General features: G+C 68.0%; 108 protein-coding genes and 1 pseudogene (2 of these 109 only partly in view). 57 read left to right on the top strand and 52 right to left on the bottom strand.

Annotation, left to right across the window (positions count from 1 at the left end; translation table 11 throughout):
* On the bottom strand, positions 1 to 542 hold the 5' portion of the coding sequence (locus tag ACSQ9A_RS10515) for an alpha-E domain-containing protein (RefSeq protein ID WP_436303602.1). It extends 415 nt beyond the left edge of the window; 542 of the gene's 957 nt are visible here — the first part of the coding sequence; the start codon lies at positions 540 to 542; its stop codon lies off the left edge, out of view.
* A gap of 18 nt (positions 543 to 560) precedes the next feature.
* Positions 561 to 2,069 (bottom strand): circularly permuted type 2 ATP-grasp protein, encoded by a 1,509-nt coding sequence (locus ACSQ9A_RS10510; protein ID WP_436303601.1) that lies wholly within the window; start codon positions 2,067 to 2,069, stop codon positions 561 to 563.
* A 408-nt stretch (positions 2,070 to 2,477) separates the two neighbouring features.
* Here ACSQ9A_RS10510 and ACSQ9A_RS10505 point away from each other — a divergent pair, with 408 nt between their 5' ends.
* The 5 genes from ACSQ9A_RS10505 (at position 2,478) to ACSQ9A_RS10485 (ending at position 10,508) form a co-directional block, all read left to right on the top strand.
* A complete protein-coding gene (locus ACSQ9A_RS10505; protein WP_436303600.1) occupies positions 2,478 to 2,639 on the top strand; it encodes a hypothetical protein in 162 nt (53 codons plus the stop codon).
* A 62-nt stretch (positions 2,640 to 2,701) separates the two neighbouring features.
* Positions 2,702 to 6,205 (top strand): DUF2126 domain-containing protein, encoded by a 3,504-nt coding sequence (locus ACSQ9A_RS10500; protein ID WP_436303599.1) that lies wholly within the window; start codon positions 2,702 to 2,704, stop codon positions 6,203 to 6,205.
* Positions 6,206 to 6,358: 153 nt separating this feature from the next.
* On the top strand, positions 6,359 to 9,055 hold the full coding sequence (locus tag ACSQ9A_RS10495) for a circularly permuted type 2 ATP-grasp protein (RefSeq protein ID WP_436303598.1): 2,697 nt from the start codon (positions 6,359 to 6,361) through the stop codon (positions 9,053 to 9,055).
* A gap of 2 nt (positions 9,056 to 9,057) precedes the next feature.
* Positions 9,058 to 10,053, top strand: coding sequence for a transglutaminase family protein (locus ACSQ9A_RS10490; RefSeq protein WP_436303597.1), 996 nt, complete (start codon positions 9,058 to 9,060; stop codon positions 10,051 to 10,053).
* The gene (locus ACSQ9A_RS10485; RefSeq protein WP_436290574.1) at positions 10,050 to 10,508 is read left to right on the top strand and encodes a RidA family protein; all 459 of its coding nucleotides are present in this window, start codon (positions 10,050 to 10,052) and stop codon (positions 10,506 to 10,508) included. The genes ACSQ9A_RS10490 and ACSQ9A_RS10485 overlap by 4 nt, the downstream gene beginning before the upstream one ends.
* Before the next feature lie 26 nt (positions 10,509 to 10,534).
* On the opposite strand, the gene ACSQ9A_RS10480 is transcribed toward ACSQ9A_RS10485, so the two are convergent.
* From ACSQ9A_RS10480 to ACSQ9A_RS10440, 9 genes are all read right to left on the bottom strand, one after another.
* Positions 10,535 to 11,764, bottom strand: a complete 1,230-nt coding sequence (locus ACSQ9A_RS10480; protein ID WP_436303596.1) for an MFS transporter — start codon at positions 11,762 to 11,764, stop codon at positions 10,535 to 10,537.
* Between the two features lie 143 nt (positions 11,765 to 11,907).
* Positions 11,908 to 12,933 (bottom strand): LacI family DNA-binding transcriptional regulator, encoded by a 1,026-nt coding sequence (locus ACSQ9A_RS10475; RefSeq protein ID WP_436303595.1) that lies wholly within the window; start codon positions 12,931 to 12,933, stop codon positions 11,908 to 11,910.
* 14 nt (positions 12,934 to 12,947) lie between these two features.
* A complete protein-coding gene (locus ACSQ9A_RS10470) occupies positions 12,948 to 13,931 on the bottom strand; it encodes a 2-hydroxyacid dehydrogenase (protein WP_436303594.1) in 984 nt (327 codons plus the stop codon).
* Positions 13,931 to 14,881: a sugar kinase gene (locus ACSQ9A_RS10465; protein ID WP_436303593.1), complete on the bottom strand. Its 951-nt coding sequence runs from the start codon at positions 14,879 to 14,881 to the stop codon at positions 13,931 to 13,933. The genes ACSQ9A_RS10470 and ACSQ9A_RS10465 overlap by 1 nt, the downstream gene beginning before the upstream one ends.
* A complete protein-coding gene (locus tag ACSQ9A_RS10460; protein WP_436303591.1) occupies positions 14,878 to 15,618 on the bottom strand; it encodes a sugar phosphate isomerase/epimerase family protein in 741 nt (246 codons plus the stop codon). The genes ACSQ9A_RS10465 and ACSQ9A_RS10460 overlap by 4 nt, the downstream gene beginning before the upstream one ends.
* Positions 15,619 to 15,621: 3 nt before the next feature.
* Positions 15,622 to 16,401: an amino acid ABC transporter ATP-binding protein gene (locus tag ACSQ9A_RS10455; RefSeq protein ID WP_436303590.1), complete on the bottom strand. Its 780-nt coding sequence runs from the start codon at positions 16,399 to 16,401 to the stop codon at positions 15,622 to 15,624.
* 5 nt (positions 16,402 to 16,406) lie between these two features.
* Entirely contained in the window at positions 16,407 to 17,204 is a 798-nt protein-coding gene (locus ACSQ9A_RS10450) for a transporter substrate-binding domain-containing protein (protein ID WP_436303589.1), read from the bottom strand.
* 46 nt (positions 17,205 to 17,250) lie between these two features.
* Positions 17,251 to 17,904: an amino acid ABC transporter permease gene (locus ACSQ9A_RS10445; RefSeq protein ID WP_093102599.1), complete on the bottom strand. Its 654-nt coding sequence runs from the start codon at positions 17,902 to 17,904 to the stop codon at positions 17,251 to 17,253.
* Between the two features lie 5 nt (positions 17,905 to 17,909).
* Positions 17,910 to 18,581, bottom strand: coding sequence for an amino acid ABC transporter permease (locus tag ACSQ9A_RS10440; protein WP_093102689.1), 672 nt, complete (start codon positions 18,579 to 18,581; stop codon positions 17,910 to 17,912).
* Positions 18,582 to 18,715: 134 nt separating this feature from the next.
* Between ACSQ9A_RS10440 and ACSQ9A_RS10435 the strand changes: the two genes are divergently transcribed.
* Positions 18,716 to 20,419: a hypothetical protein gene (locus tag ACSQ9A_RS10435; protein WP_436303588.1), complete on the top strand. Its 1,704-nt coding sequence runs from the start codon at positions 18,716 to 18,718 to the stop codon at positions 20,417 to 20,419.
* Between the two features lie 56 nt (positions 20,420 to 20,475).
* Here the strand turns inward: ACSQ9A_RS10435 and ACSQ9A_RS10430 are convergent, their stop codons facing one another.
* Positions 20,476 to 24,030: a patatin-like phospholipase family protein gene (locus ACSQ9A_RS10430; protein ID WP_436303587.1), complete on the bottom strand. Its 3,555-nt coding sequence runs from the start codon at positions 24,028 to 24,030 to the stop codon at positions 20,476 to 20,478.
* 105 nt (positions 24,031 to 24,135) lie between these two features.
* Here ACSQ9A_RS10430 and ACSQ9A_RS10425 point away from each other — a divergent pair, with 105 nt between their 5' ends.
* Complete coding sequence (locus tag ACSQ9A_RS10425; protein ID WP_436303586.1) at positions 24,136 to 25,230, top strand: MBL fold metallo-hydrolase; 1,095 nt, start codon at positions 24,136 to 24,138, stop codon at positions 25,228 to 25,230.
* An 82-nt stretch (positions 25,231 to 25,312) separates the two neighbouring features.
* Here the strand turns inward: ACSQ9A_RS10425 and ACSQ9A_RS10420 are convergent, their stop codons facing one another.
* Genes ACSQ9A_RS10420 through ACSQ9A_RS10400 form a run of 5 tightly spaced genes read right to left on the bottom strand, consistent with a single transcriptional unit; the run spans position 25,313 to position 31,959 of the window.
* Entirely contained in the window at positions 25,313 to 25,498 is a 186-nt protein-coding gene (locus tag ACSQ9A_RS10420) for a hypothetical protein (RefSeq protein WP_093102591.1), read from the bottom strand.
* Between the two features lie 2 nt (positions 25,499 to 25,500).
* Positions 25,501 to 27,891, bottom strand: a complete 2,391-nt coding sequence (gene parC / locus ACSQ9A_RS10415) for a DNA topoisomerase IV subunit A (RefSeq protein WP_093102589.1) — start codon at positions 27,889 to 27,891, stop codon at positions 25,501 to 25,503.
* 51 nt (positions 27,892 to 27,942) lie between these two features.
* A complete protein-coding gene (locus tag ACSQ9A_RS10410) occupies positions 27,943 to 29,049 on the bottom strand; it encodes a Kelch repeat-containing protein (RefSeq protein WP_436303585.1) in 1,107 nt (368 codons plus the stop codon).
* Between the two features lie 6 nt (positions 29,050 to 29,055).
* The gene (locus ACSQ9A_RS10405; protein WP_436303584.1) at positions 29,056 to 29,934 is read right to left on the bottom strand and encodes a lytic transglycosylase domain-containing protein; all 879 of its coding nucleotides are present in this window, start codon (positions 29,932 to 29,934) and stop codon (positions 29,056 to 29,058) included.
* Between the two features lie 48 nt (positions 29,935 to 29,982).
* Entirely contained in the window at positions 29,983 to 31,959 is a 1,977-nt protein-coding gene (locus ACSQ9A_RS10400) for a DNA topoisomerase IV subunit B (RefSeq protein ID WP_436303583.1), read from the bottom strand.
* A gap of 154 nt (positions 31,960 to 32,113) precedes the next feature.
* Between ACSQ9A_RS10400 and ACSQ9A_RS10395 the strand changes: the two genes are divergently transcribed.
* The 6 genes from ACSQ9A_RS10395 (at position 32,114) to ACSQ9A_RS10370 (ending at position 36,953) form a co-directional block, all read left to right on the top strand.
* The gene (locus tag ACSQ9A_RS10395; RefSeq protein ID WP_436303582.1) at positions 32,114 to 33,331 is read left to right on the top strand and encodes an MFS transporter; all 1,218 of its coding nucleotides are present in this window, start codon (positions 32,114 to 32,116) and stop codon (positions 33,329 to 33,331) included.
* An 11-nt stretch (positions 33,332 to 33,342) separates the two neighbouring features.
* Positions 33,343 to 33,483 carry a hypothetical protein gene (locus ACSQ9A_RS10390; protein ID WP_170855468.1) on the top strand — a complete coding sequence of 47 codons (141 nt, stop codon included), beginning with the start codon at positions 33,343 to 33,345 and terminating at the stop codon, positions 33,481 to 33,483.
* Between the two features lie 29 nt (positions 33,484 to 33,512).
* Positions 33,513 to 34,040 carry a class I SAM-dependent methyltransferase gene (locus ACSQ9A_RS10385; protein ID WP_436303580.1) on the top strand — a complete coding sequence of 176 codons (528 nt, stop codon included), beginning with the start codon at positions 33,513 to 33,515 and terminating at the stop codon, positions 34,038 to 34,040.
* Between the two features lie 4 nt (positions 34,041 to 34,044).
* Positions 34,045 to 34,971, top strand: a complete 927-nt coding sequence (dapA, locus tag ACSQ9A_RS10380) for a 4-hydroxy-tetrahydrodipicolinate synthase (protein ID WP_436303579.1) — start codon at positions 34,045 to 34,047, stop codon at positions 34,969 to 34,971.
* 115 nt (positions 34,972 to 35,086) lie between these two features.
* Entirely contained in the window at positions 35,087 to 36,166 is a 1,080-nt protein-coding gene (bamC, locus tag ACSQ9A_RS10375) for an outer membrane protein assembly factor BamC (RefSeq protein WP_093102577.1), read from the top strand.
* Between the two features lie 10 nt (positions 36,167 to 36,176).
* The gene (locus ACSQ9A_RS10370) at positions 36,177 to 36,953 is read left to right on the top strand and encodes an MBL fold metallo-hydrolase (RefSeq protein WP_436303578.1); all 777 of its coding nucleotides are present in this window, start codon (positions 36,177 to 36,179) and stop codon (positions 36,951 to 36,953) included.
* A gap of 49 nt (positions 36,954 to 37,002) precedes the next feature.
* On the opposite strand, the gene ACSQ9A_RS10365 is transcribed toward ACSQ9A_RS10370, so the two are convergent.
* From ACSQ9A_RS10365 to ACSQ9A_RS10355, 3 genes are all read right to left on the bottom strand, one after another.
* Positions 37,003 to 37,275, bottom strand: a complete 273-nt coding sequence (locus tag ACSQ9A_RS10365) for a hypothetical protein (protein ID WP_436303577.1) — start codon at positions 37,273 to 37,275, stop codon at positions 37,003 to 37,005.
* A gap of 93 nt (positions 37,276 to 37,368) precedes the next feature.
* Complete coding sequence (locus ACSQ9A_RS10360; protein ID WP_436303576.1) at positions 37,369 to 37,875, bottom strand: hypothetical protein; 507 nt, start codon at positions 37,873 to 37,875, stop codon at positions 37,369 to 37,371.
* Positions 37,865 to 39,004: a JmjC domain-containing protein gene (locus ACSQ9A_RS10355; protein ID WP_436303575.1), complete on the bottom strand. Its 1,140-nt coding sequence runs from the start codon at positions 39,002 to 39,004 to the stop codon at positions 37,865 to 37,867. The genes ACSQ9A_RS10360 and ACSQ9A_RS10355 overlap by 11 nt, the downstream gene beginning before the upstream one ends.
* A gap of 14 nt (positions 39,005 to 39,018) precedes the next feature.
* On the opposite strand from ACSQ9A_RS10355, the gene ACSQ9A_RS10350 reads away from it, so the two are divergent.
* Complete coding sequence (locus ACSQ9A_RS10350) at positions 39,019 to 39,543, top strand: FKBP-type peptidyl-prolyl cis-trans isomerase (RefSeq protein WP_093102567.1); 525 nt, start codon at positions 39,019 to 39,021, stop codon at positions 39,541 to 39,543.
* A 65-nt stretch (positions 39,544 to 39,608) separates the two neighbouring features.
* Here ACSQ9A_RS10350 and ACSQ9A_RS10345 read toward each other — a convergent pair whose 3' ends face one another.
* From ACSQ9A_RS10345 to coaBC, 4 genes are all read right to left on the bottom strand, one after another.
* On the bottom strand, positions 39,609 to 40,100 hold the full coding sequence (locus ACSQ9A_RS10345) for a glycine zipper 2TM domain-containing protein (protein WP_093102566.1): 492 nt from the start codon (positions 40,098 to 40,100) through the stop codon (positions 39,609 to 39,611).
* Between the two features lie 167 nt (positions 40,101 to 40,267).
* On the bottom strand, positions 40,268 to 40,714 hold the full coding sequence (gene dut, locus ACSQ9A_RS10340) for a dUTP diphosphatase (protein WP_436303574.1): 447 nt from the start codon (positions 40,712 to 40,714) through the stop codon (positions 40,268 to 40,270).
* On the bottom strand, positions 40,715 to 41,182 hold the full coding sequence (locus ACSQ9A_RS10335) for a hypothetical protein (protein WP_093102562.1): 468 nt from the start codon (positions 41,180 to 41,182) through the stop codon (positions 40,715 to 40,717).
* Between the two features lie 2 nt (positions 41,183 to 41,184).
* Positions 41,185 to 42,405 carry a bifunctional phosphopantothenoylcysteine decarboxylase/phosphopantothenate--cysteine ligase CoaBC gene (gene coaBC / locus ACSQ9A_RS10330; protein WP_436303573.1) on the bottom strand — a complete coding sequence of 407 codons (1,221 nt, stop codon included), beginning with the start codon at positions 42,403 to 42,405 and terminating at the stop codon, positions 41,185 to 41,187.
* Positions 42,406 to 42,506: 101 nt separating this feature from the next.
* Between coaBC and ACSQ9A_RS10325 the strand changes: the two genes are divergently transcribed.
* The 7 genes from ACSQ9A_RS10325 to ACSQ9A_RS10295 are packed head-to-tail and all read left to right on the top strand — an operon-like array spanning position 42,507 to position 48,397.
* On the top strand, positions 42,507 to 44,177 hold the full coding sequence (locus tag ACSQ9A_RS10325; RefSeq protein ID WP_093102558.1) for a CTP synthase: 1,671 nt from the start codon (positions 42,507 to 42,509) through the stop codon (positions 44,175 to 44,177).
* Positions 44,174 to 45,031, top strand: coding sequence for a 3-deoxy-8-phosphooctulonate synthase (gene kdsA, locus ACSQ9A_RS10320; RefSeq protein ID WP_093102556.1), 858 nt, complete (start codon positions 44,174 to 44,176; stop codon positions 45,029 to 45,031). Before ACSQ9A_RS10325 ends, kdsA begins: the two co-directional genes overlap by 4 nt.
* Positions 45,028 to 45,315, top strand: a complete 288-nt coding sequence (locus ACSQ9A_RS10315; protein WP_093102554.1) for a DUF1330 domain-containing protein — start codon at positions 45,028 to 45,030, stop codon at positions 45,313 to 45,315. Before kdsA ends, ACSQ9A_RS10315 begins: the two co-directional genes overlap by 4 nt.
* A gap of 25 nt (positions 45,316 to 45,340) precedes the next feature.
* Positions 45,341 to 46,624 (top strand): phosphopyruvate hydratase, encoded by a 1,284-nt coding sequence (eno, locus tag ACSQ9A_RS10310; protein ID WP_093102552.1) that lies wholly within the window; start codon positions 45,341 to 45,343, stop codon positions 46,622 to 46,624.
* A gap of 18 nt (positions 46,625 to 46,642) precedes the next feature.
* Entirely contained in the window at positions 46,643 to 46,918 is a 276-nt protein-coding gene (ftsB, locus tag ACSQ9A_RS10305) for a cell division protein FtsB (RefSeq protein WP_093102551.1), read from the top strand.
* A 5-nt stretch (positions 46,919 to 46,923) separates the two neighbouring features.
* On the top strand, positions 46,924 to 47,388 hold the full coding sequence (locus ACSQ9A_RS10300) for a hypothetical protein (protein ID WP_436303572.1): 465 nt from the start codon (positions 46,924 to 46,926) through the stop codon (positions 47,386 to 47,388).
* Between the two features lie 13 nt (positions 47,389 to 47,401).
* The gene (locus ACSQ9A_RS10295) at positions 47,402 to 48,397 is read left to right on the top strand and encodes a hypothetical protein (RefSeq protein ID WP_436303571.1); all 996 of its coding nucleotides are present in this window, start codon (positions 47,402 to 47,404) and stop codon (positions 48,395 to 48,397) included.
* Here the strand turns inward: ACSQ9A_RS10295 and ACSQ9A_RS10290 are convergent.
* Positions 48,351 to 49,349 (bottom strand): Hsp33 family molecular chaperone HslO, encoded by a 999-nt coding sequence (locus ACSQ9A_RS10290; protein ID WP_436303570.1) that lies wholly within the window; start codon positions 49,347 to 49,349, stop codon positions 48,351 to 48,353. The genes ACSQ9A_RS10295 and ACSQ9A_RS10290 overlap by 47 nt on opposite strands.
* Before the next feature lie 23 nt (positions 49,350 to 49,372).
* Positions 49,373 to 49,897, bottom strand: a complete 525-nt coding sequence (locus ACSQ9A_RS10285) for a gamma carbonic anhydrase family protein (protein WP_093102543.1) — start codon at positions 49,895 to 49,897, stop codon at positions 49,373 to 49,375.
* 39 nt (positions 49,898 to 49,936) lie between these two features.
* Between ACSQ9A_RS10285 and ACSQ9A_RS10280 the strand changes: the two genes are divergently transcribed.
* A complete protein-coding gene (locus ACSQ9A_RS10280; protein WP_436303569.1) occupies positions 49,937 to 50,740 on the top strand; it encodes a ferritin-like domain-containing protein in 804 nt (267 codons plus the stop codon).
* Here ACSQ9A_RS10280 and ACSQ9A_RS10275 read toward each other — a convergent pair.
* The 3 genes from ACSQ9A_RS10275 to ACSQ9A_RS10265 all read right to left on the bottom strand — a co-directional run bounded on the left by ACSQ9A_RS10275 (position 50,737) and on the right by ACSQ9A_RS10265 (position 53,031).
* Positions 50,737 to 51,189: a MaoC family dehydratase gene (locus ACSQ9A_RS10275; RefSeq protein ID WP_244503713.1), complete on the bottom strand. Its 453-nt coding sequence runs from the start codon at positions 51,187 to 51,189 to the stop codon at positions 50,737 to 50,739. The two genes, ACSQ9A_RS10280 and ACSQ9A_RS10275, sit on opposite strands and share 4 nt — an antisense overlap.
* A gap of 43 nt (positions 51,190 to 51,232) precedes the next feature.
* Positions 51,233 to 52,366, bottom strand: coding sequence for a thiolase family protein (locus ACSQ9A_RS10270; RefSeq protein WP_436303568.1), 1,134 nt, complete (start codon positions 52,364 to 52,366; stop codon positions 51,233 to 51,235).
* Between the two features lie 86 nt (positions 52,367 to 52,452).
* Complete coding sequence (locus tag ACSQ9A_RS10265; protein WP_436303567.1) at positions 52,453 to 53,031, bottom strand: TetR/AcrR family transcriptional regulator; 579 nt, start codon at positions 53,029 to 53,031, stop codon at positions 52,453 to 52,455.
* 80 nt (positions 53,032 to 53,111) lie between these two features.
* Between ACSQ9A_RS10265 and ACSQ9A_RS10260 the strand changes: the two genes are divergently transcribed.
* From ACSQ9A_RS10260 to ACSQ9A_RS10250, 3 genes and pseudogenes are all read left to right on the top strand, one after another.
* A complete protein-coding gene (locus ACSQ9A_RS10260; protein ID WP_436303566.1) occupies positions 53,112 to 54,572 on the top strand; it encodes an FAD/NAD(P)-binding protein in 1,461 nt (486 codons plus the stop codon).
* A pseudogene (locus ACSQ9A_RS10255) lies at positions 54,569 to 55,707 on the top strand (CMD domain-containing protein). Before ACSQ9A_RS10260 ends, ACSQ9A_RS10255 begins: the two are co-directional and overlap by 4 nt.
* A 48-nt stretch (positions 55,708 to 55,755) precedes the next feature.
* Complete coding sequence (locus ACSQ9A_RS10250) at positions 55,756 to 56,733, top strand: Bug family tripartite tricarboxylate transporter substrate binding protein (RefSeq protein WP_436303565.1); 978 nt, start codon at positions 55,756 to 55,758, stop codon at positions 56,731 to 56,733.
* A 42-nt stretch (positions 56,734 to 56,775) separates the two neighbouring features.
* Here ACSQ9A_RS10250 and ACSQ9A_RS10245 read toward each other — a convergent pair whose 3' ends face one another.
* From ACSQ9A_RS10245 to ACSQ9A_RS10235, 3 genes are all read right to left on the bottom strand, one after another.
* Positions 56,776 to 57,738 (bottom strand): Bug family tripartite tricarboxylate transporter substrate binding protein, encoded by a 963-nt coding sequence (locus tag ACSQ9A_RS10245; protein ID WP_436303564.1) that lies wholly within the window; start codon positions 57,736 to 57,738, stop codon positions 56,776 to 56,778.
* A gap of 92 nt (positions 57,739 to 57,830) precedes the next feature.
* Positions 57,831 to 58,733 carry a site-specific tyrosine recombinase XerD gene (gene xerD, locus ACSQ9A_RS10240; RefSeq protein ID WP_093102530.1) on the bottom strand — a complete coding sequence of 301 codons (903 nt, stop codon included), beginning with the start codon at positions 58,731 to 58,733 and terminating at the stop codon, positions 57,831 to 57,833.
* A 68-nt stretch (positions 58,734 to 58,801) separates the two neighbouring features.
* On the bottom strand, positions 58,802 to 59,776 hold the full coding sequence (locus tag ACSQ9A_RS10235) for a tripartite tricarboxylate transporter substrate binding protein BugE (RefSeq protein ID WP_214692743.1): 975 nt from the start codon (positions 59,774 to 59,776) through the stop codon (positions 58,802 to 58,804).
* 104 nt (positions 59,777 to 59,880) lie between these two features.
* Between ACSQ9A_RS10235 and ACSQ9A_RS10230 the strand changes: the two genes are divergently transcribed.
* Both ACSQ9A_RS10230 and ACSQ9A_RS10225 read left to right on the top strand, forming a co-directional pair.
* Entirely contained in the window at positions 59,881 to 60,786 is a 906-nt protein-coding gene (locus tag ACSQ9A_RS10230; RefSeq protein ID WP_436303563.1) for an AEC family transporter, read from the top strand.
* Between the two features lie 30 nt (positions 60,787 to 60,816).
* The gene (locus ACSQ9A_RS10225; protein WP_436303562.1) at positions 60,817 to 61,245 is read left to right on the top strand and encodes a hypothetical protein; all 429 of its coding nucleotides are present in this window, start codon (positions 60,817 to 60,819) and stop codon (positions 61,243 to 61,245) included.
* Here ACSQ9A_RS10225 and queG read toward each other — a convergent pair.
* Positions 61,232 to 62,302 (bottom strand): tRNA epoxyqueuosine(34) reductase QueG, encoded by a 1,071-nt coding sequence (gene queG / locus ACSQ9A_RS10220; protein ID WP_093102523.1) that lies wholly within the window; start codon positions 62,300 to 62,302, stop codon positions 61,232 to 61,234. The two genes, ACSQ9A_RS10225 and queG, sit on opposite strands and share 14 nt — an antisense overlap.
* Between queG and tsaE the strand changes: the two genes are divergently transcribed.
* Entirely contained in the window at positions 62,288 to 62,788 is a 501-nt protein-coding gene (gene tsaE, locus ACSQ9A_RS10215; protein ID WP_093102521.1) for a tRNA (adenosine(37)-N6)-threonylcarbamoyltransferase complex ATPase subunit type 1 TsaE, read from the top strand. The genes queG and tsaE overlap by 15 nt on opposite strands.
* Positions 62,785 to 64,233, top strand: coding sequence for an N-acetylmuramoyl-L-alanine amidase (locus ACSQ9A_RS10210; protein ID WP_093102519.1), 1,449 nt, complete (start codon positions 62,785 to 62,787; stop codon positions 64,231 to 64,233). Before tsaE ends, ACSQ9A_RS10210 begins: the two co-directional genes overlap by 4 nt.
* A 15-nt stretch (positions 64,234 to 64,248) precedes the next feature.
* On the opposite strand, the gene ACSQ9A_RS10205 is transcribed toward ACSQ9A_RS10210, so the two are convergent.
* Positions 64,249 to 65,709 (bottom strand): NCS1 family nucleobase:cation symporter-1, encoded by a 1,461-nt coding sequence (locus ACSQ9A_RS10205; protein ID WP_436290599.1) that lies wholly within the window; start codon positions 65,707 to 65,709, stop codon positions 64,249 to 64,251.
* A gap of 211 nt (positions 65,710 to 65,920) precedes the next feature.
* Here ACSQ9A_RS10205 and ACSQ9A_RS10200 point away from each other — a divergent pair, with 211 nt between their 5' ends.
* Positions 65,921 to 66,199, top strand: coding sequence for a glycine zipper domain-containing protein (locus tag ACSQ9A_RS10200; RefSeq protein WP_093102516.1), 279 nt, complete (start codon positions 65,921 to 65,923; stop codon positions 66,197 to 66,199).
* A 54-nt stretch (positions 66,200 to 66,253) separates the two neighbouring features.
* Here the strand turns inward: ACSQ9A_RS10200 and ACSQ9A_RS10195 are convergent, their stop codons facing one another.
* Positions 66,254 to 66,904 (bottom strand): DedA family protein, encoded by a 651-nt coding sequence (locus ACSQ9A_RS10195; RefSeq protein WP_093102514.1) that lies wholly within the window; start codon positions 66,902 to 66,904, stop codon positions 66,254 to 66,256.
* Positions 66,905 to 66,954: 50 nt separating this feature from the next.
* Between ACSQ9A_RS10195 and mutL the strand changes: the two genes are divergently transcribed.
* The 9 genes from mutL to ACSQ9A_RS10150 all read left to right on the top strand — a co-directional run bounded on the left by mutL (position 66,955) and on the right by ACSQ9A_RS10150 (position 77,274).
* Positions 66,955 to 68,784, top strand: a complete 1,830-nt coding sequence (gene mutL, locus ACSQ9A_RS10190) for a DNA mismatch repair endonuclease MutL (protein ID WP_436303561.1) — start codon at positions 66,955 to 66,957, stop codon at positions 68,782 to 68,784.
* Between the two features lie 160 nt (positions 68,785 to 68,944).
* Positions 68,945 to 69,898 (top strand): alpha/beta hydrolase, encoded by a 954-nt coding sequence (locus ACSQ9A_RS10185; protein ID WP_436290601.1) that lies wholly within the window; start codon positions 68,945 to 68,947, stop codon positions 69,896 to 69,898.
* 43 nt (positions 69,899 to 69,941) lie between these two features.
* Complete coding sequence (locus ACSQ9A_RS10180; protein ID WP_436303560.1) at positions 69,942 to 71,189, top strand: multidrug effflux MFS transporter; 1,248 nt, start codon at positions 69,942 to 69,944, stop codon at positions 71,187 to 71,189.
* 64 nt (positions 71,190 to 71,253) lie between these two features.
* Positions 71,254 to 72,186, top strand: coding sequence for a tRNA (adenosine(37)-N6)-dimethylallyltransferase MiaA (gene miaA / locus ACSQ9A_RS10175; protein WP_436306280.1), 933 nt, complete (start codon positions 71,254 to 71,256; stop codon positions 72,184 to 72,186).
* On the top strand, positions 72,183 to 72,830 hold the full coding sequence (locus ACSQ9A_RS10170; RefSeq protein ID WP_436290602.1) for an ABC transporter ATP-binding protein: 648 nt from the start codon (positions 72,183 to 72,185) through the stop codon (positions 72,828 to 72,830). The genes miaA and ACSQ9A_RS10170 overlap by 4 nt, the downstream gene beginning before the upstream one ends.
* Before the next feature lie 81 nt (positions 72,831 to 72,911).
* Positions 72,912 to 73,616, top strand: a complete 705-nt coding sequence (locus tag ACSQ9A_RS10165; RefSeq protein WP_436303559.1) for a GntR family transcriptional regulator — start codon at positions 72,912 to 72,914, stop codon at positions 73,614 to 73,616.
* Positions 73,613 to 74,518, top strand: coding sequence for a phytanoyl-CoA dioxygenase family protein (locus tag ACSQ9A_RS10160; protein WP_093102504.1), 906 nt, complete (start codon positions 73,613 to 73,615; stop codon positions 74,516 to 74,518). Before ACSQ9A_RS10165 ends, ACSQ9A_RS10160 begins: the two co-directional genes overlap by 4 nt.
* Positions 74,519 to 74,635: 117 nt before the next feature.
* A complete protein-coding gene (locus ACSQ9A_RS10155) occupies positions 74,636 to 75,994 on the top strand; it encodes an NAD(P)H-dependent oxidoreductase (RefSeq protein WP_436303558.1) in 1,359 nt (452 codons plus the stop codon).
* The gene (locus ACSQ9A_RS10150; RefSeq protein WP_436303557.1) at positions 75,994 to 77,274 is read left to right on the top strand and encodes an amidase; all 1,281 of its coding nucleotides are present in this window, start codon (positions 75,994 to 75,996) and stop codon (positions 77,272 to 77,274) included. Before ACSQ9A_RS10155 ends, ACSQ9A_RS10150 begins: the two co-directional genes overlap by 1 nt.
* A gap of 1 nt (position 77,275) precedes the next feature.
* Here ACSQ9A_RS10150 and ACSQ9A_RS10145 read toward each other — a convergent pair whose 3' ends face one another.
* Positions 77,276 to 79,210, bottom strand: coding sequence for a PhoX family protein (locus ACSQ9A_RS10145; RefSeq protein WP_436303556.1), 1,935 nt, complete (start codon positions 79,208 to 79,210; stop codon positions 77,276 to 77,278).
* Between the two features lie 169 nt (positions 79,211 to 79,379).
* Between ACSQ9A_RS10145 and ACSQ9A_RS10140 the strand changes: the two genes are divergently transcribed.
* The 9 genes from ACSQ9A_RS10140 (at position 79,380) to ACSQ9A_RS10100 (ending at position 88,683) form a co-directional block, all read left to right on the top strand.
* Positions 79,380 to 80,630, top strand: coding sequence for an MFS transporter (locus ACSQ9A_RS10140; RefSeq protein ID WP_436303555.1), 1,251 nt, complete (start codon positions 79,380 to 79,382; stop codon positions 80,628 to 80,630).
* Between the two features lie 35 nt (positions 80,631 to 80,665).
* On the top strand, positions 80,666 to 81,022 hold the full coding sequence (locus ACSQ9A_RS10135; protein ID WP_436303554.1) for a YciI family protein: 357 nt from the start codon (positions 80,666 to 80,668) through the stop codon (positions 81,020 to 81,022).
* Positions 81,019 to 82,263 carry an RNA polymerase sigma factor gene (locus ACSQ9A_RS10130; RefSeq protein ID WP_436303553.1) on the top strand — a complete coding sequence of 415 codons (1,245 nt, stop codon included), beginning with the start codon at positions 81,019 to 81,021 and terminating at the stop codon, positions 82,261 to 82,263. The genes ACSQ9A_RS10135 and ACSQ9A_RS10130 overlap by 4 nt, the downstream gene beginning before the upstream one ends.
* Before the next feature lie 25 nt (positions 82,264 to 82,288).
* On the top strand, positions 82,289 to 84,823 hold the full coding sequence (locus ACSQ9A_RS10125; RefSeq protein WP_436303552.1) for an ABC transporter permease: 2,535 nt from the start codon (positions 82,289 to 82,291) through the stop codon (positions 84,821 to 84,823).
* Positions 84,824 to 84,937: 114 nt separating this feature from the next.
* On the top strand, positions 84,938 to 85,186 hold the full coding sequence (locus ACSQ9A_RS10120; protein WP_093102490.1) for a DUF3297 family protein: 249 nt from the start codon (positions 84,938 to 84,940) through the stop codon (positions 85,184 to 85,186).
* A gap of 36 nt (positions 85,187 to 85,222) precedes the next feature.
* A complete protein-coding gene (locus ACSQ9A_RS10115) occupies positions 85,223 to 85,687 on the top strand; it encodes a GNAT family N-acetyltransferase (protein WP_436306279.1) in 465 nt (154 codons plus the stop codon).
* Positions 85,688 to 85,741: 54 nt separating this feature from the next.
* Positions 85,742 to 86,491 carry an AAA family ATPase gene (locus ACSQ9A_RS10110; RefSeq protein ID WP_093102684.1) on the top strand — a complete coding sequence of 250 codons (750 nt, stop codon included), beginning with the start codon at positions 85,742 to 85,744 and terminating at the stop codon, positions 86,489 to 86,491.
* Positions 86,492 to 86,769: 278 nt separating this feature from the next.
* A complete protein-coding gene (locus ACSQ9A_RS10105; RefSeq protein ID WP_436306278.1) occupies positions 86,770 to 87,540 on the top strand; it encodes a CPBP family intramembrane glutamic endopeptidase in 771 nt (256 codons plus the stop codon).
* 102 nt (positions 87,541 to 87,642) lie between these two features.
* Complete coding sequence (locus ACSQ9A_RS10100; protein WP_436303551.1) at positions 87,643 to 88,683, top strand: MerR family transcriptional regulator; 1,041 nt, start codon at positions 87,643 to 87,645, stop codon at positions 88,681 to 88,683.
* 26 nt (positions 88,684 to 88,709) lie between these two features.
* Here the strand turns inward: ACSQ9A_RS10100 and ACSQ9A_RS10095 are convergent, their stop codons facing one another.
* Positions 88,710 to 88,922, bottom strand: a complete 213-nt coding sequence (locus ACSQ9A_RS10095) for a tautomerase family protein (RefSeq protein WP_093102484.1) — start codon at positions 88,920 to 88,922, stop codon at positions 88,710 to 88,712.
* Between the two features lie 13 nt (positions 88,923 to 88,935).
* On the bottom strand, positions 88,936 to 89,676 hold the full coding sequence (locus tag ACSQ9A_RS10090; RefSeq protein ID WP_093102482.1) for an SDR family NAD(P)-dependent oxidoreductase: 741 nt from the start codon (positions 89,674 to 89,676) through the stop codon (positions 88,936 to 88,938).
* A 134-nt stretch (positions 89,677 to 89,810) separates the two neighbouring features.
* Here ACSQ9A_RS10090 and ACSQ9A_RS10085 point away from each other — a divergent pair, with 134 nt between their 5' ends.
* Entirely contained in the window at positions 89,811 to 90,731 is a 921-nt protein-coding gene (locus ACSQ9A_RS10085; RefSeq protein ID WP_093102480.1) for a LysR family transcriptional regulator, read from the top strand.
* A gap of 60 nt (positions 90,732 to 90,791) precedes the next feature.
* Here the strand turns inward: ACSQ9A_RS10085 and ACSQ9A_RS10080 are convergent, their stop codons facing one another.
* Together ACSQ9A_RS10080 and ACSQ9A_RS10075 are read right to left on the bottom strand one after the other, a co-directional pair.
* The gene (locus ACSQ9A_RS10080; protein WP_436303550.1) at positions 90,792 to 90,989 is read right to left on the bottom strand and encodes a hypothetical protein; all 198 of its coding nucleotides are present in this window, start codon (positions 90,987 to 90,989) and stop codon (positions 90,792 to 90,794) included.
* Position 90,990: 1 nt separating this feature from the next.
* The gene (locus tag ACSQ9A_RS10075) at positions 90,991 to 91,260 is read right to left on the bottom strand and encodes an FkbM family methyltransferase (protein ID WP_436303549.1); all 270 of its coding nucleotides are present in this window, start codon (positions 91,258 to 91,260) and stop codon (positions 90,991 to 90,993) included.
* On the opposite strand from ACSQ9A_RS10075, the gene ACSQ9A_RS10070 reads away from it, so the two are divergent.
* Positions 91,259 to 91,399, top strand: a complete 141-nt coding sequence (locus ACSQ9A_RS10070) for a DUF2182 domain-containing protein (RefSeq protein ID WP_436303547.1) — start codon at positions 91,259 to 91,261, stop codon at positions 91,397 to 91,399. The two genes, ACSQ9A_RS10075 and ACSQ9A_RS10070, sit on opposite strands and share 2 nt — an antisense overlap.
* A gap of 19 nt (positions 91,400 to 91,418) precedes the next feature.
* Here the strand turns inward: ACSQ9A_RS10070 and ACSQ9A_RS10065 are convergent, their stop codons facing one another.
* From ACSQ9A_RS10065 to istA, 3 genes are all read right to left on the bottom strand, one after another.
* Positions 91,419 to 92,432 carry an alpha/beta fold hydrolase gene (locus tag ACSQ9A_RS10065; RefSeq protein ID WP_436303545.1) on the bottom strand — a complete coding sequence of 338 codons (1,014 nt, stop codon included), beginning with the start codon at positions 92,430 to 92,432 and terminating at the stop codon, positions 91,419 to 91,421.
* Between the two features lie 210 nt (positions 92,433 to 92,642).
* Complete coding sequence (gene istB, locus ACSQ9A_RS10060; protein WP_436303544.1) at positions 92,643 to 93,407, bottom strand: IS21-like element helper ATPase IstB; 765 nt, start codon at positions 93,405 to 93,407, stop codon at positions 92,643 to 92,645.
* On the bottom strand, positions 93,404 to 95,011 hold the full coding sequence (gene istA, locus ACSQ9A_RS10055; protein ID WP_436303543.1) for an IS21 family transposase: 1,608 nt from the start codon (positions 95,009 to 95,011) through the stop codon (positions 93,404 to 93,406). The genes istB and istA overlap by 4 nt, the downstream gene beginning before the upstream one ends.
* A gap of 323 nt (positions 95,012 to 95,334) precedes the next feature.
* Here istA and ACSQ9A_RS10050 point away from each other — a divergent pair, with 323 nt between their 5' ends.
* Both ACSQ9A_RS10050 and ACSQ9A_RS10045 read left to right on the top strand, forming a co-directional pair.
* A complete protein-coding gene (locus ACSQ9A_RS10050) occupies positions 95,335 to 95,712 on the top strand; it encodes a hypothetical protein (RefSeq protein WP_436303542.1) in 378 nt (125 codons plus the stop codon).
* Positions 95,713 to 95,735: 23 nt separating this feature from the next.
* Positions 95,736 to 96,296, top strand: coding sequence for a thioredoxin family protein (locus ACSQ9A_RS10045; RefSeq protein WP_436303541.1), 561 nt, complete (start codon positions 95,736 to 95,738; stop codon positions 96,294 to 96,296).
* A gap of 132 nt (positions 96,297 to 96,428) precedes the next feature.
* On the opposite strand, the gene ACSQ9A_RS10040 is transcribed toward ACSQ9A_RS10045, so the two are convergent.
* Positions 96,429 to 97,169: a response regulator gene (locus tag ACSQ9A_RS10040; RefSeq protein WP_093102472.1), complete on the bottom strand. Its 741-nt coding sequence runs from the start codon at positions 97,167 to 97,169 to the stop codon at positions 96,429 to 96,431.
* A 188-nt stretch (positions 97,170 to 97,357) separates the two neighbouring features.
* Between ACSQ9A_RS10040 and ACSQ9A_RS10035 the strand changes: the two genes are divergently transcribed.
* From ACSQ9A_RS10035 to ACSQ9A_RS10015, 5 genes are read left to right on the top strand one after another with little or no spacing between them, the layout of a single operon-like run.
* Complete coding sequence (locus ACSQ9A_RS10035) at positions 97,358 to 97,777, top strand: organic hydroperoxide resistance protein (RefSeq protein ID WP_436303540.1); 420 nt, start codon at positions 97,358 to 97,360, stop codon at positions 97,775 to 97,777.
* Between the two features lie 23 nt (positions 97,778 to 97,800).
* A complete protein-coding gene (locus ACSQ9A_RS10030) occupies positions 97,801 to 99,117 on the top strand; it encodes a sensor histidine kinase (protein ID WP_436303539.1) in 1,317 nt (438 codons plus the stop codon).
* 25 nt (positions 99,118 to 99,142) lie between these two features.
* Entirely contained in the window at positions 99,143 to 100,930 is a 1,788-nt protein-coding gene (locus ACSQ9A_RS10025) for a cytochrome c biogenesis protein DipZ (RefSeq protein ID WP_436303538.1), read from the top strand.
* Between the two features lie 27 nt (positions 100,931 to 100,957).
* The gene (locus ACSQ9A_RS10020; protein WP_436303537.1) at positions 100,958 to 102,028 is read left to right on the top strand and encodes a PLP-dependent cysteine synthase family protein; all 1,071 of its coding nucleotides are present in this window, start codon (positions 100,958 to 100,960) and stop codon (positions 102,026 to 102,028) included.
* 2 nt (positions 102,029 to 102,030) lie between these two features.
* Positions 102,031 to 103,074 carry a lipocalin-like domain-containing protein gene (locus ACSQ9A_RS10015; protein WP_436303536.1) on the top strand — a complete coding sequence of 348 codons (1,044 nt, stop codon included), beginning with the start codon at positions 102,031 to 102,033 and terminating at the stop codon, positions 103,072 to 103,074.
* A gap of 24 nt (positions 103,075 to 103,098) precedes the next feature.
* Here ACSQ9A_RS10015 and ACSQ9A_RS10010 read toward each other — a convergent pair whose 3' ends face one another.
* From ACSQ9A_RS10010 to ACSQ9A_RS09975, 8 genes are all read right to left on the bottom strand, one after another.
* Positions 103,099 to 104,037, bottom strand: a complete 939-nt coding sequence (locus tag ACSQ9A_RS10010) for an SMP-30/gluconolactonase/LRE family protein (RefSeq protein WP_436303535.1) — start codon at positions 104,035 to 104,037, stop codon at positions 103,099 to 103,101.
* Positions 104,038 to 104,039: 2 nt separating this feature from the next.
* Positions 104,040 to 105,026 carry a branched-chain amino acid ABC transporter permease gene (locus tag ACSQ9A_RS10005; RefSeq protein WP_093102461.1) on the bottom strand — a complete coding sequence of 329 codons (987 nt, stop codon included), beginning with the start codon at positions 105,024 to 105,026 and terminating at the stop codon, positions 104,040 to 104,042.
* Between the two features lie 12 nt (positions 105,027 to 105,038).
* Entirely contained in the window at positions 105,039 to 105,914 is an 876-nt protein-coding gene (locus ACSQ9A_RS10000) for a branched-chain amino acid ABC transporter permease (protein ID WP_093102459.1), read from the bottom strand.
* Positions 105,915 to 105,948: 34 nt separating this feature from the next.
* Positions 105,949 to 107,142, bottom strand: a complete 1,194-nt coding sequence (locus tag ACSQ9A_RS09995; RefSeq protein WP_436303534.1) for an ABC transporter substrate-binding protein — start codon at positions 107,140 to 107,142, stop codon at positions 105,949 to 105,951.
* 22 nt (positions 107,143 to 107,164) lie between these two features.
* Positions 107,165 to 107,875: an ABC transporter ATP-binding protein gene (locus tag ACSQ9A_RS09990; RefSeq protein WP_436303533.1), complete on the bottom strand. Its 711-nt coding sequence runs from the start codon at positions 107,873 to 107,875 to the stop codon at positions 107,165 to 107,167.
* Positions 107,876 to 108,646, bottom strand: coding sequence for an ABC transporter ATP-binding protein (locus tag ACSQ9A_RS09985; protein WP_436290620.1), 771 nt, complete (start codon positions 108,644 to 108,646; stop codon positions 107,876 to 107,878). It abuts the gene before it with no gap.
* 167 nt (positions 108,647 to 108,813) lie between these two features.
* Positions 108,814 to 110,376, bottom strand: coding sequence for a DHA2 family efflux MFS transporter permease subunit (locus ACSQ9A_RS09980; protein ID WP_436303532.1), 1,563 nt, complete (start codon positions 110,374 to 110,376; stop codon positions 108,814 to 108,816).
* 18 nt (positions 110,377 to 110,394) lie between these two features.
* Positions 110,395 to 110,681 carry the final stretch of an HlyD family secretion protein gene (locus tag ACSQ9A_RS09975; RefSeq protein WP_436303531.1) on the bottom strand. The gene runs 1,033 nt beyond the window's last position, so only the last 287 of its 1,320 coding nucleotides appear in the window; the start codon falls outside the window, past its right edge; it ends in the stop codon at positions 110,395 to 110,397.

The raw sequence follows: 110,681 nt of genomic DNA, 5'->3' as shown, positions 1-110,681 counted from the left end.
TTCACGTCGACCAGGCGTGCCGTGTTGTCCGCGCGCTCCAGGAAGGTGCCCAGGCGCGAGAAGTGGAAGGCCTCGTCCTGCAGCATGGTGCCCAGGGTCACGCCGCGCGAGAGGTGCGAGCGGAACTTGACCCATTCGAAGAACTGGCCCGGATCGCGCTCGAATTCGCCGGCGCGCAGCATGCGGTTGACCTCGAGCCAGGTCGTGTTCTGCGTCTCCCAGGCTTCGGTGGTGAGCGCGCCGCGCACGGCCCGCGCGTTCTCGCGCGCGGCTCGGAGGCACGAAAGGATCGACGAGGGATTGGACTCGTCCTTGACCATGAACTCCATCACCTCGTCGGGCACGATGTACTCGTGCTTTTCGTTGAACAAGGGCAGCAGCTCGCTGATGGAGAGCAGGCCCTGCCAGCCGTACTTGGCAACCTCGGCCGATTGCGGCAAGAGCGAGGTCTGGTAGTTGACGTCGAGCATGCGCGCGGTGTTTTCGGCCCGCTCGGTGTAGCGCGACATCCAGTAGAGGTGATCGGCAGTGCGTGACAACATGCTGTGGTGCTCCCCTGATCAACCCACTTGGGTTTGCGATTGCGATTGCGACTGCGATTCCGAGCGCGACTTGGTGCGGCGGTCCCCTTCGAGAATCCAGGTGTCCTTGGTGCCGCCGCCCTGCGACGAATTGACGACCAGCGAGCCCTCCTTGAGCGCGACGCGCGTGAGGCCGCCGGGCACCATCTGCACTTCCTTGCCCGAGAGCACGAAGGGGCGCAGGTCGATGTGGCGCGGCGCGATGCCGGCCTCCACGAAGGTGGGCGAGGTCGACAGGCTCAAGGTGGGCTGCGCGATGTAGCCGTCGGGCTTGGCGAGCACGGCTTTCTTGAAGTCCTCGATCTCGGCATGCGTCGCCGCCGGGCCGATCAGCATGCCGTAGCCGCCGGCGCCGTGCACTTCCTTGACCACCAGGTCCTTCATGTTGGCCAGTGTGTAGTCGAGTTCCTCCTTGTTGCGGCACATGTAGGTGGGCACGTTCTTGAGGATCGGCTTCTCGCCGAGGTAGAACTCGATCATCTTCGGCACGTAGGGGTAGATCGACTTGTCGTCCGCCACGCCGGTGCCGACCGCATTGCAGATCACGACGTTGCCCTCGCGGTAGGCGCGCATGAGGCCGGCGCAACCGAGCGTCGACGTGGGGCGGAACACCTCGGGGTCGAGGAAGTCGTCGTCGACGCGGCGGTAGATCACGTCGACGCGCCGCGGGCCGCGCGTGGTGCGCATGTAGACGAAGTCGTCCTTGACGAAGAGGTCCTGCCCTTCGACCAGCTCCACGCCCATCTGCTGCGCGAGGAAGGCATGCTCGAAGTAGGCGCTGTTGTACATGCCGGGTGTGAGCACCACCACGGTGGGCTCGGCGGTCGCGGGCGGCGCGGAGGCGCGCAGGGTTTCGAGCAGCAGGTCGGGATAGTGCGCCACCGGCGCGACGCGGTTCTGGCTGAACAGCTCGGGGAAGAGCCGCATCATCATCTTGCGGTTCTCCAGCATGTAGCTCACGCCGCTGGGAACCCGCAGGTTGTCTTCGAGCACGTAGTACTCGCCGTTGCCGGCCGCGTCCGGCGCGCGCACGATGTCGATGCCGGAGATGTGCGAGTAGATGTCGTTGGGCACCTTCACGCCCACCATCTCGGGGCGGTACTGCGCGTTGTTGAAGATCTGCTCTGAGGGGACCACGCCGGCCTTGACGATCTCCTGCCCGTGGTAGACGTCGTGGATGAAGCGGTTGAGCGCGGTCACGCGCTGCACCAGCCCCTTCTCCATGCTTTCCCACTCGTGCGCGGGAATGATGCGCGGCAGCAGGTCGAAGGGGATCAGGCGCTCGGTGCCCGAACCGTCCTCGTCCTTCGCTCCGTACACGGCAAAGGTGATGCCGACCCGGCGGAAGATCATTTCCGCCTCCTCGCGCCGCGATCGCATCACCTCGCCGGGCTGCTTCGCGAGCCATTGGTCGTAGCGCTTGTAGTGGTTTCGGACCGCTGCGCCATGGTAGGGCAGCTGCTCGTACATCTCGTCGAATTTGTGCATGGGACGACCAATCTCCTTGGGCGTAGCTTAGCAAGTTCAGGGCCAGTGCTTCTAGGGAACAACGTGGTGCCAGTAGCGTTTCGCGGTCCGGCGCTGGCATTCGCGGGGGCACGCGCGGCATGCCGCGGTCGTTACCGCCGGCCCAGCGCGCCGATTCGAGGTCGAAGAGAAAGCGCACGGCGCCATCGCCGCGCTGCGGCATCTGCGAAACGATGCCCACCACCTGCAGGTCGCGCCCCTCGAGCGCGGGCGCCAGCGCATCACCCGTATAGGCGGTCGCGCGCCAGCCCGCGAGGCCGGCGCCGGCCATCGCGCCGAGCAGCAGCATGGCCAGGGCCGAGCGTCGCAATCCCCGCAGCAACAGCCCGCCGGCGACCGCGGCAACAGCACCCCGGCGTAAACACCACCATGCCACAGCGCCGCCTGCTGCAACTGCAGCGCAGCGCCCAGCACCAAGCCGGCCATGGCGGCAAAGAAAGCCAGGCCGCGCGGCTCCCCGCCCGGCGTCACGCAACGATCCCTGATGACATGCTGCAATCGCTCCCTTACACGCTCTCTGTGGCGCGCTAATTGCTAACCGTGTGGGCTAGTATGCGTCTCACTCCGAGGCAACCTCGACGTTCCGAGAAAAAATGTCCATCCACGCCGCTCTCCACCACGTCACCCACTACAAGTACGACCGCCCGGTGCAATTGGGACCGCAGGTGATCCGCCTGCGCCCCGCGCCGCATTGCCGCAGCAACGTGATCTCGTATTCGTTGCGCGTCGAGCCCGAGCAGCACTTCATCAACTGGCAGCAGGACCCGTTCGCGAACTACCAGGCGCGGCTGGTGTTCCCCGAGAAGACGCGCGGGTTCAAGGTCACGGTCGACCTCGTGGTCGAGATGGCGGTCTACAACCCCTTCGACTTCTTCCTCGAGCCGCAGGCCGAGAACTTCCCTTTCAAGTACACCGAATCGCAGGCGCAGGAACTCGCGCCCTACCTCGTGGCCGACCCTGCCACGCCGCTGGTCGCGGCCTACCTCGAGAAGATCGACCGCAAGACGAAGCGCACCATCGACTTCCTCGTCGGCCTCAACCAGCAGGTGCAGAAGGACGTCGGCTACCTGATCCGCATGGAGCCCGGCGTGCAGACGCCCGAGCAGACGCTGGCCAATGCCTCCGGTTCCTGCCGCGATTCGGGCTGGCTGCTGGTGCAGCTGTTGCGCCATTGCGGCCTGGCGGCGCGCTTCGTTTCGGGCTACCTGATCCAGCTCACGCCCGACGTGAAGGCGCTCGACGGCCCCAGCGGCACCACGGTCGACTTCACCGACCTGCACGCCTGGTGCGAGGTCTATCTGCCCGGCGCCGGCTGGATCGGGCTCGACGCCACCTCGGGCCTGATGGCCGGCGAAGGCCACATCCCGCTGGCCTGCACGCCCACACCTTCGAGTGCGGCGCCGATCGAAGGCGCGGTCGACGAGGCCGAGGTCGAATTCGCCCACGAGATGAAGGTCACGCGCATCCACGAATCGCCGCGCGTGACCAAGCCCTATACCGACGATCAATGGGCCGAGGTGCTGGCGCTCGGCGAGGCAGTCGACGCGCGCCTGAATGCCGGCGACGTGCGCCTCACGATGGGCGGCGAGCCGACCTACGTCGCCACCAGCGACCGCGACGCGCCCGAATGGAACACCGATGCGCTCGGCCCGACCAAGCGCGGCTACGCGACCGAGCTCGTGCACAAGCTGCGCGCCGAATACGGCCAGGGCGGCTTCCTTCATTTCGGCCAGGGCAAGTGGTACCCGGGCGAACAGCTGCCGCGCTGGGCGCTGTCGATCTTCTGGCGCGCCGACGGCCAGCCGCTGTGGCACAAGCCCGAGCTCTTCGCCGACGAACGCACGCCCACCCACTACACGAGCGAAGACGCGCGCCGCTTCACCAGCGCGCTCGCGCACAAGCTCGGCCTCACCGACCGCTTCGTGCAGCCCGGCTACGAAGACGTCTACTACTACCTCTGGCGCGAGCGCCGGCTGCCGGTGAACGTCGACCCCTTCGATTCGAAGCTCGACGACGAGCTGGAACGCGTGCGCCTGCGCCGCGTGTTCACGCAGAAGCTCGATGCGGTGATCGGCTACATGCTGCCGATCGAGGCCGCGAACGCCGACACCGATGCGCCCGCGCTCGCCGGGCCGGGCTGGAAGACCGGCCCCTGGTTCCTGCGCGACGACCGCATGTACCTGGTCCCCGGCGATTCGCCGATGGGCTACCGCCTGCCGCTCGATTCGCAACCCTGGGTCAGCAAGGGCGACTATCCCTACCTGGTGGAGCGCGACCCCACCGCGCCGCGCGCGCCGCTGCCCGCCTCCACCCTCTTCCGTGCGCGCTATGAAGGCGGGCTCGCCGGCGCGCCGGTCGATCTGGGCGCCGTGCCCTACGACTTCGGCGTACCGCAGCAGGCGCCGTCCGCGCTGCGCTTCCAGGCCGCGCACGGCAACCCGGCGGCGGCACGCGCTGCCGCGGCCTCCTCCGATCCGACCACGACCCGCGAGCCGCGGCGCGGCGAATCGGCCCACTGGATCACGCGCAGCGCGCTGTGCGTGGAGGTGCGCGACCCGCGCCGCGCCAACGGGCCGGCGGCCGAGAAGGTGGGGAGCGCCTCGGGCGTGCTCTACGTGTTCATGCCGCCGCTGGCGCGGCTGGAGGATTACCTCGATCTCGTCGCCGCGGTCGAAGCCACGGCCGAGCAGCTGGGCGTGCAGATCGTGATCGAAGGCTACCCGCCGCCGCGCGATCCGCGCCTCAAGATGCTGCAGGTCACGCCCGACCCCGGCGTGATCGAGGTCAACATCCATCCCGCGCACAACTGGCGCGAGCTGGTCGATCACACCGAGTTCCTCTACAACGCGGCCTTCGAGACGCGCCTGTCGGCCGAGAAGTTCATGACCGACGGCCGCCACACCGGCACCGGCGGCGGCAACCACTTCGTGCTGGGCGGCGCCACGCCGGCCGACAGCCCCTTCCTGCGCCGGCCCGAGCTGCTCGCGAGCCTCTTGCTCTACTGGCACAACCACCCGTCGCTGAGCTATCTGTTCTCGGGCATGTTCATCGGCCCGACCAGCCAGGCGCCGCGCGTCGACGAGGCGCGCAACGACCAGCTCTACGAGCTCGAGATCGCGCTCAGGGAAATCGCGCGCAACCGCGAGATCCACGGCCAGAACATGCCGGCCTGGATGGTGGATCGCACGCTGCGCAACATCCTGGTCGACGTCACCGGCAACACGCATCGCAGCGAGTTCTGCATCGACAAGCTCTACTCGCCCGACTCCGCCACCGGCCGCCTCGGCCTGCTGGAGCTGCGCGCCTTCGAGATGCCACCGCACGCGCGCATGAGCATCGCGCAGCAGCTGCTCCTGCGCGCCTTCATCGCCCGCTTCTGGGACGAGCCCTACAAGGCACCCGCCACGCGCTGGGGCACCGAGCTGCACGACCGCTTTCTCTTGCCGACCTTCGTCAAGATGGATTTCGAGGACGTCATCAGCGAGATGCGGCAGGCCGGCTTCGCCTTCGATCCGGACTGGTTCGCGCCGCATTTCGAGTTCCGCTTCCCGCTGGTGGGCCAGGTCCAGGCCATGGGCGTGGAGCTGTCGCTGCGCAACGCCCTCGAGCCCTGGCACGTGATGGGCGAGGAAGGCTCGGCCGGCGGCACGGTGCGCTATGTCGACTCCTCGCTCGAACGCATCGAGGTGCGCGTGACCGGCCTCAACGAAAGCCGCCACGTCGTCACCGTCAACGGCCAGGTGCTGCCGCTGCAGCCCACCGGCACGGTCGGCGAATTCGTGGCCGGCATCCGCTACAAGGCCTGGAATCCACCCTCGGCGCTGCATCCCAGCATCGGCGTCCATGCGCCGCTCACCTTCGACCTGGTCGACACCTGGATGAAGCGCTCGCTCGGCGGTTGCCAGTACTTCGTCGCGCATCCGGGCGGGCTCAGCTACGAGAGCTTCCCGGTCAACGCCAACGAGGCCGAAAGCCGGCGCCATTCGCGCTTCTCGCGCATGGGCCATACCCCCGGCCTGCTGCGCACGCCACCGGCGACGATCGAACTTGCTGCAAGCCGCGAGTTCCCGTTCACGTTGGATTTGAGACGAGGATGAGCCCACCCCCAGGCTTCGCGCACTTCGTGTCGCTCTCGCCAACCCCCTTGCAGGGGGCAACACCAGCGGCCCGGCAAAGCCGGTTCCGCGGAGTTCCTGGAATCATCGCCCACCGCCCCATCGCGATGACGCCGATGTGACAATCGGCACATCTTGGACCCACTGAACGAATCCCTTTTCGACGCCCAGGCGCTGGAAGCGCCCGCCGAGCTGGCCTCGGCGCTCGCCCCGCCGGCAGCGCCGGGCCACTTCGACGAGCTGCGCGGGGCCGCGACGCCGATCGCGGCCCCGCGCGTTGGCGGGCCCTCCCAGCCGGCGCCGCTGTACGAGGCTTCGTCCGCGCCACCCGCGGTGCATGCTGAAGAGGCCTCTGCGCGCGAGCGCCCGCCGCTGGCGCCCGCCTGGGCCGATTTCTTCGAGCAGCTGGGCGCCGCCGGCTTCAACGACCTGCCGCGGCGCGCGGTCAGCCTCGAGCGGCAGATCCGCGACAACGGCGTCACCTACAACGTGTACGCCGATGCCGACGGCCCGCAGCGCCCTTGGTCGCTCGACCTCTTCCCGCTGATCGTCTCGCCCGAGAGCTGGGCCCAGATCGAGGCCGGCGTGCTGCAGCGCACGCGCCTGCTCGACCGCGTGATGGCCGACGTCTACGGGCCGCAGCAGCTGCTGGCCGAGGGCCTCTTGCCGCCCGCGCTGGTGCACGGCCATCCGGGCTACCTGCGCGCGATGCACGGCGTCAAGCCGCCCCGCGACACCTGGCTGCACATCGCCGCCTTCGACCTGGCGCGCGGACCCGACGGCAACTGGTGGGTGGTGTCGCAGCGCACACAGGCACCCTCGGGCCTGGGCTACCTGCTCGAGAACCGGCTCGCGATCGCGCGCCAGTTTCCGCAGGCCTTCGAAGCGCTGCACGTGCAGCGCCTGGCCGCGACCTACCACGCGATGATGGAAGGCCTGCAGCACATGTGCCCCGCCGGCCAGCCGCCGCACATCGCGCTGCTCACGCCCGGGCCCTACAACGAAACCTATTTCGAGCACGCCTACCTCTCGCGCTACCTCGGCGTCACGCTGGTCGAAGGCAGCGACCTCACGGTGCGCGACCAGCGCCTCTACCTCAAGACGCTGCAGGGCCTGCGGCCGGTGCACGGGCTGATCAAGCGGCTCGACGACCAGTACCTCGACCCGCTCGAACTGCGGCCCGACTCCACGCTCGGCGTGCCGGGCCTGCTGCAGGCGATCCGCGCCGGCAACGTGCTGGTGGCCAACATGCCGGGCTCGGCTTTCCTGGAGTCGCCCGCCCTGCTCGGCTTCCTGCCGGCGCTGGCGCGCCGCCTGATCGGCGAGAAGCTGCGGCTGCCGGCCCTGCCCACCTGGTGGTGCGGCGAACGCGTCGCCATGGAAGCGGTGCTGCCGCAGCTCGACAGCTGCGCGATCAAGTCCACCTACCCCGGCGACGATTCCCACACCAGCTTCGACGCCGTGCTCGGCAGCCGCATGGGACGCCGCGCGCTCGACGAATGGGCCGGGCGCATCGTGCGCCAGGGCGACGAGCACACGGTGCAGAGCTACCTGCCGCTGTCGCAGATGCCGACCTGGACCCAGGACCTCGGCCCCGGCCACATCGCGCCGCGCTCGGTGCTGCTGCGGGTGTTCGCGGTGAGCGACGGCGCAAAGTCGTGGCGGGTGCTGCCCGGCGGCCTGGCGCGGCTCGCGGGCGCCGATGCGCAGATCGCCTCGATGCAGCGCGGCGGCAGCAGCGCCGACGTCTGGGTGCAGACCCACGGTGAGGTCGACCGCACCACGCTGCTGCAGTCGCATGCGACGCCGGCATCGCTCGCGCGACACCGTGCGCCGGTCACCAGCCGCGCGGCAGAGAACATGTTCTGGCTCGGCCGCTACACCGAGCGTGCCGAGAACGCGGTGCGCCTCGCGCGGCTCACGCTCGACCTGCTCGGCGGCGAAGACCAGTCCTCGCCGGCGCTCCTGGCCTGGCTGCATCGCCTGGCGCTGCGCAATGCGCTGGTGCCGCGCGATGTGCCGACCATCCCGAAGTCGCGCCGCGTGTTCGAACGCGCATTGATCGCGGAGCTGGGCGACGTCGAAAAGGGCGGCAGCGTCGGCTACAGCCTGCGCTGCGTGCGCGAGGCCGCGGCCGCGGTGCGCGAGCGGCTGTCGCAGGACAACTGGAACCAGATCGTGCGCGCCGAAGCCGAATTCCTGCGCCGCTCCGCCGAGCAGGCCGGCGAAAAGGGCGAAGGCAGCTACGCGAGCGCCGGGGCGCTGCGCATGCTCGAATCGACCAGCGCCGCGCTCGCCGCAATGACCGGCGCCCAGACCGATCGCATGACGCGCGACGACGCCTGGCGGCTGCTCTCGATCGGCCGCCACATCGAGCGGCTCGCCTTTCTCTCCAGTTCGCTGGCGGCCGGTCTCGAGATCGGTTCGGTGCACGAGATGAGCGGCTTCGAGGCCATGGTTGCGCTGTTCGACAGCACCATCACCTTCCACGCGCGCTATCAGCAGCGGCGCGATGTCGCGACCCTGGTCGACCTGCTGGTGCAGGACGGCGACAACCCGCGTTCGCTGGCCTGGGTCACGCAAACGCTGCGCGGCCGCATCGCGCGGCTGGCGGGCAGCGCGCCGGGCAAGCTCACCGCCCTCTCGCACGAGCTGCCCGATCCGGCCACGTGGACACTCGAACATCTCTGCGAAGCCGGACTCGACGGACGCCATCTCGCGCTCGAGGATGTGCTCGAAAACTGCGAGACCGCGGCCTACCATGTGTCGGACGCCATCGGCATCCGCTACTTCACCCTCACGTCCGAGTCGCTGCGTTCGGTCGGTGCCTGATCATGTTGCTCCACGTCACCCACGAAACGCGTTATGCGTACACGCCGCCGGTCGAGACCGCGCAGCATCTCGCGCACCTGAAGCCGTTGGCCACCGGCTCGCAGCGCCTGGTGAGCCATGCGCTGGCGATCAGCCCCGAGCCCGCGCAGCGCGGCGAGTCGCCCGACGTCTACGGCAACACGCGCGCTTTCTTCGCGCTCGATTCGACGCACGAGGAACTGGTGGTCACGGCCGAGAGCGTGGTCGAGACCGGCCCGCCGGTGCTGTCGCCGGCGGCCTCGCTCGAGCTGCCCTGGGAAGAGGTGCGCGAGCGCTTCCGCTACGCCAAGGATCTGCCCTTCGATCCGGCCTCCGAATTCGTCTTCGCTTCGCGCTACGTGCCGCGGCACGACGACTTCGCCGCCTACGCGCGGCCCAGCTTCGCGCCCGGCCGTCCGGTGTTCGACGCGGCCATGGACCTCACGCTGCGCATGTACCGCGACTTCGTCTACGACACCGAGAGCACCGAGATCAGCACGCCGGCGATCGAGGCGCTGGCGCAGCGCCATGGCGTGTGCCAGGACTTCGCCCACATCATGATCGCCTGCTTCCGCACGCTGGGCCTGCCGGCGCGCTACGTGAGCGGCTACCTGTTGACGCAGCCGCCGCCCGGCCGCCCGCGGCTGGTCGGCGCCGATGCCTCGCATGCCTGGGTCTCGGTCTACCTGCCCGGCGCCGACGGACCCGGCGACTGGGCCGAATTCGATCCGACCAACGGCCGCCAACCCGGCGAGGACTACGTGGCGCTGGCCATCGGCCGCGACTATTCCGACGTTTCGCCGATGCGCGGCGTGCTGCACGGCGGCGCGCGCCACACGCTCGACGTCGGCGTCACGGTGCAGCCACTCGAAGAGCTGCGGGCCGAGGCGCAGCAAGCGGCGCTGTCGCAAGCGCAGACACAGACGCAATCACAATCGCAATCTCAATCGCAATCCCAACAAGACGAGGATCCTTCATGAGTGTTTACGACAAACTTTCCAGCCTCGGCATCACGCTGCCACCGGTCTCGGCCCCCGCCGCCGCCTATGTGCCCTATGTGCAGACCGGCAAGCTGGTGTTCCTCTCCGGCCATATCGCCAAGAAGGACGGCAAGCCCTGGGTCGGCCAACTCGGCGCGACGCTCGGCACCGAAGAAGGCAAGCAGGCTGCGCGCGCGATCGCGATCGACCTGCTCGGCACGCTGCAGGCCGCCATCGGCGACCTGAACAAGGTCAAGCGCATCGTCAAGGTGATGAGCCTGGTCAACTCGGTCGGCACTTTCACCGAGCAGCACCTGGTGACCAATGGCGCCAGCGAATTCTTCGCCGAGGTCTTCGGCCCCGAGAAAGGCGCGCATGCGCGCAGCGCCTTCGGCGTGGCGCAGATCCCGATGGGTGCCTGCGTCGAAATCGAGCTGATCGCGGAAGTCGAGTGACGCCGCGGGAGGCGGCGCCCTCGCCGTCAAGCCGCTGACCGTACCTCCGGCCGCGGCCCGCGGCCCAGCATGGCGACCACGGCCGTGGCCACCAGCACCAGCGCGGCGCTCAGGAGCATGGTGCTCGAGATGCCGTAGCCGTCGACCGTCACGCCACCGATCAGCGCGCCCGACGCGATGGCGACCTGGAATCCGCTCACCAGCAGCGCCTGCCCGGTCTCCTGCGCGTCGGGCACGGCTTCCATCATCCAGGCAGTCAGCGAGACCGGGATCAGACCGAAGGCCACACCCCAGACGACCACCACGGCTGCGCCGGCCACGATCCCGCTGCCGGCCACCGTCGACAGCAGCAGCGCCGCTGCGAGCAGCACCGTCGCCAGCAGCGTGGTGCCGCGCACGCTGCGCGCCACCAGGCTGCCGCCGACGAAGGTGCCGATGAAGCCGGTCGCGCCATAGACCAGCAGCAGCGCCGTCACCGCGCCCGGCGCCAGCCCGAAGGTCTGCTGCAGCAGCGGCGTGAGGTAGGTGTAGGCCGCGAAATGCCCGGCGATCAGGAACAGCACCGCCAGCAATCCGACCTGCGCCATGCGGCGCGTGAGCGGCGTCAGCAGGTCGCGCGGGCGAATGGCGCGCGCCGGCGGCATCGCCGGCAGCAGCCAGATCTGCGCTGCCAGCACGACCGCCGCGAGCAGCCCCGTCACCGCGAAGGCCGCACGCCAGCCAGCGAAGTTGCTGATGAAGGCGCCGGCCGGCACGCCGAACACGGTGGCCGCCGAAACGCCTGCCAGCACGAGCGACATGGCGCGCGCCTTCGAAACATCCGGCACCAACTGCGTGGCGGCGCCCGGCGCAAAGGTCCAGAAGCCGCCGATGCAAAGGCCGAGCAGGAAACGCGCGACCAGCATGGTCGCGAAGTTCGGCGCGAAGGCGGCCAGCAGGTTGGATGCAACCAGCAGCGCGGAGAGCGCGATCATCACGGTCCGCCGGTCGAGACGGCCCGAGGCGACGATCAGCGCCGGCCCGGCGAAGGCGGCCAGCACGCCCGGCATCGTGACCATAAGGCCGGCCGTGCCGTCGGTGACGTTCATGCCGGCGGCGATGTCCGTCAGCAAGCCGATCGGCAGGAATTCCGTCGTGACCATCGAGAAGGTGCCGACGGCGATGGAGCCGACCGCGAGCCAGGCGGAACGGGGGGTTTCGGTGGTTTCAGAGACGGAGGGCAGCGCATCGGCGCATGAGGTGCAGGGTGCATTCATGGATGGGGAAGCCTTGGAAGGAGCCGCGGCGCGGTGCGTCGAGGCTTGTTGCAGTGCGAGGTGGTGAGTTTGAAGCCGCATCGACGGCGTCAAAGGCCCCCAGGGGAAGTTCTCCGTTTCCCCTTTGCCAACAATCGAAAACGTCAGGCCGAACCCGACGAACCTCGCACAACCAGCTCGCCAGGCAGCAGCAGCTGCCGCGGTGGCCCTTCGAGGCCGCGCAGGCGTTCGATCAGGCAGGTCGCCGCGGCGCGGCCGATGGCGTCGGTGGGTTGCGCGATGGCGCTGAGGCCCGGTCCGATCAAGGGCGCCCATTCTGGATCGTCGAAGCCCACGAAGCCGAGTTCCTCGCCGAAGCGCCAGCCCAGGCGCGCCATGGCCGAGGCCACACGCAAGGTCACGACCGCATTGCCGGCCAGCACCGCCGCACGCCGCCCGCGCTTGGCTCGCTTGTGCAGGGCGCGCAGCGCGGCATCGAGCGCATCGCCGTCGTCGCCGGTGCTCTCGAACACCTGGCCCGCGACGCGCGGCTCGTGGGCCGCGATGCAGTCGCCAAAAGCGGCGGTGCGCTCGCGCCGCGAGCTCACGCCCTTCAGCGGCTCGGTGATGTAGAGCAGCTCGCGGTACCCGCCCTCGACGAGGTGGCCGCAGGCGGCCTGCATTGCCGCGGGGTTGTCCAGCGACACGAAGTCGGTGTGCATGCCGGTATGGCGGCGATCCACCAGCACCGCGGGCTTGCCATGCAGCGCGTCGGCATCGATCAGCCCTGCGCCGCGGCCCAGCGTGTTGAGGATGAAGCCGTCCACCTGGTAGCCCGCGAGCGCATCGATGGCCTCGCGCTCGCGGTCGATGTCGTTGCCGAGGTTGAACAGCATGACCAGGTAGCCGGCGTCCTGGCAGGCCTTCTCGGCGCCGCGCAGCACCGCGACCGAGTAGGGGTTGGTGATGTCAGCCACGATCAGGCCGATCAGGCGCGAGCGGCCGTGGCTCAGGGCCTGCGCCATCGGGCTCGGCGTGTAAGCCAGCTGGGCGACCGCGGCCTCGACGCGTGCCGCGATGTCGGGGCTCAGCAGGCGCTCGCGGTGGTTGAGAAAGCGCGAGACGGTGGCCTTGGAGACGCCCGCCGCCTTGGCGACGTCTGCAATCGTTGCTTTGGCCGGGCGCTGCATGGGCGGTCGCGCGTTCAAGCGAAGGCCGTGTCGTAGACCGCCGCCGGCCGCTCGCCCGCGAGCGCTTGCAGCAGGTTGGTGGTGGCCAGTTCGGCCATCGCATGCCGCGTCTCGTGCGTGGCGGAGCCGATGTGCGGCAGCGGTGTCACGCGCGGATGGGTGGCGAGCGGCGAATCCACGGGCAGCGGCTCGGTCGCGAACACGTCGAGGCCGGCGGCGCGCAAGCTGCCCTGGTCGAGCGCGGCGAGCAGCGCGTGTTCCTGCACGGTGGCGCCGCGGCCGCCGTTGATGAAGATGGCGCCCGGCTTCATGAGAGCGAACACGCGCTCGTCGATCATGCCGCGCGTGCTGTCCGACAGCGGCAGCATCGCGACCACGAAGTCGGCGCGCGCCAGCAGATCGTCGAGCGGCGTGTGCATCGCGCGCCCCAGCAGCTCCGGCGACTGAGCAGCCAGATCGACCGGGCGCCTCGCGTGGTAGAGCACCGGCATGCCGAAGCCCAAAGCGGCACGGCGCGCGATGGCCTGCCCGATGCGGCCGAAGCCCAGCAGGCCCAGCGTCTTGCCGTGCACGTCGAAGCCGAACAGATCCTCGCCGATGTTCCCGGTCCAGCGGCCCTCGCGCACGAGGTTGGAGAGCTCGACCACGCGGCGGCTGGTTGCCATCAGCAGAGCGAACACGGTGTCGGCCACCGTCTCGTCGAGCACGCGGGGCGTGTGGCACAGCATGATGCCGCGCGCATGCAGGGCAGCCAGCGCGTAGTTGTCGACGCCGACCGAAACGCTGGAGATCACTTCGAGCTTGGGCGCGCGTTCGAGCAGCGCATCGTCCACCGGATAGCTCGAACCGATCAGCCCCTGGGCCAGCGGCAGCACGGCCTCGAAGGCCTCGCGCTCGGCCGCGATGCGCGGATTGGCGACCGTGACCTCGTGCACCGCCTGCAGGCGGGCGAGCTGGTCGTCAGGCAGTTCGCGAAAGACCAACACCTTCTTGCGCATCACAGCCTCGCTTCGTTCAATTGCGCCCGCGTCGGCAGGCCTTCGGTATCGCCCAGCACCTGCACGGCGCGGGCGCCGATCCAGGCAGCGCGGCGCACCGCCTCGGGCACCGTCCTGCCTTCCAGCAGCGCGCTGACCACGCCGACCGCGAAGCCGTCGCCGGCGCCCACGGTATCGATCACCTGCGCCACCGGGAAGCCGTCGATACGCCCGGTGCCGGCCACATCGCCGTCATAGTAGGCTCCCTCGGCGCCGAGCTTGACCACCACCAGCTTCGCGCCGAGCCCGCGATAGAAATGCGCCACGCCCTCGGGCGTCGTCTCGCCGGTGAGCAGCAGGCCCTCTTCCATGCCGGGCAGCACCCAGTCGGCGCGGGCCGCGAGGTCGTTGATCGAACGCCGCATCACCTCGGTCGACGCCCACAGCGTGGGCCGCAGGTTGGGATCGAAGGAGATCGTGCGGCCGGCCGCGCGCATCACCTCCATGCTCTTGATCGCGGCCTGCAGGCTGGTGTCGGAGATGGCCGCGAACACGCCGGTCGCATGCAGGTGCCGCGCGGAGCGCAGCCAGGCCTCGTCAACATCGGCCGGGCCCATGTGGCTCGCGGCCGAACCCTTGCGGTGGTATTCCACCGGCGGGTCGCTGCCGTCGGTCACGCGGCCCTTGAACTGGAAGCCGGTGCGCTGCGTCGGGTCGCTGATCACGTGCGAGCAATCGATGCCTTCGCCCTGCATGGTGGCGAGCAGCGCGCGGCCCATCGAATCGGTGCCGAGCCGGCTGGCCCAGCCGACCTTGAGGCCCAAGCGCGCGAGGCCGATCGCGACATTGGTTTCGGCACCGGCCGTGCGCTTGTGGAAGGCGGTGGCGTTCTCGATCGGGCCAGGCTGGTCGGCCACCAGCAAGAGCATGGCCTCGCCGAAGAGCGCGGCGTCGAAGGCAGGGTTTGTCATGTTCGCAATGCTCGGATATGCGCAACCTGGTCGCGCGTGATGGCGAGCAAATCGTCGCCGATCAGAGGGTATTCGATTGCGTGCGGCACCTCGGCCGGCAAGGCGCGCAGCACGGCGCGCCAGGGCGCGGCGGATTCGGCCAGCGGCACTGCGACCCATTTGGCCGGCAGGCGCTGAACCCCCTTGCAATGCACGTAGCGCACGCGCGGGGCCAGCGCCTGGGCCGCCTGCAGCGGGCATTCGCCGATCCAGTGCCAGTTGCCCATGTCGAAGGTCATGCCGAGATCGAGCCCGGCATGGTCGGCCGCATCGAAGAAGCTTTGCAGCGCGGGCAGCGTGCCGGCCGACACGGTCTGGTCGTTCTCGATCACGAGTTCGATCGGCGTCTCGGCAAGCCGCGAGCGCAGGCCGGCCAGCGCGCCGTGCGAGGACGCGCGAAAGTCGCCGATGGCCATCTTGAGCCGGCGCGCGCCCAGCATGGTCGCGGCGGCGAGGCCGCGCGCGAGTGCAGCGCTGTCGAGCAAGCCACCCTCGGCCCAGAGACCTTCGGGACTGGAGTAGACCGAAGCAAGGCCCGCGAGCGCAGGCAGTTCGGCCGCAGGATCGCGCAGCAATTCGCCGCGCACCTCGACGCTGTCGGCGCCGGCCGCCATGGCCAGTTGCGCACACCACAGCTGGCCGTGCCGCCCCACCTCGGCCGCGCCGAAGGACGACAGAGAGATCAGTACTTGAGGCATCGCTCAGTGTGCTTGATGCGAGCTGAGAATTTGGCCGAGGAATTGGCGCGTCTTCTCGTGCTTCGGGCTGCCGAAGAACTCGCCCGGCGGCGCCTGTTCGACGATCTTGCCGTCGGCCATGAAGATCACGCGGTCGGCCACGCTGCGCGCAAAGCCCATCTCGTGCGTGACGCACAGCATGGTCATGCCGTCCTCGGCCAGGCCGATCATGGTGTCGAGCACCTCCTTGACCATCTCGGGATCCAGCGCCGAAGTGGGCTCGTCGAACAGCATGATCTTGGGCGACATGCACAGCGCACGCGCGATCGCCACGCGCTGCTGCTGGCCGCCGGACAGCTGGCTCGGGTACTTGTGCGCCTGCTCGGGAATGCGCACGCGCGTGAGGTACTTCATCGCCACCTCCTCGGCCTCTTCCTTGCTCATGCCGCGCGAGCGCATCGGCGCCAGCGTGCAGTTCTGCAGGATCGTGAGGTGCGGGAACAGGTTGAACTGCTGGAACACCATGCCGACCTCGGCGCGCACCGCGTCGACGTTCTTGCCGCCGGCGGTGAGCTCGATGCCGTCGACCACGATCTTGCCCTTCTGCACCGTCTCTAGCCGGTTGATGCAGCGGATCAACGTCGACTTGCCCGAACCCGAGGGCCCGCAGATCACGATGCGTTCGCCGGTGCGCACCGAGAGATCGATGTCGGTCAGCACCTGGAAAGTGCCGTACCACTTGTTCACCGCCTCGAGCCGGATGATCGATTCCGTGCCGGCGTGGGTCGTGACTGCGTCCGTCATGGGGCTTAGTTCAATTTCGGCAGATCGGTCTGGAGCCACTTGTTGTAAAGCTTGTTGAGCTCGCCGTTGGCCGTGTTCTTCTGCACGAACTCGTTCACGTTCTTCAGCAGGTCGTCCTGGCCCGGGCGCATCGCCACCGCCATGGCCTGCTGCACCAGCGTGAACTTGTTTTCGAAGGTCTTGGGCGGCACCCGCTTGGCGATCTGCGCCGCCACCGTGACGGAGCAGCCGATCGCATCGACCTGGCCCGACATCAGCGCCTGCATGGCCGAGGCGTCGTCGTCGAAGCGGCGGATCTCGGTGCCTTCGGGCGCGGCCTTGGTCACCGCCACGTCCTGCGTGCTGGCGCGGGCCACGCCCACACGCTGGCCCTTCAGGTCGGCCGCGCTCTTGATGTTGGTGCCGGTCTTGCCGTAGAGCACGATGGTCGCGGCCGCGTAGGGCTGCGAGAACTGCACCTGCTTGGCACGTTCGGGCGTCACGGCCAGCGAGGCGACCAGCAGGTCGACCTTGTTGGTGAGCAGGAAGGGAATGCGGTTCGGGCCGGTGACCGGCACGATGTTGGCTTTCACGCCCCAGTCTTTGGCCAGCAGCTTGGCGACGTCGGCGTCGTAGCCGTCGGGTTCGTTCTTGGCATTGGTCGTGCCGTAGGGCGGGAAGTCGACCAGCATGCCGATCGTGATCTCGCCCTTCTTCTTGATGTCGGCCATAGTCTGGGCCGATGCGAAGGGTGCGAAGGCGGTCAGTGCGGCGCCGAGGCCGAGCGCTGCGACGGCCGCACGGCGGGTGGTGAAGAAGGTCATGTCGAAGTCTCCTGGGTTGAGGACAGAAACGAAAAGAGAAACAAGCTCAGCGCGCGAGCGCCCGGGCGCGCCGGCGTTCCATGCGCGCGGCCGCCAGCGACAGCGGCCAGCAGATGACGAAGTAGATCGCCGCCACTGTCGTGAACACGTAGAGCGGCTGGAAGGTCGCGTTGTTGATGATCTGGCCGGCGCGCGTGATCTCGGTGAAGCCGATGATCGCGGCCAGCGAAGTGCCCTTGATGATCTGCACCACGTAGCCCACGGTCGGCGGCAACGCGATCTTGAAGGCCTGCGGCAGCACCACGTCGCGCATGCGGCTCGCGTAGCCGAGGTTGAGCGCCTGTGCTGCCTCCCACTGGCCGCGCGGAATGGCCTCGATGCAGCCGCGCCAGATCTCGCCGAGGAAGGCCGCGCTGTTGAGGACGAGCGCCACGCCGGCCGCGATCCACGGGTTGATATCGAAGCCGAGCACCGGCGCGCCGAAGAAGATCAGGAAGAGCTGCAGCAACAGCGGCGTGCCCTGGAAGATCTGGATGAAGCCGGTGGAAAGAAGACGCGCGGTCTTGCTGTCCGAGGTGCGGGCCAGCGCGATCACGAGCCCGAGGATGGCGCCGCCTACGAAGGCGATCAGCGACAGCGCCAGCGTCCACTTGGCCGCTTCGAGGATGAACAGGAACTCTGGATAACCGAAGGTACGCATGGTGGTCAGCGCCGATCCGGATAGTTGAGGGTGCGCCGGTAAATCAGCTTGAACAGCGCCGAGAACGCGAGCGCCAGCGCCAGGTAGATGGCGGCGACCACGATGTAGATCTCGAAGCTGCGGAAGGTCTGCGACTGCAGGTTGGCGGCGACCGAGGTCAGGTCGTCGGCCGAGATCACCGACACCACCGCCGAGCTCAGCATCAGCAAAATGAACTGGCTGGTGAGCGCGGGGTAGATGGCCTTGAGCGCCGGCTTGATGATGACGAAGCGGAAGATTTCCCAGGGCTTGAGGTTGAGCGCCCTGCCCGCCTCGATCTGGCCCTTGGGAATCGACTCGATGCCGGCGCGGACAATCTCGGCCGCATAGGCGCCGAGGTTCACCACCATCGCGGTGAGCGCGGCCGTGTAGGGCGACCAGCGCAGCCCGATGGCCGGCAGCGCGAAGAAAAAGAAGAACAGCTGCACCAGGAAGGGCGTGTTGCGGATCACCTCGATGTACGCGTTCACGATGAAGCGCAGCCAGCCCGGCCCCGAGGTTTTGCCCCAGGCGCAGAAGATGGCCACCACCAGGCCCAGCAGCGTGGCGACGAGCGAGAGCTGGATGGTGATCCAGGTGCCTTTCAAGAGCAGCGGCCACGCGGCAAAGACAGCGTCGAACTGGAATTGGTAGTTCACGGGGGAGACAAGTTCGGGATGGTGCATCCCGCTCTGGAGACAAGACTTCGATGCGAGGGAACGAAGTGTATGAAACCGGTTTCAGCACCACATCAGGGATTTCCCCTAGTCGGCCTTCTGCCTACACTCGCACGATGCTGACCACCACCCTGCCGGACACCGCGACACGGGGCGAAAGTGCGGGCGCCGCGCCCACCGTGCGCCATCTGCGCCAGGCCCTGTTGTGGCCCCTGCGGCTGATGCCGACGACGCAGCCCCGCCACGCGCACCGCAGCCCCTGGGACGTGCTGCACGAGCTCGGCGACGCTTCTCCCTGGCGCGAGGAGATCGACGAGTACACGGGCGACAGCGAGCGCTTCCACGAGCGCCACTACAACGAGTTCGTGAGCTTCCTGCCCTACGTGCAGCGCTTCCTCTACGGCGAAGGCCGCGCGCGGCGCCAGTCCGGGGGCCCCGACGGCGGCGACTCGCCGATGCGCATCTTCCGCCGGCGCGACATCGCCGCCGTGCGCGTGGTGGCCCGGCCCGGCGATTCGCCCGTCGTGCTGCAGGTGGTGCATGTCGACCTGTACTTCTTCTACGACGTCGACGTGGTGCTGCTCAACATGGAGGTCGGCGCCGACCACCTGAGCCTGCCGCTGGCGCAGGAAATCCTCTACCGCTTCGGCCGCGCCTATCCCGGAGGCTGGGATGCCCAGGGCGCTGCGCTGCATTGCATGCACAGCGTCGAGTGGCTGGGCAGCGACGGCAGCGTGCTTTCGAGTTCCGACGTGCAGAACCGCGAGGCCTTTCTCTCGCATGTGGCCGAGCACCGCGCGCCGCGCATTGCCGCGCACTGGGCCTGGCTGATGCAGCCGCTGGTGAGCGACCATTCGGAGCAGCCGGGCGAGCTGCGCTTCCGCCAGCTCGAGTACTACCGCATGCCGGTGATGGCCTACCTCTCGCTCGACGACCCGCGCCGGCTCTCGCGCAACGACTTCGTCCGCCTGGCCCTGGTCACGGGCGCGGCCGAGCCTGCGGTCGGCGGCGCCGGCCCCCTGCCTTATGCCGAAGAGCACGTGGCCGACTTCGAGCAGAAATACTGCTACGACCGCTTCTGGGTCGATGCCGGCGCCGCGCCCTACACGCGCTACATGTGCAACGGCCGCGCGCTCATCGTGGTCGGCGACGCGCACTCCGAATTCTTCTGCTGCCGCGACCGCGGCGTGCTGGCGCAGTTCCGGCACCAGCACTTCCTGCTGTTCCTGATCGCGCATTTCCAGAAGGCCGCGCTGCTGATGTTCTCCGATCGCCTGGTCGAGGCGCTGCGCATGCTCAACATACACGACGTGGCCAGCGTCAAGCGTTTCAAGCGCGCGATCCGCACAAGCTTCGAGGGTTTTCTTCGCTTCACGCACCGCTACTGGTTCCACGAGATCTCGGAACAGGCGCAGGTGCGCGCGCTGTCGCACCTGTGCACCACGCACCTCGGGCTCGATCCGCTCTACGAGGAGGTCAAGGTGCGCATCGCCGACATGAACACGTATCTCGACGCCGACAGCCTGCGCCGCCAGGCCAACACGGTGGTGCGGCTCACGGTGGTCACGCTGTTCGGCCTGATCGGCACCATCACCACCGGCTTCCTCGGCATGAACCTGCTGGCCGAGGCCGAGGCGCCGCTGGCGCGCAAGCTGGTGTGGTTTGCCGTGGTGGGCGTGCTGACCACCTGCCTCACGGTCTACACCATGGTCAAGTCGAAGCGGCTGTCGGACTTTCTGGATGCGCTCTCGGACGAGCGCCATACCTTCCGCACCAAGCTGGCGGTGCTGATGCGGGTCTGGCGGCCGGGGTCGGACTAGGGCCTGTTAACAGGCCCTAAGCTCGGAGCGAATGTTCCGCTGCACGACGGGTTTCATCAGCCCGCCGACGCGTCCTTGCTCCGCGGCAGCCACACCTCGATCGCGCCGGGCGCCGCCTTGATCGAGCGCGGCAGCAGCTTGATGACCCAGGGCTGGCCGGTCGGCGAGGCGGCGGTCTGGACCAGGGCCTGCGCGCAGGCGCGCGCCGTCTCGTCGCGGATGATCACGCTGGGCTCGGGATGACCGGTGGGCGGCGAGCGTCCGGCCCGGCGCGAGGTGCTGAGCACGTCCTCCATCGGCGGCACCGAAGCGCCCAGCGCGCGCCAGGGTCCGCGCCACGCGCGGGCCTTGTCGCGCAGCGAGGAGCCGTAGGTCTGGATGTAGACCACGGTGTCGTTGCACACGCCGGCCGGCGGCGGCGCGACTGCGGCGGGCGCGGGAGGCGTGCCGTTCGCCGACGCTTCGCCGTTCTGGGCTGGCCGCGGCATGTAGGGCGGCTGCGCCCCCTGCACGACTGGCGGCGGCGCGGCGGCGACCTGCACGTCGGGCGGCCCGGTGAGCCGATCGCGCAGCCACACCACCACCGGCCAGGGCTCAGGCAAGGTGCCGCTGCAGTTCTGCTTGGAACCCGTCTGCCCGGAGTAGTCGCGCGCCCAGTAGCGCGGCGCGCACGCCGGCGCCTGCGTCGGCTGCAGGCAGTCGATGCCGTTGCCGGGGTCGAGCAGACGCGCGCAGGCCGGCGTGCGCTGCTCGGGCGCTTCGTTGGTGCAGGCCTGTTTGGCATCGTCGACGATGCGCACCGAGAGCCGGAACTTCGCCATGAAGTTCTCGCTGCCGTCGCGGCACAGCAGATCGCCGGTGCGCAGCAGCTCGGCGGCCAGCAGCGCCGGCGCTTCGCTGGTCGTGGCGGCGCCGGCGCGCAGGCGGGCCCAGAGTTCGGTGAGGTCCTTGAACGCGCTGTTCTCGGCCTTCTGCGTCTCGGCACGCTGCACGCGCCAGCTGTCGATGCCCTGCCAGGCCGCGACGCCGAAGGTGGCGGCCGTGCCGAGCCCGACCGATGCGGTCACGGCGCCGGCCTTCATCACGCGGGCCTGCAGCCGGCTCATCGCGCCGGCCGTGGGTGCGGCGGCGCCGTGGTTGTCGTCGCTGTCGGCGTCAGCCGCACGCGCCGCCGGCTGCGCCTGGCCGTCGTCGGGCACGAAGAGCCCGGGCGCGCCCATCGCCACCTGGTCGAGCATCTCGCCTTCGAGGCGCGAGCCGATCTCGGCGCCGAGCCGGAAGTAGCTCTCCCATTGGGCCTCGTCGAAGAACTGGTCGGTGGTCGGCTGCTGCGGAAAGAGCGGATTGGCAGCCTTGAAATTCACCAGGTCGACCGGCAGCGCCGCCGAGACGTTGGGCTTGACCAGCACGATCTGCCCCGTCGCGCCGCTCGCATAGCGCACCTGCGCCAGCGCCAGGCAGGCCTGGCTGTGGGGCGAGGCAAGATCGTTGAGCGAGCCGAAGGCGCCCAGGTGCGCCCAGTCGGCGCCGGGCCGCGGCTTCATGAAGGTGATCTCGGCGTTGAGGTCGATGCGGGCGCGCCGGATCAGGATCTCGAGGTCGCAGAAGCGGTACTCCGGATCGGCGCCGCAATCCGCGATCACGATCAGCGAGGCCTGCTGCCGCAGCAGCGCATAGGCGCCAGTGTTCTCGAAATGGCCGCCGTCGCTCAGGTACCAGTTGGCCGAGCTGCTGCCGGGAAAGGCACCGAAGCATTCGAGCAGCATGAAGCGCGTCTTCATCAGGAGCGGGCTGGCATGCACGGCGGCGCCGCGCTGCACGATGCCGGCTTCGGCGCTGTTCCACCAGTAGCCGAGCCTGAGGCCCGCGAACACCGACAGCGCCGCGATGCCGCGCTTGGTGAGCCGGCCGAGCCCGGGCGCGAAGGCCGCGCCCGAGATCGCCGTCCATGCGCCAAGCGTGAGCGCGCCGTCGCCATGCGCCTGCGCCCAGTTGGCGCCGCCGGCCTGCATCCAGCCCAGCGGGCCGATCGTGAGCGGCTGGCTCTTGCGGTCGCGGTTGAACAGGCGCTGCTTGGGGTCGTGCGTCTGGTTGATGCAGACGTTGGCCAGGTGCACGGGTCCGCCATGCAGGTGCGGCGCATAGCGAAGCTGCGAGATGTCGTCGCGCGCATCGACCTCGCCGACCGGCACCCGCGGCGGCTCGAGGCCCGAGACCGCGTCCGTCGGGCTGGCGCCCAGGCGCTTGGCGTTGGCGGCACCGAGGTAGCCGCGCACGATGCGCGCCTTGTAGAACATGTGCAGCGAGGAGACGTTGAGAAAGCCGAAGTTGCGTCCGGTGACCAGCGCATAGCTGCCGACGATCACGGCGATGGTGCCGAGCCAGACCCAGCCGCGCGAGAAGTCCAGCCCCTCGGGCGTGAACACCGGCAGCAGCACCACCGAATAGACCACGCCGACCCACCAGGCCGCGAGGCAGAAGGCCAGCAGCAGGCCGAACAGGCTGGCGAGCGTCAGCATCAGCGTCTTGCCGATGCCGGGCGCCTGGCGCTTCTGCGACAACAGCATCGGCAGCACGCCGCGCAGCGCCGCTGCCACGATCAGCAGCGCCGCGCCGTAGGAAGCACGCTCCCGCTGGGTTTCGGCCGCGAGCCACCAGGCGCTGCGGTCGAGCAGGCCCAGCATCACGATCAGCAATGCCGAGTTGATCACCGCGGCGAGCCCCTCCGTCAGCTCGTTGCGCAGCTGCGCCGGCGTGCGCTTGCTGCTGCGCCACAGCACCCACAGCAGCGCGACCACCCAGCACAGCGCGAAGGCCACGAAGGCGGGCGCGAGCCAGAGCGGCCCGCTGTAGTGCCGCACCAGCCGCGGCCCGATCCAGCAGGCGCCGGCGCCGAGCGCGCACCACATCGCCACCTGCAGCAGCATCGACGAGGTGGACGGCTTGTCGCGCACCGACCAGTAGGCGCAGGCCAGCACCACCGATGCGATGAAGGGACCGACCAGCGTGAACCACAGCGTGGGCCACTGCGTCGACCATTGCACCAGCAGGCGCACCGACTGCACGCTTGCGAGATCGGTCACGCCGGCCTGCGCGTCCGAGGGCAGGCTGTTGAGGTCCACGGCACGGAACACCGTGTCCCACAGCAGCAGGTTGATGGCGGCCAGCACCATGCCGATCAGGCCCGCGGCGATCGCGATCTCGATATGCGTGCCCAGCAGGTTGCGCAGGTAGAGCGCGCTGGCGAACAGCGTGTCGCGCAGCCCGCCCGGAATGAGGTAGCGGCCGTTGCTGCGCAGCCACCAGCCGAAGCGCGCGCGATCGACGTCGCCGAGCGCGCGCTCGATGTCGCGCACCTCGTCGGCCGATTTCGCTTCGGTACAGAGCCGGCCCAGGGTGGCGCCGATGTAGCCGCCGCCCGAGACGGTCGAGACCAGGTCGAACTTGAGCAGTTGCCGGCGCGCGGCCAGCGCCTTCATCAGTCCGAGGCAGAAGGTGGCGCTGCGGATGCCGCCGCCCGACAGGGCCAGGCCCCAGGGCCTGCGGCCGTCGTCGACGCCCGCCAGCGCCTTGCGGCGCGTTGCCACCAGCTCTTGGATGGTGTCGTCCATGCGGCTCCTCGTCGTTCCGCGTGGAATATTTCACGCTTGGCGAGGGGTATCAATGCCGCAAATGGTCTATGCCGGAATGCAAGTCATTTGGTTAAGCTCGCGGCGATGACAGCCGACACCCTCTGCAGAAGCCTTCTCCTGGCCGCGGCCTGCGGCCTCATGGCCGCTTGCGCCAGCACCTCCACCGGCGCCTGCGAAACGCCCTATGCGGCATCGCCGCAGTTCAATGGCTGCAGCTTTCAGAATCCGCCGAATCCGCAGGCCCTGCCCTCCGCGAGCCCGTGGAAGATCTGGTCGCGCTTCATCGCGGGCACCAAGAACGGCACCGTGCCGGTCGACCCGATTCCCGTGCGCGCCGTCACCACCGCGCAACTCGACGCCCTGGATCCGCAGAGCACCCATGTGATCCGCCTCGGCCACTCCTCCCACCTGCTCAAGCTGCGCGGCAAGTACTGGCTGATCGACCCGGTGTTCAGCGAGCGCAGTTCGCCCTTCCAGTGGATCGGGCCCCGGCGCTTCCACCAGCCGCCGCTCACGCTCGAGCAGCTGCCACCGATCGAGGGGCTGATCCTCTCGCACGACCACTACGACCACCTCGACGTGGCGACCATCGAGTACCTGGCGCAGCGCGTGCAGCGCTATTTCGTGCCGCTGGGCGTGCGCGCTCGCGTGATCGAGATGGGCGTGCCGGCCGAGCGCGTGGCCGAGTTCGACTGGTGGCAGGCCGCGGAGCACGACGGCGTCGGCCTCACGGCGACGCCGGCGCAGCATTTCTCGGGCCGCACGCTGAACGACCGCAACAAGACGCTGTGGGCCTCCTGGGTCATCCAGAGCGGCGGCGAGCGCATCTTCTACAGCGGCGACTCGGGCTACTTCCCCGGCTTCAGGCAGATCGGCGAGCGCTTCGGCGGCTTCGACCTGGCCTTGATGGAAAACGGCGCCTACGACAGCTACTGGCCTTCGGTGCACATGACGCCCGAACAGAGCGTGCAGGCCTTCCAGGACCTGCGCGGCAAGATGCTCTACGTGGTGCACAACAGCACCTTCGACCTGGCCTTCCACACCTGGCGCGACCCGCTGGACCGCATTGCCGACCTCTCGCAGGCGAAGAAGATCGAGCTTGCGACGCCGGAGATCGGCGAGGTGCTGACGGTGGGACGGCCGCGCACGAACGTGCGCTGGTGGGAAAGCCTGAGGTAGGCCCCATCCCAAACCGTTCGTGCTGAGCTCGGCCTGTCCTGAGCCGATCGAAGGTCGAAGCCGGTACCAGGCATCGACAAGCTCAGCCCGAACGGTTGTTGGCCCGCTCTCTCGCGCGCCGCACCTGCCGGCTCTGGCCCGCCTCCGCCGCGCGCCGCTCACGCTCCCGGCGTGCATCGCGCCGGCGCTTGCCGAGCCAGCGCGCGAGCAGGAAGCTGCAGGCGCAGCTGATGACGAGAACGAAGATGCCGAGGGCGCCGAATTCCATGCTCAGAGCACCCGCACGATGCTCGTCGGCTTGAAGCCGAGATCGGCCGCCTTGCCCTTGCGCGCGCGGCTGGCGCGAGCGTTGTTGAGCGTGCGGATCTCCAGCGTCTCCTCGCGTTCCTTGCCGCCGCGGCCGATACCTTCGATCTTCACGCTGCGCGTGTAGGCCGCGGCGCCGGCGAGCGTGTCCTTGGCGTCGAGGTCGATCAGCATGAGCCCGCGGCCGCCCTTGGGCAGCGCCTTCATCTCGAGGATCTCGAAGGTCAGGATGCGTCCGCCCGTCGAGGCGCAGGCCACGTGCGTCGCCGGCGGCATCGGCTCGGCACCGCTCGCGCCGCCGACCAGCGAGGGCCGGGTGAGCTGCTCGCCCTCGCCCACGTCGACGAAGGCCTTGCCGCCGCGCTGGCGCGACATCATGTTCTCGACCGAGGCGATGAAGCCGTAGCCGCCCGTGTTGGCGAGCAGCAGCGCCGCCCCGGGCGGTCCCGCGAAGTAGTGCGCCACGTGCGTGCCGCTGTCGAGATCGATCAGCGTCGTGACCGGCTGGCCGTCGCCGCGCCCGCCCGGCAGCGAGGCCACGGGCACGGTGTAGACGCGCACGGTCTTGTCCTTGGCGGTGCCGAAGACCAGCAAGGTGTCGACCGAACGGCACTCGAAGGCGCCGTAGAGCGCATCGCCGGACTTGAAGCTGTACTCGGGTGCGGCCGCACCCGCGGCGCGCTCGCTGGCCCAGCCCTTCTGCGTGCGGACCCAGCCCTTCTGAGAGACGATCACCGTCACCGGCTCGTCGACCACGCGCACTTCGGCGACGGCGCGCTTCTCGGCCTGGATCAGCGTGCGGCGCGGGTCCTCGAAGCTCTTCGCGTCCTGCTCGATCTCCTTCACCAACAGGCGGCGCAGCGCCGCCGGGCTCGCGAGGATGTCCTCGAGCTTCTTCTGCTCCTCGCGCAGGCCCTTGAGCTCCTGCTCGATCTTGATGGCCTCCAGCCGCGCCAATTGGCGCAGGCGGATCTCGAGGATGTCCTCGGCCTGCCGCTCGCTCAAATCGAAGCGCGCGATCAGCGCCGCTTTCGGATCCTCGGCCGCACGGATGATCGCGATCACCTCGTCGATGTTGAGCAGCACCAGCTGCCGGCCTTCGAGGATGTGGATGCGGTCCTGCACCTTGCCCAGGCGATGGCGCGAGCGCTTCTCGACCGTGATCTCGCGGAAGGCGATCCACTCGTTGAGCATCTGGCGCAGCGACTTCTGCGTCGGCTTGCCGTCGATGCCGACCATCGTGAGATTGATCGGCGAGGAGCTTTCGAGCGAGGTCTGCGCCAGCAGCGTGGTGATGAACTCCTCCTGGCTGATGCGCGAGGTCTTGGGCTCGAACACCAGGCGCACGGCCGCATCCTTGCTCGACTCGTCGCGCACCACGTCGAGCACCGAGAGCACGGCCGCCTTCAGCTGCGTCTGCTCGGCCGTGAGCGCCTTCTTGCCGGCACGGATCTTGGGATTGGTGAGCTCCTCGATCTCTTCCAGCACCTTCTGCGTGCTCACGCCCGGCGGCAACTCGTTGACCACCAGCTGCCACTGGCCGCGTGCGAGCTCCTCGATCTTCCAGCGCGCGCGCACCTTGAGCGAGCCGCGGCCGGTGCGATAGGCCTCGGCGATGTCGGCCGCACCGCTGATGATCTGCGCGCCGCCCGGATAGTCGGGGCCGGGCACCAGCGCGAACAGCTCTTCCTCGCTGAGCTTGCCGTTCGACTTGATCAGCGCCACGCAGGCGTCTGCGATCTCGCGCAGGTTGTGGCTCGGGATCTCGGTGGCCAGGCCGACCGCGATGCCGCTCGCGCCGTTGAGCAGCGTGAAGGGCAGCCGCGCGGGCAGCAGGCGCGGCTCCTCGGTCGAGCCGTCGTAGTTGGGGATGAAATCGACCGTGCCCTCGTCGATCTCGTCGAGCAGCAGGCTGGTGATGCGCGCCAGCCGCGCCTCCGTGTAGCGCATCGCCGCGGCGCCGTCGCCGTCGCGGCTGCCGAAGTTGCCCTGGCCGTCGACCAGCGGATAGCGCTGCGAGAAATCCTGCGCCATGCGCACCAGCGCGTCGTAGGCGGCCTGGTCGCTGTGCGGATGGAAGCGGCCCAGCACGTCGCCGACCACGCGCGCGCTCTTGACCGGCTTGGCACCGACAGTGCCGTTGGCGCCGCCGAAGCCCAGGCCCATGCGCGACATCGAATAAAGAATGCGCCGCTGCACCGGCTTCTGGCCGTCGCTGACGTCGGGCAGCGCGCGGCCCTTGACCACGCTGAGCGCGTATTCGAGGTAGGCGGTCTGCGCGTAGTCGGCCAGCGTGAGGGCGTTGTCGCCTTCGTCGGCAGGGCCTAGGAGATCGAGCGGGGGTTGGGAGTCCATGAAGAAAAGAGAGAAGAAAAAAGAGTTGCAGGCCGTCGCGCGCGAGCGCGCTCAGCCCAGTGTGAATGCCTCGTGCACCGCCGATTGCACGCTGCCGCCCAGCACCGCGCCGCCGCCCGCGACGTAGATCCAGTCGCCGATCACGGCCGCGCCCACTGCATGGCGCGGCGTGGGCATGGGCGCATGGCGCTGCCAGCTGTCGGCCACCGGATCGTAGCTTTCCATCTGGCCGAAGACCTTGGCCAGGCGCGGCACGCCGCCGGCCAGGAAGCCGCCCTCGCCGCCCATGGCATAGAGGCGGCCGCGATAGACCACCAGGCCATGGCCCGAGCGCGCGGTGGGCAGCGGCGCGCGCAACTCCCAGGTGTCGCGCGCCGGCAGGTAGACGTGGTGCAGTTCGGTGTTGTATTCGAAGGTGTTGAAGCGCCCGCCGATCACGTGAATCTGGCCGTTGTGCGCAATGCAGCCCACATGGTCGCGCGCGCCGGGCAGCGGTTTGCGCGAGGACCAGCGGTCGGCCTGGGGGTCGTAGACCTCGTGCCAGCCCACGCTGGCGCGTTCGGCCGCGGGCTCGGACGCGCCGCCGATCAGGTGGATGGCGCCACCCTGCACCACAGCGGCCGCGGCGCCTCGCGGGCGCGGCAGCGGCGCGATGGCGGTCCAGCGGTTGGCCGCGATCTCATAGACGTAGGCGTTGGTGTCCGAGCGCCGGTTCTGCTCGACGAAGCCGCCGAGGGCATAGACGCGCCCGCCCTCGGCCGCCACCGCGACGTGGTTGGCGCCGCGCGGCAGCGGCGCGCCGTCGAGCCAGCGGTCGGCGGCCGGATCGTAGATGTGGTGGTAGTCGCGGTTGACCGCGCCTTCGCCGTAGCCGCCGACCACGTGCATGCGGCCTTGCGCGGCCGTGGCCCAGGCCATCTCGCTGCGCGGGATCGGCAGGGCCGCGCGCGGCACCCAGCGGCCCGGCGCGCCGGCCGGCGCCGGGCTGTCGGTGACGCGCTGTGCCTCCTGCTCCGGCGTCATGTGGTGCGGCACGCCGCCCTGCAGCCTGGCGTAGGGTTCGGCCGAGGACGGGGCCACGGGCAGATGGTGCTGCGCGCGCGCCGCACCGGTCGTGGCGGCCAGCGCGGTGGCGAGAACGAAGTTTCGGCGCTGCATCGAGCTTCAGGACAGGGCGGGATCGAGCCTCAGCCCCTGCGGCGGCTCGGGCAGCGAAGGCACCGCGGGCACGCCCCGCGAATCCGGCGGCATGTTGCCGCGGCCCAGCGCACCGCCGCGCGGCGGCGCAAGTTCCATGCGCACGCGCCCCGGCGCCTTGCCGCCGCGGCCTGCGGCCGCCGAAGGCTTGAGATAGGCGTAGAGCTGCAGCACCGTCTTCACGTAGTTCTGCGTCTCGCGGTAGTTCGGTATCTTGTTGCCGGCGCGCTGCACCGCGCCCTCGCCCGCGTTGTAGGCCGCAAGCGCGAGCTCGATGTCGCCGGGGAACATCTCGATCAGGTCGCTCAGGTAGCGCGAGCCGGCAGCGATGTTGATGCGCGGGTCGAACAGCTTCTTCTCGAGCGAGCCGCGCTTGTCGGCCTGCACGCCGTAGCGCTGCGCGGTGGCCGGCATCAATTGCATGAGGCCGAGCGCGCCCTTGGGCGACACGGCCTGCGCATCGAAGCCCGACTCGGTGGCGATCAGGGCCTGCAGCAGTTCGTAGTCGATCGCATGGCGCCTGGCGGCTTCGCGCAACGCTCCCTGCGCGGGCTTGTAGCTGGGCGAGGCCTCGAACAGCGCGAGCAGGGTCTGCGAGGCGCGCGGCACCTTGCCGTCGATCCTGCCGGTGCGTCCGCGCAAAAGCGGACCGATGCCGTCCGCCGTGTCGAAGCTCTGTCCGCCGCGGAAGAACAGCTGGTAGCGCTCGTCGAGCTTTTCGGGCGCGAAATGCGCGACGCCCCGCTCGTCGACGTAGCCAAAGATGTCGGCCGCGTGCGCGAGCGGCTGCGTCATCGACAGCAGCAGGGCCAGCAGCAATGGGAGGAAACGGCCAAGGGTGCGCATGGGGGTCAGAGACGCATTTTCGGCGCGAACGCCTACTGCGTCACGCGCTCAAACATCGACCTCGACATCGTCGGCCCGCAGCTCCATCAACTCGCGTCGCGCCGCGGCCTCGCCCTTGCCCATCAGCTTGGTGATCTCGCCCTGCGTGCCCGAGACGTCGAAGCGGCCCAGGCGCACCTGCAGCAGTCGCCGCGTGTCGGGGTTGAGGGTCGTCTCCCACAGCTGCTCGGCGCTCATTTCGCCCAGGCCCTTGAAGCGGCTGATGCTCCAGGCGCCTTCGCGCACGCCGTCCTTGCGCAGCTTGTCGAGGATGGCGACCAGTTCGCCCTCGTCGAGCGCGTAGACCTTCGAGGCCGGCTTCTTGCCGCGCGCCGGCGCGTCGACGCGGAAGAGCGGCGGCTTGGCGACATACACGTGACCGGTTTCGATCAGTTTCGGGAAATGGCGGAAGAACAGCGTCAGGAGCAGCACCTGGATGTGCGAGCCGTCGACGTCGGCATCGCTCAGGATGCAGACCTTGCCGTAGCGCAGGCCCGACATGTCGGGCGTGTCCTCGGGGCCGTGCGGATCGATGCCGATCGCGACCGAGATGTCATGGATTTCGGTGTTGGCGAAGAGGCGGTCGCGCTCCACTTCCCAGGTGTTGAGCACCTTGCCGCGCAGCGGCAGGATGGCCTGGCTTTCCTTGTCGCGGCCCATCTTGGCGCTGCCGCCGGCCGAATCGCCCTCGACCAGGAACACCTCGTTGTGGGCGATGTCCTTGCTCTCGCAGTCGGTCAGCTTGCCGGGCAGCACGGCCACGCCCGAACCCTTGCGCTTCTCGACCTTCTGGCCGGCCTTCTGGCGTGTCTGCGCGGCCTTGATGGCCAGCTCGGCGAGCCTCCTGCCGTAATCGACGTGCTGGTTGAGCCACAGCTCCAGCGCCGGCCGCACGAAGCTGGACACCAGCCGCACGGCGTCGCGCGAATTGAGCCGCTCCTTGATCTGGCCCTGGAACTGCGGATCGAGCACCTTGGCCGAGAGCACGTACGAGGCGCGCGCGAACACGTCCTCCGGCAGCAGCTTCACGCCCTTGGGCAGCAGCGAATGCAGTTCGATGAAGCTCTTGACCGCGTTAAACAGGCCGTCGCGCAGACCGCTCTCATGCGTGCCACCGGCGCTGGTGGGAATGAGGTTGACGTAGCTCTCACGCACCGGCTGGCCTTCCTCGGTGAAGGCGACGCACCACTCGGCGCCCTCGCCCTCGGCGAAGTTGTCGGCGTTCTTGTCGGCATGGCCCGCGCCTTCGAACAGCGGGATCACCGGGTCGCCGTTGAGCTCCTGCATCAGGTAGTCGCGCAGACCGCCCTTGTAGAGCCACTGCTGCGTTTCCTTGGTCTTCTCGACCACCAGCGTGACGGTGACGCCCGGCATCAGCACGGCCTTGCTGCGCAGCAGATGGGTCAGCTCGTGGATCGGAAGCTGGGGCGATTCGAAGTACTTGGCGTCCGGCCAGGCGCGCACCGTGGTGCCCTGCTTGCGGTCGCCGCCGTCGTTGGCGCGCACCACCAGCGGCTCGATCACGTCGCCGCCGGAGAACGCGAGCTGCGCTGCCTTGCCTTCGCGAAAGGACTGGACCTCGAGCCGCTTCGACAGCGCATTGGTCACCGACACGCCCACGCCGTGCAGGCCGCCCGAGAAGCTGTAGGCACCGCCCGAGCCCTTGTCGAACTTGCCGCCCGCGTGCAGCCGGGTGAACACCAGTTCGACCACCGGCGCCTTTTCTTCAGGATGCAGGCCGAAGGGGATGCCGCGGCCATCGTCCTCGACGCTGACCGAGCCGTCCGCGTGCAGCGTGACCTTGATCTTCTTGCCGTAGCCCGCGAGCGCCTCGTCGGCGGCGTTGTCCAGCACTTCCTGGATGATGTGCAGCGGGTTGTCCGTGCGGGTGTACATGCCCGGTCGCTGCTTGACGGGCTCGAGGCCCTTGAGAACGCGGATCGAGCCTTCCGAATAGGCCGGGGGAGTCTTGCTGAGGGTCGCCATGGGGGCGGATTGTATGCGTGGCCCGGCGAAAACCCTGTATGGACATACAGAAGCCCTCTGATGCCGCCGCCGCATCAGCGCGGCCCGAAAATATCAACAATCCCCGTCGCCGCCGTGCCATGCGGCTGCTCCGGCTTTGGATACATTGCCTGGAATGAATTCCACCCTCAAGCCGCTGTCGCTCAAGCAAGTCCTGTTTTGCGGCGCCATGATCGTCACCCTCTCCATGGGCATCCGCCACGGCTTCGGCCTCTGGCTGCAGCCGATCACGCAGGAACAGGGCTGGTCGCGCCAAGGCTTCTCGCTCGCGATCGCGATCCAGAACCTGTCCTGGGGCGTCATCGGCGTCTTCGCCGGCATGCTGGCCGACAAGCTGGGCGCCTTTCGCGTGCTGGTGATGGGCGCGGTGTTCTACGCCCTGGGCCTCGCGGGCATGGCGCTCTCGCCCACGCCGCTGCTCTTCGCGCTGACGGCCGGCGTGCTGATCGGCGCCGCGCAGGCCGGCACCACCTACGCCGTGATCTACGGCGTGATCGGCCGCCAGATTCCGGTGGAGCGGCGCTCCTGGGCCATGGGGGTGGCCGCCGCGGCCGGCTCCTTCGGGCAGTTCCTCATGGTGCCGGTCGAGGGCCACCTGATCGCGGGCTTCGGCTGGCACACGGCCCTGCTGGTGCTGGCGCTCATGGTGCTCCTGATCGTGCCGCTCGCTTTCGGCCTGCGCGAGCCGCGTGTCGGCCACGCAGCCGTCGCGCACCGCGACCAGACCATCCTGCAGGCGGTGCACGAGGCGTTCAAGTACCCGAGCTTCGTGCTGCTGATGGCGGGCTATTTCGTCTGCGGCTTCCAGTTGGCGTTCGTCGGCGTGCACATGCCGAGCTACCTGCGCGACAAGGGGCTGTCGCCCGAGGTGGCGAGCTATGCGCTGGCGCTGGTCGGGCTGTTCAATGTCTTCGGCACCTACGTCGCAGGCTCGCTCGGGGCCCGGCTGGCCAAGCGCAAGCTGCTGGCCGCCATCTACTTCAGCCGTGCGGCGGCGATCGCGATCTTCCTGCTGACGCCGATCACGCCGCTCACGGTGTACGTGTTCGCGAGCGCGATGGGCTTCCTGTGGTTGTCGACCGTGCCGCTGACCAGCGGCATCGTGGCCCAGATCTTCGGCGTGGCGCACCTGTCGATGCTGGGCGGCTTCGTGTTCCTGAGCCACCAGGTCGGCTCCTTCCTCGGCGTCTGGCTCGGCGGCTATCTCTACGACAGCACCGGCAGCTACGACATCGTCTGGTACCTCGCAATCGCGCTCGGCGTGTTCGCAGCGCTGGTCAACCTGCCGGTCAAGGAAGGCGCGATCGCGCGCCCGGTTCCTCAGCCGGCCTGAGATCCTTCGCCATGCGCCCCAACACACGCCATCACCTCGTGCAAGCCGGCTGGCTGGGCGCGGCGGTGCTGGCGCTGCTGGGCGTGTTCGCGCTTTACACGCGCCCCGGCTTCCTCGTGACGCTGGTAGACCAGATCTGGGCCTGCTTCTGAGCCACGACCTCCCGCCCTCCCCCTGGATCGTGCGCTGGTCGCACCTGCTGGCGCCCGGCGCCGCCGTGCTCGACGTGGCCTGCGGTGCGGGGCGGCACATGCGCTGGTTCGCCGAGCGCGGGCATCCGGTGACGGGCGTGGACCGGTCGCCGGAAGCCATCGCTTCGGCGGCCGAGTTCGGGCAGGCTGTGCTGGCCGACATCGAGTCCGGGCCCTGGCCCCTTGGCGGCCGGGTATTCGGGGCGGTGATCGTCACCAACTACCTCTGGCGGCCGCGCCTGCCCGACATCGTCGCCGCGGTCGCGCCCGGCGGCGTGCTGCTCTACGAAACCTTCGCCGCGAGCAACGAGACCGTGGGCAAGCCCTCGCGGCCCGATTTCCTGCTGCAGCCGGGCGAACTGCTCGGCGCCTGCGCGGGCCTGCGGGTCGTGGCTTACGAGGATGGCTTCCTGGCACAGCCGGAGCGCTTCATGCAGCGGATCGCGGCCGTCCGGCCCGCCATCCACTCGCCCGGAACGCCGCCGCGCTACCCGCTCCGAGGGCCCGCCGCCAGTTAGTAGAATGTCTGCTTTTCGTCCACCGACAAAAGAGACCCCCTTGGAGCAACTGACAGGCAGCATCGTCGCGCTCGTCACGCCGATGCATGACGACGGCAGTGTCGACTATCCCGCCCTGCGCCGGCTGATCGACTGGCACATCGACGAAGGCACCGATTGCCTCGGCGTGGTCGGCACCACCGGCGAGTCGCCGACGGTCGACGTCGAGGAGCATTGCGAGATCATCCGCATCGCGGTCGAACAGGCCAAGGGCCGCGTTCCCGTGATGGCCGGCTGCGGCGCCAATTCCACCAAGGAAGCGATCGAACTCGCCAGGTTCGCCAAGGGCGTGGGCGCCGACTCGCAATTGCAGGTGGTGCCCTACTACAACAAGCCGACGCAGGAAGGCCAGTACCTGCACTTCAAGGCGATCGCCGAGGCCGTGGGCGATCTGCCCATCGTGCTCTACAACGTGCCCGGCCGCACGGTGGCCGATATGGCGCACGACACCGTGCTGCGCCTGGCGCAGGTGCCCGGCATCGTCGGCATCAAGGAAGCCACCGGCAACATCGAACGCGCGCAGTGGCTGATCCGCGATCTGCCGAAGAATTTCGCGGTCTATTCGGGCGACGATCCGACCGCCGTCGCGCTGATGCTGTGCGGCGGCCAGGGCAACATCAGCGTCACGGCCAACGTGGCGCCGCGCAAGATGCATGAGCTTTGCATGGCCGCGATCGCCGGCGACACCCGGCGCGCGATGCAGATCCAGTTCGAGCTGATGCCGCTGCATCGCCATCTGTTCGTCGAACCGAATCCGATCCCGGTCAAGTGGGCCATGGCCCGGCTCGGCCTGTGCGGCGGTGCACTGCGCCTGCCGCTCACCGAGCTCGCCGAAGCGAGCCGTCCGGTGGTCGAGTCCGCGCTGCGCGCCAGCGGCTTGCTCAAGGACTGATTCCATCCGCACCGCCCTTCGCGAACGCCGGCAACCTTTTGCGCAGCCGGCGCTCTGACACAGCGGGACGCTGCTGCCCATCGATTGAGCTAAACATTCCACAAGGAAGACGACGTTGAAAACCATTTCGCGATTCGCACTGCTGGCCCTGATCGCCAGCCTCGCCGCCTGCTCGGTCCTCGAGAGCGACAAGATCGATTACAAGAGCGCCGGCAAGGCACCCACGCTCGAAGTGCCGCCCGATCTCACGCAGCTCTCGCGCGAAAACCGCTACGCGGTGCCCGGCGGCGCGGTGACGGCCAGCGGCTACCAGGCCGGCATTGCCAACGCGCCCAGCATCCCGACGGCCGTCGGCAACATCGGCGACGTTCGCATGGAGCGCTCGGGTTCGCAGCGCTGGATCGTCGTCAACCGCTCGCCCGACCAGCTCTGGGAGCCGGTGCGCGACTTCTGGCAGGAGAACGGCTTCCTGCTCACCACTGATCAGCGCAACCTCGGCATCATGGAGACCGACTGGGCCGAGAACCGTGCCAAGCTGCCGCAGGACGTCATCCGCGGCACGCTCGGCAAGCTGGTCGATTCGGTCTATTCCACCGGCGAACTCGATCGCTTCCGCACCCGCCTCGAGCGCACGCCCAACGGCACCGAGATCTTCGTGAGCCACCGCGGCATGGAAGAGGTCTACAACACCGCGCGCAAGGACCAGACGGTCTGGCAGCCGCGCGCCACCGACCCCGAGCTCGAAACCGAATTCCTGCGCCGCCTGATGGTGAAGCTGGGCGTTTCGCAGGAGCAGTCGAAGCTGCTCGCCGCGACCAGCGCACCCGCGCGCACCGCCAGCGTCGCCAACGTCGGTGGCCAGCCGGTGGTGCAGATCAACGAGAACTTCGAGCGGGCATGGCGCCGCGTCGGCCTCGCGCTGGACCGCACCGGCTTCACGGTCGAAGACCGCGACCGCAGCGCCGGCACCTACTTCGTGCGCTACGTGGCGCCCAACCCGGACAAGAAGGAACCCGGCTTCTTCGGCAAGCTGTTCAGCAGCTCGGGCAAGGCCGAGGCGCCGCTCAAGTACCGCATCATGGTCAAGGGCCAGGGCGATGCCAGCACGGTGGCGGTACTCAACGAAAGCGGCGCGCCCGAAACCTCGGCGAATGCACAACGCATCGTGCAGGTCATCGCGGACGACCTGAAGTAGGTCTTCTCGAATGCTGCGCTTCCGCAGTCTGGGCAGCGGCAGCACGGGCAATGCCACGCTGGTCGAGGCGACGAGCGGCGGCCGCACATCGAGGCTCCTGATCGACTGCGGCTTCGGGCTGCGGCAGCTCGACGCGCGGCTGGCACGCGCAGGCCTCGCGGCCTGCGACATCGACGCGGTCTTCGTCACGCACGAGCATGGCGACCACATCGGCTGCGCACACGCGCTGTCGCGCCGCGAGCGGCTGCAGGTCTGGATGAGCGAGGGCACCTGGCTCGCCACCGGCGGGCGCGATTTCGAAGGCCGCCTGGGTCTGGCGCGCGACGGCGCTGACATCGAAGTCGGCGACATCGTGGTCCAGCCCTTCACCGTTCCGCACGATGCCCGTGAGCCGCTGCAGCTGCGCTGCACCGATGGCGCACGCAGCCTCGGCGTGCTGACCGACCTCGGGCACGCGACACCGCACGTGCTGGCCCGCTTGATGGGGCTCGACGCGCTGCTGATCGAGTTCAATCACGACAGCGACATGCTGGCCGGCTCGGCCTATCCGCCCTTCCTGAAGCTGCGCGTCGGCGGCAACTACGGCCACTTGTCCAACGCCGCCGCGGCAGCCATTGCGCGTGCCGTGCATCACGGCGGACTGCGCCACGTGCTGGCAGCCCACCTCAGCGAACAGAACAACCGGCCCGAGATCGTGCGGCGCGCGATGGCCGAGGCACTCGGCGCCGGCGAGGACGAGATGCTGACGGCGAACGCCGTAGAGGGCTCGCCCTGGCTCGATCTCTAGGCAATGAAAAAGGCCGCCCGAAGGCGGCCTTTGAGCATGTGCTGCAGCCTTACTGCTTGGGTGCTTCCTCTTTCTTCTTGGCCGCTTCGGTGGCGGCATTGGCCGCATCGAGTGCCGACTGCGAGCCGGGCGACGGTGCAGGCGTCGTGGCCGACGTATCGGGCGCAGCAGGTGCTGCTGCCGGTGGAGGCGGAGGTGCGGGTGCCGGCGTGACGGAGGCAGGCGGCGGGGTGACGACGGCCGGCGCGGATTCCTCCTTCTTGCCGCAAGCAGTCAATGCAGCAGCGGCGATCAGCGAGGCGAGCAGGACGGACTTTCTCATTACATGACTCCTTTGGATGAAGGTCTCGAAAGAAAAATTCTAGACCTGCACCTTCGCAGGAAGATGTCTGGCGCCGCGATTCGCGGCATTGGCTTACAAGCCCAGCGTGGAAGCCGGAAAGGCCGGTCGCGCATGCCGCAGGCACTCGTCGATTCTTTCGCGCAAGGCGCGCCGGCCCGCGGGCTCGCGGCCGCAGACACCGCGGCTGCGCTCGACATCGATGCGGTTCAGAAACCAGGACGGCGTCCAGATGCCGCTCGGCACCTGCGGCAGGCCCGGCCCCTCGCAGGCCCGGCAGTCGACAATGTGGCTCCACATGCGGCGCCAGTGCACGAAGCGTGCATGCTCGCGCTCGAACACGTCGAAGCGCTGCGCCAGCAGCACGAAGCTGCGCCCGTTGGCCGACCAGGCCTGCAGCGCATCGGCGATGGCGCGCTCGCCCAGCGGCCAATCGCCGAAGCCGGGGTCGGAGAGAATGATCTCGCGCCAGTTCTGTTGCACGGCAGCAGCGAGCGCCGCATGCAGATAGGCCTGAAAGGCATGACGGCCATCGAAGGGCCCCTCGGGCAAGGACGTGGTGTCGACTTCTTCATTCGGCATGCAGCCACCCCGCTTCGCACCAGTCGCCCAGGAGCGCCAGCGCACCTTCGCTCGCGCCTCGGAGATCGCGCGGACCGAGCGCGCGCTGATCGGCCAAAAGGCGCATCAACTTCGCATCGCGGCCCGAGGCGCGAAAGCTTTCGCCGTTGATGTAGAGATACCGCGCGTCGTAGAGCATACGCGTGCGGCGGTCGAGCGCAACGCCGGCGAGCGCCGACGGCAACTCGCCCTGGTCGAACCAGACTGTGGGCTTGGGCTCGGTCATCGATTCGCCCAGCGCACGATCGATCGCGTCGGGGTTGCGCAAGGCGGCTAACACCGCATCGCGCGCAAAGGCTTGCAGGGCGGGCGGTATCGCCGCCGGCGCCTCCACCGCAGGCTGCGCGGGATCGCGGTAATGAAGCGCCGTCTTCGTCGGCGCATCCTCCAGCGCCTCGGCCTGCGCCTCCGCGATGCGCGCGAGCAGGTCGACGCCGAGCGGGGCGGCGGCCGGCGCGCGCAGTCCGATCGAATAGGTCATGCAGTCGCCGCCGACCGCGACACCCTCGTGCGCGTAGCGCGGCGGCAGATAGAGCATGTCGCCGGCTTCGAGCACGAAGCTCTGCTCGGGCTCGAACTGCGCCAGGATCTTGAGCGGCACCTCGGGCTGCAGGCGCAGATCGCGCTGCTTGCCGATGGACCAGCGGCGCTGTCCCTGGGCCTGCAGCAAGAACACGTCGTAGCTGTCGAAATGCGCGCCGACGCCGCCACCGTCGCTCGCATAGCTGATCATCAGGTCGTCGAGCCGCGCGTCGGGAACGAAACGGAACTGCTGCAACAATGCATGAACGCCCTGGTGATGCAGATCGACGCCCTGCACCAGCAGGGTCCAGTCAGGCTGCTTCAGCGATGGCAGCGCCCTGTGCGGCAAGGGGCCATGCCGCAGGGTCCAGCCGGCCTTGCCGTGGCGAATGAGCCGCGTCTCGACCTCCTCGCGTTCGGCCAGCGCGAACAGCGCCTGGCGCTCGATCGGTGGCACCATGGCGGGCACGGCCTGGCGCACGAGCAGCGGTTTCTTCTGCCAGTGACGGCGCATGAATTGCGAAGCGCTGAGGCCGCCGAGCAAAGGCAAGGATCGATGAATCTCCATGGGAGAATTCTGCAATGGAAATCTCTGAACAATGCGTGGTCGGCCTGACCTGGACGCTGAAAGACACCCTGGGCGAGGTGCTCGACGTGCTCGACGATCCGGTCGAATTCCTGGTCGGTGGCGACGATCTTTTCGATGCGATCGAGGCCGCCCTGCTCGGCCACGGGCCCGGCGCTCGGGTGCTGCTCCAGCTCGAACCTGAACAGGCCTTCGGCGACTTCAACGACCAGCTGCTCTTCCTCGAGCCGCGCGCCCTCTTTCCTGAAGGCACGGAAGAAGGCATGACCTTCGACGGCGCCGCCTTGCCCGCGGGCGTGAATCACGACATGCCCAAGAACGCAATCTACACCGTGAGCGAGATCTACCCCGAGCACCTGGTGCTCGACGGCAACCATCCGCTCGCAGGCATCGCGATCCGGCTCGACATCACGGTGAAGTCGGTGCGCGAAGCCACCGAAGAAGAAATCGGCCGGGGCACGGCGGGCACAGGTTTCTTCAAGGTGCCGCCGATGGCGCCGGGCAACGACCTGCTGCACTAACAACAAGGGACACAAGGACAAAAAAAGCCGGGCATGCCCGGCTTTTTCTTTTGTGCACTGCGCGCTCAGAAGCGCGAGATCTGGCCGCCGTCGATGCGCACGCGGTCGCCGACGCGCAGGTCGCCCGGGCTCGGCACATCGAAGGAACGGTAGGCACCGTTGTCGGTCTGGATCGAGACGCGGTAGCTTTCGTAGACGCGCGGCGCGTTGCGGTTGGCTTCGATGCTGTTGCCCAGCAGCGCACCGCCGACCACGCCCAGCGCAGTCGCCGCCGCGCGGCCGCTGCCATGACCGAACTGATTGCCGACCACGCCGCCGAGGACGCCGCCGGCCACCGCACCGCCGCCGGTGGTGCCGGTGCCTGCGGTCTGGCTGCGCAGCACCTCGATATTGGCCACATGGCCATATTCCACATAGGGCGACTGGGCCACCGGCTGAACCGGCTGGTACGGATAGCGCGAGGTCTGATAGACCGGCGCCGGCGCCACGCAGGCGGTCAGGGTTGCGAGCGCAAGAACGGATGCAGTGACGGAAACAAGGCGGATTGAAATCTTCATGGTGTAGTGCTCCTCGAAACAGGTCTGGCGCGATGCGCGCTCCGCATGTGTCCTAACGCATCGCGCTCTTGCGCGATGACCGTGCACACATGTTGAAACCTTCGATGCCAAAACCGCATCGCCGGTTCCATTCTTTACCTGTGGGAGCGAGCCTACAGCCCCTCGCCTCAATGCTTGCCGGTCGAGCCGTAGCCGCCTTCGCCGCGCTCGCTGGGCGGGAATTCCGACACCACCCGGAACCGCGCCTGCACCACCGGCACGATCACCAGTTGGGCCAGCCGTTCCATCGGCTGCAGCACGAAGGCGGTGTCGCTGCGGTTCCAGGCGCTGACCTTCAGCTCGCCTTGGTAGTCGCTGTCGATCAGCCCGACGAGATTGCCGAGCACGATGCCATGCTTGTGGCCCAGGCCCGAGCGCGGCAGGATCAGCGCGGCGTAGCCGGGATCGGCCAGGTGGACCGCAATGCCGGTGCCCACCAGTTGCCAGGCGTTCGGTTCCAGCGTGATGGGCGCGTCGAGGCAGGCGCGCAGGTCCAGCCCGGCGCTGCCGGAGGTTGCATAGGCAGGCAACTGGTCCTGCATGCGGGGATCGAGGATTCGAAGGTCGACTTTCACTTACTTGCCACGCCTTTTTTGCTGCTGATGTTCTTGCTGTTTCCTGGCCGCTGCCTCGACCCATTGCTTCCAGTTCTCCATGCCGGGAGGGAGCGCCAAGCGCCGCAGCTTGTGCGCCAGCCAGAGGCCAATCGCAAACACCACCGCGACCACGCCCAAGGGCACGTCGAGCGACAACAGCACGAGCAGGATCAGGACCCAGACGATGCCCAGCACCTTGATCATCTTGCGCACCACGTCGCCGCTGCCCGCCGCCGGGCGCACCTCGCCATTCGACTGGGCGCTGCGCCGCGCGGCAGAGGCTGCATCCGCGATCGCGTTGTGCGGCTCGGAGGACGGCGTCATGCCGACGTCCAGACCGTGCTCGCCGTTCTGGTTCTCGCTTCTGGGCAATGCCGCCTGCGCGGTCAGCCGCTCCACGTAGCTCGCGAAGTCGCCATCAGGCGGCGTGTTCCATTGGGGATTCATCGCTAGCTCCTTGCCGGCAGGCGTGCCGCGATTTCGGCCACCAGTTCGCGCGCCAGCGCGAGCTTGGGCGCACGCGGCAACTCGCGCACGCCCTTGGCGTCGACCAGCAGCAGGCTGTTGTGGTCCTGCCCGAAGGTCAGCGGGCCGATATTGCCGACCAGGAGCGGAATACCCTTGCGTTCGCGCTTGGCCTTCGCGTGCTCGGCCAGGTTTTCGCTTTCGGCCGCGAAACCCACGCAGAACAGCCGGCCGGCCTTGGCGCGCTCGCCTTGCGCGACGGTGAGCAGGATGTCGTCGTTCTCGACGAAATGGAGCGCCGGCGGCTGGCCGCTGCCGTCTTTCTTGATCTTGTGCTTGCTGTGGGATGCCGGCCGCCAATCGGCCACCGCGGCCGTTGCGACGAAGACCGCCGCATCCTGCGTGGCACGCAGGGTCGCGTCGAGCATCTCCTTGGCCGAGATCACGTCGACGCGGCCGACACCGCGCGGCGTGGGCAGGTGCACCGGGCCGGCCACCAGGGTGACTTCGGCGCCCGCCTCGCGCGCCGCGCGCGCGATGGCAAAGCCCATCTTGCCCGACGAGTGGTTGGTGATGCCGCGGATCGGATCGAGCGCCTCGAAGGTCGGGCCGGCCGTGACGACCACGCGCCGGCCGGCCAGCACCTTGGGCTGGAACTGCGCCACGATCTCCTCGAGGAGTTGCTCGGCCTCGAGCATGCGGCCGTCGCCGGTCTCGCCGCAGGCCTGCCAGCCGTTGCCGACACCCAGCACCCGAGCGCCGTCGGCGTCGACCTGGCGCAAGTTGCGCTGCGTGGCCGGATGAACCCACATCTCGCGATTCATGGCCGGCGCGATCAGGAGCGGCACGCGCTCGGCCGGACGCGCGAGGCAGAGCAGGCTCAGCAGTTCGTCGGAACGGCCCTGCACCAGGCGGGCAATGAAATCGGCACTCGCAGGCGCCAGCACGATCGCATCGGCCTCGCGGCTCAGGTTGATGTGCGGCATGTTGTTGGCCTCGCGCCCGTCCCACTGCGAGGTGTAGACCGGCCGGCCGGACAGCGCCTGCATGGTCACCGGGGTGATGAACTGCGTGGCAGCCTCGGTCATCACCACCTGCACGGTGGCGCCGGCCTTGACGAGCAGCCTGCAAAGTTCGGCCGACTTGTAGCAGGCGATGCCACCGGTCAGGCCCAGAACGATGTGTTTTCCTGCGAGGTCTTGCATGGCCGGCAGTGTATCTGTGGCGGCCCTACGGCGGCCAGGGCAAGAGGCCCCACCTATAATCCCCATTTCCCACTGCCCGGACCTGCAAGTTCGGAACTGGCATGACCAAATTCGTCTTCGTCACCGGTGGTGTGGTGTCTTCCCTGGGCAAGGGAATCGCCTCCGCCTCGCTCGCCGCGATCCTCGAATCGCGCGGCCTCAAAGTCACCCTCATCAAGCTGGACCCCTACATCAACGTCGACCCCGGCACGATGTCGCCCTTCCAGCACGGCGAGGTCTTCGTCACCGACGACGGCGCCGAAACCGACCTCGATCTCGGCCACTACGAGCGCTTCGTCACCACGCGCATGCGCAAGGCCAACAACTTCACCACCGGCCAGATCTACAAGTCGGTGCTCGAGAAGGAGCGCCGCGGCGACTATCTCGGCAAGACGGTGCAGGTGATTCCGCACATCACCAACGAGATCCAGGAATACATCAAGCGCGGCGCCGGCCTCGGCACGCCGCACGAGGTGGACGTGGCGATCGTCGAGATCGGCGGCACCGTCGGCGACATCGAATCGCTGCCCTTCCTCGAAGCGGTGCGCCAGATGAGCCTGCGCATGGGCCCCAACAACTCGGCCTTCGTGCACCTGAGCTACGTGCCCTGGATCGCCGCCGCCGGCGAACTCAAGACCAAGCCCACCCAGCACACCGCCAAGGAACTGCGCGCCATCGGCATCCAGGCCGATGCCCTGCTGTGCCGCGCCGACCGCCCCATTCCGGACGACGAACGCGCCAAGATCTCGCTGTTCTCCAACGTGCCCGAATGGGGCGTGATCTCGATGTGGGACGTGGACACCATCTACAAGGTGCCGCGCATGCTGCACGAACAAGGCCTGGACGGGCTGATCTGCGACAAGCTGCGCATCAACACGCCGCCGGCCAAGCTCAAGCGCTGGGACGACCTGGTCTACGAGGTCGAGCATCCGCAGAAGGAAGTGACGATCGCGATGGTCGGCAAGTACGTCGACCTCTCCGACAGCTACAAGTCGCTCAACGAAGCGCTGCGCCATGCCGGCATGAAGAACCATGCGCGCGTGAAGATCGACTACGTCGACTCGGAAACCATCTCCCCGCAGGACGTGGCCCGGCTCGCCAAGTACGACGCGATCCTGGTGCCGGGCGGCTTCGGCCAGCGCGGCGTCGAGGGCAAAATCTCGGCGGCGCGTTTTGCCCGCGAAACGAAGGTGCCGTACCTTGGCATCTGCCTGGGCATGCAGGTCGCGACCATCGAGTACGCCCGCAACGTCGCCGGGCTCAAGAACGCCAACAGCACCGAGTTCGATCCCGAAACCTCTTGCCCCGTGATCGCGCTGATCACCGAGTGGAAGGACAACGACGGCACTATCAAGCTGCGCGACGAGAAGTCCGACCTTGGCGGCACCATGCGCCTGGGCGCCCAAAGCTCCGACGTGGCCGCGGGCACGCTGGCCCACAGCATCTACGGCGACGTGGTGACCGAGCGCCACCGCCACCGCTACGAGGCCAACGTCAACTACCTCGACGAGCTGCGCCGCGCCGGCCTGGTGATCTCGGCGCTCACCCAGCGCGAGCATCTGACCGAGATCGTCGAGCTGCCGCAGGACGTGCACCCCTGGTTCATGGGCGTGCAGTTCCACCCCGAATTCAAGTCCACGCCGTGGAGCGGCCATCCCTTGTTCAACGCCTTCATCAAGGCGGCGCTGGAACACCAGGGCGCGGACAAGAAAGCACTGAAGGTCGTGGCATGAAACTCTGCGGATTCGACATCGGGCTCGACAAGCCCTTCTTCCTGATCGCCGGCCCCTGTGTCGTCGAGTCCGAGCAATTGCAGATGGACACTGCCGGCACGCTGAAGGAAATCACCTCCGCGCTCGGCATCCCCTTCATCTTCAAGAGCAGCTTCGACAAGGCCAACCGCTCCTCGGGCACCAGCTTCCGCGGCCCGGGCCGCGACAAGGGCCTGGAGATCCTGGCCAAGGTCAAGCGCGAGCTGGGCCTGCCGGTCTTGACCGACGTGCACACCGAAGAAGACATCGCGGCCGCTGCACAGGTGGTCGACGTGCTGCAGACGCCCGCCTTCCTGTGCCGCCAGACCGACTTCATCCGCGCCGCGGCGCAGTCGGGCAAGCCGGTCAACATCAAGAAGGGCCAGTTCCTCGCGCCGCACGACATGAAGAACGTGATCGACAAGGCGCGCGCGGCGGCCAAGGAAAAGGGGCTGCCCGAAGACAGCTTCATGGCCTGCGAGCGCGGCGCCAGCTTCGGCTACAACAACCTGGTGTCGGACATGCGCTCGCTCGCGATCATGCGCGAGACCGGCGCGCCGGTGGTGTTCGATGCCACGCACTCGGTGCAGCTGCCCGGCGGCCAGGGCACGAGCTCGGGCGGCCAGCGCGAGATGGTGCCGGTGCTGTCGCGCGCCGCGGTCGCCGTGGGCGTGGCCGGCCTCTTCATGGAGACGCACCCCGATCCTGCCAAGGCACTGAGCGACGGGCCGAATGCCGTGCCGCTCAAGCACATGAAGGCGCTGCTCGAGACGCTGCTGGCGCTCGACGGCGTTACCAAGAAAAACGCATTCCTGGAGAACACATTTCAGTCATGAGCGCATACATCATTGCGAATGTCGAGGTCACGAATCCGACGCAATATGAGGAGTACAAGAAGCTGTCCTCCAAAGCCATGCAGGTCTACGGCGCAGAAGTCTGCGTGCGCGGCGGCAAGGTCGAAGTGCTCGAGGGCGATTGGAATCCGCAACGCCTCGTCGTGCTCAAGTTCCCGAGCGTCGAGGCCGCGAAGAAGTTCAGCGAGTCGCCTGAATACGGAGAAGCTCGCGCGTCTCGCCAAGGTGCGGCGGTCATGCGAATGATCGTTGTCGAAGGTCTGTGATTCGAATTTTTGAGAAAGAGAAAAGATGAGTGCAATCGTTGACATCGTCGGGCGCGAAATTCTCGACAGCCGCGGCAACCCCACCGTCGAATGCGACGTGCTGCTCGAATCGGGCACCATGGGCCGCGCAGCGGTTCCCTCCGGTGCTTCGACCGGCTCGCGCGAGGCGATCGAGCTGCGCGACGGCGACAAGAGCCGCTACCTGGGCAAGGGCGTGCTCAAGGCGGTGGAGAACATCAACACCGAGATCTCCGAGGCCGTGCTGGGCCTGGATGCGAGCGAACAGGCCTTCCTGGACCGCACGCTGAACGACCTCGACGGCACCGACAACAAGGCCCGCCTGGGCGCCAACGCGACCCTGGCCGTGTCGATGGCCGTGGCCCGCGCCGCGGCCGAAGAATCGGGCCTGCCGCTGTACCGCTACTTCGGCGGCATGGGCGGCATGCAGCTGCCGGTGCCGATGATGAACGTCATCAACGGCGGCGCGCACGCCAACAACAGCCTGGACCTGCAGGAGTTCATGATCATCCCCGTGGGCGCGACCAGCTTCCGCGAAGCGGTGCGCTACGGCGCCGAGGTGTTCCATGCGCTCAAGAAGATCCTGGGCGACCGCGGTATCAGCACCGCCGTGGGCGACGAAGGCGGTTTCGCGCCGAGCGTCGAAAACCATGAAGCCGCGATCCAGCTGATCCTGGAAGCGATAGACAAGGCCGGCTACACGGCAGGGACGCAGATCGCACTGGGCCTGGACTGCGCGGCCAGCGAGTTCTACAAGGACGGCCACTACGTTCTCTCCGGCGAGAACCTCACGCTGTCGGCCGGCAACTGGATCGACATGCTCGCGACCTGGGTCGACAAGTACCCGATCATCAGCATCGAAGACGGCATGCACGAAGGCGACTGGGACGGCTGGAAGATGCTGACCGAACGCCTCGGCAAGCGCGTGCAGCTGGTGGGTGACGACCTGTTCGTGACCAACACCAAGATCCTGCAGGAAGGCATCGACAAGGGCATCGCCAACTCGATCCTGATCAAGATCAACCAGATCGGCACCCTGACCGAGACCTTCGCCGCGATCGAGATGGCCAAGCGCGCCGGCTACACCGCCGTGATCAGTCACCGCTCGGGCGAAACCGAAGACTCGACCATCGCAGACATCGCGGTCGGCACCAACGCCGGCCAGATCAAGACCGGCTCGCTGTCGCGTTCGGACCGCATCGCCAAGTACAACCAGCTGCTACGCATCGAGGAAGACCTCGGCGACGTCGCCAGCTACCCCGGCCGCGGCGCCTTCTACAACCTGCGCTAGCCCTGCGACCGAGACGCCATGCGTTCACGCATCGTCCCGATCATCCTGGTCCTGTTGCTGCTGATCCTCCAGTGGCAGCTCTGGACCGGGCGCGGGAGCGTGCGCGACGTGGTCCAGCTCAAGGACAAGCTGGCCGAGCAGAAGGAGTCCAATGCGCGAGCGGCCGTGACCAACGACCGGCTCAACTCCGAGGTCAACGACTTGAAGGAAGGGCTCGAGATGGTCGAGGAGCGCGCGCGACAGGAGCTCGGCATGGTCAAGCCCAACGAAGTGTTCGTGCAGATCACGCGCTGAATGCCATGACGCCTGCGCTGCCGGCCGGCTGCGTGATCGCGCTGCTAGGCGCTGATGACGGCGGCAAGACCCAGCTCGCTGAGGCGCTCGCGCAACGGCTTGCGCAGCGCGGCATCGCCGCCACGCTCGTGGCCGACCCCTTGCCCGAACACGCGTTCGATGCAACCGCGCTCGAGGCGTATCGCGGCCATGCCCTCATCCTGCTCATCGCCCCGGCCTCGCCGACGCCGATCGACGAGATGCTGCGCAAGGCGCTGATGGACGCGAACCTGAGCTTTGCGGTGGTGCACGGCGAAGGCGCGGAGCAACTGGCCAACGCATGGAATGCGATCAACGCCGCCGCAGATCCCGACGCCCGCCGAAGTGCCGCGCGGGGAGCGGCAGCTGCATGGTCCTGGGCCTGCGACAAGTGCTCCGACCCCGCGTGCGAACACCGGCTGTTCAGCGATCTCGTTGCGAAGCGCTCGTAAAGGAACCGAACGAATGCATCTCAGACTCCGTGCGGCCGCCCTGCTGTGGGCCCTGCTGTCTTCCGCGGCAGTTTCGGCCGCGCCAATCCAGGCGACGATCGACAACGAGACCCACGCGACCGCCTGCGCCGAAGAAGACAACGTTTCGCTGAACCTGAGCGGAAAGAACATCCGCAAATTCCGCGTCGAGGCGCTGCCACCCGTGTACCTGGCATCCATCGACAAAGACATCACTGCGCCGGATTTTTCGGGCTGCAACTTCGATGGCAGCACGCATCCCACGGACCCGCGCCACACCTTCAAGGAGCGCCGCGAAGTGCTGCACGACGGGCCGCGCTGGATGGTCGTCGGCATGACGCTGCCCAGCTTCTGGCGGCCGCACCGCGTGCCGGTGCGCGTCGACGGACGCAAGACCGCAGGCGGGTTCCACATGATCCAGGTCTTCGCGAAGACCGGCGCCAAGCCGCTCGAAGCGCTGGTGATGTACCCCGCCGACGGCTACTGGCGCATCAAGCCGCTGCCGGCACCGCGCTTCGGCGACGGTGTCTACGGTTCGTCCTTCGTGATGGGGCCGGTCGAGCAGGCCGGGCGTCCGGTCGCGAACATCACCGACATTGCCATCGACACGCAGCCGCTCCGGTTCAAGCTGAAGTTCGCGAACGGTGGCTCAGCGACTGTCGATGTCCAGGAGATCAGCGCGTCGCGCACCGCGCTCGGCGTCGCCATGAAGCCGGGGCGCCGGCACGGTCCCCGATTCGCGGTCCTGCGCTCGATGTACGTCGCGCCCGACAACGCCGACATGAGCGAGGTGTCGTGGCGAACCACACCGCAAGCCGCCACCGAGACCAAGCCGCTGCCGGAAGTGTCCACGCTGCAGGCGGCGGAAGTGCGCTTCGGCCGCAGCCTCCCTTCGCGCCACAACACGAGCGCGCCGGACATCCGCTTCAGCGGCTTCGAGCGATCTACTGCATCACCGGGCTCGCCGGCAGCTGGTCGCCCCGCGCGGTGAACAGCTGCGCGACATCGACCGCATCGAAGCGGTACTGCTTGCCGCAGAAGTCGCAGCCGACCTCGATATCGCCGCGCTCGACGAGGATGCCCTCGGCCTCCTCCACACCCAGCCCGCGGATCATCTGGGCCACGCGCTCGCGGCCGCAGGTGCATGCGAAATGCGGCCCCAGCATGCCGCTCTGCGGCTCGAAGCGCAGCAGCTTCTCTTCCCAGAACAGGCGGCGCAGGATGGTCTCGACGTCGAGCGTGAGCAGCTCGTCGCGCGTCAGGGTGGAGGCGAGGATCGAGATGCGGTTGTAGTCCTCGTTGTGGCCGATCTGGTCCTCGTTGGCTTGGTTGCGATCGCCGGCGGCCGTGCCTTCGAGGTTGGCCTCGCCCTTCACCGGCAGGCGCTGGATCAGGAGGCCGGCCGCCACCTTGTCGTCGGCCGCGAGCACCAGCGTGGTGTCGAGCTGTTCGCTTTGCAGCATGTAGTGCTGCAGAACCTCGCTCAGGCGGCCGAGCTTCTCGCCGCTGTGGCCGTGAAGCGGCACCACGCCCTGATAGGGCTGCTGGCCCGGCAGCTTGTCCTTGGGGTCGAGCGTGATCGCGCAGCGGCCCTTGTTGCTGACATTGACCATCTCGGGCAGATGCGCATCGGACGCGAGCTCGCCCACCACCTTGGCGGTGGCGCGCAGGCTCAGGTCGGGTTTGACCTCGGCGACAGCGACCTTGACCGGGCCGTCGCCAAAGATCTGCAGGATCAGCGCACCGTTGAACTTGATGTTGGCCTGCATCAGGGTGGCCGCCGCCGTCATCTCGCCGAGCAGTTCGGCCACCGGGGTCGGATAGGCGCCGGTACTCGTGTTGGAGGCGCGCCGCGCCAGGATTTCCTGCCAGGCTTCCGTCAGGCGAACGATCATGCCGCGCACCGGCATGCCGTCGAACAGGAACTTGTGCAACTCGCTCAAGGCAATCTCTCCGAGCGGCTTCTTCAGCCGATCTTCTTCAGGCCCTTCGCGAAGCGACGGGCGTTTTTCACATAGTGGTCGGCATTCTGCCGAAGACGGGCGGCGGCGGCATCGTCGAGCGTGCGCACCACCTTGGCCGGCGAGCCGATGATCAGCGAGTTGTCGGGAAACTCCTTGCCTTCGGTCACGACGCTGCCGGCGCCAACGATCGAGTTGCGGCCGATCCTGGCGTTATTCAAGACCACTGCCCCGATACCGATCAGCGAGTTGTCGCCCACGGTGCAGCCGTGGAGCACGACCTGATGGCCCACCGTCACGTTCTCGCCGATGGTCAGCGGCACGCCGGCATCGGCATGCAGCATCGAAAGGTCCTGGATGTTGCTGTTGCGGCCGATGGTCAGGGTGTCGCTGTCGCCACGCGCCACCACGCCGAACCAGATGCTCGCGTTCTCGCCCATGACGACGCGGCCGATGACCTGTGCGCTGTCTGCGACATAGGCGCCCGGTCCAAGCTGCGGCGCCACGCCGTCGATTTCGTAGAGGGCCATCGCCGTGCTCCTGAAGGGGGAAAAACTAGAATTGTAGGGATGCACCCCCGCCTCGGCGCCCTGGCCGCGCTGCGCCTGACAGATCCCGACCGCAAGGTCGCGGCGACGCGCGCCACGGCGGCGCAGGCCGCGCTGCATCCGATGGCGCCGGAGCCCATCCGCGCAGCCGGCGACGAGGCCGGCGTCCCGGGCCGCCCCGATCGCCCGCTGCGCGTGGCCGCCACCGCGGTCGAGAAGCGCTCGCCCTTCACGCCCGAGGGCCGCGCGGCGCTGGTCCATTCGATCTGCCACATCGAGTTCAACGCGATCAATCTCGCGCTCGACGCCGCCTGGCGCTTCGACGGCATGCCCGAGGCCTACTACCGCGACTGGCTGCGCGTGGCCGACGAGGAGGCGCAGCACTTCACGCTGCTTCACGAGCATCTGCGCGGCATGGGCTGCAGCTATGGCGACTTCACCGGCCATGACGGCCTGTGGAGCATGTGCGAGAAGACCAAGGACGATGTGCTCGCGCGCATGGCGCTTGTGCCGCGCACGCTGGAGGCGCGCGGGCTGGATGCGACACCGCTGATCCAGGCCAAGCTCCGGCGCGTGAACACGCCCGATGCGCTCAGGGCCTGCGAGATCCTCGACATCATCCTGCGCGACGAGGTCGGCCACGTGGCCATCGGCAACCGCTGGTACCGCTGGCTGTGCGAGCGAGAAGGGCTCGATCCGATCGCGCACTACCGCGTGCTATACCGGCGGCACGAGGCGCCGCGCCTGCGGGCGCCCTTCAACCTCGAGGCCCGCGCGCGGGCCGGGTTCACCGACGAGGAACTACAGAACCTGCAGCAGGACTAGCCGGCAGGCCGTCGCGACACCACCAGCTTGGTCGTGAGCCGCTGGCAAACATCGCCATGCTGGTTGAGCGTCTCGCTGCGCACCACCACCATGCCGCGCTCGGGCCGCGAGCGCGAGGGGATCACTTCCAGCACCTCGCTCTCGACATGCAGCACGTCGCCCGGACGGGTCGGCTTCGGCCACTGGATCTCGCCGCCCGAACCGATGATGCCGTCGGCCAGCGGCAGACCGCTTTGAACCAAGAGCCGCATCGTGATCGAGGCCGTGTGCCAGCCGCTGGCCGCGAGGCCCTGGAAGAAGGTGCTTTTCGCTGCCTCCACATCCAGGTGGAAGGGTTGCGGATCGAAGCGCTGCGCGAAATCGACGATCTGCGCCGCGTCCAGCGCCTGTTCGCCGCTCGTGAAGCGAGCGCCCGGCGACAGGTCTTCCAGGTACAGGGTTCCGGCCATGGGGTCTCCTCGGGTGTGGGCGCGGAATCTTGTCACGCGGTGCTCAAACGCGCTCGAGCACCGTGGCGATGCCCTGCCCGCCGCCGATGCACTGCGTGGCCAGCGCATAGCGGCCCTTCTCGCGCACCAGCAGCGAAGCCGCCTTGCCCGTGATGCGCGCACCGGTGGCGCCCAGCGGATGGCCGATCGCGAGCCCGCCGCCATCGAGGTTGACGGTGGCTGGGTTCAATCCCAGCTCGCGGATGCAGGCCAGCGCCTGCGAAGAGAAAGCCTCGTTGATCTCGACCACGTCGAGATCAGCCACCGTGAGGCCGGCACGTGCCAGTGCCTTGCGCGTGGCCGGGATCGGGCCGATGCCCATCACGGCCGGGTCGACGCCGATCGTGGCAAAGGACTTGATGCGCGCCAGCGCCTGCAGCCCGTGCCTGGCGGCGAAGGCATCGCTCACGACCAGCACCGCGGCCGCGCCGTCGGTGAGCGGCGAGGAGGTGCCGGCCGTGACCACGCCGTCGGACCGGAACGCCGGCTTCAGTCCGGCCAGCGCTTCGAGCGAGGTGGCCGGACGGATGCAGCCGTCGGCGCTAATCAATTCACCCGAAACTGCGGCGATCGGAACGATCTCGCCGGCGAGCCGCCCCTCATCGCGCGCGGCGGCCGCCTTCCGGTGCGACTGCACGGCCAGCGCCTCCTGGTCGGCCCGGCTCACTTGCCAGCGCTCGGCCACGTTCTCGGCCGTTTCGCCCATCGAGATGTAGGCATCGGTGTTCGCCTTCAGCTCGGGGCTGGGCGAGAAGGTGAAGCCGCCCTGCGGCACCATCGTCATCGACTCCACGCCCACGCAAAGGAAGGCGTCGCCCATGCCGGACTCGATCTGCGCCGCCGCGATGTGCACCGCCTGCATCGAGGAGCCGCAGAAGCGGTTGACCGTCATGCCACCGACCTCGTGCGGCAGCCCGGCGAGCAGCCCGACGATGCGCGCCAGGTTGTTGCCCTGCGCGGCTTCCGGATAGGCGCAGCCGAGGATGATGTCTTCGAGCAGCGAGGGGTCGAGGTCGGTGCGCCGCAACAGGCCCTTGACCACTTCTGCGGCCAGCGTGTCGGGCCGCACCTCGGCGAGGGCGCCCTTCCTGGCGAAATGGAAGGGGGAACGGGCGTACCCGGCGATGACGGCTTTCATGGGTTTCTCCTTTGCATAACTACCTACCAATCGGTAGCCTTTTGAGACAAAAATAAGGCACGCTTGAACGTGCCTCGACAACGGTGTCAGCTCGCGAGCGAGCGCTTCAACTGGGCAATGCTTTCATCGAAATCGTCCACGCGGCCGGTCATGCGCGCGGCCAGCAGCGCGCCCTGGCAGACGGCAAATACATAGGCGGCCAACTCGCCGACAGGTGCCGACGGCTTGTGGCCCGAGGCCAGCGCCCCGAGCACGCCGGTGAGCCAAAGCACCTGCGCGCTGCGCAAGTCGCGCACCGCCTGCCGCAGCTCGTCGTTGATGCAATCCCAGCCGGGCGCAAGCGCCCCCGCGGGGCAAACGCCCTCGCCGGCATGCAGCCCGTTGCGGTACATGCGGAAATAGGCATCCAGCGCGGCCTGCGGCGAGCGCTCCTTGGCGACCGTCCAGTCCTTGAAAGCCTGCATGGCTTCGCGCAGCACCTCGATGCCGAGCGCTTCCTTGGTCGGGAAGTGGTGATACAGGCTGGGCTTGCGGATGCCGATCGCGTTGGCCACGTCCTGGAAGCTGAAGCCCAGATAGGAGCGCGTCTGGATCAGCTCGCGCGCCACACGCAGGATCTGCTCCCGCGTGGAGGCGCCGGCCAAGTCGGTCGAAGTCGCATTCATCTACCTACTATAAGGTAGGTAATTTCGAAAGACAAGCGCATGCCCCTCATTGCGAAATTCATCCCCTCTAAGATTCCTTCATGACACAACCCCTCACTCCCGGCTTGACCGCTCTGGAAGCACGCGTGCGCCAGGACCTGGCCTGGCTGGATCTGCCGTCCAAGGATTGGGTGATCGCCCTTCCGCACCAGGGCAGCGATGTGCTGCCGGTAGCGATCATCGGCGGCGGCATGGCAGGCATGGCGGCCTCTGCGGCGCTCCTGCAACTGGGCATCAAGGCGCCGATCTTCGACCAGTCCCCCGAAGGCTTCGAAGGCCCGTGGGCGACCACGGCCCGAATGGAGACGCTGCGCTCGCCCAAGCAACTGACCGGCCCGGCGCTGGGCTTGCCGTCGTTGACTTTCCGCGCCTGGTTCGAGGCCCAGTTCGGCCTGCCTGCCTGGGAGGCGCTCGACAAGATCCCCCGCCTGCAATGGATGGATTACCTGCGCTGGTACCGCCGCGTACTGGAACTGGACGTCCGCAACCAGCACCGCGTGCACGCCGTGCTGCCGCGCGCCGATGGTCTGGTGGCCCTGGACATCGAATCGCCCGACGGGCGCGGCACGGTCCTGGCCCGCCGCGTGGTGCTGGCCACCGGCCGCGACGGCCTGGGCGGCGCCTGGGTCCCGGCCTTCGCACGCCTCCTGCCGCCCGAACGCTGGGCCCATTCGTCCGATGCCATGGACTACCGAACGCTGGCCGGCATGCGGGTCGGCGTGATCGGCGCCGGTGCCTCGGCAATGGACAGCGCGGCAACCGCGCTGGAAGGCGGCGCGGCCAGCGTGGACCTACTGATCCGCCGCCCCGACATCCCGCGCGTCAACAAGGGCAAGGGCGCGGGCAACGCCGGCATGACGCACGGCTTTCTGGACCTGCCCGACGCATGGAAATGGCGCATCCGCCACTACATCAACGTGCAGCAGACCCCGCCGCCGCAGGGCAGCACCTTGCGCGTGTCGCAACATCCGAATGCGCGCTTCAACCTCGGCTGCGCGATTCTCGATGTGCAGTGGACCGACGGGCTGTTGAAGGCGTACACCTCCAAGGGCCTGTTCACGCTGGACTTCCTGATCCTGTCGACCGGTTTCCGCATCGATTGGCATGCGCGGCCCGAGTTTGCAGCGCTGGCGCCGCACATCCGCGCATGGAAAGACCGCTACACCCCGCCGGCCGGCGAGGAAGACGCCGAACTCGCGGATTCGCCCGACCTGGGCGCCGCGTTCGAGCTGCAGGAAAGGCGGCCGGGCACCTGCCCCGGCCTCTCGCGCGTGCACTGCTTCTGCTACCCCGCCGCGCTGACGCATGGCACCGTCTCCGGCGACATCCCCGCCATCAGCGATGGCGCGAAGCGGCTGGCGCAAGGCATTGCCAGCCTGCTCTACCGCGAAGACATCGAGATGCACTACACCCGCCTGCAAGCCTACGACGAGCCCGAGCTGCTGGGCAACGAATGGACGCCGGCCGATTCCCCCGCCATCGAAGAAGGACAACGCACATGAGCTCATCCACCTCCTACAACCCGGCCGAGGACCTGGTCGACCGCATCGTCGGCCTCGACGCCGCAGGGCAAGGCAGCGCCACCCATGCGCTGCGCCACCAGCGCGACAAGGCGGCGGCCGCGACCCAGGGCAGCTACGACGCGCTGTTCGACCCTGCGCTGCCGGGCCTCTCGCTGCGCGAGCGTTTGCTGGTGGCGTTGTATGCATGCCGCCTGACGCCGGCCCCCGAACTGGCCGCGCATTACCGCGAGCGGCTGCAGGCCGAAGGCACCGAAGCCGGGCTGATCGAGGCGGTGGCAGGCGGCACGGCCCAGGGCGCAGGCGATGCGCGCCTGCAAGCACTGCTCACGTTCACCCGTACGCTGATCGAGCGTCCGGTCGAAGGCGACCGTGTGGCCGTGCAGGCGCTGCCGGCCGCCGGCGTAGCCACGCCGGCCGTGGTGGCCCTGTCGCAACTGATCGCGTTCCTCTCGTACCAGACGCGGCTGGCGGCAGGTCTGAAGGCGATGAAGAGCCTGGAGGCCGGCGCATGAGCAACGGCATCATCCGATCGCGCGGCTTCACCAACGAAACGCTGGGCTGGAGCGCCTGGCTCGACGTCGTGACGCTGGACCAGGCCACGCCCGAGCAGATCGCGGTACTGGAAGAAAGCCATCCCAAGGCCAAGGTCTCCGACTACTACCTCTTTCTGGTGCACCAGCCTGAGATCCTGCGTCAACGCTCGACCGCGTTCAACGCCATCATGTACGCGCCCGGCGGCATGTCGCGCGCTGAACGCGAGCTCGGCGCCACGGTGGTGTCGCGCATCAACGGCTGCGTCTACTGTGCATCGGTGCATGCGCAACGCTTCGAGCAGCTGGCCAAGCGCAACGACGTGATCACGCAGGTCTTCGACGACCCGCACACGGCCGGCACCACGCCGCGCGAGCAGGCGATCGCGCGCTTCTCCATCGCCTTGACCGCTGCGCCCGATCAGGTGTCGGCCGACAGCATCCGCGCACTGAAAGACGCCGGCCTCGACGAGACGGAGATCCTGGACCTGATTCACTCGGTCGCCATCTTCGCGTGGGCCAACCGCTTGATGCTGAACCTGGGCGAACCGGTGTTCCCGCAGCAACAACCCGTCGCGCCCTGACGCCGGCCCGGCCCATTCATTTTTCTTCCCATTTCCCTGGAGTGCCCGATGAAGCTTCGTCTTGTTCCTGGTGTCGTCGCCGCGGTGGTGGCGCTGGCATGCGTTTCGGCCCAGGCGCAGACCGCCCCCGGTGCCAGGACGATGCGCATCGTCGTGCCGTTTGCAGCCGGCGGCGCACAGGACGCGATGGCCCGCTACCTGAGCATCAAGCTTGCCGAACGGCTGGGCTATCCGGTCGTCGTGGACAACAAGGCCGGTGCCGGCGGCGTGATCGGCGCCGACACCGTTGCCAAGGCCACGCCCGATGGCAGCACGGTGCTGCTCGCCACCGGCGGTGCCATCTCGATCGCGCCGCACCTCAATGCCAAGCTGCCCTATGACCCCCGGCACGACCTCATTTCGGTCGCGTTGGTGGCCGATACGCCGATGACGTTGTCGGTGCGCGCGCAGAGCCCCTACACCAGCGTGGCCGACCTGGTGCGCGATGCCAAGGCGCGTCCCGGGGAGGTCAGCTTCGGATCGAGCGGCAACGGCTCGGTCTCGCATCTGACCGGCGAGCTCTTCGCGCAGTCCATGGGCGTGAAGCTTCTCCACGTGCCCTACCGCGGCGGCAGTCCCGCCATCACCGACCTGCTGGGTGGACAGGTGGCGGCCATCGTGACCAGCACCTCTTCGATCGACCCGATGGTGGAAGACAAGAAGGCACGCGTTCTGGCCACCTTCACGAAAGCACGCATGAGTGCCATGCATGGAGCGCCGACGATGGCGGAGGCCACCGGCGTTCAAGGGCTGGAGGTGCCGGTCTGGGTCGGGCTGCTGGCGCCGGCCAAGACCCCGGCCGCGCTGATCGACAAGCTGGCCAGCGAGATGACGGCCGTCTGCCTGCTCCCGGAGACACAGGAACGCTTCAAGGGCCTGGGGGCCGTTCCCGCCTGTGGGGGGCCGAAGGAACTGGACCGCGTGGTGACAGACGACTTCCAGCGCTGGGAGCGCGTGATCCGCCAGGGCGGCATCAAGACCGAATGAGCCCGGGACGCAGGCCCGGCTCGCGTGCCGGCAAAGGTCGCCTCAGTCCACCTTGATACCGGCCGCTTTCACGAGGCGCGCATTGTTCTCGTACTCGGCCGCGATCTCGTCGGCAAAGGCCTCGGCACCGCCACCGGTCGGCACGTTGTCGGTGGCCGTCAACTTGGCGCGCAGCTCGGGGCTGGCGAGCGCCTTGTTGATCTCCGCGTTGTACTTGGCGATCAGGATCGGTGGCGTGGCGGCCGGGGCGAACACGCCGAACAACGAGGTGAGGTTGGCCTCCGGATAGCCCAGCTCGCCCAGCGTCGGCACCTTCGGAAGGCTTTCGAGCCGCGCCGGCGCCCCCACGGCCAGCGGGCGCAGCTTGCCGGAACGGATGTGCGGTGCGACGGCGGGCCCGGCATTGATCGAAAGAATCTCGAACTGCGCGCCCAGCGCATCGTTCATCTGCTGCGCCCCGCCCTTGTAGGGCACGTGGGTGATGTCCACCTTCGCGGTCGCACGCAATTCCTCGAGCACGATGTGGCCGAGCGAGGCCTGGCCCGAAGTGGCCCAGCGCACCGCGCCGGGCCGGGCGCGCGCATCGTCGATCAGGGTGCGGAAGTTGCGGGTGCCGGTCGCTTCCGTGGCCAGCAGCAGCACCGGCGAATACATGACGCTCGCCACCGGTGCGATGTCCTTCTGCGGATCGAAGGGCGACTTGCCCAGATGCGGATTCAGCACCAGCGGGCTGATGGCCGAGAAGCCCAGCGTCGCGCCGTCCGGTGCCGCCTTGGCAACCGCGTCCATGCCGATCGTGCCGCTGGCGCCTGCCTTGTTCTCGACCACCACGGTGCTGCCCAGCTGCGCGCCGAGCTTGTCGGCCAGCGCGCGGGCGACGATGTCGCTGACGCCGCCGGTCGGATAGGCGACGACCATACGGATGGTCTTCGGCACGGCCTGCGCCTGTGCCACCGAAGCCGCCGCGAAGAGAACCATGGCGGCCCATGCTTTCCTGCAACTCATTGCTGCGTCTCCTTGCGAGCATTCATTTTGATGCCGCCGCAATCATGTCGCTGAGCGTCAGGGCATTCCGATATGCAGCAAATTCCTGCACCTCAGCCGCGCGGATGATGCTGCGCGTGGAGCTGCTTGAGACGCTCGCGCGCGACGTGGGTGTAGATCGTGGTGGTCGAGATGTCCGCATGGCCGAGCAGCAACTGCACCGCGCGCAAGTCGGCGCCGTGGTTGAGCAGGTGCGTGGCGAAGGCATGGCGCAGCGTGTGCGGCGACAGCGGCACGTGGATGCCGGCCGCCAGCGCGTGCTTCTTGACGATGATCCAGAACATCACGCGCGTCATGCCCGCACCGCGCGCGGTGACGAACAGGTCGGCGGTCTGCTGCCCGTCCAGGATGGCGGGGCGCGACTCGTGCAGGTAGCGCTCGATCCACCGCCGCGCCTCGCCGCCGAAAGGCACCAGCCGCTCCTTGCTGCCCTTGCCGAGCACGCGCAGCACGCCGTCGTTGAGGCTCAGCTCGAACACCTTGAGCGAAACCAGCTCGCTCACGCGCAGTCCGCTCGCGTACATCAGTTCGAGCATGGCGCGGTCGCGCAGGCCGAGCGGCGTGTCGACCTCGGGCGCCGCGAGCAGGTCGTCGACCTGCTTTTCCGACAGGGTCTTGATCGCGCGCGGCATCTGCCTGGCCGGCGCCAGCCGCAGGCTCGGATCGGCGGCGATGCGCTGCTCGCGCAGGGCCCAGCGGAAATAGCGCTTGAACACCGTGAGCCGGCGGTTGGCCGACGTGGCCTTGCCCTTGTCGGAGAGCTTCGCGCCCATGTAGGCCTGCAGGTCGCTTTCGCGCGCGGCGTCCAGCGCGCTGCCGCGCTGGGCCTGGAGCCACTGCGCGAACAGCGCGAGGTCGCGCCGGTAGGCCGCCAGCGTGTTCTTCGACAGGCCGTCCTCGAGCCACAGCGCGTCGATGAAGTCGTCGATTTCGGGCGTGTCGATGGCCGCGGTCATGCCGTGCAAGATAGCAAAAGAAAAAAGCCGCCCGGGGCGCGGGCGGCTCTGGATCGAGGAAAGTCGGCCTAGTCGAGCGTGAGCTTCTGCTTGGCGACCACCTGCTTGTAGACCTCGTATTCGGCCTTGATCTGCGCGGCGAACTGCTCCGGCGTGTTGGCCACGATCAGCGAGCCGGTGTCCTCGATGCGCTTGCGCACCGCCGGGTCTTCGAGCGACTTCTTCACGCCGGCGTTGATCTTGTCGACCACTTCCTTCGGCAGGCCCTTGGGCCCGAGGATGCCGTAGTAGGCCATGCGGTTGACCGGCTCGAGCCCGACTTCCTTGAAGGTCGGCACGTTGGGCAGGTCCTTCAGCCGCTGCGGCGCCGAGACCACGATCGGCACCAGCTTGCCGGACTTGATGAAGGGCAGCGCCGACGGGATGTTGTCGAACATGATCGGGACCTGGCCGGCCACCACGTCGTTCAGCGCCGGACCGGCGCCGCGGTAGGGAATGTGGGTGATGAAGGTGCTGGTCAGGTTCTTGTAGAGCTCCATCAGCAGATGGCCGATGCCGCCGGTGCCCGAGGAGGCGTACGAATACTTGCCCGGATTTTTCTTGATCTCGGCCACGAACTCGGCGTAGTTCTTGGCCGGGAAGCTCGGGTGCACCGCGATGATGTTCGGCGTCGCCGCGATGTTGATGATCGGCGTGAAGTCGTTGATCGGGTCGTAGGGCACCTTGGGGTTGATCGCCGGGTTGGCGGCCGTGCTCGACACCGTCGCCACGCCGAGCTTGTAGCCGTCCGGCGCGACCCGCGCGGTCTCCGCCGCGCCGACGATGCCGCCACCGCCCGCCTTGTTGATCACCACCACGCTCTGGCCCAGCGCCTTGCCCAGCGGCTCGGAGATCACGCGCGCCACGATGTCGGTGGTGCCGCCCGGCGCAAAGGGTACTTGCAGCTCGATGGGCTTGTTGGGGTAGCCCTGCGCCCAGCTGGGGCCGGCGATCAGCGCCAGCGCGGCGGCGCCGGCGAGTGCATTCCATTGACGACGTTGCATTGAAGAGCTCCTGGAGGTCGAAAAGCGAAGCCAGGATGCTAACGGGTCCGCGAGCGCCCCAGTTCGTGGATAACCCATGGGAATCGGCCGTTTATCCTCGACCGGTGAACTATGCCCAACTGCTCTTCCCCGACTTCTCTCTCATCGCCTGCGGCTGGCTGCTCTGCCGCTACACCCCGCTGGACCGCCGCGTCTGGGACCAGGTCGAGAGCCTGGTCTACTACTTTCTTTTTCCGGTGCTGCTGTTCCACTCGATCGTGCGCAGCCCGCTCGACTTCGGCGCCACCTCGCACCTGTTGACTGCCGGGGTCGGCGTCGGGCTGGCCGGCATCGCGCTCGCCTACATGCTGCCCTTCCTGCCCGGTATCGGCACGCACATCGACCGCAGCGATCACGCGGCCAGCGCGCAGGTCGCCTTCCGCTTCAACTCCTTCATCTGCCTCGCGCTGGCCGACCGCATGGCGGGTCCCGCGGGGCTCCTGATGATCGCGGTGCTGATCGGCGTGTGCGTGCCGCTCTTCAACATCGCCGCCGTGTGGCCGATGGCGCGGCACGCGCAGACCGGCCTGGCGCGGCAGCTGATCCGCAACCCGCTGATCATCGCGACGCTCAGCGGCCTGGTCGCCAACCTGCTCGGCCTCAGCGTGCCGAACTGGCTCGAGCCGACGCTCACGCGCATCGGTGCCGCATCGCTCGCGCTCGGCCTGATGGCGGCCGGCGCCGGCATGCAGTTCGCGACGCTCGCGCGCGGCAAGGTGCTGGCGGTGTCGGTGCTGTCGATCCGGCATCTCGTGCTGCCGCTGATCGCCTGGGGCCTGGCCGGCGCACTGCAGCTCGGCGGCGCGCAGGCCGCGGTGCTGATGACTTTTTCCGCGGTGCCGACTGCGTCGAGCGCCTACGTGCTGGCCGCGCGCATGGGCTACAACGGCGCCTACGTGGCGGGCCTCGTGACGCTGTCGACGCTGCTCGGTGTGGCAAGCCTGCCCTTCGCCCTGGCACTCTCGCGCTGAACCGTCATCATCAGTCGCTACCATCGCACGATGCGCTACCTACCGGCCGTTGTCGCAGCATTGCTCGCGGGGGCGGTGCAGGCGCAGGCGCAGGAGCACACCCGCTACCACGGTGCGTGGAGCGGGCCTTTTCTTTTCTACGTGGTCCAGCAGGACACCGGCGCACAGGGTCCGCCGGAGGTCCACGCGGGCGCGATGCAGATCGATCCCGACGGCACGGTGCGCGGCCAGGTACCGGGCGCCGCCTGCACGATGACGGGCTCGAGCGTCGACTTCGTTTCGCCGGCCAACGCCTCGCTCGACCTCACGATCAGCGGCTGCAAGGACACGCGCTTCAACGGGTATTTCAGCGGCAAGCTGATCAACAATCCGGTCCTCAAATACGCCTCGCTGCGGCTGAACTCGATGCGTTCGCTCGACGCGGGAACGGCGCAGGTCTCGGCCATCATGCGGCGCTGAAGTCCAACGCCCATTCGACGTGCTCGCGCACCAGCGCACTGGGATGCGAGCGCCGCGTCGCGAGGATCTCGCGCGCCCCCTCGTCGCCCGCACGCAAGGCATTGCCCAGCGCCACCGCCACATTGCGCAGCCAGCGTTCATGGCCGATGCGGCGGATCGGGCTGCCTTCGGTGTAGCGCAGGAAGTCCTCCTCGGTCCACGCGAAGAGCTCGCCCAACTGGCGGCCGGTGAGCCCGTCGCGCGCATCGAAGTCCGGCAGCGCGCTCTTCTTGGCGAACTTGTTCCAAGGACAGATGAGCTGGCAGTCGTCGCAGCCGTAGATGCGGTTGCCGATCAGCGGCCGCAGTTCGAGCGGGATCGGCCCCGCGTGCTCGATGGTGAGGTAGGAGATGCAGCGCCGCGCGTCGAGCCGGTACGGCGCGATGATGGCGCGCGTCGGGCACACCTCGATGCAGGCGCTGCAGCTGCCGCAGTGCGCCGTGACCGGCGCGCTCGGCGGCAGCGCCATGTCGACATAGATCTCGCCCAGGAAGAACATCGAGCCCGCGTCGCGGTCCAGCACCAGCGTGTGCTTGCCGCGCCAGCCCTGGCCGCTGCGCGATGCCAGCTCGGCTTCCAGCACCGGCGCCGAATCGGTGAAGGCGCGGTGGCCGAAGGGGCCCACTTCGTCGGCGATGCGCTCGGCCAGCTTCGCGAGGCGCGAGCGCATGACCTTGTGATAGTCGCGGCCGCGCGCATAGACTGAAACGATGCCCTCCGCCGGCCGCCGCAGCCGGTCGAACTCCACCGCCTGCCAATCCTCGGGCGTGCTGCGCGGCAGGTAATCCATGCGCGCGGTGATCACCGACACCGTCCCCGGCACCAGCTCGGCCGGCCGCGCGCGCCGCGTGCCATGTGCGGCCATGTAGTGCATCTCGCCATGGAAGCCTTCGGCCAGCCATCGCATGAGGCCCTCTTCCGCGCTCGACAGATCGACGCCCGCGATCCCGATTTGGGAGAATCCGAGCTCCCGGGCCAAGGCCTGAATCCGATTCACGAGTTGATGGCTGCCGATCACCTGCCGATTGTAGAAACGCAAAGCCTCGTGCAACGCTGGCGCAGCGAAGACGATTGCGACGCGCTGGCGCGCGCACTCGCGTCATCGCCCGACCTGGCTGACGCGTTCATTGCATTGCATGGAGACCTCGGCGCCGGCAAGACCACCTTCGTGCGCCACCTGTTGCGCGCGCTCGGCATCGGCTCGCGCATCAAGAGCCCGACCTACGCGGTCGTCGAGCCGCACGAGGCGCCCGGCGGCCTGGCCATCTTCCACTTCGATTTCTACCGTTTCAGCGATCCGCACGAATGGGACGATGCCGGCTTCCGTGACATCTTCGCGGGTTCGGGCCTCAAACTCGCGGAATGGCCAGAAAACGCTGCAGGGCGCATTCCGCTTGCAGACCTTGCTATTAAAATCGAAGCAATGATCGACGACACCCGCACCGTGACCCTGCACGCGAACACGCCGCGCGGCAGTCGGTTGCTCGCCGCCGCCAGCGCATGAAAGCCGGCCAACTGAAACGACGCGTACTGCTGCAGGGCGGCAGCATCGCCCTCCTGCTCGGCGTGCACGAGATCGCGCGCGGCGCCACCATCGTGGCGGTGCGCGTCTGGCCGGCGGCCGACTACACGCGCGTCACCATCGAATCCGACGGCCGCCTGCATTCGCAACAGCTCGTGGTCGGCAGTCCGCCGCGTCTCGCAGTCGACATCGACGGGATCGATCTCAATCCCGCGCTACGCGAGCTGGTAGGCAAGATCAAGCCCGACGACCCCTTCATCAACGGCCTGCGCGTCGGCCAGTTCGCGCCCAGCGTGGTGCGCATCGTGTTCGACCTCAAGCAGTCGGTGGCCCCTCAGGTCTTCTCGCTGGCGCCGGTGGCCGCTTACCAGCACCGGCTGGTGCTGGACCTCTATCCGCAGCAGGCGCTCGATCCGCTGGAAGCCCTGATCGCCGAGCGGCTGCGCGATGCGCCCAAGGCCCCCGGCCGCGACGGCACCGTCGCGGGCATCGCGCCGCGCACTCCCGCGCCCCCGGCCGTCGATCCGCTGGGCGAATTGATGGCGCAGCAGTCGATGCGCCCCTCCCCTTCCTCGCCGCCCGCACAGGCGCTGGTCGTTCCGGCGCCGCTGCCGCCCGTGGTGGGAACGACGCCGGTGACACCCCTCTCGCCGCCCTCTTCCGCCACCGCGCGCAACGGCGGCGCGACCGCGAGCGGCACCGACCGCATCATCATCGTCGCGCTCGATCCGGGCCACGGCGGCGAAGACCCGGGTGCGATCGGCCCCAACGGCACGCGCGAAAAAGACATCGTGCTGCAGGTCGCGCACCGGCTGCGCGACCGCATCAATGGGAGCAGCGTCAACGGCAATCCGATGCGCGCCTTTCTCACGCGCGATGCCGACTTCTTCGTGCCGCTGGGCACGCGCGTGCAGAAGGCGCGCCGCGTGCAGGCCGACCTGTTCGTGAGCATCCATGCCGATGCCTTCACCACGCCCGAAGCGCGCGGCGCCAGCGTGTTCGCGCTAAGCCAGACCGGCGCCTCGAGCAGCGCAGCGCGCTGGCTCGCCAACAAGGAGAACCAGGCCGACAAGGTCGGCGGCGTGAACGTGGGCACGCACGAGGTCCAGGTGCAGCGCGCCCTGCTCGACATGAGCACCACGGCGCAGATCAACGACAGCCTCAAGCTCGGCGGCGCGATGCTCGGCGAGATCCGCGGCATCGGCGCGCGCCTGCACAAGCCGCAGGTCGAGCAGGCCGGCTTCGCGGTGCTCAAGGCGCCCGACATCCCGAGCGTGCTGGTGGAGACCGCCTTCATCAGCAACCCGGAAGAAGAAGCCAAGCTGCGGAGCGTCGAGTACCAGGAAAACCTCGCGGACGCGCTGATGCGCGGCATCCAGCGCTACTTTGCGCAGAACCCGCCGCTGGCGCGCAGCCGTCAGCTGTAGCGCGCGTTGCCGCGGTCAGGCCTTTGCACTTGCGGCGACCGCGGTGCGCGGCCGCAGGGTCGCCATCAGCAGGTACACGCCGCCGCCGATCAGCACGCCGAAGAACCAGCCGTAGGTGTTCCACCACGCCGGCAGCAGGCTGGTGAAATTCGGAAGAAGGGTCGAGAACACGCTGCCGACGCCCGCGGCCACGAGCGCGTTGACGTTCCAGCCGCCCTCGTAGCGATACTCGCCGTTCTCGTCGTAGAGCGCCGCGACATTGATGTTGCCTTTCGCGACCAGGTAGTAGTCGACCAGGATGACGCCCAAAAGCGGTCCCATCGTGGCGCCGATGGCGTTGACGAAATTCGCGGCATTGCCCTCCCAGGGCGCGAAGGGATAGAGCACCAGCGCAATCGCCGCCGCGATGTAGCCGCCCTTCTTGAAGCTGATCTGCCGGGGGAACACGTTCGAAATGTCGAAGGCGGCGGAGACGAAGTTCGCGACGACGTTGATGCCCAGCGTGGCCACCGCGAAGGTGATGGCGGCGATCAGCGCCAGCACCCAGCTGTCGAACTTGGCGGAGATCTGCTCCGGGTGCAGCAGTACTTCACCGTAGACCTTGAAGGCCGCGATGGTCGTGATGCCGGCGACCAGCGAGAAGGCGACCAGGTTGACCGGCAGGCCCCATAGGTTGCCTTTTTTCACCGCGTCCTTGTTCTTGGCGTAGCGCGAGAAATCGCAGAAGTTGAGGTACAGCGCGGCGAAGTAGGTGATCCAGGTCGCAGCCACCGCCATCAAGGCCCAGAAGGAGCCCGGCTCGCCGCTCACGCCGGCGTCCTTGGTCTTTGCCAGCAGCACGTCCTGCGGAATGCCGTGGTCGAAGGAGAAGCCGCCCGCCTTGACGCACAGGCCGATGGCCAGGATCAGCATCGCAATCCATACCGCGGGGCCGGCCCAATCCTGGAACCTGCGCACCGTCTCCATGCCTTTCTGGATGATGAGCAGTTGCAGCGCCCAGATCACCACGTAGCAGACCACCTCCAGGCCCGAATGGCCGAGGATCTGCGTACTCTTGTGAAACTCGAGCATGCTGTCGTTGCGGATCAGCAAGGCGACCACGGCGCCCGACGCGGCCGCCGTCTGCGCGCCGTACCAGAAGCAAGCCACCACGGCCCGCACCAGCGCCGCCAGGTTGGCGCCCCACACGCCGAAGGACGCACGTGCCAGCACCGGGTACGGCACGCCGGTCTTTTCGCCGGCGTAGCCGATCAGGTTCATGAGGAAGAAGATCAGCAGCGAACCGAGCCCGATCGCAAGCAGGAAGTTGGTGAAGCTGCCGCACAGCAGGAACAGGCTGGCCGCCAGGTAATAGCCCCACAGGCTGTGCACGTCCGAGGTCCACACGTTGAAGATGCTGAAGGCGCCCCAGTTGCGCACCTTGGCGGGTGCGAGATCCTCGTTGTAGAGGCCGGGGGAAGGATTGCGGATCTCCATGGCTGCCTCCTGGAAATGCGTCGATGCGCGCAGACTAGCTTTCTTGGCCGGCCCTCGCAACCGCCTGCCATGCGTCGCCGCCTGCGGAACGCGCGCTCTTTGTTGCACGAATGCAGCGCATGCTCTCGGGCAAGGGGGTGCGGCGGACTCCTACACCCGTGGCGCAGGGCTTTTACAGAATGTCTTCATCACTGATTGAAAGGTGGACACCATGAAGACACGTCTCTGGATCACGGCTGCAGCGGCCACGACCGTCATGACCCTGGCAGGTTGCGCAGCGGGACCGAACGAGCAGTGGGGCACGGCCGGCGGCGCCGTGGGTGGTGCAGTGATCGGCAATGCGATCGGCGGCAATACTGCCAGCACCGTGGGTGGCGCCGCCATCGGCGGCTTGATCGGCAACCAGGTGGGTCGCCGCGCCGACGAGCGCAACTACTACCGCGGACAACGCAGTGGCGGCTACTACCCCTACAACGGCCCGAACTACTGAGCTCGCGGCTCTTGCATGATCGAAGGCGCGTCCGAGGACGCGCCTTTTTTGTTTTCAACGCACCGAGGAAGGCGTGCGGCCCGCGCGCCAGGCGCCGAAGACCGCGATCAGGCCCGGCACGAAGATCAGCGCCCAGATGATCTTGTCGAGGTGTTCCTTGACGAAGGGCATGTTGCCGAACAGGTAGCCCGCCGTGCACAAACCCAGCACCCACAACAGCGCGCCGACGATGTTGTAGAGCGTGAACTTGGTGCGCGTCATGTCGGCCACGCCCGCGACGAAGGGCGCGAAGGTGCGGATGAAGGGCATGAAGCGCGCGAGGATGATGGTGACGCCGCCGTAGCGCTCGTAGAAGGCATGCGCCTGGTCGAAGGCCTTGCGGTTGAAGAAGCGCGAGCTCTCCCACTGGAAAACCTTGGGCCCGAAATAGCGCCCGATGCTGTAGTTGCACTGGTCGCCCAGAATCGCGGCCACGATGAGGATCGGCACCGCGATCGAATAGCTCATCAGCCCCGCGCCGCACAGCGCGCCGACGATGAAGAGCAGCGAGTCGCCCGGCAGGAAGGGCATCACCACGAGCCCCGTCTCGACGAACACGATCAGGAACAGCAGCGCATACACCCAGGGCCCGTAGGCGACGACGAAGGCCTCGAGATGTTTGTCGACATGCAGGATGAAGTCGATGAAGAAGCTGATGATTTCCATGGACGCGCATTATCCGGGCAGCTTCGCGAGCCCCCTTCTAGAATGCCCCGGTGAGCGCTCTCCCCTCCTCCCTCGCCCCGGCCGCGCGGCGTCCGATCCGCGAACTTCCCGACGAACTGATCAGCCAGATCGCGGCCGGCGAAGTGGTGGAGCGGCCCGCGTCGGTGGTGCGCGAACTGCTCGACAACGCGCTCGACGCCGGCGCGCGGCAGGTCACGGTGCGACTCTCGGCCGGCGGCGTGCGGCTGATCTCGGTCGAGGACGACGGCCAGGGCCTGCCGCGCGACGAGCTGCCGCTGGCCCTGCGCCGCCACGCGACCAGCAAGATCGCCAGCTTGAACGACCTGGAGACGGTAGGCACGATGGGCTTTCGCGGCGAGGCGCTGGCCGCCATCAACGCCATCGCCGAGCTCAGCCTGCAGTCGCGCTTCCACGCGGCCGACAGCGCCTTCGCGCTCGACGGCCGCACCGGCGAGCTGCGGCCGGTGGCGCGCGCGGCCGGCACCACGGTCGAGGTGCGCGAGCTGTTCTTCGCCACGCCCGCCCGGCGCAAGTTCCTGAAGACCGATGCCACCGAGCTCGCGCACTGCATCGAGGCGGTGCGGCGCCATGCGCTGGCGCGGCCCGATGTGGGCTTCTCGGTCTGGCACGAAGGCCGGCTGGTCGAGCAGTGGCGCGCCGCCGATGCGCGCGACCGGCGCCTGGCCGATACGCTCGGCGAGGGCTTCGTCGCCCAGAGCGTGGCGGTCGAGCACGCCGCGGGCCCGGTGCGCGTGGCAGGCCGCGCCGGCGTTCCCGATGCGGCACGTTCGCGCGCCGACCAGCAGTTCTTCTACGTCAACGGCCGCTTCGTGCGCGACAAGGTGCTGGCGCACGCGGTGCGCAGCGCCTACGAAGACGTGCTGCACGGCCAGCGCCAGCCGGTCTACGCGCTCTATCTCGAGATCGATCCGGCACGCGTCGACGTCAACGTGCATCCCACCAAGATCGAAGTGCGCTTCCGCGACGGGCGCGAGGTGCACCAGGCGGTGCGCCACGCGATCGAGAATGCGCTGGCTGCGCCGCGGGCCGGCGAAGCGGCAGCGGTGTCGGCCGAGCCTTTCTTCAAGCCGCTTTCGCCGCAACCCGTGCCTTCGTGGACGCAGCCGGCGATCCATTTCGCCGCGGAACGGGGTCTGGGCGACGCGGCCGCAATGTGGCCCAGCGAGCGCAGCGACAGCGCCGCGACGCCGGCCACCGCTTTCACGCTTCCGGCAGCACCCGTCAAGCCCGCGCCGGCCACCGACGACGATCAGGCCTGGCCACTGGGCCGCGCGCTCGCCCAACTGCAGGGCATCTACATCCTGGCCGAGAACAGCCAGGGCCTGGTGATCGTCGACATGCATGCCGCGCACGAGCGCATCGTCTACGAGCGGCTCAAGACCCAGCTCGACGGCGCCGCGATCGCGAGCCAGCCGCTCCTGATCCCGGCCACCTTCGCTGCCACGCCGCAGGAAGTGGCGACCGCCGAGGCCTGCGCCGCCGTGCTGCCCTCACTGGGCCTGGAGATCACGCCCTTCTCGCCGCGCACGCTGGCGGTGCGCGCGGTGCCCGGCACCCTGGCCGACGGCGACCCGGTGGAGCTCGCCCGCAGCGTGCTGGCCGAGCTGGCCCACCACGACGCCAGCACCGTGGTGCAGCGGGCCCAGAACGAGCTGCTGTCGACCATGGCCTGCCACGGCGCGGTGCGCGCCAACCGCCGGCTGACCATCGACGAGATGAACGGCCTGTTGCGCCAGATGGAAGCCACCGAGCGCTCGGACCAGTGCAACCACGGCCGGCCGACCTGGCGCCAGGTCTCGATCCGCGAGCTCGATTCGCTGTTCATGCGCGGGCGCTGAACCCGCGAGCGCCGGGGAAAAGCTGCCAAATTCCTCACATTTGGCATCTGTTGGTCACGTAACCGAGGGTTTTCAGGGGTCATCGACAAACCGGGCACGCACGTTGCATGCAGTCTTTTGTTGAACTTTCCGGCCGAGCACCTGTCTTTCAGCCTTGCCCATGAAATCCTGGTCCCTCTTCGCATCCGCTACAGCGCTGGTCGCCTTGCTGGCGGCCGGCTGCTCCACCCTCGACGAGCGGCAGCGCGAATGGATCTTCCAGCCGAGCGACCGCAGCTGGGGCAATTCCGAATCCATGACCGAGGGCATGGACCATGTCTGGATCGACTTCCAGTCCTCCGTCACGGGCCGGCCGGCCCGCCTGCACGGCCTCTGGCTCGGCGGCGCGCCTGAATCGGCCAACACGCCCGTGCTGCTCTACCTGCACGGCGCGCGCTACAACGTGGCGGGCTCGGCACCGCGCATGCGGCGCATGCACGAGCTGGGCTTCTCGGTGCTGGCCATCGACTACCGCGGCTTCGGCAAGAGCAGCAAGGCGCTGCCCTCGGAAGACTCGGCCCGCGAAGACGCGCGCGCCGCATGGATCTGGCTCGCGGCACGGCATCCCCAGCAGCCGCGCTACATCTTCGGCCACTCGCTGGGCGGCGCGATCGGCATCGACCTGGCCTCGCGGGTGAACGACGAGAGCGGCACCATCGTCGAGAGCACCTTCACTTCCATCGCCGACGTGGTGAGCAGCTTCAAATGGGGCTGGCTGCCCTTCGGTCCCTTCATCACCCAGCGCTTCGAGGCGGTCAGCAAGGTCAAGAACATCGGCGCCCCGCTGCTGGTGGTGCATGGCGCTGCCGACAGCCTGATCAACCCGACCCTGGGCCGCAAGCTCTACGAGGCGGCCACGGTGCCCAAGCAGTTCGTGCTGGTCGAGGGCGGCTCGCACCACAGCACCGGTTCGGTGGGCCAGGCGCAGTACCGCGCCGCCCTGTCGCAGCTGTTTCGCATGAAGGAGCCGCCGACCGAGATGGCCGCCGGCGACGGCAGCAGCAGCGCACCGGCCCCGGCCGTGCCCGCGACCGTCCTGCAGCAGCAAGCCCAGTCGTCCGGCCAAGCGATTTAGGGCCGCTGGCGCCCGCCGCGCCGGCTTTGTTACCCTTGGGCGCATGCCGCCCCCTCCCGACGCACCGGCCCTCTCGCAATCCGCGCCGAGTGCAACGGCCATGTCGCCCGCGCTGGTCGTGCTCACGCTGGCCTTGCTGCTGGGCATCCAGCCCGTCACCACCGATCTCTACCTGCCCGCGCTCCCTGCCCTGACCAGCGGCTTCGGCGCGCGCATGTCGCAGGCGCAGCTCACGCTGAGCGCGCTGCTCTTGGCTTTCGGCTGCGCGCAGCTCGTGTTCGGGCCGCTGTCCGACCGCTTCGGACGCCGGCCCGTGCTGCTGTGGGGCCTGGGCGGCTATGTGGTGGCAAGCCTCGGCGGCGCCGTCGCGCCGTCGATCGAGCTGTTGATCGTCTGGCGCACGCTGCAGGGCGCGGCCATGGGTGCCGCGGTGATGGCAGCGCGCGCGATCGTGCGCGATCTCTACCAGCCGGCCGACGGCGCACGCGTCATGTCGCGTGCGCTCACCGGCCTCGGCCTGATCGCCTGCCTGTGCGCACCGGTGGGCGGCCTGGTGTCCGACCTGTTCGGCTGGCGTATCGCGCTGCTGGCGCCGGCACTCTTCGGTGCCGTCACGCTCGCGCTGATCGCGCTGCGCTTCGGCGAAACGCTGGTGCGCCCCAACCCCGATGCGCTGCGCCTCGCCACGCTCTTCTCCACCTGGGCAATGGTGCTGCGCAACCCGACCTTCTTCGCCTTCTCGGCGCTGACGACGGCGGCCTATGGCCTGCTCTTCACCTTTCTCGCCGCCTCGTCCTTCGTTTTCATCCAGGTGCTCGGCCTCACGAAGACGCAGTACGGTCTGGTGATGCTGTGGAGCTCGCTCGCCTACATCGCGGGCACCTTCGTCTGCCGGCGCTGGCTGCCGCGCTACGGCGTGCACGGCAGCGTGGCGCGCGCGTCGCTGCTGACGCTGACCGGCGGCAGCGCGATGGGCCTGCTGGCGCTGGCCGGCGTGCACTCGGTCGCCGCCATCGTGGCACCGCTCACGCTGATCATGCTGGCCCACGGCGTGCACCAGCCCTGCGGCCAGACCGGTGCGGTCGGCCCCTTTCCGCAGGCTGCCGGCGCGGCCTCGGCGCTCAATGGCTTTTTGATGATGCTGGCGGCCTTCGGCATCGGCGGCTGGCTCGGCGCGCACATGGACGGCACCGTGATGCCGCTCGCGCTCGGCATGTGGTTCTGGAGCGTGTGCATCGCGCTGATCGCCTGGACGCTGGTGCGCAAGTACGGCGAGGCGCATGGGCATTGAGCCGAGCGCCGCTGGGCCGCCCCGAGGCGTGAGCGCCCCCTCGGGGGGCAGCGAGGACACGCCAGTGCCGAGCGTGGGGGCAAGTTACGTCGCGCTGGCGGGCCCGACTGCATCGGGCAAGACCGCGGCCGCACTCGCGATCGCGCGCGTGCGGCCGGTCGAGATCGTCAGCGTCGATTCGGCCCTGGTCTACCGCGGCATGGACATCGGCACCGCCAAGCCCACGCCCGCCGAGCGCGCGGAAGCGCCGCACCACCTGATCGACATCCGCGATCCGCGCGAGCCCTACAGCGCGGCCGCCTTCGTGGCCGACGCCACGCGGCTCATCGCCGAGATCCGCGCGCGCGGCCGGTTGCCGCTGCTGGTGGGCGGCACCATGCTCTACTTCAAGGCGCTCGCCGACGGCATCGATGCCATGCCCGCGGCCGACCCTGCCGTGCGCCGGCAGCTCGAATCCGAAGCCGCCGCGTTGGGCTGGCCTGCGATGCATGCCAGGCTGGCCGAAGTCGATGCCGTCACCGCCGCGCGGCTCGCGCCCAACGACAGCCAGCGCATCCAACGCGCGCTGGAGGTGTGGCTGACAAGCGGCCGCACCATGGCCAGCTTCCACGCCGAGCAAGGAGCGGGCGGAATGTCGCCGATCGCGCTCTTCTCGCTCGAACCCACCGAGCGCGCCTGGCTGCACCATCGCATCGCCGAACGCTTCGACGCGATGCTCGCGGGCGGCTTCCTCGACGAGGTGCGGGCCCTTCGCGCGCGCGGCGATCTCGCGCCCGAGCTGCCCTCGATGCGCAGCGTCGGCTATCGCCAGGCCTGGGAGGCGCTGGACGGCCTCTTTCCCATGGCCGAACTGCGGGAACGCGGCATCGCTGCGACGCGCCAACTGGCCAAGCGCCAGATCACCTGGCTGCGCAGCATGCCCGAACGCCGCGTGATCGCGGCCGAGGCGCCCGATGCGATAGAGCGCATCGTGCAGCAGGTGTGCGAGATCGCATGACGCTGCGGATCAGCGAGCTGGCCAAGCGCTACGGCGACGCGACCGTGTTCGAGCAGGTGTCGCTCGAAGTCGCGCCGGGCGAGTTCGTCGCCGTCGTTGGCGAATCGGGTGTCGGCAAGTCCACCCTGCTCAACTGCATGGCCGGGCTCGACAGCTGGGACGCCGGCAGCGTCGTGCACGACGGCATCGACATCGGCGCGCTCGATGCCGAGGCGCGCGCGCTGTGGCGCCGCAAACACGTCGGCTTCGTGTTCCAGGCCTTCCATGTGCTGCCGCACCTGGACGTGGCGCAGAACGTCGCGCTGCCGCTGATGCTGCTCGCGCAACCCGACGCAGCGCGCGTGGCGCACATGCTCGACGCGGTCGGGCTGGGCGGTCTCGGCGAGCGCTTGCCCCAGCAGCTGAGCGGCGGCCAGCTGCAGCGCGTGGCCATCGCGCGCGCACTGGTGCATCGACCGGCGCTGCTCCTGGCCGACGAGCCGACCGGCAATCTCGATCCGAAGACCGCCGCTAAGGTGATGGACGTGCTGCTGGCGCAGACGCGCGAGCACGGCGCTTCGCTGGTGCTGGTGACGCATTCCGAGGCGGCCGCGGCGCGTGCGGACCGCGTGCTGCATCTGAGCGCGGGCGGCATCCGGGCCTGATCCCCGGCCTGGGGTAAGCCCCAGGTCGCAGCCGTCGCCGCTCGCCGTATTCTGTATACAGAGTTCAGAACGACCCCACCGATGCCCGCCCAGCCCGCCCAGCTCGTCCAGATCGCCGCCGCCCCCGACCTCGTCGACCAGGTCTACCGCGCGTTGCTCGACGCCATCAGCGGCGGTTCGCTGGCGCCCGGCGAGCGCATCACGCAGGAAGACCTGGCCAGGCGCCTGGCCGTCTCGCGCCAGCCGGTGCTGCAGGCGCTGCGCCTCTTGAAGAAAGACGGCTTCGTGCTCGACGCGCCGGGCCGCGGCCTCTTGGTCGCGCCGCTCGATGCCGAATGGACCGCCAAGGTCTACCAGGTGCGCGGCGCGCTCGACGTGCTGGCGGCGCGGCTCGCGGCCGAGCAGCGCTTCAAGGTCGATCCCAAGCTGATCGAGCGCGGCCGCCGTGCCGCGCGCGGCCGCAGCGTCGAAGCCATGATCGATGCCGACATGGCTTTTCACCATGCCATCTACGTCGCATCCGGTAACCCGCTGATCGCGCAAAGCGCCGACCAGCACTGGCGCCACCTGCGCCGTGCCATGGGCGCGGTGCTGCAGTCCGTGCCGCAGCGCGAGTCGCTGTGGGACGAGCACGAGGCGATCGCCCGCGCCATCGCGGCCGGCGATGCCGATACCGCCGCACGCCTCAGCGAGGAGCACGGCGCGCAGGCCAGCCGAACCCTCGGCATGCGGCTGGCCGAACGTCTTTCCGCCCACACCCCCACCCAAGCAGGAGATACCGCATGAGACTCAGCCCCGAGCAGCGCGCGCAGTTCGAGCGCGACGGCTACCTCTTCTTCCCCGGCCACTTCTCTGCCGAAGAGACCAAGGTGCTCACGGACGCTGTGCCCGAGCTCTACAGCCGGCGCGAGGCCTTCAACGTGCGCGAGAAAGGCTCGGACGCCGTGCGCACCAATTTCGCCGCGCACCTGATCAGCGAGCCCTTCGCGCGCCTTGCGCGCCATCCGCGCATGGTGGGCCCGGTGAGCGATCTGTTCGAGGAACAGGTCTACATGCACCAGTTCAAGATCAACGGCAAGATGGCCTTCGAGGGCGACGTCTGGCAATGGCACCAGGACTACGGCACCTGGCTCAACGACGACCTGATGCCCACCGAGCGCGCGATGAACGTCGCGATCTTTCTCGACGACGTGAACGAGCACAACGGCCCGCTGATGTTCATTCCCGGCAGCCATGTGAAGGGCGTGGTCGAAGCCAAGCACGATCTCACGACGACGAGCTATCCGTTGTGGACGGTCGACAACGACCTGATCCGCCAGTTGGTGGATCGCGCGGGTGGCAAAGGGCACTACGACGCGGCGGGCCGCCACGTCGGGGGTGGCATCGTCTCGCCCAAGGGCCCCGCCGGCTCGATGATCCTGTTCCACAGCTGCCTCGTGCATGCCTCGGGCAGCAACCTCTCGCCCTTCGACCGCGTGGCCGTGTACCTGAGCCTATGCGCGGTCAGCAACCACATCCGGCGCTTCAAGCGGCCCGAGTACATCGCGCACCGCGACTTCACGCCGATCGAGATGCTGCCGGACGACTGCCTGCTGAAGCCCTACCCGGTCGAGGTGCCGTGGAAGAACGGCCTGCCCGAGAGCGCGCTGCGCACTTCACTGGATGAACTGGAATTCGCCGCCGCCTGAACACCACCATCCGTTCGGGCTGAGCTCGGCCTGCCCTGAGCCGGTCGAAGGATCGAAGCCGCTGTCGATCGACGCAGCACTTCGACAAGCTCAGTGCGAACGGTTACTAGGAAGCACATGAGCCTTTACACCCGACTCCAACAACGCGCGGCCGACGGCAAGCCGGTGCGCATCGGCCTGATCGGCGCCGGCAAGTTCGGCTCGATGTACCTGGCGCAGATTCCGCGCACGCCCGGCGTACAGCTGGTCGCCATCGCCGACCTCTCGCCCGCCGCGGCGCGCGCCAACCTCGAACGCGTCGGCTGGAAGCCCGAGCGCGCGGCCGCCCGCTCGGTGCAGGAAGCGCTGCAAACCGGCAGCACCTGGATCACCGAAGACTGGCAGGCCGTAACGCGCGAGCCTTCGATCGACATCGTGGTCGAGTGCACCGGCAATCCGGTGGCCGCGGTCGACCACTGCCTCGATGCCTTCGCGCACGGCAAGCACGTGGTCAACGTCACGGTCGAGGCCGATGCCTTCTGTGGCCCGCTGCTGGCGCGCCGCGCACAGCAGGCGGGCGTGGTGTATTCGCTCGCCTTCGGCGATCAGCCGGCGCTGATCTGCGACCTGGTCGACTGGGCCCGCACCTGCGGCTTTCCCGTGGTGGCCGCGGGGCGCGGCCACAAGTGGCTGCCGCACTTCAGTGAATCGACGCCCGAGACCGTGTGGGGCAACTACGGTCTCACGCCCGAGCAGGCGCTGCGCGGCGGGCTCAACCCGAAGATGTTCAACAGCTTCCTCGACGGTTCCAAGCCTTCGATCGAAAGCGCTGCGGTGGCCAACGCCACCGGCCTCGGCGTGCCCTCCGACGGCCTGCTCTATCCGCCGGCAAGCGTGGAAGACATTCCCTTCGTCACGCGGCCGAAGAACGAAGGCGGCGTGCTCGAACGCAAGGGCATGGTCGAAGTGGTGTCCTCGCTCGAGGCCGACGGCCGCAAGATCCCCTACGACATCCGCATGGGCGTGTGGGTCACGGTCGAGGCCGAGACCGAGTACATCAAGAACTGCTTCGAGGAATACAACGCGCATACCGATCCGAGCGGGCGCTACTTCACGCTCTACAAGCGCTGGCACCTGATCGGGCTGGAGGTCGGCGTCTCGGTCGCGAGCGTGGCGCTGCGCGGCGAGGCGACCGGCGTCGCCAGCTGCTGGAACGCCGACGTGGTGGCCACCGCCAAGCGCGACCTCGCGGCGGGCGAGACGCTCGACGGCGAAGGCGGCTACACCGTGTGGGGCAAGCTGCTGCCGGCCGAACGCTCGATGCGCATCGGCGGCCTGCCGCTGGGCCTCGCGCAAAACATCAAGCTGGTGCGCCCGGTGAAGAAGGGTCAGAGCCTCTGCTGGGCCGACGTCGCGATGGACACCACGACCCACGCCTACAAGATCCGCCACGAGATGGAGTCGATGTTCGCGCCGGCGCAAGCCAAGGCCGCCTGATGGGGTTGACCGCAGTCGCCCTGCGCCAGGCCATGGCCGCAGGCACGATGACGGCCGAAGCAGCAGCCCGCGCCGCCCTCGAGCGCATCGCCGAACGCGAGCCGCTGATCCATGCCTGGCAGCACCTCGACACCGAGGGCGCCATCGCCGCAGCCCGCGCGCTGGACGCGCGCGGCCGGCCCGGTCTGCTGGGCGGCGTGCCGATCGGCGTCAAGGATCTCATCGCCACCGCCGATATGCCCACGCGCTACGGCTCGCCGATCTACGAGGGCTTCCGCCCCGCGGCCGATGCCGCCTGCGTGGCGCTCGCACGCGCGGCCGGCGCGCTCGTGATGGGCAAGACCGTGACCACCGAGTTCGCCTACTTCTCGCCCGGACCCACGGCCAACCCGCACAACCCGGCCCATACGCCCGGCGGCTCGTCCAGCGGCTCGGCCGCCGCGGTGGCCGACGGCATGGTGCCGATCGCCTTCGGCACGCAGACGGCGGGATCGCTGATTCGCCCCGCCTCCTTCTGCGGCGTGTTCGCGCTCAAGCCGAGCTTCGGCGCGCTGAGCCTCGAAGGCATCAAGCCCTTCTCGCCCTCGCTGGACACCCTAGGCTGGCTGGCGCGCAGTGCCGACGACCTGGAGCTGATGCGCGGTGCGATGAACGGGATGGCCTTCGCGCCGCTGCCAACGCCTGCGCCGCGCGCGCTGCGCCTCGGTGTTTGCCGCACGCACGAATGGCCGGCCATCGATGCCGGCGGCGCCGCGGCCTTCGAGCAGGCGCTGAAGCTGGCCGGTGCGGCCGGCGTCACGCTGGGCGACATCGTCCTGCCCAGCGCATTGGCCGGGCTGGCGGAGGCGCAGAAAACCGTGATGGCCTTCGAGGCCGCGCGCCAGCTCGACACCGAATGGCGCCGGCACCCTGAACAGCTCAGCGCGGCACTCAGCGCATTGCTGCAAGGCGGCCGCGACTGCACCGACGAGACCTACGCACAGGCGCTGGCGCAAGCCACCATCGCCCGCCGCCTGCTACCCGAGCTGATGCGCGATGTCGATGCACTGCTGGTGCCCGCCGCACCCGGCGAGGCACCGGCGGGCCTGGCCGCCACCGGCGACCCGGTCTTCAACCGCATCTGGACCCTGCTCGGCGCGCCCTGCGTCGCCGTGCCCGGCCTGCTGGGGCCGCAAGGCTTGCCGATCGGCATGCAGCTGGTCGGCCATGCGCAGCGCGAGCGCGAGCTGCTGGCCGTGGCCGGCAGCCTGCACCGCGTCCTGACACAACCAGCCGGCTGACTCAGGTACCGATCACGCCGCCGTCGTTCTTGGTGATGACGACCGTCGCCGAGCGCGGCCGGCCGGCGCTGTCGGGCCACTTCGACACGGCCAGCGGACGCTCCGGATCGCTGCGCTCGTTGGCAGGCTCGCCCGGATGCTGGATGTTGATGAACAACGTCTTGAGATCGGGCGTGGCCGTGAGCCCGGTGACTTCACAGCCCGACGGGCCGACCAGGAAGCGGCGGATCTCGCCCTTGGTGGGATCGCAGGCCAGCATCTGGTTGTTGGACAGGCTGCTGTAGTCGCCCTTGCCCAGCGTCGAGGTCGACGCATCGGTCTGGATCCACAGCACGCCGCGCGCATCGACCATCAGGCCGTCGGGGCTGCCGAAGGTGTCGCCCTTGACGTTGCCCTGCGCTTCCGAGCGGCCCTGCTTCGGGTCGCCGGCCAGCACCAGGTGGTTCCAGGCGAACTTGGTGGCATCGAGATCGCCGCCTTCCTTCCAGCGGATGATCTGGCCCATGGTGTTGTTGGAACGCGGGTTGGCCGCGTCCATGAAGGGCTGGCCGGCGGCGCCGCGGTTGCTGTTGTTGGTCAGCGTGCAGTAGACCTCCTTGGTGATCGGGTCCACCGTGGTCCATTCGGGCCGGTCCATCTTGGTGGCGCCCAGCGCGTCGCTGGCCTGGCGCGACTTGATCAGCACGTCGCCCTGGTTGGCGAAGCCCTTGTCCGACGAGAGCGGCCCCTGGCCCTGCACCAGCGGCAGCCATTCGCCGGTACCGTCGACGTCGAAGCGCGCGACGTACAACGTGCCGTGGTCCAGCAGCTCGCGGTTGGCCGCGAAGCCGCCGGGCTTGACGCGGTCGCGGCTGACGAACTTGTAGATGTATTCGAAGCGCGAGTCCTCGCCCATGTAGACCACCGCGCGGCCGTCGGCCGTCAGCGCTGTGGCCGCGCCTTCGTGCGCGGCGCGGCCGAGCGCGCTGCGCTTGACGGGCGTGGAGCTCGGGTCCTGCGGATCGATCTCGACCACCCAGCCGTAGCGGTTGGATTCGTTCGGATGCCGCGCGACGTTGAAGCGCTCTTCGTGCTCGTGCCAGCGGTACTTGGAACCGTTGCCTTTGCGGATGCCCCAGCGGCGCTGGTGCGCGTCGGGATTGTCGACGCCCTCGAAGTAGTCGGCGAAGTTCTCTTCGCAGGTCAGATTGGTGCCCCAGGGCGTCTGGCCGTTGGCGCAGTTGTTGTAGGTGCCCAGCACGCGCGTGCCGCTCGGGTCGGCGGCGGTTCTGAGCATCGGGTGGCCGGCGGCCGGGCCGGTGATGGTCATCGGCGTCAGGGCGGTGATGCGGCGCGCGAACTTTGAAGGCATCACCTGCTTCCACGCGCTGCCCTCGCGCTGGATCTCGATCACCGAGACGCCGTGCGCGTGCATGGATTTGCGCACCTTCTCTGCCGTCCAGGTCTTCATGCCGTCGGCGTGCAGCAGGCCGTCGTCCACGTACTCGTGGTTCATCACCAGCAGGCCGCGCTGCGAGGAGCCCTCGACGGGGAAGAAGGCCATGCCGTCGTGGTGCATGCCGGCCTGCAGCGCCTGCTCGGCTGCGCTGTTCGAGCCGTCGGGCTTGAAGGCCGGCATCTGGCCGGCGATCCCCACCGGGTCGCCCCAGCGGTACAGCACCTGCGCGGTGTAGCCCTCGGGCACCGCGACGCGATCGATGGCAGCCATCGGCACGCTCTTGAAGCCGATGCCGCGGCCGAGGGCAGCCGGGTTGCCGGCGCCGCCGGTCGCGGCGCAGCCGGCCAGCGTGCCGAGCGCGAACGGTGCGAACAAGCCGCTGGCTGCTGCCGCCAGGCCGCCGCGCACGAAGATGCGGCGTGCCGGGTCGGAGACCTCGTGAATAGTGGGATTGGCACTCCGGTTGGAGTCCTCCATGCGGTCGAAGTCTTTGGCCATTGTTTTGCTGTGGTGTGGGTAACCGGCCGATGCTCCGCGCTTCGCATGAAAACTCTGTGACGAGCGCAGGGCGCGAGGGCTTCGGAGGCTCGCATTCACAGGTCCGCATACGGCCAGCGTCGAAGCGGCCTCCGGTCGATGATCGCGACTTCATTCTTGCAAAAAGCGCATGGATCCGAAACTCCCCCGCCCCTTCGTCAAGCTGGCCTGGTCCAACCTGGCAGCCCAGTCGGCCGAGCAGCTGAGCCTGGCCGCCGTGCCGCTGGTGGCGGTGCTCGCGCTCGGCGCCGGCCCGGGCGAGATCGGCATGCTGGCCACGGTGCAGACCCTGCCCTTCCTGCTGCTGTCGATCCCCCTGGGCCTGATCGCCGACAGGACCTCGCGGCAGCGCCTGATGCTGTGGGCGGAAGCGCTGCGGGCGCTGGCCTTGCTGGGCCTGCTCGCGGTCGTGGCGACGGCCCGCCCGTCGATCGAATGGCTGGCGCTCCTCGGCTTCATTGGCGCCGTCGGCACCGTGAGCTTCAACATCGCGGCGCCGGCGTTGGTGCCGGCGCTCGTCCCGCGCGAAGCGCTGGCCCGCGCCAACGGGCGGCTCGAACTCGCGCGCAGCGCCGCCTTCGCCGCCGGGCCGGCGCTGGCCGGCGCGCTGGTGGCGTGGCTCGGCGGGCCTGCGGCTTTCGTGCTGGCCGCGATGTTGTCGGTATCGGCCGTCGTGCTGCTGCTGCGCATTGCCGAGCCGCAGCGCACACGCCCGAGTGCACGCCATCCGCTGCTCGAACTGCAGGATGGAGCGCGCCTCGTGTGGCGGCACGAGCTGCTGCGGCCCATCCTGCTGACGGCCGCGGCATGGAACACCTCTTGGTTCGTGCTCCAGGCTGCCTACGTGTCCTATGCGGTGCGCACGCTGGGACTGGGCGCCGGCGCGGTCGGCCTGAGCCTGGGCATCTGCGGCGCCGGCATGGTGACCGGCGCGCTGCTGGCTTCGCGCATGGTCGGCGCGATGCCGCTGGGCCGGGCGATCCAGTTCGGGCCTGTGTCTTCGGTGCTCGCGGCGCTGCTGATGACGGCCACGCTGGTGGTGCCCAGCGGCGCGCTCGCGGCGATCTCGCTGTTCCTGTTCGGCGTGGGGCCGATCGTCTGGGTCATCACATCCACCACCTTGCGGCAGACGGTGACACCCAACGCGATGCTGGGCCGCGTCTCGGCCGTGTTCCTCACGGCCAATGCCGGCGCCCGTCCGGTCGGCGCGGCCCTGGGCGGCATCGTCGGCGCGACGTGGGGCGAGCCGGCCTGCCTGCTGCTGGCCCTGGCGGGCTTCGTGCTGCAGGCCTGGCTGATCCTTCGCTCGCCGGTTCGGGCACTGCGGCAATTGCCGGCACCGGCTGTCGAAATGCCCGCTTGCCAGCCGTCATTGGGTTGAGCGATCCTGCTCGATGTTCCTTTTCGGAGTTCCCCATGCAATACATGCTGTTGTTCTATCAACCCCAATCCGAGTTCGACCAGCGCGACGACGCCGCCGCGCAGGCCCACCGCGCCAGCTGGATGGACTATGTGGGCGCGGTGCGCCAGTCGGGCATCGTGCAGAACGGCCACGGCCTGCATCCGCCGATGACCGGCACCACGCTGCGCGTGCGCGGCGACAAGCGGCAAGTGCAGGACGGCCCCTTTGCCGACACCAAGGAACAGCTCGGCGGCTACTTCGTGATCGAGGTGCCGGACCTTGACGCCGCGCTCGAGTGGGCCGCGCGCGCGCCCTGTGCCACCACGGGCGGCGTCGAGGTGCGCCCGGTATTCACCGCACCCGAGATGTGACGGGGTCTGCTGCAATCCACGCAGCGCACGAGGCCGCCGAGAAGGCCGCGCGCCAGTCCTACGGCCGGCTGGTCGCGATCCTCTCGGCGCGCACGCGCGACATCGCTGCGTCGGAAGATGCGCTGGCCGATGCCTTCGCGCGCGCGCTCGAGCGCTGGCCGCAGGAAGGCATTCCCGATCAGCCCGAGGCCTGGCTGCTCAGCGTGGCGCGCAACCGCACGCTCGATGCATGGCGCCACAGCCGCGTGCAGGACGATGCCACGCAGACCCTGCTTCTGCTGGCCGACGAGTTCACGGCCGACACGGCCGGCGGCGAGGCCGTGCCGGACGAGCGGCTGCGCCTCCTTTTTGTGTGCGCGCACCCGGCGATCGATGCTGCGGCGCGCGCGCCGCTGATGCTGCAGACCGTGCTCGGGCTCGACGCGGCGCGCATGGCGGGCGCCTTCCTGGTCGCGCCGTCCGCGCTCGGCCAGCGCCTGGTGCGCGCCAAGGCGCGCATTCGCGCGGCCGGAATTCCTTTCGAATTTCCGCAAACCCGCGATCTTCCGCAGCGGCTGCAGGATGTGCTCGATGGCATCTACGCGGCTTACGGCACCGGCTGGGACGACGTCGATGGCGCCGACGCTGCGCAACGCGGCCTCACCGGCGAAGCCATCGACCTGTGCCGCATCCTGTGCGGCCTGATGCCCGATGAGCCCGAGCCGCTGGGTCTGCTGGCCCTGATGCTGTTCTGCGAGAGCCGTGCCGCCGCGCGGCGCGGCGCAGCCGGCGACTACGTGCCGCTCGACGTGCAGGACACCGCGCGCTGGAACCATGCGATGCGCGCGCAGGCCGAACAGGCGCTGCAGCATGCAGCGGGCATGAAGTCGCTCGGCGCCTACCAGATGGAGGCCGCGATCCAGTCGGCCCACTGCGCGCGCCGGCTGGGTGCGCAGGTTCCGCCCGATGCGCTGGTCGCGCTCTATGACGGGCTGCTCGCATGGCGCCCGAGCATCGGGGCCCGCGTGAGCCGCGCCTGCGCGGTGGCGATCGCCGAAGGATCGGCCGCGGGCCTGCAGGCGCTCGATGCCATGGCCATCGCAGAAGTCGCGAGCTATCAGCCCTACTGGGCCGCGCGCGCCCACCTGCTCGGCGGCACCGGCGAGCCCGCCGCAGCCCGCGAGGCCTATGCGCGCGCGGCCGGCCTCAGCACCAGCCCGGCGGTGCGCGCCTACCTGGCCGTGCAAGCCGAACGGCTTTGAGCGAGCGCGCAGAATCGCCAGCTCCATGCGAGCGCTTCTTCGTACCTTCTCCTGGCAGGAACTGCGCCACCATCCATGGCGCAATGCCGCCGCGGTGCTGGCAGTGATGCTCGGCGTGGCGCTGGCCTTCTCGGTGCAGCTCATCAACGCATCGGCGCTCGACGAGTTCGCGAGCGCCGTGCGCTCGGTCAACGGCCAGCCGGACCTGGAACTGCGCGCCGCGCAAGGCGGCTTCGACGAGGCCGTGTTCGCGCGCGTGGCGCAGCATCCGCAGGTGACGCTCGCCAGCCCGGTGCTGGAATCGCAGGCGGTGGCGCTCGTCGCGGGCAGCGAGCGCCGCATCGCGCTGCGCGTGATCGGCGTCGATGCACTGGTGCTGCCCACGATCGCGCCCGCGCTGATGCCGCAGCCGGCGAAGGACGCCGACCGCTTTGCGCTGTTCGCGCCGGACACGCTGTTCCTCAATGCCGCCGCGCGCACCGCGCTGGGCGAAGCCGCCGCCATGGTGCAGCTGCGCATCGGCACGCAGCAACACGCACTGCGCGTGGCCGGCCAGGTGGCGGCCGGCGGCAGCGCGCTGGCGGTGATGGACATCGGCGCGGCGCAGGATCTCTTCGGCCGCGGAGGGCAGCTCACGCGCATCGACCTGCGGCTCGCGCCCGGCATCGACCGCGCGGCCTTCATCCGTTCGCTGCAGGAGTCGCCGAGCTGGCCCGCAAGCATCCAAATCGCCGAACCGGGCGATGCGGCCGAGCGCGTGAGCAATCTCTCGCGCGCCTACCGCGTGAACCTCACGGTGCTCGCGCTGGTGGCCTTGTTCACTGGCGCCTTCCTGGTGTTCTCGGTGTTGGCCTTGAGCGTCGCCAAGCGCGCGCAACAGTTCGCACTGCTCGGCGTGCTGGGCCTCACGCCGCGCGAGCGGCTGCGGCTGGTGCTCGCCGAATCGCTGGTGCTGGGCCTCTTCGGCAGCGTCGCCGGCATCGCGCTCGGCACCGCGCTCGCCGCCGTCGCGCTGCGGGTGCTGGGCGGCGATCTTGGCGGCGGCTACTTCGACGGCGTTGCGCCGACCCTGCGCTGGAGCTCGGGCGCGGCGCTGCTTTATGGCGGCCTCGGCGTACTCGCCGCGGGGGTCGGCGGCTGGTGGCCCGCGCGTGCGGCCCAGGCGCTGCCCGAAGCGCAGACGCTCAAGGGCGTGGGCGCCGCGCCCGCGAAGGGCGGCGCGTACAAGCTGGCCCTGCTGCTGATCGCGGCCGGTGCGGCGCTGGCAACGGCGCCGGCGGTTTTCGGCATCCCGATCGCGGCGTATCTCTCGGTGGGCTTCCTGCTGGTCGGCGGCATCGCCGCCCTGCCCTGGCTGATTGCCTTGCTCTACGGCCGGCTCGCACCGCTCGCCGCGCACCGCGTGTTGCCGATGCTCGCGATCGAGCGCGCGCGGCGCATGCGCGGCACGGCGGCGGTGGCCGTCAGCGGCGTGGTCGCGAGCCTGAGCCTCGCGGTCGCGCTCACCGTGATGGTCGCGAGCTTTCGCGAGTCGGTGACGCGCTGGCTCGACGTGGTGCTGCCGGCCGATCTCTATGTGCGCAGCGCCACCGGCGGCAGCTCGAGCCAAAGCGAGCAGGCCGCCTTCACGCCGGCCTTCGTGCAGGCGCTCGCGCAACTGCCCGGCGTGGCGCGCACCGGCACGCTGCGCACGCGGGCTCTGCTGCTCGATCCGGCGCGGCCGGCTGTCACGCTGATCTCGCGCAGCCTGGACGATGAGGCGTCGCGTTCGCTGCCGCTCCTGGGTGCAGCACTTCCGGTACCCGCGGGCCGGGTGGGCATCTACGTGAGCGAGGCGATGGTCGAGCTCTACGGCGCGAAGCCGGGCACGGAGTTCGAAGCGCTCACCAAGGCCTTCGGCGGCGGCAAGCGCTTCTTCGTCGCCGGCGTGTGGCGCGACTACGTGCGGCAGTTCGGCGCTATCACCATGGATGCGCGCGACTTCGAGCGCCTGACCGGCGACCGCAGCGTGAGCGACATCTCGCTGTGGCTTGCGCCGGGTGCGTCGGAAGCGCAGGTGCAGCAAGCGGTGCGCGAGGCCGCCGCCGCCGAGCCGATCGAGATCGCCTCCGTCGGCCAGCTGCGCGCGACCTCGCTGCGCATCTTCGACCGCAGCTTCGCCGTCACCTACTGGCTGCAGGCGGTGGCAATCGGCATCGGCCTGTTCGGCATCGCGGCCAGCTTCAGCGCGCAGGTGCTGGCGCGGCGCAAGGAGTTCGGGCTGCTCGCGCATCTGGGCTTCACGCGCACCCAGGTGCTCGCGGTGGTGGCCGGCGAAGGTGCGGCCTGGACCGCCATCGGCGCCCTCGCCGGCCTGGCGCTCGGGCTCGCGGTGTCGGTGGTGCTGGTGCACGTGGTCAATCCGCAGAGCTTCCACTGGACCATGGACCTGCTGGTGCCGTGGGCGCGCCTGGCCGCGCTGTGCGCCGCCGTGGTGGTGGCCGGCACCGTCACCGCCTGGCTGGCTGGGCGCGCGGCGGCCGCGCGCGATGCGGTGCTGGCGGTCAAGGAAGACTGGTGAGGGCATGGCGCCGGCGGTGCGGCCAAACGCGGCCATATCATCACGCACCGTCATCGGTCTTCGTCTCGCCGTGAAGTCGGCTGCGGGCCGGTGTCGAACGAGGAACCCACATCCATGACCGAAGCCACGCCAACCCCACCTCTTCCCGATCATCTATCCATCGATCCGCGCAGCCCCCATCACGTCGCTGCCGTCTTCGAGCACGACATCGGCATCCGATTCAACGACAAGGAGCGCGCCGATGTGGAGGAGTACTGCATCAGCGAAGGCTGGATCAAGGTGCCCGCAGGCAAGACGCTGGATCGCAAGGGCAAACCGCTGCTGATCAAGCTGAAGGGCAAGGTCGAGGCGTTCTACCGATAGAGCGAACATCGGCAGTCATGGCACGATTCGATGACGATGATTGAGATCAAAGCTGCCGAGCTGCCGCGCGACCTGGACACGGTGCGCGTCCTCTTTCGCGAGTACGCCGAAAGCTTGGGCATCGACCTGGAATTCCAGGGCTTCGAAGCTGAAGTGGCCGCATTGCCCGGCAAGTACGAGCCGCCTGCCGGCCGCATATTGCTTGCGTGGAGAGGTACGGACGCGCTCGGGTGCATCGCGCTTCGCCCCATCGACGCCAGCACGGGCGAGATGAAGCGCCTTTACGTCCGGCCCCAGGCACGCGGCGAGCAGCTCGGGCGACGACTCGCGGAACGCGTCTGTCAGGAGGCGCGTGAAGCAGGGTACGCCCGCATCTGTCTCGATACGCTGCCCACAATGGGCGCCGCTCAAGGCCTCTACCAGTCGCTAGGGTTCAGATCGATCGGGCCCTACGTCTTCAACCCGATTCCAGGCACCAAGTTTCTGGCGCTGGATCTGTAGGGCGGTCTCGCTCGACGCAAGGCAGTTTCCCCTACGCTCGCGCGCTTGGATTTCATGATCTCAACCCAGTACGTCAGTCGCGTCGCCCTGCTGCGCAACAAGGTCGAGTCGTTCGAGCGGTACCCGTTCTGCCTGCCGGCGATTCGCTCCTTCGAACACATCGACCTTCATCCGAAGGTCACGTTCTTCGTGGGGGAGAACGGGTCCGGCAAGTCGACGCTCCTCGAAGCCATTGCAGTCTCGCTGGGCTTCAATGCCGAGGGCGGCAGCAAGAACTTCCGCTTCGGAACCCGGCAATCGCATTCGGAGCTGCACGAATACCTTCGCGTTGCCAAGGGCATCAAACGGCCTCGCGACGGGTTCTTCCTGCGGGCAGAAAGCTTCTTCAACGTCGCCACCGAGATCGAGAATCTCGATGCCGAGCCCTCGTTCGGACCACCTGCCATCGACTCCTACGGCGGCCGCTCGTTGCATGAACAGTCACATGGCGAATCCTTCATGGCGCTCATGATGGAACGCTTCGGCGGGCAAGGCATCTACATCCTCGACGAACCGGAGGCCGCTCTCTCGCCCCAACGGCAGCTTGCCGTGTTGTCGCGCATGCATGACCTCGTCCTGGACGCGTCCCAGTTCATCATCGCGACTCACTCGCCGATCCTCATGGCCTATCCCGATGCATGCATCTATCAATGCAGCAAGGAAGGAGTTGCGAAGGTTGCCTATGAGGACACCGAGCATTTCCAGGTCACCCGCGACTTCCTCGCCAACCCGGAGCGCATGCTTCGCATTCTTTTGGAACGTTAGCTCATCGAAGCTGTTGAGACAGAGTCAGGGGACGGCCAATATGCGCGCCTCAGGGTGAGCGAAACACTTCGTATCATCTCTGCCTCCTGGGTAAGCCCCGGGTCAAGCAACAACAGGAAGCGCATCGAGATGAAGTTTTGGGGTTCCGGCATCGAGCTGGCTTTACTTGCGTCGAGAAATGGCAATGTGCCTGCTGCCGCTCGGCATCTCACGAGTACCGCCTGATGCGAAATAGGTTGGAGCCATTTCCGACGGCCTACCAAGCATTTCTCTTGTACGTGGCGCTGGTGCTTTGCGAGGTCGCTGTCTCATCTGCGCTTCGCGACGCCAATGGAATGCTTGGGCTATCGCTGGAGCAGCACCAGGCCTTGACGGTGCTCCTTGGCAACGGGTGTGTCTTCGCCCTCGTGATGCACTTCCGGAACATCACCTATCGCAGCTTGTTTCACGACTCTCCGTCGTCGGCGAAGGCGACGCTGGCGCTGATAGTCCCGCCGGTGCTGCTGCTCGTGCCCGCGCTGCTGCTGTTCATGGGATACGTGCAGGAACTCCTGGTTCGCATTGCGCCGCTTTCTGCTTGGGAAGAGCAGTTCTTTCAACGCGTTGGCACCAACGACATCGCCACGGTGCTGGCGGTTTGCGTGCTTGCGCCGGTGCTTGAAGAGATGCTTTTTCGGGGAATCGTGCTGAGAGGCTTTCTCGAACGGTACTCGCGCTCAACGGCAATCTTCGGATCGGCCGTGCTCTTCGGGGCCGTTCATCTGAACATGTACCAGTTCCTGGTCGGTCTCGTCGCTGGAACAATTCTGGGCTGGCTCTATGAGCGGACCCGGTCTCTCATCCCGTGCATCGCGCTTCATGGCGCGTACAACAGTGGAACCATCGTGCTGACTGGCTTGGCGCAAAGCACGAACGGCGAGCTGTCCATTGAAGCTGTTCTTTCGATGTGGACCGCGTCTCTGGCGGCCGCCGCTTGTGGTGCTATTGCGTTGCGGCGCATGCTCACGAATCGCAGTGGCCAGCAATTGCCCGAGCAGCGCAGCCCTTAGGCGCAAGCCCTGCACGCGTCAGACCTGGCCCGTCAGGCCAACTGTTGACCCGACCCCAGGGGCACCCTTTAAAAAGGGAAGATCGATCGAAAGGAACGTTTCATGCGATCTCCCGCCCAGTATCTGAGTCCGTCCGAAGCCGCGAGGCGGCTCGGCGTTTCGGCCAAGGCTCTACGGCTCTATGAGCAGCGCGGCCTGGTGGACCCCGGCCGAACCACGGCGGGATGGCGCGCCTATGGTCAAGAGGAGATGACTCGCGCTGCCGAAATCGTCGCTCTTCGCGCGCTCGGCTTCAGTCTTGCCCAAGTGGGACGGGTGCTGGAAGGCAATTCCCAAGGCCTGGAGCAAACATTGGCCGCTCACCAAACAGCGCTGGAAGCGCAACTTCGTCAACTTGCACACACTGTCGAGAAGGTCCGTGGCTTGCGAAGCAACGTTGCGCAAGGTCAGACTCCGACCATTGGCGAACTGGCGGGCTTGCTGGCGCCCGTCTCGGAGGTCCGCGTCGCATTCGACCTGCCGTGGCCTTGGGGTGGGGAGCGATTCGAACTTCGCGAAATCCGGCCTCTGAACTACATCATCGGTCCGCTCGGCAGCGGCAAGACCCGACTGGCGCAATGCCTCGCCAAAGCGCTGCCCAACGCCGCCTTGCTTGGCCTGGAGAGACTTGCAGATGGCGGTGCAGCAGCAAAATCACGGCTGAACGGCGCGCCCCATTTGAGGTCTCGGCTCGATCGGGCCCTGGCCTGGCTTGTAGAGGATGGCGCTACGCCGTCGGATGCCTTGGTTGCATTGCTCGCTGGGCTAGAAGCAGACGGGCCGGATGCCCTGGTCGTGGACATGATCGAACAAGGGTTAGACCAAGCCACCCAAGAGGCTCTGATTGCCCGGCTGCGCCGCCGTGGATCCGGCGCGCGGCCGATCTTCATGCTCACTCGCTCCTGCGCAATCCTCGACTTGTCTGCTGTCGGTCCGGACGAAGCAATCATCCTCTGCCCCGCGAACCACAGTCCACCGACTCAGGTCGCCCCATATCCCGGCGCTCCAGGCTATGAGGCTGTCGCCACCTGTCTGGCTTCGCCTGAAGTACGGGCCAGAACAGCAGGGCTTATCGCGTGGCGACAACCGACCCGCAATCGCTGAACCTGGGCATCTTCTTTCCGACGCCGCTATTTTGCTTTCGCCTCTTCGCGGCGCCGCGCGGTCACGGATCGACCCCCATGACCCCAGTTGTCGGTGTCGATTTCGTCGATCACGACGAAGGTCAGTTCCGGCGGCTTCTTCAGCACCTGCTCCAGCAGGTCGGTCACACCGGCGATGAGCTGCTCCTTGTGCTCTGCGGTCACGCCTTCGCGAGTCACTTGAATGTTGACGTAGGGCATGGCTGGCCTCCCCTCACCACTTGCCTGTGCTCATGCCGCCATCCACCGGCAGGACGACGCCCGTGGTGAAGGATGCATCGCTCAGGTACAGGACCGCGTCCACGATGTCCGCCGGCGCGCCGATCCGGCCTGCCGGCTGCAGCGTGTTCAGGAAGGCGTGCATGTCCGGCGTGTAGAGCGGCGTGTCGATGATCCCGGGTGCGACGGCATTTACCTGGATGTTGTGCGGCGCGAGTTCGAGCGCCAGCGCCCGGGTCGCGTCGTTGAGACCGCCCTTGACCAGGACCGGCAGCAGCGCGGGCACGCTGGCATTCGGCTGCAAGGCGAGGCTGGCCGTGATGTTGACGATATGGCCCTGCTTGCGCGGCGTCATGTGGCGCACCGCTTCCTGCGAGACGTAGAAGAAGCCCTTGAGGTTGGTGCCGACCAGCGCATCGACATCCGCGGCCGTGTACTCGGCGAAGGCTTTCGGGGTGAAGATGCCCGCGTTGTTGACCAGCACGTCGACATGGCCGAAACGTGCGACCGCTTCGGCAAAGATCCGCTTGGCAGTCGCCGGATCGGCGACGTCCCCGGCAACCGCGAGGAACTGGTCTGGAAAGTCCTGCGCGAGATCAGCGGCCTGCAGGCGCTCGAGCGTGCGCGCGTTCCCGACGACGTTGTCGCCGCGGCGCAGGAAGGCTCGCGCGATGGCAAGGCCGATGCCGCTGGAGGCACCTGTGACGATCACGGTTTGAGGCGAGCGTTGGGTCATTTCGTTTCTCCTGGTAAGGGCGTCCACTGCTTGAGGCGGCACCTGGGTTTGAAAACATGGGTCAATGGTATTGATGCACCTGGGGTGAATAAAGACATAGACTGTCACTTCATTAGTTACTCGATGGAACAAGCATGAGCCGCCAATTCGACGATCTGATGCTCGGCAGCCTGGAACTGTTCTGTCTCGCCGCCGAGTTGGAAAGCTTCACCGCCGCGGCCCTGGCCGCCGGCCTCGGCCCCGCCGCCGTGAGCCGCTCGATTGCACGGCTCGAGGCACGCCTGGGTGTTCGCCTGTTCGTGCGCACCACCCGCCAGATTCATCTGACCGACGGGGGCCGCGCCTACTACGAACAGTGCCGCCAGGCGCTGAGCCTGATGCGCGATGCTGAGAGCCAGCTCACCGGCGAGCAGCAGGCCCCGGCTGGCGTGCTGCGTCTCAGCATCGCCTCACCTTATGGCCACTACCGCGTGCTGCCGTTGCTGCCGCGCTTTAGCGAGCGCTTTCCAAAGGTGCGGATCGAGCTTCACCTGAGCAACCGCAATATCGACTTCACCGGCGAAGGCTTCGACCTCGCGATTCGGGGACGCGCGCCGCCGGACTCCGGCCTCATCGCGCGCAAGCTCGAAGACGCCGAGTTGGTGCTGGTGGCCGCGCCCTCCTACCTGGCTCGCGCGGGCAGGCCGGATTCGCTCGAGGCGCTGGCGGCGCACGAGTGCATCCAGTTCGTGCTGCCCAGCACCGGACAACCGGTGCCCTGGCTCTTCAGGCGCGACGGACAGGACATCGAACTCGAGACGCCGCCCAGCTACCGCTGCGCCGACGACTACATGGGCATGGTGACCTTGGCGCGCCATGGCGCCGGGCTCTTGCAGACCTACCGCTACATCGTGCAGGAGGACCTGCGCCGTGGCGGCCTCCAGGAGCTGCTGCCCGAAGCCGGAGGCCGCTCTCGCCCCTTCTCGCTGATCTATCCCGATCGCCGTCACACGCCGCTGCGGGTCCGGGCCTTCATCGACTTTCTGATCGCTGAATTGCGACTCCCTACGCCCTGAACACCGAGAAGTTCTTCCGTATCTCCGTCAGCAGCCGGCGGCGGCCACACTGGTGAGGGGCTAGGCAGGCACTGCCTTCTTGGCAATCAGCATCTCGTAGAAGGCCGGCTCCAATTCCGTCCGCTTCTTGACGACAAGCCTGAAGCCCATGAGCAGCGAACAAAGGAAGAACCAGAGCTTGCCGACGCGCCCTCCCCGTTGCGTCGAAAGAACCCTGTCGACGAAGTAGACCTCCGTGTAGCCGTTCTCCTTGAGCAACTCAATCGCCTCCGACTTGCCGTCCTTGAACGCACTGAAGTGCTGTTTCGAATACAACGACGGGCGAGCACTTGCGCAGGATTCCTTCCATGCCCTTGATGGCCTGCGCTTCGTGCCCCTGGACATCGATCTTGACCAGGCGGATGTTCTTCACTTCCTGGAAATAGTCGTCCAGCTTCCAGCACCTCACCTGGATGGTGCTGTCGCTCAGCGGGGCGTCGACGATGCGGGAGTACCCGACGTTCACGGTCTCCAGACGCGGCGGGGTCATGAACCTCGCCTGGGTCGCCGCGCTTTCGATCGCCGTCGCGCTCGAGAAATTGCTGCCTCGCGGGGACCGTCTGGCTGCAGCGCTCGGCATGGTGCTGATCCCCCTGGGTGGCATCAAACTGATGGCAGGCTCTGGCTAGGAAATCGCCGGCGCCTGCCTCAGCCGCGCGCAGACGCGAGCGCCCAGACGGCATCGGCAAAGGCCTGCGGCGCCTCCTGCGGCACGTTGTGGCCCGCGTTCACGATCCGGTGCGATCGCGGGCCCGTGAACTTCGAGGCATAGGCCTTGCCGTCGGTGGCCGGCACGACGCCGTCGGAGTCGCCGTCCATGGTGATGGTGGGAACGCTGATCGAAGGCAGCGCGGCAAGCCGCTTCTCCAGCTCGGCGTACTGCGGAAAGCCATCCGCGAGGCTCAGGCGCCAGCGGTAGTTGTGGATCACGATCTGCACGTAGTCCGGGTTGTCGAAGGACGCGGCGGTGCGTTCGAAGGTGGCGTCGTCGTACTTCCACTTCGGCGAGTTCGTCGTCCACAGGATGCGTGCGATGTCGCGCCGGTTCGCCTCGAGGCCCGCACGGCCGCGCTCGGTGGCGAAGTAGTACTGGTACCACCAGCCGTGCTCCGCCTTCGCCGGCAGGGGCAGCTTGTTGCCCGGAAGGTTGGTCATGATGTAGCCGTTGACCGAAAGAAGCCCGAGGCAGCGCTCCGGCCAGAGCGCCGAGATGATGCAGGCCGTGCGCGCGCCCCAGTCGTAGCCGACCATCACGGCACGGTCGATCTTCAAGGCATCCAGCAATGCGATCTGGTCCAGTGCCACGGCGGCTTGCTGGGCGGAGCGCGGGTTCGCGCTGTCGAGGAAGCGGGTGCTGCCGTGTCCGCGCAGGTGCGGCACGATCACGCGGCACCCGCGCGCGGCCAGCAGGGGCGCAACATCGACATAGCTGTGGATGTCATAGGGATAGCCGTGCAGCAGCAGCACCGGGATGCCGTCGGCAGGCCCGGTTTCGTAATAGCCGACATCCAGCTCGCCGGCCCGGATCTGCCTGATCGGTTCGAGCTTCGGCAGCTTGGTCGCTGCGTTGGCGACACCCATGAATGCCAGTTCTGCAGCTGCGACGCTCGCGACGGCACTCCCCAGAAAAATGCGGCGTTGACGATTGATTGCTTCGGGCATGTGCGTTCCTTTGAATGCAGTGATTGGCGATGGCTCCATTGGATTCGCGACATGTATGCGTGATGTGTCACGCCGAGTGCGATCTTGTATGTGCGCGTACCTCGGCGCCTGTAGATACACAGGCATACAAGAGTCGATGCAAACCCCCGATGGCCACCCCAAACTGCTCCACTTATGGCCGGTCAAACTGCTCCAGGCAGGACGGTCGGATTATGACGATTCGGGTGTGATGGCGATGCGCGCGGCGGCCTCCTTCAGACGGTAGCTCTTGCCCTCGAACTCCAGCATTGCGCAGCGGTGCATGAGCCGGTCCAGGATGGTGGTGGCCATGGTGGCGTCGGCGAGGTACTTGCCCCAGTCCTGCACCACCCGGTTGGAGGTGATGACGATGGCGCGGCGCAGCTTGTAGCGCTGGTGCACGATGGCCTGCAGCAGTTCGGCGCTCACGTCGGCAATGCGCCGGGCCAGGAACATGTCATCAAGGACCAACAGGTCTGGCTCGATCCAGCCCTTGAGCTGTTCGGCCTGTTCCGCCGTGCTGGCCAGCCCGTAGCGGGCGAACTCGGAGTCGGCCTCCACGTAGCGCACGTCATAGCCCTGCAACGTGGCCTGGTAGGCCACCGCCTTGGCCACGTGGCTCTTTCCGGTGCCGGGCTTGCCGACGATCAATGCGTTGGCCCCCTCGCCGATGAACTTCAGGGTGTGCAGCTCGAAGCAGGCGTTGCGCGGCAGCTTGGGATTGAAGCGCCAGTCGAAGTCCGCCAGCGTCAGGCGCTCGGCCAGGCCTGAGCGCTTGAAGCGGCGCTCCATCAATCGTGAGCGGCGCCGGTCGAGCTCGTCTTGCAGCATGGCGGCCAACGTCTCCAGGAAGGGCTGCTGGGCGGCCTGGGCCTGCATCACGCGGGTGGACAGGGTGTCGGCGATGCCGGACAGGCGCAGCTCGCGCAGGGCGCGTTCGATCTCGGTCATGTTCATGGCTGGGCGATCTCAGTGGGGTGGGAGGTTGTGCCGCCCGAGGTGGCGGTGGCGGCGTGGGCGAACAGATCGCCGTATTCGTCGGCGCTGCGAATGAGCTCGTGCTGCTGGGTGAGCGTTGACGCCGACTGTGTCGGCGTGCCGGCCTGCAGGGCGGCCAGCGCGTCGGCCACCAGCCGCTCGGTGAGTGCCTTGACGTGGCGGTAGCTGTGTACGCCTTGCTCCATGGCGGCAGCGCAGGCCGCGTCGATGAAGTGATTGGGGTAGCGCTTGGCCAGATTGACGATGCCCCAGAGCTTGCGCTGGCCCACGCGCCCCTCGATGGCGAACAGCATCTGGCACAGCCGAGAGGCCTGCGGCCCGATGGCTCGGGCCTGGGCCAGGATGAAGCGCGTCTCGCGAGAGGGGTTGAACACCCGCTCGGCCATGGGCAACACCACGGTGCCGGGGCGATCAACCCGGGCGTGGGTGCGCAGCAAGGCCTGGGTGCGCAGCTCGCGGATCTCGATGCGCCGCTCGAACAGCCGCACCAGCACCTTGGTGCCAATCGGGGCCGGGCGCGCGGCGTAGCTGCTGTGGTCGATGCGCACGCAGCTGTCGTCGCAGACCGTGCGCTGCACCTCGGTGAAGTACTGCATGCGCGTGGCTGGCAGCGGCTGCAGGTGGGCGCGCTCCTCCTCGAACATGGCCTGCACCTGACGCCGCTCGGCGCCGTGGATGCGCGAGGCGGCCCACTTGGACTCCCAGTGTTCCAGGAAGGCGTTCTGCTCTTCGATGGTCTCGAAGCGCCGCCCCTTGAGCGCGGTGGACTGGGTATGTTGGATCGCGTTCTCGACCGTCCCCTTGCGATTCGGATCCCGGACCCGAGCCGGGTCGGCCACCACCTCGTAGTGGGCCAGTGTGGCGGCGTAGACCGGATTGAGCGCAGGCTCGTACAGGTCGGGCTTCAAGACGCCCTCCTTCAAATTGTCCAGCACGACGTAGTGGGTCGACCCGCCAAAGTAGGCCCAGGCCTGCTCGTGCAACTCAGCCCAGACTTGCTGGCTGGACTTCCAGATCACGCGGCGGAAGCTGCGCCGCGAGTAGCGCAGCGTGGCCACGAACAGGCGGGGTTTGCGCCAGCGCTCGGTGCTCGGCACCCGGGTGGGGGCGCCTTCACCGTAGTCGACCTGCATCTCCTCGCCGGGCGCAAAGCTCAGACGATCGAACTGCTCGGGCTCCTTGTGGCGAAGCTGGGCGCAGAAGCGCTTGACGGAGTTGTAGGCGCCGTCAAAGCCATGTTGGTCGACCAGGTCCTGGTAGATGGCCGTGGCGTTGCGGCCCAGGCGCAACTGGGCGTCGATGAAAGCGCGGTGGGGTTCGCACTTGGAGGTGGCCAGCGGCGGCGCTACCGACCTGGAAGTCGGTGGCCAGGGTGGAGCAGTTTGACCACCGGAGTCGGTGGCCACCCCGGGGCAGTTTGCCGGATCGGCGGCGAAGCGCTGCTGATACGCCCGGATGGTGTGGCGCGAGATGCCGGTGATTCGCGCGATCTCGCGCTGGGTGGCGCCGCCCTTGAGCAGCGTCCAGATGGTGGTTTGCAGATGTGGCTTCAAGACGTTCACTCCGTTGTTCCCCTCGCTCAGAGGGGGTGGAAAGTAACGTCCTGCCTGTCGAGCTTCGCGGCGCCCGACGCACCGTGTTCAATGCGTCAGATCACCGTGGCCAGGGTGGAGCAGTTTGGGTGGCCATAAGTGGGGCACTTTGGGTGGCCGCCGGGGATGCAAACAGCGCAGACTCGGCCTTGAACACCCGACTGCGAAACGTAATGTGTGGATTTCTCGCGCTGATACAGAGGCATACGCGATGTGCGCCGGCGAGGACGAACGTGACCAAGAATCCGTTCGCTTCCAAGCAAGCCTCATCACTCACCCGAAGGAAAATCACCATGAAGAAGTTCTCCCGCATCGCCATCGCCGCCTCGTTCGCCGTGCTTGCCGTCACGCAGGCCTATGCCGAGGAATACCACGGCGTCCTGCAGCTCCAGTCGACGCAGAGCCGCAGCGAGGTCCGCGCACAGGCGGTGGCAGCGGCGCACGCCGCGAACCCGTATTCGGATGCAGCTTCTTCCGTCGTGGCTGCCGCGCCGACAGCGCCGCGCGACCGCGCCGCGGTGCTGGCCGAAGCGCGCGCACGCGCACACGCCCCCAACCAGAACCTGCGCGTCGAAGCCTTCGCGGGCAGCCGCGTGCCCGCCTACTACGACATCGACAGGGCTTCCTCGACGCGCCAGACGCGGGTCGAAGGCGGCACCACGCTGCGCTGAATCCGAAATCGAAAGTCATCGCCATGAACATCCGATCCATCGCACTTCCGCTCGCCGTGGCCGCCGCCGTCTCGGTGGCCGCGCTCACCTTCGCTGCGCCTCCGATCGGCGGCGACACCGCTGCCGGCGGGACCCGGTCGGCACCGGAGTTCCAGAAGATCGACACCTGGCTCAACTCCCAGCCGCTGAAGATGGAAGAGTTGCGCGGCAAGGTGGTCCTCATCGACTTCTGGACCTACACCTGCATCAACTGCCTGAACCACCTGCCCTACGTCAAGGAGTGGCACGAGAAGTACAAGGACCAGGGCCTGGTCGTGGTGGGCGTGCACACGCCGGAGTTCGCGTTCGAGAAGTCGACCAAGAACGTCCAGGACGCCATCAAGAAACTGCAGATCAAGCACGCGGTCGCGCAGGACAACAGCTACGCGACCTGGAGGGCCTTCAACAACCAGTACTGGCCTGCCGTCTACCTGATCGACAAAGAAGGAAAGATCGTCTACTCGCACTTCGGCGAGGGACGCTACGGCGAAACCGAGAAGAAGATCCAGGCGCTTCTTGCAGAGCAGCGGCCCGCGGGCTCCTGAGATGAAGATCTGGCTTGCCCTGCTCTTCCTGGCGGGCGGCATCTCGCACGAGATCCGCAATCCGACGAGTTGCCATTGCATCACGGCCCGTCAACGCACGGGGCCGGAAAGGCGAGCCCGCACCTGGCCGCCTCAGTCGAGCGCTTCCACCGCCGATGCGAACACGTAGCCTTCGCTGCGCACGGTCTTGATGTAGCGCGGCTCGCGCGCGTCGTCGCGCAGCCGCTGGCGCAGCCGGCTCACGAGCAGGTCGATCGAGCGCTCGAAGAGGTCCGCCTCCCGGCCTTGCGTCAGGCTCAGCAGCTGGTCGCGGCTCAGCACCTTCTGCGGGTGATCGAGAAAGATGCGCAGCAGCCGGTACTCGGCGCCGCTCAGCGCGACCATCGTGCCGCTCGCATCGAGCAGGTGCCGCGCGGTGGTGTCCACCTGCCATTCACCGAAGGCCAGCTTCTGGGCCGCCTCCGTCGAGCGCATGTTGGGAGGCAGCATCCGGGTGCGGCGCATCACGGCGCGAATGCGCGCGAGCAGTTCCCGGGCGGAGAAGGGCTTGGCCAGGTAATCGTCGGCGCCCATCTCGAGGCCGAGGATCCGGTCGGCCTCTTCGCTGCGCGCCGTCAGCATCAGGATGGGGATTGCCTTGTACTTGCCCGTGCGCAGGTCGCGGCACAGCGTCAGCCCGTCCTCGCCCGGCAACATCAGATCGAGAATGATCAGGTCGAAGGGGCCCGATTCCTCCAGCGCGGCGCGCATGTGCCGGCCAGTGGGCACGGCGACCACCCGCAGGCCATTCTTGACCAGGTAGGTGGTGAGCAGTTCGCGGATCTCGCGGTCGTCGTCGACGATGAGGATGTGGTCGGAAGTCTTGGGAGTCATGGCAGTGTGGCTTCGAACGCAGGTGTTGCAAGCGCAATGTAGTCCGCGCCCGCGCCGAGGTCGACGATTGTGAAATTTACTGTTGAGAAAGACGGTCCGGATACACAGGAATACGAAGTCCGCTTCCTTCCGGAGGATCCGCACCAACAATCGTGCCGTCAGTTCTTCAACCAACCAAGGAATCCACCATGACACGCATCGAGAAAGTCATCTACACCGGCAAGACCCGCACCTCTTCGGGCGGTCGCAACGGCGAATCCCGCAGTTCCGATGGCCGCCTGGACATCAAGCTCTCGTCTCCCGGCACCGCGGGCAGCGGCACCAATCCCGAGCAACTGTTCGCCGCCGGCTGGTCGGCCTGTTTCATCGGCGCGATCGGGATCGCTGCGGCCGGGATGAAGGTCAAGCTCCCGGCCGACCTCGCCGTCGACGCCGAAGTCGACCTGGGCACCACGGACGGCGCCTACTTCCTGCAGGCCCGACTCAAGGTCAGCATGCCCGGTGTGGAGCGCGAAGTCGCCCAGGTCCTCGTCGATGCCGCACACCAGACCTGCCCGTATTCCAAAGCCACGCGGGGCAACATCGGCGTCGAGATCAACCTGGTCTGAGCGGCGGGGTCTATAACCCATCCATGCCCACCATGCGCCGGCTGATCCCCCGCTCGCTGTTCTCCCGCGTAACGCTGATCATCGTCGTGGGCCTCGCGATCGCGCAGTTGCTGACCTTCGCAGCGATCCGCTACGAGCGCAGCATGGCGCTGCGCGAGCTGATGATGAGCGGCATCGAGCGCGACATCGCGAGTTCGATCGCCATCCTGGATCGCCTGCCCGCCGCGGAGCGCGCGAGCTGGCTGGGCCGGCTGGAGCGGCGCAACTACCGTTTCATGCTGGACGGCAGCGTCACGGGCCCCGCGCCCGCGACGCCGCTGGTGCAGGAGTTCGCCGCCGCCATCGTCAACGCGCTGCATCCGTTCGAGGTCGTGAAGGTGGCACAGGTCGCCGAACCGACCGAAGGCCTTCGGATCCAGGTGAAGCTGGCGGACGGCAGCCCGGTGATCGTCGATGCAAGACGGGTAGGCATGCCGGTGTCGAACTGGGTCATGTGGCTGCTGGCGATCCAGCTCGTGGTGCTGGCCGTCTGCGCCTGGTTCGCGGTGCGGCTGGTCACACGGCCGCTGGCGCGGCTCGCCGCGGCGGCGGACGAACTCGGGCCCGACCTGAAGGCCCGGACGCTCGGCGAAGAAGGCCCCACCGAAGTGGCGCACGCGGCACGCGCCTTCAATGCGATGCAGCGGCGCATCGCCGGCTACATGGCCGAGCGCGTGGAGATCCTGGCTGCGATCTCGCACGATCTGCAGACGCCGATCACCCGGATGCGGCTGCGCACCGAGTTGATGGACAACGAGAAGGACCAGCTCAAATTCCGGCAGGACCTCGATGCCATGAACGCGCTGGTGAGAGAAGGCGTCACCTATGCGCGCACGCTGCATGGCGCGACGGAACCGCCCTTGCGCATCGATGCCGACGCGCTGCTCGAAAGCATGGTCGCCGACTACGAGGACTCGGGCCAGGCCGTGCAGCTGGAGGGACGCATCGACGCGCCGATCGTGACGCGCCCCAATGCCCTGCGCCGGATCCTCGTGAACCTGATCGACAACGCATTGAAGTTCGGCAGCGACGTGCGCGTGCGGGTGCATGCCGAGGCGGACCGGCTGGTCGTCGCGGTGCTCGACAACGGACCGGGTATCCCGCCCGACGAGCTGGAGGCCGTGCTCAAGCCCTTCTACCGGGTCGAAAGCTCGCGCAACCGAAGCACCGGCGGCACGGGCCTGGGACTCGCCATCGCGCACCAGCTCGCGATGGCGATGGGCGCGGAGCTCAGCCTGCACAACCGCAGCGAAGGCGGGCTCGAAGCCCGCGTGACCCTGTTCAAACCCGGCGCGGCCTGACCGCAGCACCTCATCGAGAAACATCATGCTCGTTCTGATCGTGGCCTACCTGGGCGGCGTGCTCACCATCCTGAGCCCGTGCATCCTGCCGGTGCTCCCTTTCGTGTTCGCGCGCGCCGACCGGCCGTTCCGATCGCACGGCCTGCCCCTTCTCTTCGGCATGGCGCTGGCCTTTGCCGCCATCGCCACGCTGGCCGCGGTGGGCGGCGGCTGGGTGGTCGAGCTCAACGAGTACGGGCGCTACGCCGCGATCGCGCTGCTTGCGGTGTTCGGCGTCACGCTGCTGTTCCCGACCGTGGCCGACCGTCTGAGCAGGCCGCTCGTCGCGCTCGGCATCCGCCTGTCCGACTCCCAGGCGGATGGGACTTCCGCGCGGCCTTCCGTTTTTTCGCCGCTCCTGCTGGGCGTGGGCACGGGCCTGCTCTGGGCGCCCTGCGCGGGTCCGATCCTCGGCTTGATCCTGACCGGCGCAGCACTCAATGGCGCCAGCGTCGGCACCTCGCTGTTGCTCTTGGCCTATGCGGCCGGCGCGTGCACCTCGCTGGCGGCAGCGCTGCTGTTCGGCGGGCGCGTGTTCGCGGCCTTGAAGGGATCGCTCCACACGGGCGAGTGGATCCGGCGTGGCGCCGGTGCGGCAGTTCTGGTGGGTGTCACCGCCATCGCACTGGGCCTGGACACTGGCTTGCTCGCCCGGCTCTCGGTCGGCACCACGTCGGCACTGGAGCAGGCGCTCGTCGAGAAGATCGAGCGCCAGAAGCCGCAGCCCGCCGATACGAGCCTCCGTCCCGAGGAGACCGGGCTGATCCCGACGGCAGCCGCCCGCGAACCGGCACCCGCGCGAATGCTCGGAATCGAGGGCGTCTTTCCTTCACTGGCTGGCGCGACCGAGTGGATCAACTCCGCCCCGCTGACGACCGAAGACCTGCGTGGCAAGGTGGTGCTGGTCGACTTCTGGACCTACTCGTGCATCAACTGCCTGCGCACCCTGCCCTACCTTCGCGCATGGTCGGAGAAGTACAAGGATGCGGGCCTGGTGGTCATCGGCGTGCATGCGCCCGAGTTCGCGTTCGAGAAGCGCCCGGCCAACGTGCGCCGGGCGGCGAAGGACCTTCGCATCGACTTTCCGGTCGCCATCGACAACGACTTCGCCATCTGGCGCGGCTTCGACAACCAGGCCTGGCCCGCCTTTTATTTCATCGATGCAGAGGGGCGCATCCGCCATCACCAGTTCGGAGAGAACCGGTACGAGAAATTGGAACGAATCATCCAGCAACTGCTGGCCGAGGCTGGGCGAAGCCATGTTCCGGCCGGGCTGGTCGCGCCGCAGGGCGAAGGCGTCCAGGCCGCGCCGGGCGCTTCACCCGCGTTGTCCGGAGAAACCCATCTGGGCTACGAACGCACGCACGGCTTCGCTTCGCCGGGAGGCATCGCGAATGATCGCGCGAACGCCTACCAGGCTGCCGCTTCGCTGCGAACGAACCATTGGGCGCCCGCCGGCGACTGGACGGTGGAACGCGAGCGCGTAGTCGCGAACCGCGCCAACGGCCGCATCGCCTTGCGCTTCCATGCGCGCGACGTGCACCTGGTGCTCGGGCCCCCGGCCGACGGCAAACCGGTGCGCTTCAAGGTGCTGGTGGACGGCAAGCCGCCGCTCACGGACCACGGCTTCGACATCGACGCCCAGGGCAACGGAACGATCGACGGGCAGCGGCTCTACCAGCTCGTCCGCCAGGCGTCGCCCGGCAACGACCGCCTGTTCGAGATCGAATTCCTCGACGCCGGCGCGCAGGCCTACGCGTTCACCTTCGGTTGAGCGCACAGGGCTTGTAGACTCGTCGGCGTGACCCATGCCTCCCCTCCCGACAGCCTCTGGCTCGGCAGCGCGATCCGCCGCATCGAGGCCGACTACCAGCGCAGCGCCGACACGCACCTGATCCCCCTGCCGCTGCCGGCCTTCGCCGCGCACGGCATCGACCTCTACCTCAAGGACGAATCGACGCACCCGACCGGCAGCCTCAAGCACCGGCTGGCGCGTTCGCTCTTCCTTTACGCGCTGTGCAACGGTTGGATCGACGAGCGCACCACGGTCGTCGAGGCCTCGAGCGGGTCGACCGCGGTGAGCGAGGCCTACTTCGCACGACTGCTGGGTCTGCCCTTCATCGCCGTGATGCCGAAGAGCACCTCGCCCGAGAAGATCGCACAGATCGCCTTCTACGGCGGCCAGTGTCATTTCGTCGACCACGCGGCCGAGGTCTACGACGAAGCCCGAACGCTTGCCGAGCGCGCGGGCGGCCACTACATGGACCAGTTCACCTACGCCGAACGCGCGACGGACTGGCGCGGCAACAACAACATCGCCGAGAGCATGTTCCAGCAGATGGCGCACGAGCGGCACCCGGTGCCGGCCTGGATCGTGGTCGGCGCCGGCACCGGCGGCACCAGCGCGACCATCGGGCGCTATGTGCGCTACCGCTGCCACGACACGCAGGTCTGCGTGGCCGATCCCGAGGGCTCAGTGTTCGCGGCCTACCACCGCACCGGCGACGCGACGCTGACGGCGCCGGGCTCGCGCATCGAGGGCATCGGACGGCCGCGCGTGGAAGCCAGCTTCATCCCTTCGCTGGTGGACCGCATGATCGAGGTGCCGAACACCGACTCGATCGCCGCGATGCGCGCGCTCTCGGCGCTGCTGGGCCGCAAGGTCGGCCCGTCGACCGGCACCAACTTCATCGGCATGCTGGCGCTGGCCGGCGAGATTCGCGCGGCGAGGCGGCAAGGCTCGATCCTGTCGCTCTTGTGCGATGCGGGCGAGCGCTACCTGCCGAGCTACCACGATGCGGCGTGGGTGGCGAATGCCTTCGGCGATTGCAGCGCGGCGCAGCAGCGCGTCGACGCACTGCTGGCGAGTTGAGCATGCTGTCGCGCCGTACAGTGCTTCTGTCGGCACTCGCGGCGCCGGCGGCATGGGCGCTGCCGCCGCGCATGCTGCAGTTTCCACGCGACTTCGGCAGCCATTCGGATCTGCGCACCGAGTGGTGGTACATCACCGGCCATGCGCAGGCCGGGGCACGCGACTTCGGCTTCCAGCTCACCTTCTTCCGCTCGCGGGTCGTTGCGACGCAGGCAATGCGCTCGGACTTCGCGGCGCGTCAGCTGATCTTTGCGCATGCGGCACTCACCGATCTTGAAGGCCGCAAGCTCTGGCACGACGAGCGCATCGCGCGTGCGGGCTTCGGCGTGGCGTCGGCCGCCGAAGAGGGCACCGACGTCCGGCTGCGCAACTGGACGCTGAAGCGCGATGCCGAGGGCTACACGGCCAAGTTGCCGGCCGAGGGCTTCGGGCTCGACCTGCGTTTTTCAGCCACCCAGCCGGTGCTGCTGCAAGGCAAGGACGGCCTCTCGCGCAAGGGCCCCGATGCCGAGCAGGCCAGCTACTACTACAGCGAACCGCAGCTCGCGACGCAGGGCCGCCTCACCTTGCAAGGCCGCGGCTTCGACGTACAGGGCAAGGCATGGCTCGATCACGAGTGGAGCGAAGCCTACCTACATCCCGATGCGGCCGGCTGGGACTGGATCGGCATGAACCTCGACGACGGCGGCGCACTGATGGCCTTTCGCATACGCCGGCGCGACGGCACAGCCCTGTGGTTCGGCGGGTCGCTGCGCAGCGCCGACGGAACGCTGCGCGTGTTCGGCCACGACGAACTGCGCTTCGACGCCGAAAGCACCTGGACCAGCCCGCGCACGCGCGCGGCCTACCCGACCCGATGGCGCATCCAGGCGCCGGCCGGCGTCTTCAGGGTGCAGGCACTGCTCGACGATCAGGAGCTCGACAGCCGGGGTTCGACCGGCGCCGTCTACTGGGAAGGCCTGAGCGATCTGCAGGACGACGGCGGGCGGCGCGTCGGCCGCGGCTATCTGGAGATGACCGGCTACGCGCAGGCCCTTCGCATGTGAGGCATGTGAGGCATGTGAGGCGCCTCAACCGCCGCGCGCACCCTGCGTGTTGACGTAGAGCGCATAGAGCGACTGGCTCGCCGCCATGAAGAGCCGGTTGCGCGCGATGCCGCCGAAGCACAGGTTGGCGCAGCGCTCGGGCAATGCGATGCGCCCGATCGGCGTGGCGTCGGGCGCGAACACCATCACGCCGTCGCGGCCCTCGCCGGTGCCCCAGCCGGCCCACAGGTTGCCGTCGACGTCGCAGCGGAAGCCATCGGGCGAGCCCTCCATCTCGGTCTGCAGGAACACGCGGTCGTTCTGGAGCCGGCGGCCGTCATCGCTCAAGTCGAACACGCGGATGCGGCGCGGCAAGGTGCCCGACTCCACCACATAGAGCCGGCGCTCGTCGGGCGAGAAGCACAGGCCGTTGGGCCGGTTGACGTCGCCGCACACCACCGTGGCCTCGCCGGTGCGGCTGTCGACGCGGTAGACGTTGGTGGGCAGCTCGGCCTCGGCCGCATGGCCTTCGTAGTGGCCGAGGATGCCGAAGGGCGGATCGGTGAACCAGATCGAATCGTCCGACTTGACGACGATGTCGTTGGGCGAATTGAGCCGCTTGCCCTCGAAGCGGTCGACGATCACGGTGATGCTGCCGTCGTACTCGGTGCGCGTCACGCGCCGCGTGCCGTGCTCGCAGCTGACGAGTCGCCCCTGGCGATCGCGCGTGTGGCCGTTGGCGAAGTTCGAGGGCTTGCGGAACGCGCTGACCGCACCGGTCTCCTCGTCCCAGCGCATCACGCGGTTGTTGGGAATGTCGCTCCACAGCAGGTAGCGGCCGTCGCCGAACCACACCGGTCCTTCGGCCCAGCGGAAGCCGCTCGCCAGCCGCTCGACGGCGGCGCTGGTGATGCGGTACTTCGCGAAGCGCGGGTCGAGGATTTCGACGGCAGGATCGGGGTAACGTTCAGCGGGCTGCCACATGGCTAGGCGCGCGGCCCGCGCTGCCGCTCGACGAAGGCGATGATCTCGCCCATGATGCCGCGCCGGAAGGCCAGCACGCAGATCACGAAGATCAGGCCGGTGACCATGGTGACCGACTCGCCGAGGGTGTTGAACCAGTCGATGGTGGTGATGCGCGCGAGCAGGTTGCCGAACTCGCCGATCTTGTTCTCGAGCAGCACCACCACGGCCGAGCCGACCAGCGGGCCGGAGAGCGTGCCCAGGCCGCCCACCAGCGTCATCAGGATGACCTGACCCGACGCGGTCCAGTGCACGTCGGACAAGGTGGCGAAGCCCAGCACCAGGGTCTTGAGCGAACCGGCCAGGCCCGAGAGCGCCGCCGAGATCACGAAGGCCAGCAGCTTGAAGCGGCTTACGTCGTAGCCCAGTGAGAGCGCGCGTGCCTCGTTTTCCTTGATGCCCTTCAGCACCTGACCGAAGGGCGAATGGATGGTGCGCACGATCAGCAGGAAGGCAGCGACCACGATCGCCAGGGCCACGTAGTACATGGTGAGGTCGTTCTGCAGATCGAGCAGGCCGAAGAGCCGGCCGCGCGGCACGCCCTGCAGGCCGTCCTCGCCGCCGGTGAACTTGGCCTGCAGCGCGACGAAGAACATCATCTGCGCCAGCGCCAGCGTGATCATCGCGAAGTAGATGCCTTGACGGCGGATCGCCAGCACGCCGAACAGCCAGCCCAGCAAGGCGCCAGTGAGCGTGCCGGCGATGAGGCCCAGTTCGGGCGTCAGGCCCCAGACCTTCATCACCTGCCCCGCCACGTAGGCCGAGCCGCCGAGGAAGGCCGCGTGGCCGAAAGACAGGAGCCCGGTGTAGCCGAGCAGCAGATTGAAAGCCGAGGCGAACAGTGCGAAGCACATGAGCTTCATCACGAACACCGGGTAGGCGCCGGCGAAGGGCGCCACGATCAGCGCGACGAGCAGCAGCAGGTAGATGACGAGGGATAGCTTTTTCATGCGGCTCGCGTCTTATTTTTCTTTTCCGAACAGGCCGGCCGGCCGGATGAGCAGCACGATGACCATGATCACGAACACGACGGTGGAGGATGCCTCGGGATAGAAGACCTTGGTCAGGCCCTCGATCACGCCGAGGCCGAGCCCGGTCAAGATGGCTCCCATGATCGAGCCCATGCCGCCGATCACGACCACCGCGAACACCACGATGATGAGGTTCTGCCCCATCAGCGGCGAGACCTGGATCACCGGCGCCGCCAGCACGCCCGCGAAGGCCGCGAGCGCGACGCCAAAGCCATAGGTCAGCGTGATCATCAGCGGCACGTTGACGCCGAAGGCCTCGACCAGGCGCGGGTTCTCGGTGCCTGCGCGCAGGTAGGCGCCCAGCCGCGTCTTCTCGATCACGAACCAGGTCGCGAAGCAGACCACGAGCGAGGCCGCCACCACCCAGGCACGGTAGTTGGGCAGCACCATGAAGCCGAGATCGGTGGCGCTCGACAGCGCATCGGGCGCGTCGTAGCCGAGGCCCGAGACGCCGTAGACCGAGCGGAACACGCCTTCGATCAGCAGCGTGAGGCCGAGCGTGAGCAGGAGACCGTAGAGATGATCGAGCTTGTAGATCCAGCGCAGCAGCAGCCGCTCGATCAGCACGCCGAACAGGCCGACGATGATCGGCGCCGCGACCAGCATCACCCAGTAGTTGACGTTGAAGTAGTTCATCGCCATCCAGGTCAGCACGGCGCCCAGCATGAACAGCGCGCCGTGCGCGAAGTTGATCACATTGAGCAGGCCGAAGATCACTGCGAGCCCAAGGCTCAGGATCGCGTAGAACGATCCGTTGACCAACCCGAGAAGGAGCTGGCTCAGCAGGGCAGGCAGTGAAATTTGCATACGGGAAGGCGATGAACGAGATCAGTGAGTCAGCTTATTTCCAGAGGGAGCACTTGCTCTCGGCTTTTGTCGTGAAGACCTGGTCGCCCGGCAGCGTCTTGACCACCTTCAAGTAGTCCCAGGGCTTCTTCGACTCGGCCGGCGACTTGACCGCCACCAGGTACATCTCGTGCACCATGCGGCCATCGGCGCGGATGGTGCCCTTGGCATAGAAGTCGTTGATGGGCAGCTTCTTGAGCTGTTCCATCACCTTGTCGGCATCCGTCGACTTGGCCGCCTCGACCGCCTTGAGGTAGGTCGTGGTGGCCGAGTAGTCGGCCGCCTGGATGTCGGTGGGCATGCGCTTGGTCTTTTCGAAGTAGCGGGCCGCGAACTTGCGCGTGTCGTCGTTCAGGTCCCAATACCAGCTGGTCGTGTGGAGCAGGCCTTCCGTGTTCTTCACGCCAAGGCTGTGTATGTCGGTCAGGAACACCAGCAGGCCCGCCGTCTTCATGGTCTTGCCGATGCCGAATTCCTTGGCGGCCTTGATCGAGTTGATGGTGTCGCCGCCGGCGTTGGCCAGACCCAGGATCTGCGCCTTGGAGTTTTGCGCCTGCAGCAGGAAGGACGAGAAGTCCGAGGCGTTGGTTGGATGGCGCACCGCGCCGACCACCGTGCCGCCCTTTTCCTTCACCACCTTGGCGGTGTCGGCTTCGAGCGCATGGCCGAAGGCGTAGTCGGCCGTCAGGAAGAACCAGGTCTTGCCGCCGGTATCGACCACCGCGCCGCCGGTGCCCCTGGCCAGCGCCACGGTGTCGTAGGCGTAGTGCACGGTGTACGGGGTGCACTGCTCGTTGGTGAGCGCCGAGCTGGCCGCGCCATTGGTGAAGAACACGCGCTTCTTCTCCTGCGCCACCTTGGCTATCGCAAGCATCGCGCCGGAATTGGTGCCGCCGAAGATCATGCTGGCGCCGGCCGTGTCGATCCACTCGCGCGCCTTGGAGGCGGCGATGTCAGCCTTGTTCTGATGGTCGGCCGAGAGCAGCTCGATCGGCTTCCCGAGCGCCTTGCCGCCGAAGTCGTCGATTGCCATCTGGATCGCCGTGGCGCCCCCCTTGCCTTCCAGATCCGCGTACAGGCTCGACATGTCGGTCACGAACCCGATCGTGACCTTGTCCTGCGCCTGTGCGCCGGAAGCAAGGGCCAGTGCGCCGATGGCCAGCGCGAGTGCGGTGAGTTGCGTTTTCATGTTGACTCCTTCAGAAAAATGATCAGACGCCGAGCAGTTCATGGAGCACCGGCATCTTGGCTTCGAGTTCGGCTGCGCCGAACTTCTCGACGATGCGACCGTGCTCCATCACGTAGAAACGGTCGGCCAGCGGCGCCGCGAAGCGGAAGTTCTGCTCCACCATGACCACGGTGTAGCCCTTGCCGCGCAGCATGTGGATCATGCGGGCCAGCGCCTGCACGATCACGGGCGCCAGGCCTTCGGATATCTCGTCGAGCAGAAGCAGCTTGGCGCCGGTACGCAGGATACGCGCGACCGCCAGCATCTGCTGCTCGCCGCCCGACAGGCGCGTGCCCTGGCTGTTGCGGCGCTCGGCCAGGTTGGGGAACATCGCGTAGATCTCGTCCACCGACATGCCCTGCCCTGCGCCCTTCAGCACGGGCGGCAGCAGCAGGTTTTCCTCGGCCGACAGGCTTGCAAAGATGCCGCGCTCTTCCGGGCAGTAGCCGATGCCGTGGTGCGCGATGCGGTGCGTGGGCATGCCGATGGTTTCAACGCCGCCGACCTTGATGCTGCCCTTGCGCGCGCCGGTGAGGCCCAGAACGGCCCGCATCGTGGTGGTGCGCCCCGCACCGTTGCGGCCCAGGAGCGTGACCACCTCGCCGGGCTGCACCACCATGTCGACGCCATGCAGCACATGCGACTCGCCGTACCAGGCGTGGAGGTCCTTGATTTCGAGTGCAGGAACGGCCATTCAATGCGCTCCTTGCAATTGGCCGTCGGTGGTGCCCATATAGGCTTCCATCACCTGCGGATTCTTCGAGACTTCGGCATACGGCCCCTCGGCCAGCACGGCGCCGCGCTGCAGCACCGTGATGGTGTCGGCGATGGTCGAGACCACGCTCATGTTGTGCTCCACCATCAGGATGGTGCGGCCGGCCGACACGCGCTTGATGAGTTCGGCCACGCGGTGCACATCTTCGTGGCCCATGCCCTGCGTGGGCTCGTCGAGCAGCATCAGCTCGGGCTCCATCGCAAGCGTGGTCGCGATCTCGAGCGCGCGCTTGCGGCCGTAGGGCAGGTTCACGGTCTGCTCGTCGGCGAGTTCTTCCAGCCCCACCTCGGCCAAGAGCGTGCGGGCGCGCTCATCGAGGGGCTTCAGCGATTTCTCGCTCTTCCAGAAGTGGTAGGAAGTGCCGAGCGCGCGCTGCAGGCCCAGGCGCACGTTCTCGAGCAGGGTCAGGTGCGGGAACACCGCCGAGATCTGGAACGAGCGGATGATGCCGCGCCGCGCAATCTGCGCCGGGCGCTCGTTCGTGATGTCCATCCCGTTGAACAGGATGGTTCCCGAAGTGGGCTCGAGGAACTTGGTCAGCAGGTTGAAGCAGGTCGTCTTGCCGGCGCCGTTGGGGCCGATCAAGGCATGGATCGATCCGCGTACGACCGAGAGATCGACCTTGCTGACCGCGGTGAAGCCCTTGAATTCCTTGGTGAGCTGGCGTGTTTCGAGAATGATGTCGCTCATCTCGCGCGGTCGCCCGTGTGCTGGCAGGAAAGATCAGTCATGCGGTCCATCTGAGCGCACCACCATGGTTGCGCGGACCGCATTGTTTGCAGCGGTAACCAAACTTGCCTACTGGGGCAAATGCCTATGCTGCACTGCAACCAGCGTCAGCTGGTTGGAAGAGAGCGTCAGTGGGCGCCGGCGGCTGCATCGGAGGCACCCGCAGCGCGCGTCGGCTTGGCCAGCCAGACGAAGGGAATCAGCAGCAGGAACAGCACCGCCGATGCATAGAACACATCATTCGCGGCCAGCATGAAGGACTGCTGGTCCACGATGCGGTTGAGCTGCCCCAGCACCTGGTCGGCGCTGAAGCCGCTGCTGCCGAGCCCGGCCATCGCGCTGCTCGCGGCCGCATTGCCCTGGTTGACCGACTCGACCAGCTGCGCGTGATGCAGCGCGGCGCGGTTCTCCCACACCGTGGTGGCGATGGAGGTTCCCATGGCGCCCGCGGTGATGCGCGCGAAGTTCGACAGCCCCGAAGCCGCCGCGATGCGATCGGGCGCGAGGCCCGACAGCGTGATCGTCACCAGCGGAATGAAGAAGAAGGCCATCGCCACGCCCTGGATCACGGTCGGGATCATGATGGTCCAGAAGTCGGCCTGGGTGTTGAAGTTGGAGCGCATCCACAGCACCAGCGCGAACACCAGGAAGGAGAAGGTGGCGTAGCGGCGCGGATCGATCTTGCTGACCGTGAGGCCGACGATCGGCGAGAACACGATCGCGAGCAGGCCCACCGGCGCCATGATCATGCCGGCCTGCGTCGCCGTGTAGCCCATGTACTGCTGCAGCCACAACGGCAGGATCACGACGTTGCCGAAGAACAGGCCGTAGGCCACCGCCGTCGCCAGCGCGCCCGACCAGAAGTTGCGGCGCTTGAAGAGCGAGAGGTCGACCACCGGGTGCTTGTCGGTCAGCTCCCAGACCAGGAAGAAGGCGAAGCCGACCACCGCCACCACCGCCATCGTCACGATCTCGGCCGAATGGAACCAGTCCAGTTCCTTGCCCTTGTCGAGCATCAGCTGCAGCGAACCCACCCACAGCACCAGCAGCCCGAGGCCGATGGCATCGATGGGCACCTTGCGCGTCGTGCTCTCGCGCTTGCGGTAGATGCCCCAGGTGATGCCGGCGGCAAGCAGGCCCACCGGGATGTTGATGTAGAAGATCCAGGGCCAGGAGATGTTGTCGGTGATCCAGCCGCCGAGCAGCGGCCCCATCACGGGCGCGACCAGCGTGGTCATCGACCACATCGCCATCGCAAGCCCTGCCTTGGCCTTCGGGTAGCTCGACAGCAGCAGCGTCTGCGACAGCGGAATCATCGGCCCGGCGACGAAGCCCTGCAGCGCGCGGAACGCGATCAGCGTCGTCATGTTGGGCGCCAGCCCACAAAGCCAGGAGCTGATGATGAACAGCAGCACGCTGGCCATGAACAGGCGCACCTGGCCGAAGCGCTGCGTGAGCCAGCCGGTGAGCGGCACCGCGATGGCGTTGGCCACCGCGAAGCTGGTGATGACCCAGGTGCCCTGCGTCGAACTGACGCCGAGGTCGCCGGAGATGGCTGGCAGCGAGACGTTGGCGATCGAGGTGTCGAGCACGTTCATGAAGGTCGCGGCCGAGAGCGCGATCGTGCCCCACAGCCGGGCGGAGCCCTCGAGCGGCGGCAGGGGTGCGGGAAGAGCCGAAGCGGTCGCCATCGTGCGCAAGCCGTCGAATCAGATCGGGTTGACGTGCGAGGGCGATGCACCTGCCGCAGAGGCGGCACTGCCCGCGGGCCGCGCCGTGCTCGCGAGCGCTGCGCCGCGGCCCATGTTGGCCGCGATGATGCGCTGCACTTCGGCGTCGGCGCCCTGGTCGAGCCGGCTGTAGACCTGTGTCTGACTCAGCGCGCTGGCGCGCGGCGCGTCGGCGAGCATCTTGCCGCCCTTCTGCGTGACGTCGATCTCGGCATCCATCGAGAGGCCCACGCGCAGCGGATTGGCCTTGAGCTGCTCGGGGTCAA

Source organism: Variovorax sp. LjRoot290 (genome assembly GCF_964253985.1).
Classification (GTDB): Bacteria; Pseudomonadota; Gammaproteobacteria; order Burkholderiales; family Burkholderiaceae_C; genus Variovorax.
Note: the sequence above shows the minus strand (reverse complement) of the source record. Positions and strands in the feature narration are given on the sequence as shown.

Coding starts and splice junctions, on each gene's coding strand:
- ACSQ9A_RS10270 (WP_436303568.1), bottom strand. CDS start 52,366: ATGAAAGCCGTCATCGCCGGGTACGCCCGTTCCCCCTTCCATTTCGCC.
- ACSQ9A_RS10210 (WP_093102519.1), top strand. CDS start 62,785: ATGAAAGCCGGCCAACTGAAACGACGCGTACTGCTGCAGGGCGGCAGC.
- ACSQ9A_RS10185 (WP_436290601.1), top strand. CDS start 68,945: ATGAAATCCTGGTCCCTCTTCGCATCCGCTACAGCGCTGGTCGCCTTG.
- ACSQ9A_RS09985 (WP_436290620.1), bottom strand. CDS start 108,646: ATGAGCGACATCATTCTCGAAACACGCCAGCTCACCAAGGAATTCAAG.
- ACSQ9A_RS10275 (WP_244503713.1), bottom strand. CDS start 51,189: ATGGCCGGAACCCTGTACCTGGAAGACCTGTCGCCGGGCGCTCGCTTC.
- ACSQ9A_RS10160 (WP_093102504.1), top strand. CDS start 73,613: ATGAGACTCAGCCCCGAGCAGCGCGCGCAGTTCGAGCGCGACGGCTAC.
- eno (WP_093102552.1), top strand. CDS start 45,341: ATGAGTGCAATCGTTGACATCGTCGGGCGCGAAATTCTCGACAGCCGC.
- ACSQ9A_RS10045 (WP_436303541.1), top strand. CDS start 95,736: ATGAACATCCGATCCATCGCACTTCCGCTCGCCGTGGCCGCCGCCGTC.
- ACSQ9A_RS10015 (WP_436303536.1), top strand. CDS start 102,031: ATGCTGTCGCGCCGTACAGTGCTTCTGTCGGCACTCGCGGCGCCGGCG.
- ACSQ9A_RS10355 (WP_436303575.1), bottom strand. CDS start 39,004: ATGGAGATTCATCGATCCTTGCCTTTGCTCGGCGGCCTCAGCGCTTCG.
- ACSQ9A_RS10005 (WP_093102461.1), bottom strand. CDS start 105,026: ATGAAAAAGCTATCCCTCGTCATCTACCTGCTGCTGCTCGTCGCGCTG.
- ACSQ9A_RS10025 (WP_436303538.1), top strand. CDS start 99,143: ATGCTCGTTCTGATCGTGGCCTACCTGGGCGGCGTGCTCACCATCCTG.
- ACSQ9A_RS10070 (WP_436303547.1), top strand. CDS start 91,259: ATGAACCTCGCCTGGGTCGCCGCGCTTTCGATCGCCGTCGCGCTCGAG.
- ACSQ9A_RS10350 (WP_093102567.1), top strand. CDS start 39,019: ATGGAAATCTCTGAACAATGCGTGGTCGGCCTGACCTGGACGCTGAAA.
- ACSQ9A_RS10370 (WP_436303578.1), top strand. CDS start 36,177: ATGCTGCGCTTCCGCAGTCTGGGCAGCGGCAGCACGGGCAATGCCACG.
- ACSQ9A_RS10265 (WP_436303567.1), bottom strand. CDS start 53,031: ATGAATGCGACTTCGACCGACTTGGCCGGCGCCTCCACGCGGGAGCAG.
- ACSQ9A_RS10335 (WP_093102562.1), bottom strand. CDS start 41,182: ATGAATCCCCAATGGAACACGCCGCCTGATGGCGACTTCGCGAGCTAC.
- ACSQ9A_RS10170 (WP_436290602.1), top strand. CDS start 72,183: ATGACGCTGCGGATCAGCGAGCTGGCCAAGCGCTACGGCGACGCGACC.
- ACSQ9A_RS10135 (WP_436303554.1), top strand. CDS start 80,666: ATGCAATACATGCTGTTGTTCTATCAACCCCAATCCGAGTTCGACCAG.
- tsaE (WP_093102521.1), top strand. CDS start 62,288: ATGGCTGCCGATCACCTGCCGATTGTAGAAACGCAAAGCCTCGTGCAA.
- ACSQ9A_RS09980 (WP_436303532.1), bottom strand. CDS start 110,376: ATGGCGACCGCTTCGGCTCTTCCCGCACCCCTGCCGCCGCTCGAGGGC.
- ftsB (WP_093102551.1), top strand. CDS start 46,643: ATGCGTTCACGCATCGTCCCGATCATCCTGGTCCTGTTGCTGCTGATC.
- xerD (WP_093102530.1), bottom strand. CDS start 58,733: ATGACCGCGGCCATCGACACGCCCGAAATCGACGACTTCATCGACGCG.
- ACSQ9A_RS10075 (WP_436303549.1), bottom strand. CDS start 91,260: ATGACCCCGCCGCGTCTGGAGACCGTGAACGTCGGGTACTCCCGCATC.
- ACSQ9A_RS10010 (WP_436303535.1), bottom strand. CDS start 104,037: ATGTGGCAGCCCGCTGAACGTTACCCCGATCCTGCCGTCGAAATCCTC.
- istB (WP_436303544.1), bottom strand. CDS start 93,407: ATGAACATGACCGAGATCGAACGCGCCCTGCGCGAGCTGCGCCTGTCC.
- ACSQ9A_RS10280 (WP_436303569.1), top strand. CDS start 49,937: ATGCACCCCCGCCTCGGCGCCCTGGCCGCGCTGCGCCTGACAGATCCC.
- ACSQ9A_RS10450 (WP_436303589.1), bottom strand. CDS start 17,204: ATGACCTTCTTCACCACCCGCCGTGCGGCCGTCGCAGCGCTCGGCCTC.
- ACSQ9A_RS10260 (WP_436303566.1), top strand. CDS start 53,112: ATGACACAACCCCTCACTCCCGGCTTGACCGCTCTGGAAGCACGCGTG.
- ACSQ9A_RS10430 (WP_436303587.1), bottom strand. CDS start 24,030: ATGGACGACACCATCCAAGAGCTGGTGGCAACGCGCCGCAAGGCGCTG.
- ACSQ9A_RS10040 (WP_093102472.1), bottom strand. CDS start 97,169: ATGACTCCCAAGACTTCCGACCACATCCTCATCGTCGACGACGACCGC.
- ACSQ9A_RS10345 (WP_093102566.1), bottom strand. CDS start 40,100: ATGAAGATTTCAATCCGCCTTGTTTCCGTCACTGCATCCGTTCTTGCG.
- coaBC (WP_436303573.1), bottom strand. CDS start 42,405: ATGCAAGACCTCGCAGGAAAACACATCGTTCTGGGCCTGACCGGTGGC.
- ACSQ9A_RS10505 (WP_436303600.1), top strand. CDS start 2,478: ATGCCACAGCGCCGCCTGCTGCAACTGCAGCGCAGCGCCCAGCACCAA.
- ACSQ9A_RS10325 (WP_093102558.1), top strand. CDS start 42,507: ATGACCAAATTCGTCTTCGTCACCGGTGGTGTGGTGTCTTCCCTGGGC.
- ACSQ9A_RS10115 (WP_436306279.1), top strand. CDS start 85,223: ATGATTGAGATCAAAGCTGCCGAGCTGCCGCGCGACCTGGACACGGTG.
- ACSQ9A_RS10065 (WP_436303545.1), bottom strand. CDS start 92,432: ATGCCCGAAGCAATCAATCGTCAACGCCGCATTTTTCTGGGGAGTGCC.
- ACSQ9A_RS10400 (WP_436303583.1), bottom strand. CDS start 31,959: ATGGCGACCCTCAGCAAGACTCCCCCGGCCTATTCGGAAGGCTCGATC.
- ACSQ9A_RS10470 (WP_436303594.1), bottom strand. CDS start 13,931: ATGCGCAAGAAGGTGTTGGTCTTTCGCGAACTGCCTGACGACCAGCTC.
- ACSQ9A_RS10300 (WP_436303572.1), top strand. CDS start 46,924: ATGACGCCTGCGCTGCCGGCCGGCTGCGTGATCGCGCTGCTAGGCGCT.
- ACSQ9A_RS10390 (WP_170855468.1), top strand. CDS start 33,343: ATGCGCCCCAACACACGCCATCACCTCGTGCAAGCCGGCTGGCTGGGC.
- ACSQ9A_RS09995 (WP_436303534.1), bottom strand. CDS start 107,142: ATGAAAACGCAACTCACCGCACTCGCGCTGGCCATCGGCGCACTGGCC.
- ACSQ9A_RS10140 (WP_436303555.1), top strand. CDS start 79,380: ATGGATCCGAAACTCCCCCGCCCCTTCGTCAAGCTGGCCTGGTCCAAC.
- ACSQ9A_RS10445 (WP_093102599.1), bottom strand. CDS start 17,904: ATGCGTACCTTCGGTTATCCAGAGTTCCTGTTCATCCTCGAAGCGGCC.
- ACSQ9A_RS10315 (WP_093102554.1), top strand. CDS start 45,028: ATGAGCGCATACATCATTGCGAATGTCGAGGTCACGAATCCGACGCAA.
- ACSQ9A_RS10410 (WP_436303585.1), bottom strand. CDS start 29,049: ATGCAGCGCCGAAACTTCGTTCTCGCCACCGCGCTGGCCGCCACGACC.
- ACSQ9A_RS10250 (WP_436303565.1), top strand. CDS start 55,756: ATGAAGCTTCGTCTTGTTCCTGGTGTCGTCGCCGCGGTGGTGGCGCTG.
- ACSQ9A_RS10510 (WP_436303601.1), bottom strand. CDS start 2,069: ATGCACAAATTCGACGAGATGTACGAGCAGCTGCCCTACCATGGCGCA.
- ACSQ9A_RS10000 (WP_093102459.1), bottom strand. CDS start 105,914: ATGCAAATTTCACTGCCTGCCCTGCTGAGCCAGCTCCTTCTCGGGTTG.
- ACSQ9A_RS10480 (WP_436303596.1), bottom strand. CDS start 11,764: ATGAATGCACCCTGCACCTCATGCGCCGATGCGCTGCCCTCCGTCTCT.
- ACSQ9A_RS10225 (WP_436303562.1), top strand. CDS start 60,817: ATGCGCTACCTACCGGCCGTTGTCGCAGCATTGCTCGCGGGGGCGGTG.
- ACSQ9A_RS10235 (WP_214692743.1), bottom strand. CDS start 59,776: ATGCAACGTCGTCAATGGAATGCACTCGCCGGCGCCGCCGCGCTGGCG.
- ACSQ9A_RS10150 (WP_436303557.1), top strand. CDS start 75,994: ATGGGGTTGACCGCAGTCGCCCTGCGCCAGGCCATGGCCGCAGGCACG.
- parC (WP_093102589.1), bottom strand. CDS start 27,891: ATGGACTCCCAACCCCCGCTCGATCTCCTAGGCCCTGCCGACGAAGGC.
- ACSQ9A_RS10090 (WP_093102482.1), bottom strand. CDS start 89,676: ATGACCCAACGCTCGCCTCAAACCGTGATCGTCACAGGTGCCTCCAGC.
- ACSQ9A_RS10360 (WP_436303576.1), bottom strand. CDS start 37,875: ATGCCGAATGAAGAAGTCGACACCACGTCCTTGCCCGAGGGGCCCTTC.
- ACSQ9A_RS10365 (WP_436303577.1), bottom strand. CDS start 37,275: ATGAGAAAGTCCGTCCTGCTCGCCTCGCTGATCGCCGCTGCTGCATTG.
- ACSQ9A_RS10180 (WP_436303560.1), top strand. CDS start 69,942: ATGCCGCCCCCTCCCGACGCACCGGCCCTCTCGCAATCCGCGCCGAGT.
- ACSQ9A_RS10205 (WP_436290599.1), bottom strand. CDS start 65,709: ATGGAGATCCGCAATCCTTCCCCCGGCCTCTACAACGAGGATCTCGCA.
- ACSQ9A_RS10295 (WP_436303571.1), top strand. CDS start 47,402: ATGCATCTCAGACTCCGTGCGGCCGCCCTGCTGTGGGCCCTGCTGTCT.
- ACSQ9A_RS10125 (WP_436303552.1), top strand. CDS start 82,289: ATGCGAGCGCTTCTTCGTACCTTCTCCTGGCAGGAACTGCGCCACCAT.
- ACSQ9A_RS10460 (WP_436303591.1), bottom strand. CDS start 15,618: ATGCCTCAAGTACTGATCTCTCTGTCGTCCTTCGGCGCGGCCGAGGTG.
- ACSQ9A_RS10395 (WP_436303582.1), top strand. CDS start 32,114: ATGAATTCCACCCTCAAGCCGCTGTCGCTCAAGCAAGTCCTGTTTTGC.
- ACSQ9A_RS10500 (WP_436303599.1), top strand. CDS start 2,702: ATGTCCATCCACGCCGCTCTCCACCACGTCACCCACTACAAGTACGAC.
- ACSQ9A_RS10200 (WP_093102516.1), top strand. CDS start 65,921: ATGAAGACACGTCTCTGGATCACGGCTGCAGCGGCCACGACCGTCATG.
- ACSQ9A_RS10165 (WP_436303559.1), top strand. CDS start 72,912: ATGCCCGCCCAGCCCGCCCAGCTCGTCCAGATCGCCGCCGCCCCCGAC.
- ACSQ9A_RS10485 (WP_436290574.1), top strand. CDS start 10,050: ATGAGTGTTTACGACAAACTTTCCAGCCTCGGCATCACGCTGCCACCG.
- ACSQ9A_RS10035 (WP_436303540.1), top strand. CDS start 97,358: ATGACACGCATCGAGAAAGTCATCTACACCGGCAAGACCCGCACCTCT.
- ACSQ9A_RS10490 (WP_436303597.1), top strand. CDS start 9,058: ATGTTGCTCCACGTCACCCACGAAACGCGTTATGCGTACACGCCGCCG.
- ACSQ9A_RS10085 (WP_093102480.1), top strand. CDS start 89,811: ATGAGCCGCCAATTCGACGATCTGATGCTCGGCAGCCTGGAACTGTTC.
- ACSQ9A_RS10405 (WP_436303584.1), bottom strand. CDS start 29,934: ATGCGCACCCTTGGCCGTTTCCTCCCATTGCTGCTGGCCCTGCTGCTG.
- ACSQ9A_RS10425 (WP_436303586.1), top strand. CDS start 24,136: ATGACAGCCGACACCCTCTGCAGAAGCCTTCTCCTGGCCGCGGCCTGC.
- kdsA (WP_093102556.1), top strand. CDS start 44,174: ATGAAACTCTGCGGATTCGACATCGGGCTCGACAAGCCCTTCTTCCTG.
- ACSQ9A_RS10465 (WP_436303593.1), bottom strand. CDS start 14,881: ATGACAAACCCTGCCTTCGACGCCGCGCTCTTCGGCGAGGCCATGCTC.
- ACSQ9A_RS10195 (WP_093102514.1), bottom strand. CDS start 66,904: ATGGAAATCATCAGCTTCTTCATCGACTTCATCCTGCATGTCGACAAA.
- ACSQ9A_RS09990 (WP_436303533.1), bottom strand. CDS start 107,875: ATGGCCGTTCCTGCACTCGAAATCAAGGACCTCCACGCCTGGTACGGC.
- ACSQ9A_RS10155 (WP_436303558.1), top strand. CDS start 74,636: ATGAGCCTTTACACCCGACTCCAACAACGCGCGGCCGACGGCAAGCCG.
- ACSQ9A_RS10030 (WP_436303539.1), top strand. CDS start 97,801: ATGCCCACCATGCGCCGGCTGATCCCCCGCTCGCTGTTCTCCCGCGTA.
- ACSQ9A_RS10145 (WP_436303556.1), bottom strand. CDS start 79,210: ATGGCCAAAGACTTCGACCGCATGGAGGACTCCAACCGGAGTGCCAAT.
- ACSQ9A_RS10435 (WP_436303588.1), top strand. CDS start 18,716: ATGCTGACCACCACCCTGCCGGACACCGCGACACGGGGCGAAAGTGCG.
- ACSQ9A_RS10095 (WP_093102484.1), bottom strand. CDS start 88,922: ATGCCCTACGTCAACATTCAAGTGACTCGCGAAGGCGTGACCGCAGAG.
- ACSQ9A_RS10475 (WP_436303595.1), bottom strand. CDS start 12,933: ATGCAGCGCCCGGCCAAAGCAACGATTGCAGACGTCGCCAAGGCGGCG.
- dapA (WP_436303579.1), top strand. CDS start 34,045: ATGTCTGCTTTTCGTCCACCGACAAAAGAGACCCCCTTGGAGCAACTG.
- ACSQ9A_RS10110 (WP_093102684.1), top strand. CDS start 85,742: ATGATCTCAACCCAGTACGTCAGTCGCGTCGCCCTGCTGCGCAACAAG.
- ACSQ9A_RS10285 (WP_093102543.1), bottom strand. CDS start 49,897: ATGGCCCTCTACGAAATCGACGGCGTGGCGCCGCAGCTTGGACCGGGC.
- ACSQ9A_RS10120 (WP_093102490.1), top strand. CDS start 84,938: ATGACCGAAGCCACGCCAACCCCACCTCTTCCCGATCATCTATCCATC.
- ACSQ9A_RS10420 (WP_093102591.1), bottom strand. CDS start 25,498: ATGGAATTCGGCGCCCTCGGCATCTTCGTTCTCGTCATCAGCTGCGCC.
- ACSQ9A_RS10050 (WP_436303542.1), top strand. CDS start 95,335: ATGAAGAAGTTCTCCCGCATCGCCATCGCCGCCTCGTTCGCCGTGCTT.
- ACSQ9A_RS10100 (WP_436303551.1), top strand. CDS start 87,643: ATGCGATCTCCCGCCCAGTATCTGAGTCCGTCCGAAGCCGCGAGGCGG.
- ACSQ9A_RS10455 (WP_436303590.1), bottom strand. CDS start 16,401: ATGACGGACGCAGTCACGACCCACGCCGGCACGGAATCGATCATCCGG.
- ACSQ9A_RS10245 (WP_436303564.1), bottom strand. CDS start 57,738: ATGAGTTGCAGGAAAGCATGGGCCGCCATGGTTCTCTTCGCGGCGGCT.